This is a genomic window from Microbacterium sp. Se5.02b, from assembly GCF_019464375.1.
Taxonomy (GTDB): Bacteria; Actinomycetota; Actinomycetes; order Actinomycetales; family Microbacteriaceae; genus Microbacterium.
The window spans coordinates 507,030-622,372 of sequence record NZ_CP080491.1 but is presented as its reverse complement, the minus strand read 5'-3'; the positions used below and the strand labels follow the sequence as shown (position 1 = coordinate 622,372).

The 115,343-nt window shown below is 69.7% G+C and carries 101 protein-coding genes and 11 pseudogenes (2 of these 112 cut by a window edge); 41 read left to right on the top strand and 71 right to left on the bottom strand.

The features are described 5' to 3' along the window. The 14 genes and pseudogenes from K1X59_RS03065 to K1X59_RS03005 all read right to left on the bottom strand — a co-directional run. Positions 1-312 carry the 5' end (the start) of a PP2C family serine/threonine-protein phosphatase gene (locus tag K1X59_RS03065; protein ID WP_183151823.1) on the bottom strand. It extends 507 nt beyond the left edge of the window, so the window shows 312 of its 819 coding nt (coding positions 1-312); its start codon is at positions 310-312; its stop codon lies off the left edge, out of view. Next, entirely contained in the window at positions 309-1,538 is a 1,230-nt protein-coding gene (locus K1X59_RS03060; protein WP_220173920.1) for an RDD family protein, read from the bottom strand. The genes K1X59_RS03065 and K1X59_RS03060 overlap by 4 nt, the downstream gene beginning before the upstream one ends. 88 nt (positions 1,539-1,626) lie before the next feature. Next, positions 1,627-4,023, bottom strand: a complete 2,397-nt coding sequence (locus K1X59_RS03055; RefSeq protein ID WP_220173919.1) for a transglutaminase domain-containing protein — start codon at positions 4,021-4,023, stop codon at positions 1,627-1,629. Further along, positions 4,020-4,370 carry a hypothetical protein gene (locus tag K1X59_RS20680; protein WP_258567042.1) on the bottom strand — a complete coding sequence of 117 codons (351 nt, stop codon included), beginning with the start codon at positions 4,368-4,370 and terminating at the stop codon, positions 4,020-4,022. The genes K1X59_RS03055 and K1X59_RS20680 overlap by 4 nt, the downstream gene beginning before the upstream one ends. A 140-nt stretch (positions 4,371-4,510) precedes the next feature. Continuing rightward, positions 4,511-5,140 (bottom strand): annotated as a pseudogene (locus tag K1X59_RS20675) (DUF58 domain-containing protein); the annotation flags it as partial. A 143-nt stretch (positions 5,141-5,283) separates the two neighbouring features. Further along, a complete protein-coding gene (locus K1X59_RS03045) occupies positions 5,284-6,255 on the bottom strand; it encodes a MoxR family ATPase (protein ID WP_183151820.1) in 972 nt (323 codons plus the stop codon). 47 nt (positions 6,256-6,302) lie between these two features. Further along, positions 6,303-9,002 carry a fibronectin type III domain-containing protein gene (locus K1X59_RS03040; RefSeq protein ID WP_220173918.1) on the bottom strand — a complete coding sequence of 900 codons (2,700 nt, stop codon included), beginning with the start codon at positions 9,000-9,002 and terminating at the stop codon, positions 6,303-6,305. Between the two features lie 104 nt (positions 9,003-9,106). Further along, positions 9,107-11,422: an Ig-like domain-containing protein gene (locus tag K1X59_RS03035; protein ID WP_183151817.1), complete on the bottom strand. Its 2,316-nt coding sequence runs from the start codon at positions 11,420-11,422 to the stop codon at positions 9,107-9,109. After that, positions 11,419-12,357 carry a hypothetical protein gene (locus K1X59_RS03030; protein WP_220173917.1) on the bottom strand — a complete coding sequence of 313 codons (939 nt, stop codon included), beginning with the start codon at positions 12,355-12,357 and terminating at the stop codon, positions 11,419-11,421. Before K1X59_RS03030 ends, K1X59_RS03035 begins: the two co-directional genes overlap by 4 nt. Before the next feature lie 144 nt (positions 12,358-12,501). Then, a complete protein-coding gene (locus K1X59_RS03025; RefSeq protein ID WP_220173916.1) occupies positions 12,502-13,071 on the bottom strand; it encodes a DNA-3-methyladenine glycosylase I in 570 nt (189 codons plus the stop codon). 28 nt (positions 13,072-13,099) lie between these two features. Next, positions 13,100-14,146, bottom strand: coding sequence for an NAD(P)-dependent alcohol dehydrogenase (locus K1X59_RS03020; RefSeq protein ID WP_183151815.1), 1,047 nt, complete (start codon positions 14,144-14,146; stop codon positions 13,100-13,102). A 71-nt stretch (positions 14,147-14,217) separates the two neighbouring features. Next, on the bottom strand, positions 14,218-16,284 hold the full coding sequence (locus tag K1X59_RS03015) for an acyl-CoA dehydrogenase (RefSeq protein WP_220173915.1): 2,067 nt from the start codon (positions 16,282-16,284) through the stop codon (positions 14,218-14,220). Between the two features lie 138 nt (positions 16,285-16,422). Next, the gene (locus K1X59_RS03010; protein ID WP_220173914.1) at positions 16,423-18,180 is read right to left on the bottom strand and encodes a glycoside hydrolase family 3 protein; all 1,758 of its coding nucleotides are present in this window, start codon (positions 18,178-18,180) and stop codon (positions 16,423-16,425) included. A 2-nt stretch (positions 18,181-18,182) separates the two neighbouring features. Next, on the bottom strand, positions 18,183-19,481 hold the full coding sequence (locus K1X59_RS03005) for an MFS transporter (RefSeq protein ID WP_220173913.1): 1,299 nt from the start codon (positions 19,479-19,481) through the stop codon (positions 18,183-18,185). Positions 19,482-19,615: 134 nt separating this feature from the next. On the opposite strand from K1X59_RS03005, the gene K1X59_RS03000 reads away from it, so the two are divergent. After that, a complete protein-coding gene (locus tag K1X59_RS03000; protein WP_183151814.1) occupies positions 19,616-20,926 on the top strand; it encodes a TetR/AcrR family transcriptional regulator in 1,311 nt (436 codons plus the stop codon). Here K1X59_RS03000 and recQ read toward each other — a convergent pair. After that, positions 20,910-22,946, bottom strand: coding sequence for a DNA helicase RecQ (gene recQ, locus K1X59_RS02995; protein WP_183151813.1), 2,037 nt, complete (start codon positions 22,944-22,946; stop codon positions 20,910-20,912). The two genes, K1X59_RS03000 and recQ, sit on opposite strands and share 17 nt — an antisense overlap. Before the next feature lie 123 nt (positions 22,947-23,069). Here recQ and K1X59_RS02990 point away from each other — a divergent pair, with 123 nt between their 5' ends. The 3 genes and pseudogenes from K1X59_RS02990 to K1X59_RS22705 all read left to right on the top strand — a co-directional run bounded on the left by K1X59_RS02990 (position 23,070) and on the right by K1X59_RS22705 (position 25,473). Further along, positions 23,070-23,414: a GNAT family N-acetyltransferase gene (locus tag K1X59_RS02990; protein ID WP_183151812.1), complete on the top strand. Its 345-nt coding sequence runs from the start codon at positions 23,070-23,072 to the stop codon at positions 23,412-23,414. Further along, positions 23,411-24,344 (top strand): annotated as a pseudogene (locus K1X59_RS22710) (pirin family protein). The gene K1X59_RS02990 and the pseudogene K1X59_RS22710 overlap by 4 nt, the downstream one beginning before the upstream one ends. Positions 24,345-24,654: 310 nt before the next feature. Further along, entirely contained in the window at positions 24,655-25,473 is an 819-nt protein-coding gene (locus tag K1X59_RS22705; RefSeq protein WP_396652599.1) for a DUF6226 family protein, read from the top strand. Between the two features lie 59 nt (positions 25,474-25,532). Here K1X59_RS22705 and K1X59_RS02975 read toward each other — a convergent pair whose 3' ends face one another. The 7 genes and pseudogenes from K1X59_RS02975 to K1X59_RS02945 all read right to left on the bottom strand — a co-directional run bounded on the left by K1X59_RS02975 (position 25,533) and on the right by K1X59_RS02945 (position 35,323). Beyond that, positions 25,533-26,990, bottom strand: coding sequence for a cation acetate symporter (locus K1X59_RS02975; RefSeq protein ID WP_183151810.1), 1,458 nt, complete (start codon positions 26,988-26,990; stop codon positions 25,533-25,535). Continuing rightward, the gene (locus K1X59_RS02970) at positions 26,987-27,361 is read right to left on the bottom strand and encodes a heavy metal transporter (RefSeq protein ID WP_183151809.1); all 375 of its coding nucleotides are present in this window, start codon (positions 27,359-27,361) and stop codon (positions 26,987-26,989) included. The genes K1X59_RS02975 and K1X59_RS02970 overlap by 4 nt, the downstream gene beginning before the upstream one ends. Then, positions 27,358-28,076: pseudogene (locus tag K1X59_RS02965) on the bottom strand (LytR/AlgR family response regulator transcription factor). The gene K1X59_RS02970 and the pseudogene K1X59_RS02965 overlap by 4 nt, the downstream one beginning before the upstream one ends. Positions 28,077-28,095: 19 nt before the next feature. Then, positions 28,096-29,286, bottom strand: coding sequence for a sensor histidine kinase (locus tag K1X59_RS02960; RefSeq protein ID WP_183151807.1), 1,191 nt, complete (start codon positions 29,284-29,286; stop codon positions 28,096-28,098). Between the two features lie 32 nt (positions 29,287-29,318). Then, entirely contained in the window at positions 29,319-29,564 is a 246-nt protein-coding gene (locus tag K1X59_RS02955) for a YbdD/YjiX family protein (RefSeq protein WP_183151806.1), read from the bottom strand. A gap of 1 nt (position 29,565) precedes the next feature. Further along, positions 29,566-31,851, bottom strand: a complete 2,286-nt coding sequence (locus K1X59_RS02950; RefSeq protein ID WP_183151805.1) for a carbon starvation CstA family protein — start codon at positions 31,849-31,851, stop codon at positions 29,566-29,568. Positions 31,852-32,104: 253 nt separating this feature from the next. Continuing rightward, complete coding sequence (locus K1X59_RS02945; RefSeq protein WP_183151804.1) at positions 32,105-35,323, bottom strand: S8 family peptidase; 3,219 nt, start codon at positions 35,321-35,323, stop codon at positions 32,105-32,107. A 189-nt stretch (positions 35,324-35,512) separates the two neighbouring features. Between K1X59_RS02945 and K1X59_RS02940 the strand changes: the two genes are divergently transcribed. From K1X59_RS02940 to K1X59_RS02920, 7 genes and pseudogenes are all read left to right on the top strand, one after another. Then, entirely contained in the window at positions 35,513-36,058 is a 546-nt protein-coding gene (locus K1X59_RS02940) for an ECF transporter S component (RefSeq protein WP_183151803.1), read from the top strand. A 128-nt stretch (positions 36,059-36,186) separates the two neighbouring features. Continuing rightward, positions 36,187-36,669 carry an energy-coupling factor ABC transporter ATP-binding protein gene (locus tag K1X59_RS22700; protein WP_396652564.1) on the top strand — a complete coding sequence of 161 codons (483 nt, stop codon included), beginning with the start codon at positions 36,187-36,189 and terminating at the stop codon, positions 36,667-36,669. Beyond that, positions 36,641-37,303: a hypothetical protein gene (locus K1X59_RS22695; protein WP_396652605.1), complete on the top strand. Its 663-nt coding sequence runs from the start codon at positions 36,641-36,643 to the stop codon at positions 37,301-37,303. The genes K1X59_RS22700 and K1X59_RS22695 overlap by 29 nt, the downstream gene beginning before the upstream one ends. Next, positions 37,267-37,929: an energy-coupling factor ABC transporter ATP-binding protein gene (locus K1X59_RS22690; RefSeq protein WP_396652598.1), complete on the top strand. Its 663-nt coding sequence runs from the start codon at positions 37,267-37,269 to the stop codon at positions 37,927-37,929. Before K1X59_RS22695 ends, K1X59_RS22690 begins: the two co-directional genes overlap by 37 nt. 68 nt (positions 37,930-37,997) lie before the next feature. Then, complete coding sequence (locus K1X59_RS02930) at positions 37,998-38,783, top strand: energy-coupling factor transporter transmembrane component T (protein ID WP_183152742.1); 786 nt, start codon at positions 37,998-38,000, stop codon at positions 38,781-38,783. A gap of 10 nt (positions 38,784-38,793) precedes the next feature. Next, a pseudogene (locus K1X59_RS02925) lies at positions 38,794-39,549 on the top strand (siderophore-interacting protein); the annotation flags it as partial. Positions 39,550-39,664: 115 nt separating this feature from the next. Further along, complete coding sequence (locus tag K1X59_RS02920) at positions 39,665-40,267, top strand: ECF transporter S component (RefSeq protein WP_183151800.1); 603 nt, start codon at positions 39,665-39,667, stop codon at positions 40,265-40,267. 151 nt (positions 40,268-40,418) lie between these two features. On the opposite strand, the gene K1X59_RS02915 is transcribed toward K1X59_RS02920, so the two are convergent. The 13 genes and pseudogenes from K1X59_RS02915 to K1X59_RS02855 form a co-directional block, all read right to left on the bottom strand. Beyond that, complete coding sequence (locus tag K1X59_RS02915) at positions 40,419-41,786, bottom strand: HNH endonuclease signature motif containing protein (RefSeq protein WP_258567041.1); 1,368 nt, start codon at positions 41,784-41,786, stop codon at positions 40,419-40,421. A 177-nt stretch (positions 41,787-41,963) separates the two neighbouring features. Beyond that, on the bottom strand, positions 41,964-42,905 hold the full coding sequence (locus K1X59_RS02910; RefSeq protein ID WP_183151799.1) for a carbohydrate ABC transporter permease: 942 nt from the start codon (positions 42,903-42,905) through the stop codon (positions 41,964-41,966). A 2-nt stretch (positions 42,906-42,907) separates the two neighbouring features. Next, positions 42,908-43,813, bottom strand: coding sequence for a carbohydrate ABC transporter permease (locus tag K1X59_RS02905; RefSeq protein WP_183151798.1), 906 nt, complete (start codon positions 43,811-43,813; stop codon positions 42,908-42,910). 27 nt (positions 43,814-43,840) lie between these two features. Further along, complete coding sequence (locus K1X59_RS02900; RefSeq protein ID WP_183151797.1) at positions 43,841-45,166, bottom strand: ABC transporter substrate-binding protein; 1,326 nt, start codon at positions 45,164-45,166, stop codon at positions 43,841-43,843. A gap of 44 nt (positions 45,167-45,210) precedes the next feature. Next, positions 45,211-45,579 (bottom strand): cupin domain-containing protein, encoded by a 369-nt coding sequence (locus K1X59_RS02895; RefSeq protein ID WP_183151796.1) that lies wholly within the window; start codon positions 45,577-45,579, stop codon positions 45,211-45,213. Beyond that, positions 45,576-46,466 (bottom strand): 3-hydroxy-5-phosphonooxypentane-2,4-dione thiolase, encoded by an 891-nt coding sequence (gene lsrF / locus K1X59_RS02890; protein WP_220173912.1) that lies wholly within the window; start codon positions 46,464-46,466, stop codon positions 45,576-45,578. Before lsrF ends, K1X59_RS02895 begins: the two co-directional genes overlap by 4 nt. A 311-nt stretch (positions 46,467-46,777) precedes the next feature. Beyond that, a pseudogene (locus tag K1X59_RS22685) lies at positions 46,778-48,081 on the bottom strand (FGGY family carbohydrate kinase); the annotation flags it as partial. Then, a complete protein-coding gene (locus K1X59_RS02880; protein ID WP_220173910.1) occupies positions 48,078-48,878 on the bottom strand; it encodes an NAD(P)-dependent oxidoreductase in 801 nt (266 codons plus the stop codon). The gene K1X59_RS02880 and the pseudogene K1X59_RS22685, both read right to left, overlap by 4 nt. Next, entirely contained in the window at positions 48,875-49,096 is a 222-nt protein-coding gene (locus K1X59_RS02875; RefSeq protein WP_220173909.1) for a hypothetical protein, read from the bottom strand. Before K1X59_RS02875 ends, K1X59_RS02880 begins: the two co-directional genes overlap by 4 nt. 38 nt (positions 49,097-49,134) lie before the next feature. Further along, positions 49,135-49,950 (bottom strand): GntR family transcriptional regulator, encoded by an 816-nt coding sequence (locus tag K1X59_RS02870; RefSeq protein ID WP_220173908.1) that lies wholly within the window; start codon positions 49,948-49,950, stop codon positions 49,135-49,137. Positions 49,951-50,215: 265 nt separating this feature from the next. After that, positions 50,216-50,611, bottom strand: a complete 396-nt coding sequence (locus K1X59_RS02865; RefSeq protein WP_220174184.1) for a type II toxin-antitoxin system PemK/MazF family toxin — start codon at positions 50,609-50,611, stop codon at positions 50,216-50,218. 9 nt (positions 50,612-50,620) lie between these two features. Further along, entirely contained in the window at positions 50,621-51,784 is a 1,164-nt protein-coding gene (locus tag K1X59_RS02860; RefSeq protein WP_183151791.1) for an acyl-CoA dehydrogenase family protein, read from the bottom strand. 152 nt (positions 51,785-51,936) lie between these two features. Beyond that, entirely contained in the window at positions 51,937-52,866 is a 930-nt protein-coding gene (locus K1X59_RS02855; RefSeq protein WP_183151790.1) for a M15 family metallopeptidase, read from the bottom strand. Between the two features lie 74 nt (positions 52,867-52,940). Between K1X59_RS02855 and K1X59_RS02850 the strand changes: the two are divergent. Both K1X59_RS02850 and K1X59_RS02845 read left to right on the top strand, forming a co-directional pair. Further along, positions 52,941-53,825 (top strand): annotated as a pseudogene (locus K1X59_RS02850) (Rv2578c family radical SAM protein); the annotation flags it as partial. Positions 53,826-54,076: 251 nt separating this feature from the next. After that, on the top strand, positions 54,077-54,619 hold the full coding sequence (locus K1X59_RS02845) for a YaeQ family protein (RefSeq protein WP_183152740.1): 543 nt from the start codon (positions 54,077-54,079) through the stop codon (positions 54,617-54,619). Positions 54,620-54,809: 190 nt separating this feature from the next. Here K1X59_RS02845 and K1X59_RS02840 read toward each other — a convergent pair whose 3' ends face one another. Then, positions 54,810-57,026, bottom strand: a complete 2,217-nt coding sequence (locus tag K1X59_RS02840) for a DEAD/DEAH box helicase (protein WP_220173907.1) — start codon at positions 57,024-57,026, stop codon at positions 54,810-54,812. A gap of 443 nt (positions 57,027-57,469) precedes the next feature. Between K1X59_RS02840 and K1X59_RS20665 the strand changes: the two genes are divergently transcribed. The 4 genes from K1X59_RS20665 (at position 57,470) to K1X59_RS02825 (ending at position 60,385) form a co-directional block, all read left to right on the top strand. After that, positions 57,470-57,928, top strand: coding sequence for a hypothetical protein (locus K1X59_RS20665; protein ID WP_258567039.1), 459 nt, complete (start codon positions 57,470-57,472; stop codon positions 57,926-57,928). Continuing rightward, positions 57,925-58,203, top strand: a complete 279-nt coding sequence (locus tag K1X59_RS20660) for a hypothetical protein (RefSeq protein ID WP_244632346.1) — start codon at positions 57,925-57,927, stop codon at positions 58,201-58,203. The genes K1X59_RS20665 and K1X59_RS20660 overlap by 4 nt, the downstream gene beginning before the upstream one ends. A 98-nt stretch (positions 58,204-58,301) precedes the next feature. Further along, positions 58,302-59,126: an HtaA domain-containing protein gene (locus tag K1X59_RS02830; RefSeq protein WP_220173906.1), complete on the top strand. Its 825-nt coding sequence runs from the start codon at positions 58,302-58,304 to the stop codon at positions 59,124-59,126. Further along, positions 59,123-60,385 (top strand): hypothetical protein, encoded by a 1,263-nt coding sequence (locus K1X59_RS02825; protein WP_183151788.1) that lies wholly within the window; start codon positions 59,123-59,125, stop codon positions 60,383-60,385. Before K1X59_RS02830 ends, K1X59_RS02825 begins: the two co-directional genes overlap by 4 nt. 129 nt (positions 60,386-60,514) lie before the next feature. On the opposite strand, the gene K1X59_RS02820 is transcribed toward K1X59_RS02825, so the two are convergent. From K1X59_RS02820 to K1X59_RS02805, 4 genes are all read right to left on the bottom strand, one after another. After that, positions 60,515-63,724 (bottom strand): efflux RND transporter permease subunit, encoded by a 3,210-nt coding sequence (locus tag K1X59_RS02820; RefSeq protein WP_183151787.1) that lies wholly within the window; start codon positions 63,722-63,724, stop codon positions 60,515-60,517. Between the two features lie 16 nt (positions 63,725-63,740). Further along, positions 63,741-64,328: a TetR/AcrR family transcriptional regulator gene (locus K1X59_RS02815; protein ID WP_183151786.1), complete on the bottom strand. Its 588-nt coding sequence runs from the start codon at positions 64,326-64,328 to the stop codon at positions 63,741-63,743. A gap of 79 nt (positions 64,329-64,407) precedes the next feature. Continuing rightward, positions 64,408-64,767 carry a CrcB family protein gene (locus K1X59_RS02810; RefSeq protein WP_183151785.1) on the bottom strand — a complete coding sequence of 120 codons (360 nt, stop codon included), beginning with the start codon at positions 64,765-64,767 and terminating at the stop codon, positions 64,408-64,410. Next, positions 64,764-65,135 (bottom strand): CrcB family protein, encoded by a 372-nt coding sequence (locus K1X59_RS02805; protein ID WP_244632345.1) that lies wholly within the window; start codon positions 65,133-65,135, stop codon positions 64,764-64,766. Before K1X59_RS02805 ends, K1X59_RS02810 begins: the two co-directional genes overlap by 4 nt. Before the next feature lie 86 nt (positions 65,136-65,221). Here K1X59_RS02805 and K1X59_RS02800 point away from each other — a divergent pair, with 86 nt between their 5' ends. Then, positions 65,222-66,748, top strand: a complete 1,527-nt coding sequence (locus K1X59_RS02800) for an FAD-dependent oxidoreductase (RefSeq protein WP_220173905.1) — start codon at positions 65,222-65,224, stop codon at positions 66,746-66,748. 18 nt (positions 66,749-66,766) lie between these two features. Here K1X59_RS02800 and K1X59_RS02795 read toward each other — a convergent pair whose 3' ends face one another. Continuing rightward, positions 66,767-67,567, bottom strand: coding sequence for a nitroreductase family protein (locus K1X59_RS02795; RefSeq protein WP_183151783.1), 801 nt, complete (start codon positions 67,565-67,567; stop codon positions 66,767-66,769). Positions 67,568-68,107: 540 nt separating this feature from the next. Further along, on the bottom strand, positions 68,108-68,905 hold the full coding sequence (locus K1X59_RS02790; RefSeq protein WP_183151782.1) for a MerR family transcriptional regulator: 798 nt from the start codon (positions 68,903-68,905) through the stop codon (positions 68,108-68,110). Positions 68,906-69,202: 297 nt separating this feature from the next. On the opposite strand from K1X59_RS02790, the gene K1X59_RS02785 reads away from it, so the two are divergent. The 3 genes from K1X59_RS02785 to K1X59_RS02775 are packed head-to-tail and all read left to right on the top strand — an operon-like array spanning position 69,203 to position 70,811. Continuing rightward, entirely contained in the window at positions 69,203-70,042 is an 840-nt protein-coding gene (locus K1X59_RS02785; RefSeq protein WP_183151781.1) for a DUF4097 family beta strand repeat-containing protein, read from the top strand. After that, positions 70,039-70,665: a PadR family transcriptional regulator gene (locus K1X59_RS02780; protein ID WP_183151780.1), complete on the top strand. Its 627-nt coding sequence runs from the start codon at positions 70,039-70,041 to the stop codon at positions 70,663-70,665. The genes K1X59_RS02785 and K1X59_RS02780 overlap by 4 nt, the downstream gene beginning before the upstream one ends. Beyond that, positions 70,662-70,811, top strand: a complete 150-nt coding sequence (locus K1X59_RS02775) for a hypothetical protein (RefSeq protein WP_220173904.1) — start codon at positions 70,662-70,664, stop codon at positions 70,809-70,811. The genes K1X59_RS02780 and K1X59_RS02775 overlap by 4 nt, the downstream gene beginning before the upstream one ends. Before the next feature lie 67 nt (positions 70,812-70,878). Here the strand turns inward: K1X59_RS02775 and K1X59_RS02770 are convergent, their stop codons facing one another. Further along, complete coding sequence (locus K1X59_RS02770; protein WP_220173903.1) at positions 70,879-71,421, bottom strand: universal stress protein; 543 nt, start codon at positions 71,419-71,421, stop codon at positions 70,879-70,881. 148 nt (positions 71,422-71,569) lie between these two features. On the opposite strand from K1X59_RS02770, the gene K1X59_RS02765 reads away from it, so the two are divergent. The 3 genes from K1X59_RS02765 to K1X59_RS02755 all read left to right on the top strand — a co-directional run bounded on the left by K1X59_RS02765 (position 71,570) and on the right by K1X59_RS02755 (position 73,033). Beyond that, a complete protein-coding gene (locus K1X59_RS02765; protein WP_029263716.1) occupies positions 71,570-71,755 on the top strand; it encodes a DUF3073 domain-containing protein in 186 nt (61 codons plus the stop codon). 282 nt (positions 71,756-72,037) lie between these two features. Beyond that, a complete protein-coding gene (locus tag K1X59_RS02760) occupies positions 72,038-72,574 on the top strand; it encodes a hypothetical protein (RefSeq protein ID WP_183151779.1) in 537 nt (178 codons plus the stop codon). A gap of 12 nt (positions 72,575-72,586) precedes the next feature. Beyond that, complete coding sequence (locus K1X59_RS02755) at positions 72,587-73,033, top strand: HTH domain-containing protein (protein WP_183151778.1); 447 nt, start codon at positions 72,587-72,589, stop codon at positions 73,031-73,033. 194 nt (positions 73,034-73,227) lie between these two features. Here the strand turns inward: K1X59_RS02755 and K1X59_RS22275 are convergent, their stop codons facing one another. The 4 genes from K1X59_RS22275 to purM are packed head-to-tail and all read right to left on the bottom strand — an operon-like array spanning position 73,228 to position 77,134. Further along, positions 73,228-73,542, bottom strand: coding sequence for a hypothetical protein (locus tag K1X59_RS22275; protein WP_309491618.1), 315 nt, complete (start codon positions 73,540-73,542; stop codon positions 73,228-73,230). After that, on the bottom strand, positions 73,485-74,543 hold the full coding sequence (locus K1X59_RS02750) for an MFS transporter (RefSeq protein WP_309491617.1): 1,059 nt from the start codon (positions 74,541-74,543) through the stop codon (positions 73,485-73,487). The genes K1X59_RS22275 and K1X59_RS02750 overlap by 58 nt, the downstream gene beginning before the upstream one ends. Continuing rightward, a complete protein-coding gene (purF, locus tag K1X59_RS02745) occupies positions 74,540-76,012 on the bottom strand; it encodes an amidophosphoribosyltransferase (RefSeq protein WP_183151777.1) in 1,473 nt (490 codons plus the stop codon). Before purF ends, K1X59_RS02750 begins: the two co-directional genes overlap by 4 nt. Positions 76,013-76,018: 6 nt before the next feature. Next, positions 76,019-77,134: a phosphoribosylformylglycinamidine cyclo-ligase gene (gene purM / locus K1X59_RS02740; protein ID WP_220173902.1), complete on the bottom strand. Its 1,116-nt coding sequence runs from the start codon at positions 77,132-77,134 to the stop codon at positions 76,019-76,021. A gap of 86 nt (positions 77,135-77,220) precedes the next feature. Between purM and K1X59_RS02735 the strand changes: the two genes are divergently transcribed. Next, positions 77,221-77,826, top strand: coding sequence for a zinc-binding alcohol dehydrogenase (locus K1X59_RS02735; RefSeq protein WP_220173901.1), 606 nt, complete (start codon positions 77,221-77,223; stop codon positions 77,824-77,826). 117 nt (positions 77,827-77,943) lie between these two features. On the opposite strand, the gene K1X59_RS02730 is transcribed toward K1X59_RS02735, so the two are convergent. Genes K1X59_RS02730 through K1X59_RS02720 form a run of 3 tightly spaced genes read right to left on the bottom strand, consistent with a single transcriptional unit; the run spans position 77,944 to position 79,806 of the window. Continuing rightward, entirely contained in the window at positions 77,944-78,252 is a 309-nt protein-coding gene (locus K1X59_RS02730) for a potassium transporter Trk (protein WP_183151776.1), read from the bottom strand. Positions 78,253-78,292: 40 nt separating this feature from the next. Next, entirely contained in the window at positions 78,293-79,189 is an 897-nt protein-coding gene (locus tag K1X59_RS02725; protein WP_183151775.1) for an SMP-30/gluconolactonase/LRE family protein, read from the bottom strand. Next, positions 79,132-79,806, bottom strand: a complete 675-nt coding sequence (locus tag K1X59_RS02720) for an SDR family NAD(P)-dependent oxidoreductase (RefSeq protein ID WP_183151774.1) — start codon at positions 79,804-79,806, stop codon at positions 79,132-79,134. Before K1X59_RS02720 ends, K1X59_RS02725 begins: the two co-directional genes overlap by 58 nt. A 119-nt stretch (positions 79,807-79,925) precedes the next feature. On the opposite strand from K1X59_RS02720, the gene K1X59_RS02715 reads away from it, so the two are divergent. Then, complete coding sequence (locus tag K1X59_RS02715; RefSeq protein WP_183151773.1) at positions 79,926-80,714, top strand: IclR family transcriptional regulator; 789 nt, start codon at positions 79,926-79,928, stop codon at positions 80,712-80,714. 34 nt (positions 80,715-80,748) lie between these two features. Next, positions 80,749-81,603: a fumarylacetoacetate hydrolase family protein gene (locus K1X59_RS02710; RefSeq protein ID WP_183151772.1), complete on the top strand. Its 855-nt coding sequence runs from the start codon at positions 80,749-80,751 to the stop codon at positions 81,601-81,603. A gap of 51 nt (positions 81,604-81,654) precedes the next feature. On the opposite strand, the gene K1X59_RS02705 is transcribed toward K1X59_RS02710, so the two are convergent. Next, a complete protein-coding gene (locus K1X59_RS02705) occupies positions 81,655-82,878 on the bottom strand; it encodes a hypothetical protein (RefSeq protein WP_220173900.1) in 1,224 nt (407 codons plus the stop codon). Then, positions 82,878-83,477 (bottom strand): glycosyl hydrolase family 28-related protein, encoded by a 600-nt coding sequence (locus K1X59_RS02700; protein WP_220173899.1) that lies wholly within the window; start codon positions 83,475-83,477, stop codon positions 82,878-82,880. The genes K1X59_RS02705 and K1X59_RS02700 overlap by 1 nt, the downstream gene beginning before the upstream one ends. Before the next feature lie 198 nt (positions 83,478-83,675). Here K1X59_RS02700 and K1X59_RS02695 point away from each other — a divergent pair, with 198 nt between their 5' ends. From K1X59_RS02695 to K1X59_RS20655, 5 genes and pseudogenes are all read left to right on the top strand, one after another. Further along, positions 83,676-85,034 carry an ABC transporter substrate-binding protein gene (locus tag K1X59_RS02695; protein WP_183151770.1) on the top strand — a complete coding sequence of 453 codons (1,359 nt, stop codon included), beginning with the start codon at positions 83,676-83,678 and terminating at the stop codon, positions 85,032-85,034. A 59-nt stretch (positions 85,035-85,093) separates the two neighbouring features. Next, on the top strand, positions 85,094-86,071 hold the full coding sequence (locus K1X59_RS02690; RefSeq protein WP_183151769.1) for a carbohydrate ABC transporter permease: 978 nt from the start codon (positions 85,094-85,096) through the stop codon (positions 86,069-86,071). Further along, positions 86,068-87,003: a carbohydrate ABC transporter permease gene (locus K1X59_RS02685; protein WP_183151768.1), complete on the top strand. Its 936-nt coding sequence runs from the start codon at positions 86,068-86,070 to the stop codon at positions 87,001-87,003. Before K1X59_RS02690 ends, K1X59_RS02685 begins: the two co-directional genes overlap by 4 nt. Before the next feature lie 18 nt (positions 87,004-87,021). Next, a pseudogene (locus K1X59_RS02680) lies at positions 87,022-87,654 on the top strand (LacI family DNA-binding transcriptional regulator); the annotation flags it as partial. A gap of 17 nt (positions 87,655-87,671) precedes the next feature. After that, positions 87,672-88,067, top strand: a pseudogene (locus tag K1X59_RS20655) (substrate-binding domain-containing protein); the annotation flags it as partial. A gap of 4 nt (positions 88,068-88,071) precedes the next feature. Here the strand turns inward: K1X59_RS20655 and K1X59_RS02670 are convergent. From K1X59_RS02670 to K1X59_RS02635, 8 genes are all read right to left on the bottom strand, one after another. After that, on the bottom strand, positions 88,072-88,302 hold the full coding sequence (locus K1X59_RS02670; RefSeq protein ID WP_220173897.1) for a hypothetical protein: 231 nt from the start codon (positions 88,300-88,302) through the stop codon (positions 88,072-88,074). Continuing rightward, entirely contained in the window at positions 88,299-89,588 is a 1,290-nt protein-coding gene (locus K1X59_RS02665) for a right-handed parallel beta-helix repeat-containing protein (protein ID WP_220173896.1), read from the bottom strand. The genes K1X59_RS02670 and K1X59_RS02665 overlap by 4 nt, the downstream gene beginning before the upstream one ends. A gap of 94 nt (positions 89,589-89,682) precedes the next feature. Beyond that, complete coding sequence (gene dgoD, locus K1X59_RS02660) at positions 89,683-90,831, bottom strand: galactonate dehydratase (protein WP_220173895.1); 1,149 nt, start codon at positions 90,829-90,831, stop codon at positions 89,683-89,685. A 3-nt stretch (positions 90,832-90,834) separates the two neighbouring features. Further along, positions 90,835-91,692 carry an NAD(P)-dependent oxidoreductase gene (locus K1X59_RS02655; protein ID WP_183151760.1) on the bottom strand — a complete coding sequence of 286 codons (858 nt, stop codon included), beginning with the start codon at positions 91,690-91,692 and terminating at the stop codon, positions 90,835-90,837. A gap of 113 nt (positions 91,693-91,805) precedes the next feature. Then, positions 91,806-92,141: a hypothetical protein gene (locus tag K1X59_RS02650; protein WP_220173894.1), complete on the bottom strand. Its 336-nt coding sequence runs from the start codon at positions 92,139-92,141 to the stop codon at positions 91,806-91,808. Between the two features lie 532 nt (positions 92,142-92,673). Then, positions 92,674-92,943 carry a hypothetical protein gene (locus K1X59_RS02645; protein ID WP_220173893.1) on the bottom strand — a complete coding sequence of 90 codons (270 nt, stop codon included), beginning with the start codon at positions 92,941-92,943 and terminating at the stop codon, positions 92,674-92,676. Positions 92,944-93,476: 533 nt separating this feature from the next. Further along, positions 93,477-93,887 carry an SGNH/GDSL hydrolase family protein gene (locus K1X59_RS02640; protein WP_345941143.1) on the bottom strand — a complete coding sequence of 137 codons (411 nt, stop codon included), beginning with the start codon at positions 93,885-93,887 and terminating at the stop codon, positions 93,477-93,479. After that, positions 93,863-94,555: an SGNH/GDSL hydrolase family protein gene (locus K1X59_RS02635; RefSeq protein ID WP_220173892.1), complete on the bottom strand. Its 693-nt coding sequence runs from the start codon at positions 94,553-94,555 to the stop codon at positions 93,863-93,865. Before K1X59_RS02635 ends, K1X59_RS02640 begins: the two co-directional genes overlap by 25 nt. A gap of 180 nt (positions 94,556-94,735) precedes the next feature. On the opposite strand from K1X59_RS02635, the gene K1X59_RS02630 reads away from it, so the two are divergent. Further along, on the top strand, positions 94,736-96,610 hold the full coding sequence (locus tag K1X59_RS02630; RefSeq protein ID WP_220173891.1) for a right-handed parallel beta-helix repeat-containing protein: 1,875 nt from the start codon (positions 94,736-94,738) through the stop codon (positions 96,608-96,610). A 76-nt stretch (positions 96,611-96,686) separates the two neighbouring features. Here the strand turns inward: K1X59_RS02630 and K1X59_RS02625 are convergent, their stop codons facing one another. Next, positions 96,687-100,541, bottom strand: coding sequence for an HtaA domain-containing protein (locus K1X59_RS02625; RefSeq protein WP_220173890.1), 3,855 nt, complete (start codon positions 100,539-100,541; stop codon positions 96,687-96,689). Positions 100,542-100,702: 161 nt separating this feature from the next. Between K1X59_RS02625 and K1X59_RS20650 the strand changes: the two genes are divergently transcribed. Genes K1X59_RS20650 through K1X59_RS02610 form a run of 4 tightly spaced genes read left to right on the top strand, consistent with a single transcriptional unit; the run spans position 100,703 to position 103,647 of the window. Next, on the top strand, positions 100,703-100,954 hold the full coding sequence (locus K1X59_RS20650; RefSeq protein WP_258567038.1) for a hypothetical protein: 252 nt from the start codon (positions 100,703-100,705) through the stop codon (positions 100,952-100,954). Then, positions 100,951-101,808: a hemin ABC transporter substrate-binding protein gene (locus tag K1X59_RS02620; RefSeq protein ID WP_258567037.1), complete on the top strand. Its 858-nt coding sequence runs from the start codon at positions 100,951-100,953 to the stop codon at positions 101,806-101,808. The genes K1X59_RS20650 and K1X59_RS02620 overlap by 4 nt, the downstream gene beginning before the upstream one ends. Continuing rightward, the gene (locus K1X59_RS02615; RefSeq protein WP_220173889.1) at positions 101,805-102,878 is read left to right on the top strand and encodes an iron ABC transporter permease; all 1,074 of its coding nucleotides are present in this window, start codon (positions 101,805-101,807) and stop codon (positions 102,876-102,878) included. The genes K1X59_RS02620 and K1X59_RS02615 overlap by 4 nt, the downstream gene beginning before the upstream one ends. After that, positions 102,817-103,647 carry a heme ABC transporter ATP-binding protein gene (locus tag K1X59_RS02610; RefSeq protein WP_396652563.1) on the top strand — a complete coding sequence of 277 codons (831 nt, stop codon included), beginning with the start codon at positions 102,817-102,819 and terminating at the stop codon, positions 103,645-103,647. Before K1X59_RS02615 ends, K1X59_RS02610 begins: the two co-directional genes overlap by 62 nt. Before the next feature lie 25 nt (positions 103,648-103,672). On the opposite strand, the gene K1X59_RS02605 is transcribed toward K1X59_RS02610, so the two are convergent. From K1X59_RS02605 to K1X59_RS02560, 10 genes and pseudogenes are all read right to left on the bottom strand, one after another. Next, entirely contained in the window at positions 103,673-104,569 is an 897-nt protein-coding gene (locus K1X59_RS02605; protein ID WP_183151750.1) for a carbohydrate ABC transporter permease, read from the bottom strand. A 10-nt stretch (positions 104,570-104,579) separates the two neighbouring features. Continuing rightward, entirely contained in the window at positions 104,580-105,530 is a 951-nt protein-coding gene (locus tag K1X59_RS02600) for a carbohydrate ABC transporter permease (protein ID WP_258567035.1), read from the bottom strand. A 2-nt stretch (positions 105,531-105,532) separates the two neighbouring features. Then, a complete protein-coding gene (locus tag K1X59_RS02595) occupies positions 105,533-106,438 on the bottom strand; it encodes a phosphodiesterase (RefSeq protein WP_183151749.1) in 906 nt (301 codons plus the stop codon). A gap of 25 nt (positions 106,439-106,463) precedes the next feature. Next, positions 106,464-107,216: a tyrosine-protein phosphatase gene (locus K1X59_RS02590; protein ID WP_183151748.1), complete on the bottom strand. Its 753-nt coding sequence runs from the start codon at positions 107,214-107,216 to the stop codon at positions 106,464-106,466. Beyond that, positions 107,213-108,562: an extracellular solute-binding protein gene (locus tag K1X59_RS02585; protein ID WP_183151747.1), complete on the bottom strand. Its 1,350-nt coding sequence runs from the start codon at positions 108,560-108,562 to the stop codon at positions 107,213-107,215. The genes K1X59_RS02590 and K1X59_RS02585 overlap by 4 nt, the downstream gene beginning before the upstream one ends. A gap of 28 nt (positions 108,563-108,590) precedes the next feature. Beyond that, positions 108,591-109,736, bottom strand: a complete 1,146-nt coding sequence (locus K1X59_RS02580) for an ABC transporter ATP-binding protein (RefSeq protein WP_183151746.1) — start codon at positions 109,734-109,736, stop codon at positions 108,591-108,593. A gap of 129 nt (positions 109,737-109,865) precedes the next feature. Then, positions 109,866-110,495, bottom strand: a complete 630-nt coding sequence (locus K1X59_RS02575; RefSeq protein WP_258567034.1) for a MurR/RpiR family transcriptional regulator — start codon at positions 110,493-110,495, stop codon at positions 109,866-109,868. 101 nt (positions 110,496-110,596) lie between these two features. Continuing rightward, a pseudogene (locus K1X59_RS22680) lies at positions 110,597-110,788 on the bottom strand (hypothetical protein); the annotation flags it as partial. A gap of 85 nt (positions 110,789-110,873) precedes the next feature. Then, the gene (locus K1X59_RS02565; protein WP_183151744.1) at positions 110,874-111,713 is read right to left on the bottom strand and encodes a metallophosphoesterase; all 840 of its coding nucleotides are present in this window, start codon (positions 111,711-111,713) and stop codon (positions 110,874-110,876) included. A 145-nt stretch (positions 111,714-111,858) separates the two neighbouring features. Then, entirely contained in the window at positions 111,859-112,227 is a 369-nt protein-coding gene (locus K1X59_RS02560) for a sterol carrier family protein (RefSeq protein WP_183151743.1), read from the bottom strand. Between the two features lie 49 nt (positions 112,228-112,276). Between K1X59_RS02560 and K1X59_RS02555 the strand changes: the two genes are divergently transcribed. From K1X59_RS02555 to K1X59_RS02540, 4 genes and pseudogenes are all read left to right on the top strand, one after another. Beyond that, positions 112,277-112,951, top strand: coding sequence for a CoA pyrophosphatase (locus tag K1X59_RS02555; protein WP_183151742.1), 675 nt, complete (start codon positions 112,277-112,279; stop codon positions 112,949-112,951). Between the two features lie 57 nt (positions 112,952-113,008). Beyond that, complete coding sequence (gene purD, locus K1X59_RS02550) at positions 113,009-114,286, top strand: phosphoribosylamine--glycine ligase (RefSeq protein WP_220173885.1); 1,278 nt, start codon at positions 113,009-113,011, stop codon at positions 114,284-114,286. 127 nt (positions 114,287-114,413) lie between these two features. Continuing rightward, a pseudogene (locus tag K1X59_RS22675) lies at positions 114,414-114,650 on the top strand (winged helix-turn-helix transcriptional regulator); the annotation flags it as partial. A gap of 238 nt (positions 114,651-114,888) precedes the next feature. After that, positions 114,889-115,343: pseudogene (locus tag K1X59_RS02540) on the top strand (MFS transporter); it runs 870 nt beyond the window's last position.

Here is a 115,343-nt window from a genome sequence, read left to right as displayed (position 1 = left end):
GACCGAGGCGATGACGACACCGCTGAGCGTCGTGCCGGCGCGGCCGTTCCCGGATGTGGACAGCTCCTCGACGCTCGCCCTGGCGAGGGTCAGCGCATGGCGGACGTCGTCGAGCTCGAGCGCGGGGCGACCGATGTACCGTGCGAACTCGGTGATCACCGCGGCGCTCGCGCGCTCGCCGGCCTCGTGCCCGCCCATCCCGTCGGCGACGAGGAACACCGGCGCAGAGGCGAGATGCGCGTCTTCGTTCAGCGCGCGCCGGAGGCCCGGATGCGTCGCCGCCGCGGTGGTCACCACCAGCCCGGCCCTCACGCGTAGCCGCCGATCGTCACGATGCGGTCGCCGATCTCGATCGCATCACCGAGACGGATCGGCACGCGTTGACCGGCCGGGCACGCGATGCGTTGTCCGTCGCGCACGATGGTCATGCCGTTCGTGGAGTGACGATCCCGTACCCACCCGCCGGAGGTCTCTGCTGCGGCCTCGAAGTGCGTCTTGGAGAGCGAGAGCGTCTCGTCACGCACGGGCACGAGCGTCGCTCCCTCCTCTGGCGCGGGGTTGCGGCCGAAGATCGTGCGGCGAGACACCGAGACGCGTGTCCCGTCGTCCCAGGTGAACACCAGCCGGTGTCCGGGAACGCTGATCCGCGTGTCCTCCAGATCGTCCTCCTCGACGGAGACGAACGCGACGGGCGCCGGCGCTGCTGCGGGTGCGGGTGCGGGTGCCGACGCTGCGGCGGGGGCCGGAGGTGCGGGAGGTTCCGCCGCTGCGGGAGCGGGTGCGGCCGGTGCCGCCGCGGGCTCGGGCACGGACGGTGCCGGCGGTGCCGCGACGGCGGGCTCCGGCCGCTGCTGCACGGTCGCATCGAGTTCCGGCTCCACGACCGGTGCGGGGCGCGCAGGCGCGTCCTGGGTGACCCCGGGGACGAAGGCGATCAGCGAACCGGCGTCGGCCACCGGGGCTGCGGGTGCCGCAGGCCGCGGCGGAACGTACGCCGGCACCGCGGCGGAAGGAGCAGCGGGGGCCGCGGCGGTCGGCGGAAGACCGGGGATCGCCGGGGCCGGAGATGCCGCCGGAGCCGGATGACCGGCGCCCGGGGCGAGGGGTGCGGCGGGGATCGACGTCGTGGGGGCGGGCGGGATCGCCGCCGCAGCGGCGGATGCCGGCGCGGCGGACGCCGACACCCGTGCATCGAGCATCAGCGAACCGGCGACCTTGTCGTGCCACCCCTGGAAGCGGCCGGAACCGTCGAAGAGCGGGCTGAAGTAGCCGACGACCACCGCGGCGGCGAGGCCGAAGATGATGTTCCGCAGCAGAGCCCGCCCGAATCCGAGCGGCTTCCCCTCCGCCGCGGAGACGAGCCGCAGACCTTGCGCCCGCATCCCGATCGAGCCGCTGCCCGCCTGCATGATCGTGTAGACGACGAACCAGCCGAGGAGCACGAGGCTCACCACCGGGCCGCCGATCAGGAGGATCCCGAGCATCTTCTCGGCGCTGCCGGAGAGGGAGGCGGCGACCAGCAGTCCGCCGCCGAGCACGATCGCGAGGCCCCGGCGATCAGGGCATCGATGATGTACGCGACCGCGCGACGGGAGATCGGCGCGATCTGATCGAGCGCGGGCTGCGTCATGGGGTCTCACTCTCGGAGGACGGGGGCGTCGTGCTGCTCTTGATGGTGCCAGGTTCGCGCCGCACGCGCGCGGTCGCGGCATCCTTCAGGTTCTGCAGACCGTGCGAGATGGCGGTTCCGCCGATCAGGGAACGAAGGCTCAGCCGTGCCTTGACGCGCTTCCAGAAGCCGGCCTCCTTGCCGAGGCCGCCCACGATCTCGTCGACCTCGTGCCAGAACGACTCCACGTCCTGCGGGGTCGGTTCGGCCGGTCCGAACACCTCGGCGTCGGCACGGTCGGCGAGCGCCGTGACCTGCGGCACCGTCAGCGCGGAGGCCACGACAGCCGCTTCCTCCGTGCGCGTGCCACCCGGCGCGAGGCGTGCGCCGTAGTCGATCGCACGGTCGGTCAACTCGTCCCAGCCGCCGCTGATGCGGTCGGAGGCGCGCGCAGCCGCACGGCGCGAACGCCGCTTCGCCGCCTTCCATGCGCCGATCACGATGAACGGCGAGGCGAGCACGGCGATCACGGCGAGCGTGATGCCGCCGATCAGGAGGATCGCCCCGATGATGCCGGCGAGATTCAGGCTCTCATCCTCGGACTCGCGGTCGTCGGGGAGCGTGGGCGGCAGGTCGACGGGCTCCTGCGGCGGGGGCGGCGGCTGCAGGACCTGCGGCTTCGGGTCGACGCGCGGCTTCGTGTTCTGGTCGTTGGGCACCTGGTCCTCGGGCGGGGTCGGATTGAAGGTCACCCATCCGACGCCCTCGAAGTTGACCTCGACCCACGCGTGCACGTTGTCGCCGGTGGCGGCGAACACCGCCTCACCCGCCTGCTCCTCGTCGGGGTAGTAGCCCATGACCACCCGCGCGGGGATGTCGAGCTGCCCCGCCAGCAGAGCCATCGCCACGGCGTACTGCTCGTCGTCGCCGATCATCTGCTCGGCGCCGACGAGCGTCGAGATGCGCTCGGCGGTGTGCCCCGCACGCGACAGCACCTCGCCCTCGAGGCCGTGACTGAAGAAGCCGCCCTCCGAGAGGAGGTTCTCCAGCGCCCTGACCTGCTCGATCGGGGTCTCGGCATCGGTCACGGTCTCGGCCGCGAGCGAGGTGAGCTCTTCCGGCACGTTGCTCGGCTTCGGCATCGTGACCTTGCCGAACGGCACCTCGGCGAGCTGTTCGTCATCGGGGACGGCGGGCATCACGGCATCGACCACGTACTCGTCGCCGGCACCCAGCTTCGGCGTGGCGACCGCCGTGCCCGTCACGGTGTTCACGAACGTCCCGCGGCGCAGGTCTTCGGCGCGGTCGCCCTCGAAGTGGATCTCCGACAGCTCTCCGGCCGTCGGCATCCACACGCCGCGATACCCGTCGATCGCGAACTTCAGCGTCACGGGGACACCTTCGGCCTCCGGCGCCATGTTCGAGCGCAACGGGGCGAACGCGCTCGACGACGTGGGACCGCCGTCGGTGACGTTGTAGACCATCCCGTCGAACTGGTCCATCACGGCCGTCCGGATGCGGGCGTCCTTGGGCAGGCCCTGCACCGTGAACAGCGTCTTGTCGGCCTCGTCGCGCACGTTCTTGCGGAACGCCTGCAGGGGACTCGGATAGTCGCGGATGTCGAACGGCGGGATGATCACGTCGCGGAACACGTGCCGCGGTTGCGCCGGGGTCGCGATCGCACTGGCGGCGACACCGGTGCCTGCCGCGACGGCGAGCACCGCGACGCCCGCGAGCAGACGGCGCGTGCGCATGTGGGCCCCACGGGAGGGGTCGACCTCGCTGACCGACACGGCCATGTTCTGCGGCGCCCAGAGCTGGCGCAGCGCGAGCCACGACATGCTCACCACAGCGAACACGAGGCCCTGGACCAGCGGGAAAGCGGGCTCGGGGGTGCCGAGCGCGATGACGAGCATGAGCAGCACGCCGGCGGGGAGCAGCGCCCATGCGACCTGCGGCAGGCGCAGCGCGAGCGACGCGGTGAGCACGGATGCCACGAGCGCCAGCAGGAACGGGACGACGAGGTGTCCGTCGGCGGCCGCGACCGGCGCGACCGTGGTGAGCATCTGCTTCCAGGCGGTCACGGTGCCGACCGCGAGCTTCTGCAGGGTGTCCAGCGTCGGGATGACCCCGAGGATCGTCGTCTGCGGCAGGGCCAGCGCCCCGCCGAACACGAAGTAGGCGGCGACCGTGAGCCCGGCGATGATCAGGATGCCCCACCGGCGCCATGCGGCGACGGCCGCGATCGCGAGTCCGAGCACGAGGCCGCCGATCACGGCCGGGAGGAACGACCCACCGGCGAACGTCGGCCAGAACCCCACGAGCGCGGTGACGACCAGGAGGGCGGACGCTCCCAGATCGAGGATCCAGCGGCGGAGCGGCAGAACGCCGGATGCGGTGGCGGACCCGGTCATGCGAGCACCTTCTGCAGAGCGAGGGGGATCTGTTCGAGAGCGCCGACCGTGACGACATCGGCGTCGCCGATCCGCCGGAGCGCCGGGGCTTTCGCCGACGTGTCGGCGACGACGGCGAGGACCTTGGCGCCGAAGGGGAGCCGGGAGCAGGCGAGACGGAGATCGTCCGAGGGCACGCGGGATCCGCAGACGAGCACGACGACGCTCGCGAGCGGCATCGTGGCCGAGACGATGCCGGCGAGGTCGGCGATGCCGCCCTCCCTCGCCTTGCTGTTCTCCACGGCCGAGAGCGAGTCGAGGAGCTGCTTGCCCGTGCCGGCCGGCAGCTCGCGCCCCTGCACGCGCACGTCGACGCGCTGGGAGTCGCGGAGCGCGCGGAGACCGATCGACCCGGCGGCCGAGATCCCGAGCTCGAAGTCGTCGGCGGTGGCGTAGTCGGCGACCGAGAGCGCGAGAGGCCGATCACGAAGTGCGACCGGCGGGTCTCCTCGTATTGACGGACCATCATCGTGCCGGTGCGCGCCGTCGAACGCCAGTGCACATGACGCAGGTCGTCACCGGGCTGGTACTCGAGCAGGGCGTGGAAGGACACGTCGTCGCGGGACAGATCCGCCGCCGGCAGCCCTTCCAGGTCGCGCAGGTAACCGAGCGACTGTCCGTCGAACAGCACGGTGCGCGGGTGCACGAACAGGTCGACAGGATCGTCACGCCGGTGCGCCCGTTCGAAGAGCCCGAGCGGGTCTCCGCGCACCACGCTCACCGGACCCACCTTGACCACACCGCGCTTCTGCGTGGGAATGGCGAAGAGCTCCTCCGCCTCCTCCCCCGGTGCGAGCCGCTGGATCCCGAACTCTCCTCGGCCCGAGCCGACCGGGAGCACCACACGAGACGGCAGGATCGCCCTGCTGCCGCGGTTGGCGAGGGTGAGCGCACCGACCGCGCGCTCGCCGACGACCACCCGGGTGCGGGCGAGGTCGAGCGAGACGTCGTACGCGGTGCGCCCGATCAGGAACAGCGCGCACACCGCGACCGCGACCGCGATCACGACGGCCGCGACCGTGAACTCCGACCATCCGGCGATCTGCCCGAGCACCCAGAACCCGATCGCGAGAGCCATCAGCACCCACGCGAGCGGACGGATCGCCGCGGTGATCTTGCGGAGGCGCACCAGGGCACGCGCACCGAGGACGGCCGCGACATCACGCCAGCCGGCGTCGCGTTCCGTCTGCGGCGGCGACGCCGGAAGGGCCTCCGCGGTCATCAGGCCGCCGCTCGGGCCTGCGGAGCGGCGACGCCGTCGAGCACGCGGGCGATCACGGTGTCGCTGGTCGTGCCGGCGAACTCCGCCTCGGCGTCGAGCAGCAGACGGTGCTGCCACACCGGACGGGCGAGGGCCTTGATGTCGTCGGGGAGCACGAAGTGACGCCCCTGCGCCGCGGCCCACACCTTGGCGATGCGGATCATCGCGATCGCCCCACGCACCGAGACACCGAGTCGGATCGCCGAGTCCTCACGCGTCGCCTCGGCGAGTTCGGCGACGTAGCGGAGCACGGCGGGCTCCACGTGGACGGACGCGGCGAGGTCGGCCATATCGGCGACGGCGCTCGTCGTGATGATCGCCGAGAGACCGGCGGACGGGTTGCGGTCGGACGCACCGGCCAGGATGCTCTCGGTCACCGCGAGGTCGGGGTAGCCGATCGAGGTCTTGATCAGGAAGCGGTCGAGCTGGGCTTCGGGGAGCTTGTAGGTACCGGCCTGCTCGATGGGGTTCTGCGTCGCGATCACGAGGAACGGACGCCCGGCCTCGTGCGTGACGCCGTCGACGGTCACGCGCGACTCCTCCATGACCTCCAGCAGCGCCGACTGGGTCTTGGGCGATGCGCGGTTGATCTCGTCGGCCAGCACGATAGACGCGAAGATCGGGCCCTTGTGGAACTCGAACCGGTGCGACTGCTGGTCGTAGATCGTCACACCGGTGACGTCGGACGGGAGCAGGTCGGGGGTGAACTGGATGCGCGCGCTGGTGCCCTGGACGGTCGCCGCGAGCGCCTTGGCGAGGCTCGTCTTCCCCGTGCCTGGTGCATCCTCCAGGAGCACATGGCCCTCGGCGAGCATCGACGCCAGCACGAGGCCGACGATCTCCTGCTTGCCCTGCACGGCCTTGTCGACGTTCTCGACCAGTCGCTGGAAGGTGCCCTGGAACCAGGCCGCCTGCTCGGGGGTCATTGTCATGAGTGTGTCGTTCCTTCGTGTGGGAGTTCAGGGGCGGCCGGTGACCATCACGGCCAGGAGGTGGCCTCGGACCAGCCGACGCCCTGGATGTCGGCCTGCAGCGTGCGGTTCATGCCACCGTGCCAGCAGGAGAGCCGGATGGTGCCGTTGGCCGGGACGTTGTACGTGTTGTAGTTCGAGGTCTGACCCGACGCGGAGCGGTAGGGAGTGCCGTTCTCGAGGCAGCGGATCCGGTACTGCCCCGCCGGCACGTTCGACGTGTTCAGGTTCAGGTAGTAGCACGTGTCAGGGCTGCAGTTCCCGGAGTCCGTCCCCTGCGACGCCCACCACCGCGGCTGCGGCTTGTCCTTCGCGGTCGCGCCCGCTGACGGGCTCACGTCCGACCAGACGCCCGTGGAGTCCTTCGCCCTGGCGCGGATGGTGTGGTGCTCGCTGTAGGTGCCGACGTTCACCGACCCGGTCGCGGCGACACCCTGCCAGCCGCCGCCGTCGATGCTGATGTGCACCTCGGTGATGTTGCGCCCGTTGGCGGAGCCGTTGGCGTTCCAGTTCAGCCGCACCTGACTCTCGAGCGACTCCGCGCTCACCGCCGGCGGGCTCGGGACGCCGTACGGGTTGCCCGTCGCCGAGTTGGAGACGGCGCCGGGGTATGTCGATCCGCTGACGTTCGCGACCGCTCGCACCTCGACCCGGTAGTCCTTGCCGTTGGTGAGGCCGCCGATGACCCTGTTGCCCGGCACGGTGTTCCAGCTGCCGCCGTTGAGGCGGTACTGGTTGGTGATCTCCCCGGCGGTCGCGCCGCCGCGGGAGCCCTCGTTGAACGAGATCGTGAGCGCGCGGTCGCCTTCCTTCGTGACCTTGAGGCTCGTCGGCGCACCGGGCGGCACCACACCGCGTCGCGGGGCGGACTCGGCGCTCAGATCGCCCCATCCGGCCTTGTTGTTCGCCTGGATCCGGTACGTGTACGCGGTCTCCGACGGGTCGACGACCACGGTCTGGCTCAGCGCCTCCGGGCCAGGGGTGAGCGTGTCGATCACCTGGCCGCCGCGCAGCACCTCGAGGCGGTAGCCGCGGATCGCGTCGCCGTTCTTATCGGGCGTGGTCCAGCTCACCTGCATCTGCGCGCGACCGTCGACCGGCGAGAGCTCACTCGTGGTGGGCGCCGCGGGCGGGAGCGGCGGACCCGCCGGGATCTCGGACGCCGACCAGCCGCTCCAGCTCGAGGGGTCGGGCGCCCTGTTGTGTGCCTGCACCCTGACCTGGTAGTCCGATCCGTTCTCGAGCCCCTCCCACGTGGTGGAGTTGCCCGTGACCTCCTTCTGCGTGATGCCGGAGGGGGGTGCGGGCGAGATCTCGAGCGTGTACCGCTCGACCGGCGAACCAGGGGTCGACGGGGTCACCCAGGCCACCTTGAGCGACTTGTCGCCGAAGGCCAGGGTCGGCGGGTTCGGCGTGTCAGGACGCGCGTCGGGGCGGGCGGGCGCCGACAGGCCGGACGGCTCGGACTCGCCGACGCGGTTGGTCGCCGTCGCCTGGAACGTGTACTCGACGTTGTTGGTGAGGCCGTCGAGCGTGCAGGTCGTGGACTGGCACTCCTTGGTGTACGGGCTGCCGCCGACCGATCTCACGGTGTATTTCGTGATCTCCGCGCCGTTGTTCGACGGCGCCGAGAACGACACGACCACCGTGCGGTCCTGAACGCTGGCGATCGTCGGAACCCCTGGCGCATCCGGCACGTCCTGCACGGTCACGACGATCTGGCCGTTGACCTCGCGGTCGGCGTCTTCGGTCGCATCCTGGATGCGGTAGCGGACCACGAGGGTCCCGACGAAGGACTTCGCCGGCGTCACGGTGACCTGATCCTCGGTGAACTCGACGTCGCCGACACCCGATTCGGTCACGGCCGAGACGATCTTCAACGGCGTCTCGGGGAACGGGTTGTAGTCGTTCGCGAGCGCGGGCACCGTGATGGTCTTGCCCGCATCGGCCTCGGCGATCGTGTCGGTGTTCGCCGCAGGCATCGATCGGGTCGACGCCGTGACCATCACGGCGACCGTGCCCTCGACCGGCTCGGTGGTGCCGTCCGAGATGCGCAGCTTCAGCGTGACCGCGGTGCCCTTCTTGGCGTTCGACGCCGCCTCGACGACGAGTTTGTCGCCGCCGTCGATGCGCGCGGAGACGCCCTTCTCCTCCCCGCCGATGAGCGCGTAGTCGTGCTTGCCCTTGTCTTCGGGGTCGGGGTCGTCGGTCAGTGCCGCGAGGTCGAGCGAGGTCGCCGGCTCGCCCGGGGCGACGTTGACCTGGCCCTGGATGAACTTCGGCTGCTGGTTCTCCGGCGGCAGCACGTTGATCGGGATGCTCAGCGTCGCCTTGCGCCCCTCGGGGTCGTCGGGTCCGTCGCCGTCGGTGACCTCGAAGGTGAGCGCGTCGGGCCCGAAGTACCCCTGCGCCGACGTGTAGACGAGCGTCTTCTCGTCGACGAGCAGGTCGGCGCCGTCGGCGTGGTTCGCGCTGATCCGCTCCTTCTCGGTGATGATGACATCGCCGCCGCCCGCCACGGTGACGTACTTCGAGAGCGGCAGCGTCTCGGTCTCGCCGCTGACCACCTCGAGCGGCTTCGTCGACGTGAGCGTCGGACGCAGGTCGGACCTCGAGGGCACGAAGATGAACGCCGACGCCTTCAGGTCGTCGCGGTCGGTGAGGGTGTAGCGGATCAGCTGGAGCTCGTCGGTGACGGTGACGCGCACCTTGCCGTTCTCGAGCCGGGTGCCGCCTTCGCCGACGTCGACCGTGAGCCGGTCTGTCGTGCCGTCGGGATCCTCGTCGTTCGCGAGGATGTCGAGGTCGGCCGTCAGACCGCCGTCCTGAGGTCGGTCGGCAGCAGCCGATCGTCGCGGGCGACCGGCGCCTGCAGCGGGACGTCTTCGTCGACGGTGATCTGCAGGGTCGCGGTGGCCGTCGCCCCGCGCGCATCCGCCGCGGTGTACTGCAGTGAGGTCTCGGTGGGTCCGTTCGGCGCCTGCACGATCACCCGGTCCCCGGAGACGCGCGCCTCCAGGCCGTCGGGCAGCTCGAGACCGTCCTTGACGAGCGAGACCTTGTCGCCCTCGGGATCGGAGTCGTTCTCGAGCACGGGTACAGCGATCTCCCTGCCCGGTCGCACGACGACCGCGTCCTTGACCGCGTACGGCGGCTGGTTGATCTCCTCCGCGGGCGCGATGCCCACCCGCACCGTGGCGATGCCCTCCTTGCCGAGCCTGTCGCGCACCCGGTACTTGAACACGTCGACGCCGGATGCGCCGTCTGCCGCCTCGTAGGTGAAGTAGTTCGGACCGTTCGTGACGCGCCCCTTCGAGGGGCTCGACTCGATGCCGACGAGCTCGACCGAGTCGCCGTCGGTGTCGATGCCGTCGAGCGGGACGGCGATGTTCACCTCGGTGCCGGCCAGGGCACGGGCGACGAGATCCTGCGGACGCGGGGCCGCGTTGGTCTCCTCGTCGATCGGCATGATCTGGATCGTGACGTAGCCCGCCGCCTTCTGCTGACGGGAGTCCGACACCTCGTAGGTGAGGTAGACCGTCTTCGCCTCGGGGCCCGCCTTGAAGCGCACGGTGTCCTGCGACACGAACGCCTCGCCGTCCTCGGGATCCACGAACGGTTCGATGAGCTCGGGCTCGACGTGCATCACGTCGTCGCTCGGGTGGGTGTCGTTGTCGAGGACCGGGATGGTCACGACGTCTCCGACGCGCACGGTCGCGGTGTCGGGGTTCGCGACAGGTTGACGGAGCTCATCCGGCGCGGGGATCGGGATCACCACGACCTCGCCCTCCGCCGACTTGGAGCCGTTCGAGATGCGGTACTTGACGCGCACCTGCTCTTCGAGTGCGCCCTGATCGGTGATCCGGAGGGTCTCGTGGTTGAGCACCGAGACCGAGATGCCGCTGTTCGGCTCGAGCGACACCGACTGGACGACGAGGATGCCGCCGGCGGGATCGGTGTCATTGTTGAGCACGCCGAGGAGCACGTCGCCGCCCGTGGGCAGCAGCGCGACGTCGCGCACGGCGACCGGCGGCAGATCGGTCTCCGACTCGGGCATCACGTCGACGCGCACGAGCCCCTCGCCGTTCTTCGGGCCCGTGGTGACCTGGTACTGCACGTAGTAGACGCCGGGAGCCTCCGCCATGAAGGTGAAGGTCTTGTTGGCGGTGTTCGGGACGATCGTCGCGCCCAGGGTGTCGAGGACCCTGCTCAGACGCAGCGGCTCGCGCGAGGTGCTCGTGTCGTTCGCGGTCGGCGCGATCGTGACCTGCTCGCCGACCTTCGTGATCACGTGGTCGGCGTTGGTCTTCGGGTTCGTCGACCCCTGGGGGCGGACGTCGAGGGAGAGGGTCGAGGTGCCGAGCTTGCCGAACGCGTCGGCGACGGTGACCTGCACGTCCTTGCGCCCCTGCAGGCTGGCGGTCGCCTTGTAGGTGATCTGGCCGTCCTTGCTGAAGTCGACCTCGTCTCCCGGCGCCGCGATCACCTCCTTGAGGTAGATGTCGTCGCCGTCCGGATCGATCCAGTCCGGGAGGATGTTGTACGAGATCGTGCCGCCGGTCTCGACCGCGAGCGATGTCTTCCGCTTCGGTCCGGGGGCGGCGTTGTCGTTCCAGTCGTGCACCTCGAGCGTGACGACCGCGGTGTCCTTGCCCTTGCGACCGTCGTCGACCTCGTAGGTGAAGCTCGCGGTGCCCGAGGCCTTCTCGTCGACCGCGATCTGCAGGGAGCCGCCGTTGTTGATCGGCTGCACGGTGCCGATGGAGGGCTGCGCCTCGGCCAGAGCCGCCACGAGCACGTCGCCGTCGGGGTCGTTGTCGTTGTCGAGAACGGGCAGCAGTGTCGTCGCACCCGGGCGCACGCCGTAGGAATCGTCTTCGGCGATCGGGGGCGTGTTCTCCTCGCTGCGCTCCGGCAGCGTGGTCTCGACCGTCTCCTCGGTCGAGTCCTCCTGGTTCTCGGTCTCGCCCTCGGGCGGCGTGAGGTCGTTCCAGTTGTCGACGCGCTGCAGGCTCTCGTTCGCCATCCACGCGGCGCCGCCGACGGCGTCGTTCAGGATGATCACGTCGCGGTTCACGCGGAAGGTCAGGCTCGCAGACTCCTCGGCGCCCTCGATCGGCGCGTTCACGTCGTTCGAGTCACCCGGGCATTCGCGGATGAACGTCGCGGATCCGGCCCAGGCGCCGTAGGTGCACCCCCGCAGCCACACGGGTGCCGCCGCGGTGCCGGCGCTGCCGGCGGAGGTCTCCTCCGGCTCGCTGCCGTCGAGGGGACGCGCACCAGTGCGGAGGGCGTGGCGATGGCGACGGCGTCGGTCTCGGCAGAGGCCTGCTGCAGCACCGCGTCCTTCGCGCCCGCGACCTCGGTGCGGAAACCGCCCGGCGTCGTGACGACCCCTGCGGCCTCGTCGAACACGACCGGTGTGCGACCGACGGCGGTGATGGTGGGCCGTTCGGACAGATCGAGTTCTCCGACCGACGCCGCAGACGAATCGCCGGGAACACCTTCGTGGTCGACCGGCACGGTCACGACCTCGCCCTTCTCCGCCGACAGGGCGAAGACGGTGCCGTCGTCGGCCACCGTGACATCGGAGTTCTCGCCCAGCTCGGCGATGGGTTCCGTCGCCTCGATCTCGAAGGAAGCGATCCCCTTCACGGGGACGACCCACAGGTCGCCGGACTTCTCATCGAGGATCGCGGCCGTCTCGGCCCCGAGGGCGACCTTGGCCGATGAGGGGATGACGGTGGAGTCTCCGAGCGAGACGCGCGCGGGGTCGACCGCCGTCACGGTCGAGGCGCTCTGGTCCACGACGAGCACGTTGGCCGCTGCCTGCAGGATGTCGTAGTTCTCGCTCGTGGTGCGCAGACCGCCGTCGAGGATGGTCGACTCGTTGTTGAAGTGGCCCACGAGCAGGCTCGAGGACTTCGTGATCCACACGCCGCCGTCGTTCAGATCGACCTTGGTGGTCGGGAACCCCTCATAGGTGAAGGCCATCGTGGTGATCGCGATGACACCGACCGTGACGCCGGCGGCCGACGCCAACGTCTTGGGTCGCGCGCGCATCCATGACAACGCCTTCATTCCCGGTTCCCCCCCAGGGTGACACTCCGATTGCTTCATGCACGGGCTCGACGAGCCGGTGCAGCACCCGTACATCCTAACCGGGTCGCGGAATACCGCTCGATGGGGAGATATCCCCACCCGGTGTCAGGCGCGCCAGCACCCCGCGATGTGGTCGTCGACCATCCCGGCGGACTGCATCAGCGCGTACATCGTGGTCGGACCCACGAAGCGGAACCCGCGCCGTCGGAGCTCCGTGCTCAAGGCCGTCGACTCCGCGGTGACCGCCGGGACGTCGGCGAACGCGGCGGGACGCGTGTCGGATGCCGGCGGCGCGAACGACCACATCAGCTCGTCGAGCTCGCCGCCTGCCATGTCGCGGACGATGCGGGCGTTGCCGATCGTGGCCTCGATCTTGGCGCGGTTGCGGATGATGCCGGCGTCGGCCATCAGCCGCTCGACGTCGTCTTCCCCGAACGCGGACACGGCGGCGGGTTCGAAGCCCGCGAACACCTCGCGGAACCGGGGACGCTTGCGCAGGATGGTGATCCAGGAGATCCCGGCCTGGAACCCCTCGAGCGCCATCTTCTCGAACAGCGCCCGGTCGCCGTGCAGCGGCGTCCCCCACTCCTCGTCGTGATAGCGGCGGTACTCGGCGTCGTCGCCCACCCAGGCGCAGCGGTCGCGGGCGTCGGGGCCCGTGAGGAAAGAGGTCATCTCCCCAACGTATCCGCCACCGCCGACGTCACTCCGCGAAGGTCGACGCGTCGATGACGAACCGGTAGCGCACGTCGGACGCGAGCACCCGCTCGTATGCCGTGTTGATCTCCGTGGCCCTGATGACCTCGATCTCGGCGACGATGCCGTTCTCGGCGCAGAAGTCGAGCATCTCCTGCGTCTCGCGGATGCCGCCGATGTTGGAGCCCGCGATGGAGCGGCGTCCGCCGATGAGGGACCCGACCGTGAGAGCGAGAGGCTCCGCCGGCGCTCCGATGCACACGATCGTCCCGTCGACGTCGAGCAGGCCGAGGTACGAGCGCAGATCGACCGGGGCGCTGACCGTGTTGAGGATCACGTCGAACGATGAGCGCAGCTCGCGGAAGGTGGTCGGGTCGCTCGTCGCACGATACTGATCGGCGCCGAGCCGCAGCCCGTCGTCCTTCTTGCTCAGGGTCTGCGAGAGCACGGTCACCTCGGCGCCGAGCGCATGCGCGATCTGCACTCCCATGTGTCCGAGTCCGCCGAGGCCGACCACCGCGACCCTCGTGCCGGGCCCGACCCGCCAGTGCCTCAGCGGCGAGTACGTCGTGATGCCGGCGCACAGGAGCGGAGCGGCGGCATCGAGCGGCAGCGCATCCGGGATGCGCAGCACGAAGGCCTCGGTCACCACGACCTGTTCGGAGTATCCGCCCTGCGTGATGCTGCCGTCGCGATCCACGGCGCCGTACGTGCCGACGGCGCCCTGACGGCAGAACTGCTCCTGCCCGCGCAGGCACTCCCGGCACTCGCCGCAGGAGTTCACCAGACACCCGACCCCCACCCGGTCGCCCACGGCATGACGTGTGACCGCGGAGCCGACCGCGGCGACCGTGCCCGTGATCTCGTGCCCCGGCGCGAGCGGGTACTGCTGCGGACCCCAGTCGCCGCGCACCGTGTGGATGTCGGAATGGCAGATGCCGGCGAACGCGATGTCGATCAGCACATCGTGGGGGCCGAGCTCGCGTCTGTCGATGACGGTCTTCTCGAGCGGTGCGGCTTCGCGCGGTGCGGCATAGGCGGTGACGGTGGACATCTCGCGCTCCTCAGATCGGGTACGTGCCGAGACTACTCAGCCGCACCCATGAATCGCACGAGAGAGCGTCGTCAGCGCCGCTGCTTCTTGAGGGTCTTCTCCTGGATCGGTGCATGCCCGGTGGCGGCGAGATCGGCGTAGTACGCCCGCGCCTCGTCCTGACGCTGCTTCTCGATGCCGCTCGCGATCGGCGCGCGCACGTGCTCCGGCTCGTACCCGAACGCGTTCACGAGGTCGAGGGCGTATGGCCGCAGGCGGGTGCACAGTCGGTCGATGTAGCTCGACACGGCCGCGGCGCGCTGCGTCGACAGGCGTCCGTTGATGAGGTGCCAGGCGAGGTGCTTCTCGATGAGCTGAAGTCCGAACAGGTCGCGCAGCCAGGTGAGGACCTTCTTGGTGTCGGCGTCCTCGATCTGGTGCACGGCGTCGGTGAACGCCTCCCATTGCAGCAGTTCGCCGTGTGCACGAGCGGCCTCGATGAGCTCGGCCTGGTTCTCGTTGAAGAGCCGGGCGCCGAGCAGCTTGTCCTTCGCGCCGGGGCGCAGGCGACCGGCGATGTCGGCGACCATCTGCTGCACACGACCCGCGAGCAGATCATGCTGCTGCTCCTCGCGCAGCCCGCGCTCGACCGAACGGCTGACCTGACCGAAGTCGGAGACGGCCTGGCCGAGCTGGCGGAGTCCTGCGCCGTGGAACACCTTGCCCGCGGTCATGCCGACCGCGAACTTCGCGAGCGCCGCCGCGTCCTTGCCCTGGAACTGCTTGGCGTAGTCGGTGAGCAGACGCTTGCCGACCAGCTGGAGCAGGACGTTGTTGTCGCCTTCGAATGTGACGTAGATGTCGAGGTCCTGACGGAGTCCGACGAGGCGGTTCTCGAACATGAAGCCGGCGCCGCCGGTGGCCTCACGGGCCTCCTGCAGGGTGTCGAGCGCGTGCCAGGTCGACAGCGGCTTGAGGGCGGCGGCCAGGGTCTCGAGGTCTTCGCGGTCGGCCGGGGTGTCGGTGCGACCCGAGAAGACGCCGTCGAACTTCTGCAGGAACTCGTCGTGCGCGAAGATCTGCGCGTAGGTGGTCGCCAGGCGCGGCAGCAGGCGGCGCTGGTGCTTGCCGTAGTCCATGAGCACGACCTCCTGCCCGTCCGCACCATCGAACTGGCGACGCTGGGTCGCGTAGGTGATCGCGATGTGCAGGCCGAGCGCGGAGGCCCAGGATGCCGCACCGTCGAGGGAGACGCGCCCCTGCACGAGGGTGCCGAGCATCGTGAAGAAGCGGCGGCCGGGGCTGTCGATCGCACTGGAGTAGGTGCCGTCGGCGGCGACGTCGCCGTAACGGTTGAGCAGGTTCGTGCGCGGGATGCGTACGTGGTCGAACGAGAGGCGCCCGTTGTCGATGCCGTTGAGCCCGCCCTTGAGACCGTCGTCCTCGCGGCCGATGCCCGGAAGGTCGACGCCGTCCTCTCCGCGCAGCGGCACGTAGAAGCAGTGCACGCCGTGGTTGACGCCGTTGGTGATGAGCTGTGCGAACACGGTCGCCGCGACGCCGTGCAGGGCCGCGTTGCCGAGATACTCCTTCGTCGCCCCGCGGAACGGGGTGTTGATGACGAACTCCTCGGACTCCGGGTCGTAGGTGGCCGTGGTGCCGACCGCGGCGACGTCGGAGCCGTGACCGATCTCGGTCATCGCGAAGGCCCCGGGGATCGAGAGGTCCATCACTCCGGGCAGCCACTTCTCGTGGTGCTCCTTCGAACCCAGCTGCAGGATCGCCGAGCCGAAGAGCCCCCACTGCACACCCGACTTGATCTGCAGGCTGGGGTCGGCCACCACGAGCTCCTCGAAGCCCGCGATGTTCGCGCCGTTGTTCTCCTCGCCGCCGAGGGACTTGGGGAAAGCGCGGTGCACCGCCTTGTTCTCGACCAGCAGGTGCAGTTGGCTGAGCACGCGCTCGCGGTGCTCGTCCTTGCCGAGCTCGTCCTTGCGCCAGAACGCCGAGTCCTTGATCATCTCGCGCGCCTGACGACGCACATCGCCCCACGTGCCCATCAGGGCCTCGTTCACACGTGCGATGTCGATCGGCGGAGCGACCGCGATCTCGGGCGATTCATCGGGTGTCGTCGAAGAGCGGACGGCAGCGTCGACCATGGCATTCCTCCAGGGGAGTAGGGGTGCTTTCATGGTAGGTCTGCGACAAACCCACAGGAACTCCGCTGTGAGCATCCTCCAACTCCGCAGGCGGACGCCCCTACTCCCCGTTGTCGCCTCGCAACAGGTCGACCCCGATCAGGTCAACGAGAGCCCGTGGCCGAAGCGGAACAGCGGGTCGGCGGTGTCGAACGGCACGTCGGGCCGCGAGGCCTCGACCGCGGCCATCGACCGGGGAAGGTCGAAGGGAAGCGCACCCCTCGCCGCGACGGCACCGCTGAGAACGTCGAGCAGCGCTTCGCCCGAGGCTCCCCAGTTCACCGTCACCGCGGCGGCGACCTCGACGATCGGCGTCAGGATGGGCGGCCGATCGGCGAGCACGTCGACGACGGTCGGAACCGCGGCGGCGACCTCGCGGACGTGGGCGACGACCTCGCCCGCGAACTCCAGGGACCCGGCGTGGAAGAAGTTCTCGAACATCGTCTCGCGCTCCTCGAACGGCGCCTGCAGGCGGAGGATCGCGAGCTCTGCGTCGGCCGGATCGTCGACGATCACCCCGAAGGCCGCAGCCACGGCGGGGTCGATGCCCTCGACGTACAGGCGCAGTCCCCGCGCGAAGGGCAGCGCACCGTCGTTCGAGAGCACGGTGATCGACGCCCGCTGCGCCTCCTCCCCCGCCGCACGGAAGTCGGCGCGTCCGACGACGGCGTCCGCGGCGTCCTCGTCCACGAACGGGTTCTCGAACAGACCGAGTTCGAACTTCTCCCGCAGGATGCGGCGGGCCGAGACGTCGAGCCGCTCCTCCGAGATCACCCCGTCGGCGACGAGTTCGAGCAGCAGCTCGGGGTTCGCCTCTCCGCCGAACTGATCGACACCCGCGTCCAGCACCTTCGCCATGCGCTCGCGCGGAGTCAGGTGTTCCACACCCCAGGCGCGCGCAGGGAACGGCTGCCCGAAGATCTCGGAGTCGCTGATCAGGCCCCAGTCGGTGCAGACGAGGCCGTCGAAGCCGTACCGTTCGCGCAGCAGCCCGGTGATGACCGACTTGTTGAAGCCGAACCCGACCTCTTCGTACGCGGTGCCCACCGGCATCCCGTAGTAGGGCATCATCTGCCGCGTCCCGGCGGCGAGAGCGTCTTCGAAGGGCTTCAGGTGCAGCTCGAATCCCCCACCCGGATAGACCTGCTCGCGGCCGTACGGGAAGTGCGGGTCCTCGCCGTCCTTCTGCGGTCCGCCACCGGGGAAGTGCTTCGTCATGGTCGACACGGATCCCGGCCCGAACGACACGCCCTGGAATCCGCGGATGTACGCGGCGCCGAGTCGTCCGGAGAGCTCGGCATCCTCCCCGAACGTCGCGGTCTGGCGTGCCCAGCGCGGCTCGGTCGCGAGGTCGACCTGCGGGTGCAGGGCCACCCGCAGACCGACCGCCGTGTACTCCTGGCGGGCGATGTCGGCGAACCGCTCCACGAGCTCCTCGTCACGGGTGGCCGCGAGACCGAGCGTCTCCGGCCACTGCGAGAACGGACCGGCGAGGATCGACGCGCCGGGATTCTCGCTGAACGAATGCCGCGGGTCGGTCGACAGGGTGACGGGGATGCCGAGGCGCGTGGACGCGGCGAGCCGCTGCAGCGCGTTGTGCCAGGCCGCGATCTCGCGTCCCGTCGGCGCCGCACCGAGCAGATTGAAATGCGTCATCCGCTTGCTCTCGAGGAATTCGCGAGCGGAGGGCGTCGCGAACGTGGGATCCGGCGCCTCCAGATCCCCGATCGCGATCATGGTGTGGAAGAAGAGTCCTGCCTTCTCCTCGATCGTCATCTCGTCCAGCAGCAGCTGGACCCGTTCGTCGACGGGAAGATCGGCGTCGAGCCAGGGGCGGGCGACGGTGGTCTCTGTCATGGTCACTTGACTCCCTTGATGCGGTAGACGAGCACGGCGCCGGCGAGGGCGACGAGCGCCCCGAACAGGTACCAGGTGGTGTAGCCGCCGAGCGGCGTGGCCGCGCCGAGCGCGATGATCCCCGGTGCGATGGCCGGAGCGATCGACTGCGGCAGGGCGTTGGCGATGTTCAGCACACCGAGGTCCTTGGCGACGTCGTCGGGGTTGGGGAGCACTTCGGTGGCGAGCGCGAGGTCGACCGAGAGGAACGAACCGGCGCCGAGCCCGATGATCGCCTGCGCGACGATGACCGTCGTGACGTCGGGGGCGATCGCGAGGATCACGAGGCCGACCACCATGATCACGCCGGCGATGGCGACGAACGGCCGGCGCTTGCCGATCTTGTCCGAGAGGAAGCCGCCGAGGGGCGAGGAGATCGCCATGGCCGCCATCGAGGCGAGGTTGGCGATGAGGATGGTGCCGACGGCACCCTGCTCGTCGAGCTCGAACTTGGTCACCAGGTACAGCGGCAGGAACGTGGCGATGCCGGCGTACCCGAACATCACGAAGAACTTCGTCAGCCAGGTCCAGCCGAAGTCGGGGTGCTTGCGCGGATTGAAGACGAACGAGCCGAAGAACGTCCCGATGGTGAACCTCTCCGAGGGCTTCTCGGTCAGGCGGCGGTCCTTGAGGGTGAGGACGAACACGATCACGAGGATCAGCGCGATCACGCCGGGGACGACGAAGCGTTCGAAGTCGCCGGGGAGGAAGTTGACGATGAAGCTGCCGGCGAGGATGCCGATGGGCGTGGTGATGCCGATGATGCCGGAGACCTTGCCGCGGCTGGTGACCGGCACCTGGTCGGGCAGCGTGGCGTTGGCGGCGGCGAGCACCGCGTTCATGGCGGTCTGCACGAGGCACCAGGCGAGCAGGATCATCCAGACGGAGGTCGCCGCGCCGATGAGCACGAACCCGCCGAGTCCGACGATCGCGCCGCCGAGGATCCACGGGCGACGCATCCCCCAGCGCGAGGTGGTGCGGTCGGAGAGCCGACCGACGAGAGGGTTGGCGATGAGGGCGAAGATCGCGCCGACACCCATCACGAGCCCGAGGCTGCCCTCGGTGTTCACCGGGTCGACGTGCTGCACCTTGAACGCCATCGACACCATGACGGGGGTGAGCAGGGCGAGGTAGACGCCGAAGTTGACGGCGGCGAGACCCGGCGTGTAGCCGCGCGGGGTCTTGGGCGGCGTGGTACCAGGGGCCTTGAAGCCCGTCGTGCCGACCGCGGCCGCAGCTGCGGCGGATGACAGCTCTGTCATGACAGTCCTTTCGATTCACCGCACATCTTCGGGCGATGCGGTTCTGGGAAGACCATACACGAAACTCGACCGTCTGGTAAGTGAAAGCAGACCATTTGGTAATGAGCGAGGATAGGGTGAGGAAGGAGGATGCGATGACGACGACGACACCGATGGGCACACGACACGCCCGCGCCGCCGCCACGCGAGAGCGCATCCTCTCGGCCGCCCACGAACTCTTCGTCGCCAACGGGTACCGCTCCACGTCGCTGCGCGACATCGCCGCGGCCGCATCCGTCAGCCACCCTGGGCTCCTCGGACACTTCTCCTCCAAGGACGATCTGCTCGCCGAGGTCGTCGCCGAACTCGAGTCCGAGAACGAGGCGGTCTTCAGTGCGATCGCGGCCGCCTCCGAACCGGGTGACCTGGTGTTCGCCGCTCTCGCCGAACGCAACGCGCGCACCGAGGGCTATCTCGAACTCTTCGCCGCCCTCACCGGCGAGGCATCAGCGCCCGGCCACCCCGCGCACGAGCGCATGCGCGAACGCTACTGCCGGCTGCGCTCCCTGAGCAGCGACGTGCTCGAAGATGCGAAGTACCACGGCGTGATCGCCGCCGACCGCGATGTCGACGGTGAGACCGTGCGACACACGGCGGGGTGGGACGGATTGCAACTGCTCTCGCAGTACCTCCCCGACCGGGTCGACGTCGTGGCGATGCTCGAAGAACGCGAGAGCCTGTGGGCGTCGCCGCTCGGGTGGCGCGACCCCGAAGACGACCAGGCTGCCGGCTCGGCCGGTGCGGCCGGTCCGCTTCCCGAGCTGCCGATCGCCGCGGCGCCGGAGATCGATCCGGGGTATGCCGTCGGTCGTCGCCGCCGGACGCAGATCGTCGCCGATGCGATGCACCTGTTCGCGCGCGACGGCTACGGCGACACCAGCCTGCAGGACATCGCGACCGCCGTCGGCGTATCGAAGTCGACGCTGCTGCACCATTACTCCTCCAAGGAGCTTCTGCTCAGCGCCGTCCTCGCCGAGCGCGACAGCGCCATCAACGAGAACCAGGCGATCACGGGTGCCGCTTCAGCCGGCGAGCTGCTCCGTGGGATCCCGGACGGGGCGGCGCTCAATGGGCGGGAAGAACCCGGACTGATCGAGGTGTACGCCGTGCTCTCCTGTGAGGCGGTGCCGGCGGCGCATCCCGCGCACGCCTACTTCGAGAACCGGTTCGCGAACACGATCGACTACTTCACCGCCCTCTTCCGCCTCGCGCAGATCGACGGCGACCTGCCGGCGCACCGCGACCCCGCGCACGAAGCCGTCTGGCTCGTCGCGATGTGGGACGGCCTCCAGTACCAGTGGCTGTACGACCGCGACGCCGTCGACATCGCCGCGCACCTGCGCGCCCACCTCGACGATGTGCTGCCTCGCGACGACCGGGAGCCCACACTCAGGCGGCCGCGATGACCGCCAGCACGCCTTCGCCGTAGGCCTCGCGCTTCTTCGCGCCGACGCCGGTGATGCCGTCGAGGTCGGCGAGCGATGCCGGACGATGCTCGGCCAGAGCGCGTAGCGTCGCGTCGCCGAACACGATGTACGCGGGAACGCCCTGCTCGCGCGCGGTCTCGGCCCGCCAGGCGCGCAGCGCCTCGAACAGCCCACGGTCCCCCGCATCCAGGGCGTCGGCCGCACTGGCCTTGCGCGCGCGCCCCGAGGAGGTCGGCCGCCCGATGGTGTCTTTGCGCAGCGGCACCGCCATCTCGCCGCGCAGCACTCCGGCCGCCTGCTCACCGGGAGCGAGGGTGCCGTAGTCGCCCTGCGCGACGAGGATTCCACGGGCGAGGAGCTGCCGGACCACACTGCGCCAGTCCTGGTCGGAGAGGTCGTTGCCGATGCCGTACGTCGCGAGCTTGTCGTGACCCTGCTGGCGGATGCGCTCGGTCGAGGCCCCGCGCAGGATGTCGATCAGGTGCCCCGCCCCGAACGCCTGATTGCGCTCGCGCTTGAGCCGCACGATCGTCGAGAGCAGCTTCTGCGCGGGCACGAGCCCGTCGAAGGTCTCGGTGTCGTCGAGGCACGTGTCGCAGTTGCCGCAGGGCTCCGAGTCCTGGCCGAAGTAGGCGAGGAGGTTCTGCCTGCGGCACTCGACCGTCTCGCACAGCGCGAGCATCGCGTCGAGGTGCTGCCCCATCCGCATCTTGAACGTGCGGTCGCCGGGGCTCTGGTCGATCAGGCGTCGCTGCTGGACGACGTCGCCGAGGCCGTACGCCATCCACGCCACCGACGGCTCGCCGTCGCGACCGGCACGACCGGTCTCCTGGTAGTACCCCTCGACGGACTTCGGCAGATCGATGTGGGCGACGAAGCGCACATCCGGTTTGTCGATGCCCATGCCGAACGCGATGGTCGCGACCATGACGACGCCGTCTTCGCGGAGGAAGCGGGCCTGGTTCGTCGCGCGCACCTCGGCGGGGAGGCCCGCATGGTACGGCAGCGCATCGAGGCCCTGAGCGGCGAGGTAGGTCGCGGTCTGCTCGACCGACTTGCGGCTGAGCGCGTACACGATGCCCGCGGGCTGCGTGCCGTCGTCGCTCGCCGGGGTCTGCGCCTTGATGAAGGCGACCAGCTGCTTGCGCGGGTCGACCTTGGGCACGATCCGGTACTGGATGTTCGGGCGGTCGAAGCTCGCGACGAAGTGCTTTGCACCGTCGAGACGCAGCCGCTCGGTGATCTCCTTATGGGTCGCGGCGGTGGCGGTCGCCGTGAGCGCCATGCGCGGCACCCCGGGGAACCGCTCGCCCAGGTCGCCGAGCGCGAGGTAGTCGGGGCGGAAGTCATGACCCCACTGCGACACGCAGTGCGCCTCATCGATCGCGATCACACTGAGGGTTCCGCGCTGGAGCAGGGCCGTGGTCTGTGCGCTGGAGAGACGCTCCGGGGCGACGTAGATGAGGTCGAGCTCACCCGCGACATACGCCCGTTCGACCTCGCGACGCTCGTCGATCCCCTGCGTCGAGTTCAGGTATGCGGCGTTGACGCCGTTCGCCCGCAGAGCGTCGACCTGGTCGTGCATGAGCGCGATGAGCGGGCTGATCACGAGCCCGGTGCCCTCGCGCACGAGCGCAGGCACCTGATAGGTGATGCTCTTGCCGCCACCGGTCGGCATCAGGACGACGGCGTCTCCGCCGGCGATGACCTGCTCGACGATGTCGGCCTGATCGCCGCGGAAGTCGTCGTACCCGAAGACGGTGTGCAGCGCCTCTCGGGCGGTCGGATAGCGGCTCGGGGTCGCACGGCGCATGACGGGAGCGGTTGCCTGCGCCACCGGAGTGACCGGGCCCTGTCCCCAGTCGAGCGGCGGCTCGAAGCCCGCACCCTGCGGCTCCCAGTCCATCGGCTCGGGCGGAGCGTTCGACTCCCACCCGTCGTCGTAGGGCTCGTCGGCGTACGGCAGATCCGCGTACGGGTCACGGGGAGTCTGCGGCATCCCTCCAGCGTAACGACCCCCGCCGACGCGGGCGGCGTGTCATCCACAGCTCGCTGCGCCGGAGACCGTCCCCCACCCGGCACGCGGGGCGTAGGTTGGAGGCACGCGCAGAAGGAGTATCCGATGACCGACATCACCGTGACCCGCGACGACGACGCGTCGCGCTACGAGATCCGCTCGGGCGACGTGCTCGCGGGCTTCGCGGCCTTCGACCTCCGCCCCGGATCGATCCGCTTCCTGCACACCGAGATCGACCCGGCGTTCCAGGGACAGGGGCTGGCGGGGAAGCTCGCCGAGACCGCGCTGGCGGATGCGGTCGAGCGCGGTGAGGCGATCGTCCCGCTGTGCCCGTACATCGCGAAGTACCTCGAGACGCACGAGGTCCCCGGCGCCGAGATCCGCTGGCCCGCCCACGCTCCCGAACAGGGCGGCTCGGTGCACGACGATCCGACGGGCCGCGCGGAATGATCGGGCAGCGACGCCTCATCCTCGAGCCGCGCGATGTGCCGCTGGGCGGGGTGCGCGGCATGAACGTGCTGCGGGCGCTGCCCCACCGCAACCTGCCGACGATCGGCGCCTGGTGCTTCCTCGACCGGTTCGGGCCCGCCGACACGAAGATGCGGGTCGAGCCGCATCCGCACATCGGGCTGCAGACGGTGACCTGGCCGCTCGTCGGCGAGATCCGCCACCGCGACTCGCTCGGCAGCGACGCCGATCTGCGACGCGGCCAGCTCAACCTGATGACGGCAGGCGACGGCATCTCGCACTCCGAGTACTCGATCGGAGACGATCCGATCCCCCTCGACGCCCTGCAGTTCTGGGTCGTGCTGCCGGAGGCCACCCGGCACGGCGCAGCCGGTTTCGAGCGGCACACGGAGCTCCCGGCGCTCACCGTCACGGCGGAGGAGGGAGCGGATGCCGAAGCCACCGTCGTGCTGGGCGCGTTCGCGGGCGTGCACTCCCCGGCGACCGTGCACACCCCGATCGTGGGCGCCGAGATCGTCGTCGCCCCGGGTCGCGCGTGCGGCTGCCGCTGCGCTCCGACTGGGAGCACGCCCTGATGCTCGTCGAAGGCGACGCCGTGGTGGCCGAGCACCCTCTCGACCGCAACGGGCTGCTCTACCTTGGCGACTCCCGAGACGAGGTCGAGGTGGCGAGCGACGACGGCGCCCTGCTGTTCCTGATCGGCGGCGAGCCGTTCGAGGACGACATCGTGATGTGGTGGAACTTCGCCGGACGAACGCACGAGGAGATCGTCGCGGCGCGGGCGGAGTGGGAGTCGGAGTCCGCGACGGGTGCGGCAGCCCCCGCTTCGGCACGGTGGACGGTCACGACGTGCGCATCCCCGCCCCGCCGCTCCCCGACGTGCGACTCATGCCGCGCAGCAGGAAGCTCTGACGCCGATGCCGACGTCGGATCTCTTCCCCGAGACGCTCGCGCCCATGCCCGACGCCATGGCGTCCGCCATGCTGATCTGGCCGAGCCCCGAGCCGGTCCCCCTCCGCGATTCGTGGAGGGCTTCGAGCTCTTCGAGGCCTTCGCGCGCGATGCCGGAGCCGACCCTGCCGCCCTCGCCGCCGACCTCGGCGCCCTGTGGGACTTCGTGGCCGCGCACGCCGACCTCCTCGACGATCCCGAGCTGGCGGAGGCGGCGGCGCGTTTCCTCGGGAACACGATCGCGGTGGCGCACCCGGCGGCGCGGTGGCGGATGATGGGCGAAGCGGAGGTGGGCACCTCGACGATGTCGATCCCCGTCACCGGCTTGCTGCGGGGGATCGTGGAGCAGCCGCACCAGCGCGAAGCGTTCCGGGAGATGCTCGCCTCCTGGCCCCAGGCCGACCGCGACGCGGACGAACTCGAGGCGCTCACCCACGATGACGTCGATGTCGAACTCGTCGTCGCCCCGGTGCCGTTCACGCGTCCCGCCCTGGAGATCCCGGAGTTCGTCGACGAGAGCGGCCGCGTCATCGAATACGGATCCCGGTGGGCCGGCGGTTCACCACCGGAGGACGCCTATTCGCGGGTGTCGCATCCCGAGCGTTTCGCGCCCATGCTGCCCGCCGTCGACGCCCTGGTCGACTATCTCGTGACCTGGTACGACGTCGAAGTCGATCGCTCCGTCGACGAGTCGGACGCCCGCGTGCTTCAGCTGCGGCCGACGATCGGTGCGCCGATCACCCTCACCATGACGGCGGAGTCCGTCGCGATCGAGGCGGGCGCCCTGTTCCGGGAGATCGCGCCGACGTGCACCTGCGACGCCTGCGATGAGACCGCCGAGACCGTGGCCGTCCAGGTCGAGGAGACCGTGCTCGCGATCGCGGCCGGAGGGTTCAGGGAGGTGTTCCCCATCGGGGAGCGGCGCTGGCTGCACACGCGGATCCACATCTCCGACGGCACCGGCCGAGCGAGCGGCGGCGAGCCCGATCCCTCCCTTCCGGCGCAGCGGCTCGACGATGCCGCGGACCTCCTCGCCCGTCTCCCCGACGGCTGGTGGCCGGCCTGGTCACTGCGTTCCGCCTCGGCCTGAATCCGCCGGGGCCCCGTCCGCTGGTCGTCCGCCGTCCACGGGCCGTTCGATGCGCCGGGTCAGCCACGCTCCGGGGTGTGGACTCGTGCGAGGAAGCGCTCCGCCCTCGGCGACGGACCCCGCGGATCGAGCAGCGACACCACCACCGTCACCGCGGCGGCGAGCGGGATCGTCCAGGCCGCCGGCTGGGCGAGGTAGGGCGCGGCGACCCCGACCCCGTCGACCGCCGCGTGCACGAGCAGGGCGAGCCCCGTCGCCACGCCGCCCGAGACCATGCCGGCCACCGCGCCGCGGGCCGTGAGCCCGCGCCACCACACCCCGAGCAGCACGACGGGCGAGAGGGTGGATGCCGCGACGACGAACACCACGCCGACACTCGACCCGAGTCCCGCCGGCGCGGTGAGCAGTGCCACGCCGAGGGGGACGAGCGCGCACAGCACGGCGGACACCCGGAACGAGCGCACCGACCCTGAGAACACGTCCTGGCTGACGACGCCCGCGAGCGACACGACGAGGCCGGCCGAGGTCGCCAGGAACGCGGCGAACGCCCCCGCGACGATCAGTGCCGTCAACAGCTCGCCGAGCACACCGGGGAACACGCGCGACGGCAGCAGCAGCACCACGGTGTCGGCGATACCGGGCACCGCGAGGTCGGGTGCGGCGATGCGCGCCAGCAGCCCCATCGTGCTCGACACCGCATAGAAGGCACTGACCATGCCGATCACGATGACCGTAGTCCGTCGCGCCGACACCCCGGTCGGGCTCGTGTAGAAGCGCACCAGCACATGCGGCAGCCCCATCGTCCCCAGCAGCAGTGCGAGCAGCAGGGATGCCGTCTCGTACGCGTCGAACCCCGACGGCCCGGCCTCGACCGGGAAGACGAGCGCCGGATCGAAGTCGTGCGGGCCGCCGCTGAGCGCGAACGCGAGGAAGACGACCGGCACGAGCAGTGCCGTGAGCTTGAGCCAGTACTGGAACGCCTGCACGTAGGTGATCGCGCGCATGCCGCCGGCGGCGACCGCGGCCGCGACGAGCACCGCGACCGTCACGGCCCCCACCCACTCCGGCAGGCCCGCCACCACGGACAGGGTGATCCCCGCGCCGTGCAGCTGCGGCACGATGTACAACCACCCGATGACGAGCACCGCGATGCTGGTCACCCTGCGCGCCGAGGTCGACTCCAGTCGGGCTTCCATGAAGTCGGGGATCGTGTACGCCCCGCTGCGACGCAGCGGCGCCGCGACGAAGGCGAGCACGAGGAGATAGCCCGCGGCATACCCGATGGGGAACCAGAAGCCGCGGGCGCCGTCGAGCAGCACGAGACCGGACAGCCCGAGGAAGGTCCCCGCCGACAGGTACTCCCCGCTGATCGCGGACGCGTTCCACACCGGGCGCACCGTGCGCGAGGCGACGAAGAAGTCTCCCGTCGTACGCGAGATGCGCAGACCGTAGACGCCGATGAGCAGCGTCGCGACGATGACGAACGCGACTCCGACGAGGTCCATGACGGCGTTCATTCGCGGTCCCGGAGCGCCCGGTATCGCCGCTCGTTGCGCGTGGCCGTGCGGACGTAGAGCACGCCGAAGACGAGGATGATCGGATAGAAGGCGTACGCCTGGAGCAGCCACGACAGCGGCAGGCCCCACACCAGCACCTCACCGATCTCGGGGATCAGCGCGATCGCGAGCGTGAGCGCGATCACCACGACGACGAACCCCGCGACCGTCCCGAGCGCCAGACGGAGCTGACTGCGCATGAGGGCTCTGGCATACACGGCATCCGCTTCGTCGACCGGGGATCCGGGCAGCGCGATGCCGCGCGTGAAGGTCGCGGGCCGCCGATCAGGGAGGTCGGCCGTCACACGGACGCGCTTCGGCTTCTCGTTCATCCCGCGCCTTCTCCGCGCAGGAGCGCCTCCCGCACCGCGGGCACGAGCCGACGGCTGACCGGCAGCGAGACCTGCCCGATCGACACCGCCGGCTCCGACCCCGACAACCGGGCGGCCGTCACCGCCGACGTACGCACGAGGGACGAGCGATGGATGCGCAGGAACCCGGCCTCCGCCCACCGCGCCTCGAGCTCGGAGATCGGCGTGCGCACCAGGTGCCCTGCACCCTCCCCGTGTGCAGACGGGAGTAGTCTCCCTGGGCCTGCACCCACCGCACCTCGCTGCGGCGCACGAACCGCACCACGGACCCGACCGTGACAGGGAGCATCTCGTCGTCACCCGGCGCCGCGACATCGCCGAGCTCGATCACGCGGTCGACCGCCTGCCGCAGCCGTTGCACCCGCACGGGCTTGAGCAGGTAGTCGGCGGCGCGGAGCTCGAAGGCTTCGACGGCCTTGGCCTCGTCCGCCGTGACGAACACGACCGCGGGCGGCTCGGCGAGGCGCAGCAGTGCTCGCGCGAGTTCCGTCCCGGCGAGTCCCGGCATGTGGATGTCGAGGAACGCGATCCGCACCCGGCGCTCCGACAGGCGGCGCAGCGCCTCCGCTCCCGACGATGCCGTGAGGATCTCGCCGATGCGGGCATCCGAGCGCAGCAGATGCACCAGCTCGTCGAGCGCCGGTTGCTCGTCGTCGGCGACCAGGACGTCGATCATGCACCCACCCCGTTCGTCGTCATCCTCGTCCCTCTGCGCTCGGATCGTGCTGCGGTTGCGACTTCGGCACCCGCAGGCGCACCAGCGTCCCCGCGTCGGTGTTCGTCTCGACCACCAGACCGCCCTCCGCGCCGTACAGCTGGCGCAGGCGGGTGTCGACGTTGCGCAGCCCCACGTGCAGACCGTCGTCGCCTGCGGTGAGTGTGGCTCGCAGCCCCTCGGGGTCCATGCCGACCCCGTCGTCTTCGACCGTGATCTCGGTGTGGGTGCCGTCGTCTCTCGAGGCGATGCGGATCTCGCCGCCGCCCTCCCCTGGTTCGAGTCCGTGCCGCACCGCGTTCTCGACGAGCGGCTGCACCGACAGGAACGGGATCACGGTCGCGAGCGTCTCGGGAGCGATCTGCAGCGTCACCCGCAGCCGATCCCCGAAGCGCGCCCTCTCCAGCTCGAGGTACGAGTGGATGCTGCCCAGCTCCTCGGCGAGCGTGGTGAACTCCCCCTGGCGACGGAACGAGTACCGCGTGAAATCGGCGAACTCGAGGATCAGCTCCCTCGCGCGGGCCGGATCGGTGAGCACGAACGAGGCGATCGCCGTGAGGGCGTTGTAGATGAAGTGCGGCGAGATCTGCGCCCGCAGCGACCGCAGCTCCGCCTCGGCGAGCTGGGTCCGCGAGGCATCGAGTCCCCCGAGCTCGACCTGCGCGGCGCACCAGTCGGCGACCTCTTCGGCCGCGCGCACGAGTGCGGCCCTGACGGGAGCAGCGAACGCCACGACCACACCGGCCACCCGGCCGTCGACGAGGATCGGAGCTCCGACGGCCTCCAGGTCGTCGTCCCTTCCTGGAGCGGGGAAGACCTGCCTCCGGCCGGAGGCGCCGACCTGTGTGGCGATGCGGCGTGCCGCGGATTCCAGTCCGTCGGAGGTTCCGTCGAAGGACACAGCGCCCTCGGCGCTCACGATCGCGACCGCCGCGCTGCCGAGGAGGACCCGCAGATGCCGCGCGGCCTTGACGACATCCGGCGCGGAGAGCCCAGCGCGCAGGTGCGGTGCCGCCAGGCTCGCCTGATGCAGTGCCGTGAGCGCAGCCTGTTCGGCGTCGCTTCCCAGGTCGGTCGCCCCGCGCGCGAGTCGGCGTGCGAGCAGCAGGAGCACCGACAAGACGATGCCGCCGAGCACGCCGAGGATCGCTGCGAGAACGACGTCGGTCATGCCCTCAGCCTAGGCACCGAGCGGCGTGATCCTCAGCAGCAGCGGGCACCGGGGTTGCGATCCTGGTCGTCCATCCTCTGCCGCCAGAACTGCCGCTCGCTCATCGGCTCCTCGTGCGGATGCACCCGCCGCTGATGGGCGACATACGTGGCGTACGCGGTGTCTCCCATGAGCGTCGTCATGTACCAGCGGATGCCGCGGCCGATCCGCCCCGCGGCGCTGAGCAGCGTCCGCAGGAGGGTGGTCGCGGCATCCGTCCGATTCATGGTGTCGGCCATCTCAGTGTGTCGTCGTCCGACGCTCGTCGGCGAGGAGCGGCTCCCACTGCTTCTCGAGCTCGCGCTCGTCGGCGCTGGGGAGGAAGCCCGCCGGGGCGAAGCGGCGAGAGGCCACGGGCGCATCCTCGGTGTTGTCGCCACCGCCGTTGCGGATCGCCCGGACCGTGACGATCACGGCGGCGATCATGACGATGATCGCGAGGGTCACGAAGATGATCGACAGCGTGCCCTGCACCGCGGTGTTGCGGATGACCGCCTGCAGCACTTCGGGTTCGCCGAGCGCCGTGTCGCCGGTGTTGAGGGCCTCGAGGTAGCGGAAGTGGTTCGCCCAGTATCCGATCGCCGGCACGGGCGAGAAGATCTTGTACAACGACGCGGTCACCGTCACGACGGCCGTGAACGCGAGCGGCAGCGCGATGATCCACAGCCACTTGACGTACGACCGGCCGCGCTTGGCGACGATCGCGAGCACCACGGCGAGCGCGATCGCGGCGAGCAGCTGGTTCGCGATGCCGAACAGCGGGAAGAAGGTGTTGATGCCGCCGAGCGGGTCGGTCACGCCGAGGATGAGGATCGCTCCCCAGCCGGCGACCATGATCGCGGTGCAGATCCACACACCCGGACGCCACGAGACGTCACGGAACTTCGGGAACCAGGCGCCGATCGAGTCCTGCAGCATGAAGCGGGCGACACGCGTTCCGGCGTCCACGGCCGTGAGGATGAACAGGGCCTCGAACATGATCGCGAAGTGGTACCAGAACGCCATGAGCGCCTGCCCGCCGAGGGCCTGCTGCATGATGTGCGCGAGCCCGAGAGCGAGCGTCGGTGCTCCACCGGTGCGGGAGACGATCGATTCCTCTCCGACCATCGTGGCGGTGCCGGTGAGCATCTCCGGGGTGAGGTTCACCCCCGTCAGACCCAACGAGTTCACGAAGGCGACGGCTCCCTCGACGGTGCCGCCCGTGGCAGCGGTCGGCGCGTTCATGGCGAAGTAGATGCCCTGATCGATCGAGATCGCGGCGACGAGGGCCATGATCGCGACGAACGACTCCATGAGCATGCCGCCGTAGCCGATGAAGCGCGTCTGACGCTCCTTCTCGATCAGCTTCGGCGTCGTCCCCGAGGCGATCAGCGCGTGGAAGCCCGACAACGCACCACAGGCGATCGTCACGAACAGGAACGGGAAGAGCGGACCGGCGAACACCGGGCCCATGCCGTTCTCGCCGAAGATGCTGATCGCGGGAACGGTGATCTCGGGGCGGACCAGGACGATCGCGCCGGCGAGCATGACGATGACGCCGATCTTCATGAACGTCGACAGGTAGTCGCGCGGGGCGAGCAGCAGCCAGACCGGGAGCACGGCGGCGACGAAGCCGTAGATGATGATGCCCCACGCGATCGTGGTGCGGTCGAGGTGGAAGATCGCCTGACCCCACTCGGTGCCGGCGACCCAGCCGCCGCCGATGATCGCGGCCATCAGGAGAACGAAGCCGATGATCGACACCTCGGTGACCTTGCCAGGACGCAGGAACCGCAGGTAGACGCCCATGAACAGCGCGATCGGAATCGTCATCGCGACCGAGAACACGCCCCACGGGCTCTCGCCGAGAGCGTTGACCACCACGAGAGCAAGGATGGCGACGATGATCAGCATGATCAGCAGCGAGGCGATGATCGCGGCAGTGCCTCCGATCTTGCCGAGTTCCTGTCGAGCCATCTGACCGATGGTCCGACCGCCGCGGCGCATCGAGAAGAAGAGCACCGTGTAGTCCTGCACCGCACCCGCGAGCACGACGCCGACGATGATCCAGATGGTGCCGGGGAGGTAGCCCATCTGTGCGGCGAGCACCGGTCCGACGAGGGGTCCGGCGCCCGCGATGGCCGCGAAGTGGTGGCCGTAGAGCACCCGGCGGTCGGTGGGGACGTAGTCCTTGCCGTCCTGCTTGACCTCTGCCGGAGTGGCACGGCGGTCGTCGGGCCGGGTGATGTACTTCTCGATCACCTTCGAGTAGAAGCGGTAACCGATCAGGTAGGTGCACACGGCGGCGAACACGAACCAGATCGCGTTCACGGTCTCGCCGCGGACGATCGCGAGCATGGTCCAGGCGACCGCTCCGAGCAGGGCGATCGCCGCCCAGAGGATGATCTTGGGCAGGGTCCAGCGGTTCGACTTCTCGTGGTGCTCTTCGCTGAGGGCGACGGGCGGGAGTGTCGGGTCGGTGACGATGGTCGGGTCGGCGTCGACCAGTCCGGCGCCGTCGCGGCGGCGCGACGAAGGTGCGGTCATGGGGGTCTCCTCGGGGTACGCGACGTTGCGTTCTCCCACGCTAGGAACACGACCTCCACCGGGCACGGCCCCCGACCGGATGCTGCGACGAGCGGCAGGGATCGCGCGATGAACGGCCGCCGCGTCCCCTCTTCTGCCGAATTCGTCGTGCAGGTGTTCCCGGAACGCGCAGGTGTCCTGTCGTGCATGCGAGTCGGGCACGCACACAGCGCCCCGCGGAAGGGAGACCGCGGGGCGCTGCGCTGTGGGGGACCTACCCTCGGGGAGCCTCAGGCGCCGGGGTACCCGTCGGCGGGGCGTCCGTCTCCGGGGCATCCGTCGGCGGGGCGTCCGTCTCCGGCGCGTCCGTCTCCGGGGCATCCGTCTCCGGGGCTTCCGTCTCCGGGGCATCCGTCGACGGGGCATCCGTCTCCGGAGCCTTCGCCTCGGGCGCTGCTGCCGGCACGTCGACCGTCAACACGGTACGGACCTCGGAGTCGCCGTACTGCACCAGCCCGAGGTAGCGGGCCCCCGCGGTGAGCCCTGTCCAGCCGAGCTCGTACGAGGTCCGCTGTCCGCGCACCGCGGCGATCGGGTTCGGCGTCGCGGTGAGCTCACCCTCGCCGTCCGGCAGCACGTTGGCGTAGGTCATGTCCCACGTCATCGGCCCCGTCGTCGAGTAGATGTTCGCCACCACGAGGTAGGTCCCCGCCGTCGGCTCCGGGATCGTGACCTGTTCGTCGGCCGAACCTGTCGCCGACTGCCAGCGCTGGTAGTACTGCAGGTCGTCCGCGCTCACCACGCGGTACACGGTGAGGTCGAGGTCGCTGCCCTTGTCGTCCGACGAATCGAGGTCGAACCGCGAGAGGGTCGTCCCCTCCGGCACGTCCACGATCCACGCCACGTCCTTGTTCGCGTCGCCCGAGCTCTCGTCGCCCGAGTGCCCGTCGACCGGGTTGTCCGGGTCGGCGAGCAACTGGAACGGGGTGAGGCCCGAGAGCGTCAGCGCCAGGTCGCCCGTGAGCCCGGGGATGATCTCCACGGGAGCAGTGCCGTCGGCACCGCTGCCGGTGACCTCGGCCGGAGCATCGGCCGTGACCGGGAACAGCGCGATCGGCGAGCGCACCGAGTTCTTCGCGCTCGTCCAGGTCAGCGAGCCGGTGGCCCACTGCTCCACGGGCGCGCTGGCGTTGTCGAACGTGACCGTGAAGGTCTTCGTCTGACCCGCCCGGTCGAACTTCAGCTGCTGCGGCGTGACCTTGACGTTCACTCCCGGCACGGAGGCCTTCGCGGTGAATGTCCCCTTCTCGGTCGAGGTGACCGTGCGGGTCACCGTCTGCGCGCTGGTGAGCGAGCCGATCGAGATCGAGGCCTGGTTCAGATCGCTGCCGTCGATGGGGTCGATGCCGGGGAAGTCCGACAGCCCCTTCCCGTCGAGGAACGCCGCCCAGTCCTTCACCCCGTTGAGGTACAGCAGACCCGGGTTCAGGTACCGCTTCGGGTCGACCTGCCCCGCGCCCTGCTCGAACGGGTTCGTGTTCTTCGATCCGTCGGGCAGCACCGTGTCGTAGGCGGTCGTCATCATCGCCGACCGGATCTCGGCCGGCGTCGCCTTCGGGTGCTCGCCGAGGTACAGCGCACCGAGACCCGCGACGTGCGGCGAAGCCATCGACGTGCCGGACAGGATGCCGAAGGTCGGATCCTCACCGGGGGCGTTGTTCGTCGCCGCGAGGATCGCGACGCCGGGGGCGGCGACATCCGGCTTGAGCACATCGCTGCCGTCGGCCAGCATCGGTCCGCGGCTCGAGAAGCCCGCGATCTGCGGCGTCGGGGTCGTGACACCCGTGGTGTTCTCACCCACGAGGGTGATCGGCCGGTCGACGCCACCCTGCACGTAGGCGAGCACGGCGGCGCGGTGCACCGCGTTCAGGTGCACGGTGGGCACGGCGTGGAAGTCGTTGTCGAGCGAGTCGGCCCCACCGGGCACGTTCACGAGGACCATGCCGATGCCACCGGCATCCTTCACGACCTGCGACTTCTCGGCGCGGGCATTGCCCCCGCGATCGCACACCACGATGTGTCCGGCGACCTTCGCCGGGTCGAGGGTGTCCGGCAGGCAGAGCTGCGCATCCGTGGCGGCTGCCCCGGCGGCTGCGGCATCCCCGGCGTAGATCGACGGGCCGGTGACGCTCTCGCCGAACGGCACGCTCACCGACGCTCCGGCCTGCTCGAACCCGTCGAACTGCACCGTGCCCTCCCAGGTCGGGATGGTGGATGCGGCGACCGTCGTGTACCAGGGCGATGCGTGGTCGGCGGTGACCGGGTCGGGGCCGTCGTTGCCCGCGCTCGTGGCGACGAACACACCGGCGGCCGCCGCGTTGAAGAACGCGATGTCCTCCGGAGCGAGGACCGTGCTGGCCGCTCCTCCGCCGATCGAGTAGTTGATCACGTCGACACCGTCGGCGACGGCCTGGTCGATCGCGGCGACGAGGTCGCTCAGCGCGCAGATGTCGTCGTCGGTGACGGTGACGTCGGGGCCCACGTAGCACGCCTTGTACGCGGCGACCTTGGCGCCGGGCGCGACGCCGGAGATCGTGCCGAAGTCCACACCCTCGACCTCGGCCTTCACCTTGAAGTTCCCGGCCGCCGTGCTGGCGGTGTGCGAGCCGTGTCCGTCGCCGTCACGCGGAGACAGGTAGTCGTACTGGAAGTCGAAGCCCGCGGCCTCCGCCCCGGCGAAGAAGTACTGTCCGCCGATGAGCTTGGAGGAGTAGTCGCTGTGATCCCAGTCCTGGCCCTCGACCATCGCGGCCTGGAACTGACCGCCGTCCGACTTGTCGAAGTACACGTGGGTGCCGTCGGTGTAGGGCTGGTTCCCCTTGTGGCGGCTCTGCTGCTTCTTCTGCTTCTTGATCTTCTTGCCCTCGAACGACGGGTGCTCCGGCGCGATGCCGGTGTCGATCACTCCCACGACGACACCTTCACCGGCTTTCTCCACGCCGCCGGTCTGCTGCCAGACACCGCCCTTGCCCTTGCGGTCGTCGCCGAGTCCGAGGAAGTCGGTCGAGGTCTGCGCATCGGGGTGACGGATCTCGTCGGGGTACACGCCGAAGACATCCTTGGACGCCCGGAGCGCATCGACCTGCTCGCCGCTGAGGTCGGCGCTGAACCCGTTCAGCACGACCTGGTACGTCGTGTCTGGCGTGACGCCCAGATCGCCGACGAGGTCGGTCTGCTCGGCCTGGAGGTGCTCGACATAGCGCTGCGCGTCCTGCGACTGCGTCTCGAGCTGCTCGCCCTCGGCGGGCTTCGTCGCCTTCAGACCCTTGACGTCGCCCTCATAGCTGGCGAGCGGGTCGGCCATCATGACCACGATGTAGTGACCGGGGGTGCCGGCGACCGGGACGGGGTGCGTCACCTCCTCGGTCGCCGCGTAACCGGTGGTTGCCGTCGATGCGATGAACAGCGTCGCCAGGGTGGTGGCTGCTGCCATCCGGAGGGGTGTTCGACCCATGTGGTGCTCCCGATGATCGGGGTACGGCCTCGATGCCGCACCGCGGCTCAACATAGTCCTGCACTCGGCGATCGATACGAGATGTGGCCGATCGGTCAACCCGCCCTCGCCGATCGGCCAGGGTTTTCCACGGCCGCCCTCCCGATAGGTCGACAGTAAGCTGGAGAGGTGGCCCGCACCCCCGTCCTGTCGACTCGAGTACTGCTCGTCTGCGCGGCGATCGGAGTGGCCACCGGCATCCTCGCGGGCATCGCCGGATGGGTGACACCCGTCCTGCTGGCGAGCCCGCTGCTGTTCCTCTACGGTCTCGTGCTCGGCTCGCACGTGCTGCCGGGGATCATCGCGCAGGAGGTGCTGCGGCTCCCGCTCGTGGCCCTGATCACGCACGTCTTCGCCGCGCTGATCGCGAGCGCCTTCAACCCGGCATGGGCCCTGCGCTTCATCGGCACCGCCCTGCTGTTCGGTCTGATCCAAGAAGGGGTCGCCGCCCTCACCCGCTATCGCGCCTGGGGACCATGGCGTTTCTTCCTCTCGGCGGGGATCATCGGCGTGATCGTCGCGGTGGTCGTGTTCTTCGCCGCGCACCTCGCGGTGATGCCGCTGTGGGCGCAGATCCTCTATCTCGCGATCTCCGTCCTCGGGCCGGTGGCGTGGACGGCCGTGGGACTCGCGATCGGCTCCGCGCTGCGCACGGCCGGAGTCGCGCGGCGCTGACGCCTCTCCGAGCTGCGAGGGCCGTCGGACTCGATGGCAAATCAGGTAAGGCTCAGCTAAGTTAGAAGGGTTCGATCCGCCGACCCGGGACTCCGCCGTGCGCCCATCCGCGCCCCTGCTCCGCGTGCGTGAGCTCACTCACCCACGCCGATGCGCCGCACCCCTCACCGGGCGACGTCACTTTCGACATCCACGCGGGCGAGGTCGTGCTGCTGCTCGGGCCCTCCGGATCCGGAAAGTCGACGCTGACCCTGGCGCTCAACGGGCTGATCCCGCACGCCCTGTCGGCGAGCATGGTCGGTACCGTGCATGCCGGGGGCGTCGACACGGCGACCGCGACGACGGCCGCGCTGAGCACCAGGGTCGCGATGGTCTTCCAGGATCCGGATGCCCAGATCGTCACGGGCAGCGTGTACGACGAGGTGGCCTTCGGGCCGGAGAACCTGCTGCTTCCTCTCGACGTCGTGCGCGGGCGCGTCGAGGAGGCGCTGCGTCGGGTCGGACTCTGGGATCGCCGCGGAGAGAACCCTGATCACCTGTCCGGCGGCGGGCGGCAACGACTCGCGATCGCGTGCGCTCGCGATGGGGTCCCCGCTGATCGTGCTCGATGAGCCGACCGCCAACCTCGACCCGCAGGGCATCGACGACGTGTATGCGGCGTTGGCCGATGTGGTCGCCGCCGGCGATCGCGCGATCCTCCTCGTCGAGCACAACCTCGACGCCGCGATGGATTTCGTGACCCGAACGATCGTGCTCGACCACGAGGGCCGGGTCGCGTTCGACGGCCCCGCCGCCGACGTCATCCGCCGACATGCCGCTGAGCTGGTGGCCATGGGCGTGTGGCTCCCCGGCGCCACACTGGCGGCGCTCCGCCTCGGCGAGAGGGGCCTCGCCCTCGATCCGCTGCCGGTGACGCCGACCGAGCTGGCCGTCGCGCTCGCTTCGCGCGACGCCGGTGGGCACGGTGCACGACCGCTGACGGAGGGCGACGCGGGGTCGACGACCGTCCCACCGACACCCGGCGCAGACCGCGGCGTCGAGACAGACCGCGGCATCGAGGCAGACCGCGGAGACGGCGCAGACCGCGCAGACGAGGCAGACCGCGGAGACGCCCCGATCATCCGGACCCGCGGCCTGACCGTGCGGCGGCGGCGCACCGAGATCCTGCAGGGGATCGACCTCGAGTTCGCCCCGGGAGCCTCACCGCCATCGTCGGCGCGAACGGGGCCGGCAAGACCACCCTGATCCAGGCGCTCGCCGGGGTGGTCCCGCCTCCCCGCGGGCAGGTGTCGGTGGACGGGATCGACCCAGGCACGGCCTCGCCCCGCGAGCTCGCCGAGCGCATCGGGTTCGTGTTCCAGAACCCTGAGCACCAGTTCCTCGCGCACACGGTGTTCGACGAGCTGGCCCACGGGCTGCGGCTGCGGCAGGTGCCGGATGCCGAGATCGCCGCCAGGGTCGACGAGATGCTCGCCCGATTCGGCCTCGCACACAAGCGTGACGTGCATCCGTTCCTGCTGTCGGGCGGCGAGAAGCGGCGCCTGTCGGTGGGGACCGCGTTGATCACCCGACCGCGTGTGCTCGCCCTGGACGAACCCACATTCGGACAGGACCGTGCCAGAGCGTCGGAGCTGCTCGACCTGCTGCAGTCCTTGCGCGCCGAGGGGACGACGATCGTGATCGTGACGCACGACCTCCAGCTCGTCGCCGAGCACACCACGCATGTCGTGGTGCTCGCCGACGGACGCCTGCGGGCGACCGGGCGCACCGCCGACGTGTTCCAGGATGAGAAGGTGTTCACCGACGCGGGGCTCCGCATGCCCGCCCTGCAGCGGGTGCTCGCTTCGGCCGGTCTCGGGGTGACCTCGTGAGCGCGGATGCCGCAGGCGGCGGACACACCACTCACGGCGCACCTCGCGCCTTCGACCCGTATGCGCGGATGACGGCCACATCGCCTCGGCAGTTCCTCTATGCGCTCAATCCGCTCGCCAAGGTGGCCGGCTTCGCTCCGGCGATGCTGCTGCTCGTCTTCGTGCGCGACCTCGCGACCCCCGCGGCGTTCCTCGTCCTCGCGTATGCCCTGATCCTGATCGGCGCACGCCTGACCGGTCGCCTCCTCGCCCTTCTGCTGCTCGGCGTTCCGGCGGGCATGCTGCTGGTGGGCGTCGGCTTCTCGTTGTGGGTCGATACCGCACTCGTCGCGGACACTCCGACGCTCGTGCGGATCGGCGACTGGACGCTGCACAGCGGCGCCCTGCTGATCGGCTTCGCGACGGCTCTGCGTCTCGGCTCCATCGTCGCCCTCGCGCTCGTCGGCGGACTCACGACCAGTGGGCCCGACCTCGTGCGGGCGAGCGTCCAGCAGCTGCGGGTGCCGTACCGGATCGGCTACACGGCTCTCGCGGCCTTCCGCTTCGTGCCGCGCTTCGGCCACGAGCTCGCCGTGATCCGGGCCGCACACCGCGTGCGGGGATACCACGGGGGACGCGGTCCGTTCGCGCGCATCGCCCGCGGTTGGGGCTACATCGTCCCTCTCCTGGCGGGGGCGATCCGGCATGCCGAGCGGGTGGCCCTGGCCATGGACTCGCGGGCGTTCGGCGCGCATCCCACGCGCACCGAGCGGCACCTCGTGCCGTTCCGCACGCGCGACATCCTGTTCACCGTCGCGATGCTGCTGGCCTCCGCCGCCATCTTCATCGCATTCTTCCCCTGGCAGCTTCCCTGAAAGGCGCACTATGGCGTTCAGCAAGATGGTCAAGCCCGACTCCAGCGAACTCATCCACCTCACCGTGCTGCGCACGGAGCGTCTCTCTCCGCACTGGATCCGCGTGACGCTCGGCGGCGGCGAGATCGAGAAGTTCCGGCCGATGGGCTTCGATCAGTGGTTCCGGCTGTTCCTGCCGATCGGCGGCGATGCGGGACTCGACCGGGTGCCGGCGAAGGCCAACAAGATGTTCGGGTACCTGAAGTTCCTCCGCATCCCCGACGGGGAGCGCCCGGTGATGCGCAACTACAGTGTCCGCGCGTATCGCGCCGCGACGATGCAGGCCGGTGCCGAGATCGATGTGGACTTCGTGCTGCACGGATCGGCCGCCGACGGGACCGCCGGCCCCGCGTCGCGCTGGGCGGAGACGTGTCAGCCGGGAGAGCACGTGCTGATCATCGACGAGGGCCTCACCTTCAACCCGCAGCGCGGCACCGATCGGGTCGTCCTGGTCGGCGATGAGACCGCGTTGCCGGCGATCGCATCGATCTGCGCTTCGCTGCCGGACGAGGCCGCCGGCACGGCGATCATCGAGGTGCCGAGCGAGGCGGATGCGCTGGACTTCGCACGCCCCTCGGGGGTCGAGCTCGTGTGGATCGTACGGCCTCATGACGCTGCTCCCGGAGCGCAGGCCCTCGAGACGCTGGAACGCACGGCACTGCCGGATGCGCCGTTCCACGCGTATGCGGCGGGAGAGCAGGCTCTCGCGTCGGGCGTCCGAAAGCATCTGGTCGGCGTGCGTGGTGTGGACAAGAACGCGGTCAGCTTCTGCGGGTACTGGAAGATCGGCGCGGCCTCCCCGCGTCGAAGACCGCTCGCGAGGCTGCCGCGGAGCCGCTCGCATGAGCGGGGCGGACGCAGCGGGCGAAGCCGCTCGCGCGGACGGGGCGGTTCCCCGTCGCAGGCGGGGCGGACGATTCCGCTTTCCCACCGCGATCCTGCTCACCTGCGCTGCCCTCGGCGTTGCCGGCGGTCTGCTGCTCGCGCCGGCGAACTGGCTGTCGACGGTCCTGTTCCCCGGTCTTCCCTTCGTCAGCGTCGGGCTCGCCGGCCTCTGGCTGCTGCCCTCGGTCATCGCCCTCCGCCTGCTGCGTCGGCCGCTGGTCGGACTTCTCGTCGGCCTGCTGGCGGGATTGGTGATCGTGCCGTTCTCGGGCTATGGCTTCGGCAGCGTCGCGACGAATCTGTGGTGGGCGGCCTTCACCGAGCTGCCGTTCCTCTTCGTGCTGTGGCGGTACTGGGGCACCTGGCTGCACTACGCGGGGGCGGTGATCGTCGGTGTCGTCTATCCGGCTCTCGCCTGGGCTTCTTTCGATCTCGGTTCCTTTCCGCTCGGCATCCAGGTGCTGTTCTTCGCGATCACTCTGGCCAGCTGCGTCGGCGCCACCGCACTCGGCATCCTCATCGCCGACCGGCTCCGTAAGGCAGGCGTCGGCCGCCGCTGAGTCCCGCGACCGTCAGACGACGGGTCAGTCCTGTCTCCAGCGAGGTTCTCCATCGAGGCTCTGCGGCGAGGTTCGACGGCGGCGCAGTTCTGCAGCCTTGCGGTCAGACAGCCGTGCGGTCAGGCCGCCGCACGGCCAGACGGCCTTGCGGTCAGACGGCCATGCGGTCAGGCCGCGATGTGGCCATGCGGTCAGGCCGCGATGTCGAAGCGTGCGCGTCCGCCGAGCCGTGGTCGTCGCGCGGGATCGACGTAGCCCGGGGAATGAACCACACCCGCGGCCCTTCGATGCGGATCTGCCATCCGTTGTCGTGGATGCGATGGTGACAGGTCTCGCACAGCAGCACGCCGTTCGACAGGTCGGTCGGCCCGCGGTCGCGCTTCCACCACCGGATGTGATGCGCCTTCGTCATCTCCGGCGGCAACCCGCACATCGCGCACCCGCCATCCCGCTCGACCAGTGCGAGGCGTTGCGCGCGGGTGAACAGTCGTCTCTCCCGGCCCCAGTCGAGGATCTCGCTCGCCCCGTCCAACACGCACGGGATGACTCCCCCACCCGCGGCCATCCGCCGCGCGGCTCCGATACTGACCGGATGGTCCAGACCGTCGAGGGCTGCCGACCCCGACCCGGACTCGAGGTCTTCGAGGCTCATCCGCACCACGACGGTCGCCCCGGCGAGCGGGACCTTCCGGTCGCAGTCGAGCACATGGGCGCAGAACACGGAGAGCGCGTCGACCTGGATCATCGGCACCGTGCGCCGATCGGCATCCGGGGCCGCACTGTCGGGCGCATCCTGCCGTGCGGCGAACACGGCGGTCACGTACCCGCGGATCGCGGTCACCACGGGAGCCGCGGTCTCGACATCGAGGACGGCGTTCAGATGCACCATCCCGTCTCGCTCGAACACCGTCAACGACCGCTTCGCGCGCCGCTCCTCCTCTTTCGGCTCGACGCCGTCGGGGTCGAGCCATGCCTCAGCCCGCACCGCGAGCCTGCGCACCTCATCGAGCGCCAGCCCCCGCGCTTTCTCGACCAGCATCCGCTCCGCCTCGGCCACCCTGACGGCCCCCGCGACCACCCGACACCGATCCAGCACGGCGATGACCACACTCGCGACCTGGGCGCTCAACACACCGGAGGTCAACGCGTCGCGCACGACCGGATACCTCGCGGGCAGCCGCTCTCCCCGCAGGTCGGTGCGTGGGGCGGTCGCCTCCCCCACCTTCACCAACCGCACCGCATCCCCGGTCGAGACCCCCGTCGTCGCGGCGATCAGTCTCGCCGGGGACCGGAAGCCCTGCTGCTTCGCCAGGCTGTCCGCCCCCAGTTCCGGACGCGACTCCCGCGAGATCCCCGCGGCCACATCGGTATGCACCGCATCCAGCCGCCGCTGCAGCACCCCGAGCGCCGCGCCGACCTCGATCAACTGCGGGCGGGACAGATCGCCCGCGCCCGCAGCATCTGCCCACGCCGCGTCGAGATGAGCCATCGCCTCGTGCAACCCGGTCAGTGTGGACATGCTCTCACTCTACCGAGATGACATGTTACATTCGAATTTCTGTACTAATGGATGCCAGAATTCCGCGAGATGATGCCGCGGGCCCGCGGCCACCCATCCTCCACAAAGCGTCGAGATTCGAATATATCCACCGCTCCCGAACGGGTAGATGAGACCTCCGCGCGCTCTCGGCGACCCCTACTTCACGCTCCCCTGCGTCAGCCCACCCACCAACCACCTCTGGAGGAAGAGCGCCAGCAGGTAGATCGGGATCAGTCCCGAGAGGCTTGCGGCGGCCATCTGCCCGAACATGACCTCGCGACCGCCCTGCATGAGGGCGATGCCCACCGGGAGCGTCTGCGAGTCGATGCTCTGCGTCAGCAGCAACGGGATCAGGAAGTCGTTGTACGCGAGGATGAAGACGATGATCGAGACGGCGACGATGCCGGGCGCTGTGAGCGGCAGGATCACCGACCAGAGCGTGCGCAGCGGTCCGCATCCGTCGATCTGAGCCGCCTCATCGACCTCGAACGGGATCGCGCGGAAGAAGCCGTCCAGCAGCCAGACGGCCACCGGAGTGAGCAGCAGTCCCTCGACGATCCCGAGCCCCATCACCGAGTCCATGAGACCCGCCGATCTGACCAGCACGAACAGCGGGATGATCGCCACGACCGGCGGCGCGACATAGGCCGAGACGATCAACCCGAGGATCTGCTTGCCGCCGGCACGGAGTCGAGCCATGGCGTAGTTTGCGGGGATCGACACCAGCAGCGCGACGAGCACGGCCACGATGGCGGCTCCGAACGAGTTGCGGAGATAGGTGAGGATCGGCCAGTTGTCGAACGCGGCCACCCAGTTCTCGAAGGCGAGACGCGAGGGGAGGATCCTCGTCGACAGGATGTCGTCGGGGCTCTTGAACGACATCCCGACCATGTACAGCACGGGCAGCAGGGCGAGCGTGATCGCGACGACGATCACGACCCATTTCACGGCGGTCACGACCGCGGACGGACGCCCAGGGCGCGAGGTGCTGGACGTGCGGACCTTGGAGCGGCGCCGACGACGCGCGGCAGGCACGACGAGGGTCTCGGTCGCCCTCTCCTCGGTGCGATGATCGGATGCGCGGAGCGTGAGCGACATGATCAGCCCTCCTTGTGCAGACGTTGCCGCACGGCGTTGAGCGGCAGGATGACGATGGTGACCAGCACGAGGAAGGCGATAGTCTGCGCGGCCGCGGCCCCCACGTCGAAGGTCTGCAGGCCGGTGCGGTAGATCTCGTAGCTGCTGACCGTGGTGTCGAAGCCCGGTCCTCCGCTGGTCATGATGAAGACGAGGTCGAACACCTTGAACGAGACGACGAGCTTCAGCAGCAGCACCGTGATCAGGCTCGGCATCACCAGCGGGAACGTGATCCGCCAGAACGTCTGCCAGACACCGGCGCCGTCGACCTGCGAGGCCTCGTACACCTCGGTCGGGAGCGTCTGCAGCGCCGCGAACACGAGCAGGACGCAGAACGGGGTCCACTGCCACGCGTCCACCACGATGACCGAGATCATCGCGGCAGGACTCGATCCGAGGAAGAGGAACGGCTCGGATCCCGGCGCGAACGACTGACCGATGTTGTTGAGCAGACCCCCGGTCGGGGCCAGCATGAGCTTCCAGATGACGCCCGCCATGACCGGCGGGGTCATCAGCGGCAGCAGGAGCAGCACCCGGATGATGCGCCCGCCCTTGACCGCCGCATCGAGCGAGAGGGCGACGGCGAGCCCGGCGACCAGCGCGATGAGTGCCGACGGGATGGCGAACAGGAGCGACCTGCCGAGGGACGGGAGGGTGATCCCGTCCCCCAGCATGGCCGCGAAGTTGTCGAACCCGACCCATTCGGAGAAGGGCCGCCCCAGCGACGACTCCGAGAAGGAGGCGGCGATGATGTACGCGAGCGGATAGATCGCGATGATGACGATCGCGATGACGGCGGGCGCGAGCAGGGCTCGGCCTGTCCACGACGCGCGTCGGGCGACGCGCCGGGTGGCGACGTGCTGCGACATGAGCGGTCCTTTCGGGTTCGACGCGGGTCAGCCGGCCAGGGACTGCCAGGAGTCCCAGGTCTGCTGCATCGCCTGTTCGGCGCTGAGGCTGCCCTGCAGCATGAGCGCGAGGTTGTCGCTCAGCGACTGGATCATCTCCGGCGCCTGCGGCGAGGTCGGCCAGGACTGCGCATTCGGCAGCACCTGGGCGGCGACGGCCGACACCTCGGGGGCGAACTCGATGTACTCCGGGCTCTCGAGCGTCGAGGTGCGGGTCGGATCGACGCCGGAACCGGTCGTGGTGATGAGCTTCTCGTTGGTCTCCTTCGAGGAGGCGAACGCCACGAACTGCTTCGCGAGGTCCTCGTCGCTCGCGTTGGGGCTGATGCCCATCGCCCATCCGGCGTTCAGCGCTCCGGAGACCTTGCCCTCAGGACCCACCGGGAGTGGGGCCACACCCCAGCCGTCGACGATCTTCGACTGCGCGGGGTCCTGGGCGAAGACGCCGAGGTCCGTCCAGAACTCGATCATGCCGACGGAGCCGGAGAGGAACTGCGGGAGCGCCTGCTCGAAGCCGATCTCCAGCGGACTCGGCAGCGCCGACGGTGCGGCGTCGAGCATCGACTGCGCAGCCGCGACCGCGTACTCCGTGTCGAGCTGCGGCATCTGCGGGTCGATCGGATCGGGCGACATCGTGGCCAGCCGGTTGAAGAAGGTCGAGCCGATGTTGAACGCGCTCTTCGAGCCGAGGAGCGCGTTGCCGTACACGCCGTCCGCCTTCTCGGCGTCGGTGATCTTCTTCGACACGTCGACGTACTCGTCCCACGTGGTCGGCACCTCGACGCCGTTCCGCTCGAAGATCGCCTTGTTGTAGAAGAGGACGTGCGTGTCGCCGTCGATCGGCAACCCGTAGGTCGCTCCCTCGTACTGGGTGTACGGGCCGAAGATCGCCTCGATGAAGTCGGACGAGTCGATGTCTTCGTCGGACTCCACCCAGTCGGTGATGTCGGCGAGCGCCCCCGCGTCGGCGAGCGCGCCGACCGAGGTGTACCAGTACTGGATCACGTCGTAGTTGTTGGTGCCGGACTGCGCATCCAGGATCGCCTTGGTCTGGATCTGGTCGTACGGCACGACCTCGACCTCGATCTCGACACCGGTCTCGGCTTCGAAGTCGGCTTCGAGGATCTCGCCGGCGCCCTCCTGGGGGGCGGCGATGAGGACCTTGAGGGTCTTGTCACCGCCGTCGCCGGAGGAGCCGCCGGCATCGCCGGCACATCCGGCGAGCACGAGACCCACCGTGGATGCCAGGGCGATGACGGGCAGGGTGCGGCGCGCGAAGCGCGCGGGGGATGAGGAGCGTCGTTGCACACTCATGGTGCTGTCCTTTCGATGTTCTTCGGGTGGGGTGGTGGTTCGGTCTATGCGGGGGCGCCCGGCGTCCATGGTCGATCGACCTTGTCGCCGTCGACCCAGGGCGTCTTGACGAAGACGGCGCGGAACGTCGCGTCGAACGGGTTGCGCACGAAGTGCTCCTCGTGCGGTTCGGCGCGCAGCACGTCGCCGGCCGAGACGACGCGACGCGTGTCGCGGTCGAGCCAGATCTCGGCGCGTCCTTCCAAGACGACGAACGACTCGGTGTGGTGCTCGTGGAGGTGGTTGGCGAACTCGTCGCCGGGGCGCAGCACCACGACGCCGAACGCGGCATCCTCACCCTGCGCCAGGTAGCCGGGACCCCAGTCGCCGAACCGGAGTTCGGCATCCGCCGCGCGCAGCACCTCGGAACTCATGCGAGCACCCGCGTCTCGGTGGCGTCGCGGAACAGTTCGTACGCGTCAGCCGGGTCGACGTCGTCGTGCACGACCGCACGCACGGCGCGCATCATGGCGGCGGGGTCGGCGCTCTGGAAGATGTTGCGCCCCATGTCGACACCGGCGGCTCCCGCGCGCACCGCGTTGGAGGCCATGGTGAGTGCCTCCTGCTCGGGGAGCTTCTTGCCGCCGGCCATGATCACCGGAACCGGGCAGCCGGCGACGACGTCTTCGAAGCCCTCGTCGCAGTAGTAGGTCTTGACCAGCTGGGCGCCGAGCTCCGCGATCATGCGGGTCGCGAGGCCGAGGTAGCGGGCATCGCGCACGAGCTCTTTGCCCACCGCGGTCACCCCGAGCACCGGGACGCCGGCGGCGTACCCCTCGTCGACGAGGGTCGTGAGGTTGCGGATGCTGCGGCTCTCGTGCTCGCCCCCGACGAAGACCTGCACGGCCACGGCGTCGGCGTTGATGCGCACGGCATCCTCCATCGCCATCGCCGTGTACTCGTCGGAGAGGTCCTTGAGGATCGAGGGCCCGCCCGATGCCCGCAGGACGAGGCCGGCCCTGGTCGCCGGCGGCACCGAGGTGCGCAGCGCGCCACGGGTGCACATGAGGGCGTCGGCGTACTCGGCGAGCGGCGCGATGTTCAGGTCGATGCGCTCGAGGCCGGATGTCGGCCCCTGGAAGTAGCCGTGGTCGAAGGCCAGCATGACGGTCCGACCGGTCTGGGGGTCGAGGATGCGCGAGAGGCGGTTCTGCATGCCCCAATCGAGGTTCGCGGCTCCCCGGATGTTCTGCGAGAAGCGGACGGCCGGGGTGTCGGCGCGGAACTTCTTCGCGGAGATGTTGCCTTCGAGATCTGCCATGTTCTCTTCCTTCTGGTGTATGTCAGCGGCCATGGCCGACGGGCGTGAGCCGGGTGGGGGAATGGTCGTGGGGCCGCGAGCGGCGCCGGGGGCGTGAAGAGCGGGGGCAGGTCGGGTCCGGAGATCGAGAGCACGTCGCGATACACGCGGTGCCAGCGCTCGGTCACCGCCCGGTACTGCTCGTGCTCGTTCCGGTCGACGCGCTCGACCCGGTCGGGATCGCCCATCGGGGGCAGGGCGGCGCCCACGCCGCGCGCCGCCAGTCGGGCGGCGCCGTAGGAGGTCGCCTCCGGCGCCGGGGTCACGCGCGTGTCGAGGCCGGTGACGCCGGCGATCACGCGCGGCCAGAGCGCGCCGGCACTCGAACCGCCGGTGAAGGTCACTGTCCCTTCGGAGACCGCTCGTCCCTCCGTGAGCGCGGCGAGGATGTCGAGGTGCGCACTCGCCACGATGGCGGCCGACTCCTCGATCGCGCGGACGAATGCTCCCCGCGAAGAGCGTGCGGCATCGTTGATGTCGAAGCCCACGAAGGCCGGCGCGGCGTGATGCCACGCGTCGGCCTGCATGACGTTCGCCATGGTGGCGACGACGCCGTTCGCGCCGACGGGCACCTCGGCCGCCCACTCCTCCATCACGGCGAACGCCGACCTCCCGGTCGCACGGCCCAGGGCGGCGGCATCCGGGCACATCGCGTCGCGGAACCAGCGCATCGCGAGTCCCGACAGGAACCCGATGCCCTCGACCATCCAGCTGCCGCGGTCGACGTGGCACAGCGTGCGCAGCCGCCGCTCCGGGTCGATGAGCGGCTCCGAGGTCACGGCCGTCGTCTGCCAGAAGGTGCCTGCCACGATCGTCGGCACGCCTTCTCTCGCGGCGATGCCGTGCAGGGCGAGCTGCGTGTCGGCTCCTCCGGTGACGACCGGGGTTCCGACGGGCAGCCCGGTCGCGGCGGCGGCAGCGGGCGTGACCGCCCCGACGACCTCTCCGCATTCGACGACCGGGGGAGGATGCTCCGGTCGACGCCCACGAGCCTCGCCAGGTCGTCCGACCAGTCGCGTGCCCTGAGGTCGAACAGCGCCGAGCTCGACCCGCTGGTCGGCTCCGTGACGAAGACACCCGTGAGCCGCGTCGTGACCCAGTCGCTGAGCATCCCGAGATGGCGGGCGCGTGCGAGGAGGCCGGGCTCATGACGCGCGATCCACCGCAACCGGGCCGGTGCCGTGATCGACACCCAGTCCCCCGCCGTGCGGTACACCTCGTCGGCGACCCCTTCGGCGACCAGTTCGTCGGCTTCCGCGCGGGCTCGTCCGTCGGTGTTCGGGCAGGCCCAGAGCTCGTGCCCTTCGGCGTCGTACAGGACGAAGCCCTCGCGCATGCTCGACGCCGCGACGGCTGCCACCCGTCGATCACCGAGCCGCGCGACCACCTCGGCGACGGCGGCCGCGATGGCACGCCATCCGCCCTCGGTGTCGAAGACCGTGCCACCGGGGTGACCGGCGACCGCATCGTGCGTCCACTCGCGTGCGGCCTGGGTCACGAGCCGCCCTTCGATGTCGAAGGCGAGTGCGCGCGCCGATCCGGTGCCGGCGTCGATCGCGAGGAAGACCTCGGTCATCGCTCCCATCGGAGGCTCCCGTCTGCCAGGAAGCTCTCGACCTCGGCGGCGAGCATGTCGGCACCGCGGACGAGGGTCTCTTCGGTCGCCCCGGCGAGGTGGGGCGTGAGGATGAGGTTCGGTTCGGCGACCAGCTCGCGCCACGGTCCGTCCGGCTCGTTCACGTCGAGTGCGACCCCCGCGAGCCTGCCGCTGCGCAGCGCGTCGAGGAGGGCCTGCTCGTCGACGAGCGATTCCCGCGCCGTGTTGATGAGGAACGCTCCCTCCGGCATGCGCGCGATCTGCTCGGCACCGATCATGTGCCGGTTCTCTGCGGTCGCGCGTGCGTGGACGCTGACGACGTCGCTGGCGGCGAGCAGCGCGTCGAGATCGGAGACGATGGTGGCGTCGGGCACGGACGCCGGGTCGACGAACGGGTCGTAGACGGTGATCATGGCTCCGAGCGCGCGCGCACGAGCGGCGACCAGTCGGGCGACGTTGCCGTAGCCGATGAGACCGAGCCGGAGACCCTTGACCTCGCGGCCGAACCACCGCGCGCCTTCGAAGGTCGACTCGGCCAGCGGGCGACCGTCCGCGACCCGCTCGTCGACGTCTCGGAGGGAGGCGGGCACGTTGCGGATCAGGGAGATCAGGAAGCCGATGGTCAGGTCGGCGACCGCGTCGGCGTTCTTGCCCGGCGTGGTCGTGACCCGCACGCCGCGCTCATGTGCGGCGTCGAGGTCGACGTTCACCGGGCCGCCGCGGGCGCATCCGACCAGTCGCAGATCGGGCAGGGCGGCGAGCACGTCGGCGGTCACCGGCGCCGCATGGAACGCGATGACGTCGTACCCCGAGCGACCAGGGCGACCTCCGCGGGGTCGCCCTCGTACTCCCGGATCGAGGAGGTGTCCCACGTCGGCGTCGTGATCGTCATCGTGGCCGCGTCGGCCGCGATCCCGCGCTGGGCGAACGCGCGGACGAAGATCTCGGCGTTCATGTAGCTGTCGCCGATGACGAGGATGCGGTGGTCGGTCATGTGCAGGGCTCCCAGAGAGTCGGTGAGTGGAAGGCGGGTCAGCGCAGCGCGGTCGGGTAGCGGCCGGAGGCGGTCTCGGTCGAGATGCCGGCGGCGTCGAACCCGGTGTCGACGCTGACGCGCAGGCGGTCGGTGCGCACTGACGCGCGCGAGAAGTCGATGGGCTGGCCGGCCTGGTCGTAGGCGACGGCTTCGACGACGACGATCGGATGCCCGGGCTCGACCTCGAGCAACGCGGCGAGCACGCGGTCGGCGGCGACCGCCTCGATCGTGCGGTGCATGCGGGCGATGCGGACTCCCGCGACGTTCCGGATCGCGGCGTAGAGGCTCGCCCGCGGATCGCGGAGGTCGGGGAGCACCCCGGCGAAGCGCGACGGCAGGTAGTTGATGACGTGCACGGCGGTGCGGGAGCCGACGGCGCGCACGCGCTCCAGCACGAAACCCGTGCCGTCGGGTGATTCGCGTCCGACGACCGCGGCCGCCCACGACGGGAGCGGCTCGATGCCGGCGCGGAGGATCTCGGAGCTCAGGGCGCTGCGGCCGTCTTCGCTGTATTCGCCGAGAAGGCTGGGCGCGGAGGGGAGCGTCCACGCCGAAGGCCCCTGTGCGCGTTCGACGAAGGCGCCCTTGCCCTGTTGGCGCGAGATGATCCCGGCGCTCTCGAGACGAGACAGCGCGTCGCGGATCGAGGTGCGCGACGCCGAGAAGTGCGCGCGCAGCTCGCTCTCGCTCGGCAACCGGTCGCCGGGAGCCCAGGTGCCCTGGGCGATCTCGGCCTCGATGGCGCGCATGATCTGGAACCAGATCGGTGCTGTCGACGTGCGGTCGAGCAGCGGCATGGTGAGAGTGGACATTCCGGCCTCTTCGATGAGCGGGTGTGGGGACTCCGTCGTTCCCCTGGTCGGACATCTCGTATCCGACATGTATCGATCATCGTGCAGGACATGTATCCCCTGAAGAGACAAGTCACGAAAGTCTCGACGATCGCTGCCGGGGTCGATGAATCGTCGTGTGAACAGGGGTTTCACGGTGCTATTCCCCACGAGGGCGCGAACCTCATGCTCTCGCGGACGGCGCGGAGGCCACGACGTCCGATACAAGTGGCGGCGTGACGGCACCTCAGAGCGACAGATGCAGTCGCAGCGCCTCGTCGATCGCGGCCATCAGTTCGGCCGGGACCCATCCGACCGGCCGGACGATCCGCGCGACCGAGATCGTGCGCACCTGCTCGGCCTGAGCCTTGGAGTCACGGTCGATCCCGGTTGCGGCAGCCGGGAGCAGCACCTGGAATGGCAGCACGCGCTGGACGTTCGACGTGACGGGCACGACGGTCACGGTCGCCTGCGATCGCCGTGCTGCGACCGCATTCGCCGTGTTGTTGCTCACCAGCACGGCCGGTCGTGTCTTGCGCACCTCGGAGCCGACCGCGGGGGTCGAACGGTGGCACCACCGGTGCCACCGAACCGCGGCGGAGACGCGAAGAGGCCCCGATGCGACATCCGGGGCCTCTTCGATGCGGTCGCGTCAGCGCTTGCCGGCGATCTGCCGTCCGACGAGGTCGCGCATGATCTCGTTCGTGCCCCCGTAGATGCGGTGCACTCGGGCGTCGGTGAACGCGCGGGCGATCGGGTACTCCATGATGTAGCCGTAGCCGCCGTGCAGCTGCACACCCATGTCGAGCACCTCCCACTCGCGCTCGGTCGCCCAGAACTTCACCTTCGCGGCGTCCTCGGCGGTGAGCGTGCTGTTCTTGTAGGCGAGCAGCGCGCGGTCGATGTACGCCCACATCGCATCGGTGGTCGCCGACATGTCGGCGAGGCGGAAGCGGGTGTTCTGGAAGTCGGCGATGCGCTCGCCGAACGCCTCGCGGTCCTTCGTGTAGGCGACGGTCCAGTCGAGAGCGGCCTGCGCGGCGGCCGCAGCGGCGACGCCGATGGAGAGACGCTCGAGCGGCAGGTTCAGCATCAGCTGGATGAAGCCCTGACCCTCTTTGCCGCTGATCAGGTTCTCGTCGGGGATGAACACGTCGGTGAAGCTGAGCTCGGCCGTGTCCCAGCCGTGGAAGCCCATCTTGCTGAGCTTCTTGCCCTGGTCGAAGCCCTCCATGCCCTTCTCGACGAGCAGCAGGCTGAATGCGTCAGGACGGTTGCCCTCGCCGGTCTTGACGAAGGTCACAACGACGTCGGCCGTCGTGCCGGAGGAGATGAACGTCTTCGCGCCGTTGAGGATGTAACCGCCGTCGACCTTCTTGGCGTTGGTCTTGATGCCGCGCAGATCCGAGCCCGCACCGGGGTCGGTCATCGCGAGCGCGCCGAGCACCTCGCCCGTGGCCATGCGGGGCAGCCACTTCTCCTTCTGCTCCTGCGTTCCCATGTGCACGAGGTAGGGCACGGCCAGGTCGTCCTGGATGCCGAAGGCACCCGCGAGCGAACCGGCGCCGGAGGCGATGACCTCCTCCATGACGATCGTGCGGAAGCGGTAGTCCTGCAGCATCCCGGCCCCGCCGAACTCCTCGGGGACCGACAGTCCGATCAGACCTGCCTCGCCGGCTGCCAGCATGGTCGCCCGGTCGATCTCACCGGCGGCGTCCCACTTCTCGATCGCCTCGTTCGTCACGTGGCGCTTGACGAAATCCTTGACGAGGTCGCGGAAAGCCTCGTGATCCTCTTCGTAGATGTCGCGTTCCATGCCGTCCTCCTGAACGTCTCATGCATCGTTGCTCCGGTGATTCTACGTGTCAGGAAGCGGCCGGGACAGGACGTTGTGAGAATGCATCCCATAAACGGTGACACTCGGTACCGCGGTTGTCGGATGCCGCAACCAGGAGGTCCGCGCCCGATTCAGTGGGCGTAATCGGGGGCGGCGGGGAGCCCGAAGAACTCCTCGAGCGTGTGATATCCGCCGTCGTGATAGGCCGTGGCGAGGTCGACGCCGACGTAGCGGAGGTGCCACGGCTCCGGCGCGTAGCCCGTGACGGGCGTGCCGACCTGCTCGTAGCGGACGATGAACCCGTACTCCCACGCGTGTGCGGCGACCCAGTCGCTCTGCGCGGTCCCGCCGAAACCGTCGAGTCCGCCGCAGCCCGACCCGCAGGCGACGACGTCGAGGGCCAGCCCGGTCTGGTGCTCGCTGTGCCCCGGCCGCGCGGAACCGGCATCCGCATCCTGCTGCCCCTGCGAGCGGACGTGCGCGGCGTAGGTCGTCACCTGCAGCCCATAGGAGCGGTAGCCGTTGTTCGCGCCGAGCCGCCCGACGCCTGCGGCCGACGCCGCATCGGCCATCCGCCCGACGGCGGCCGCGACGTCGGAGCGCACGCGACCGGACAGCGTGGTCATCTGCAGCGGAACGGCGTCGAGGTCGGCGGGTTCGTACTCCGGCGGGTCCAGCGGGCGGCTCTTGTTGACCACGACCCAGAGGCGTGCAGGATCGCTGAGCGAGACGCACGGAGCATTGCCGGCGACCACCGCCTCACGGAAGGCCGCCCCACCTCCGAAACCCGCGATCGCCGCGGCATCGTCACCGTTCGAGAGAGCCTGCTGCACGGCGGTGTCGGCGCAGGGATCGGCTGCGGTCGTCGCCCCCACCTGCACGGTCGGAACCTGCATCACCACGACCGGCTCCGGCATGGGCTCCGCGTCCGACGAGGCGATGGGAGCGGAGCCCAGGGAGAACAGGATCCCGATCGCGGTCAGAGCGACACCGAGCGGCAGGGCGGGTCCACGGAGCGGGGAGCGCGGAGCCGCATGCTGTGCGTGCGGCGAAAGGGGCATTGGTCCATCTTCGCATTCGAAGATATCTCTGAGAGTCGCTTGCGTCATCATCGTTCTTCTGTTCGAATGGAGGAATGCGGTGGCAGGGACAGAAACTCGGAGAGACCGACGCGGCGGCGCTGCCGGGACTCGAAGACCGCTCGAGCGTGCTGCGATCGCTCACCACTCCCGAGTTCGCGGGGATGACGTTCCACGAGGTGCTGTCGAAGTCCGCCTTGAACCACGTCCCCGGCGCGTCACGTATGCCCTTCGCGTGGACGATCAACCCCTACCGCGGATGCAGCCACGCGTGCGTCTACTGCTTCGCCCGAGGGACGCACGAGTACCTCGACCTCGACGGCGGCTCCGACTTCGACTCGCAGATCGTGGTCAAGGTCAACGTCGTCGAGGTGCTCGAGCGCGAGCTGCGCAAAGGCAGCTGGCAGCACGAGACCGTGGCCCTCGGAACCAACACCGACCCGTACCAGCGGGCCGAGGGTCGCTACACGCTCATGCCCGGCATCATCGAGGCACTGGCGGCCTCCGGGACCCCGATGTCGATCCTCACCAAGGGCACGTTGATCCGCCGAGACATCCCGCTGCTCGTGAAAGCCGCACAGCGGGTGCCCGTCGACGTGCAGATGTCGATCGCGATGTACGACGACGAGCTGCAGAAGGCGATCGAACCAGGAGCCCCGACGACCCAGGCCCGCCTCGACACGGTGCGCGCCCTATCGGACGCGGGCTTCCCCGTGACCGTGTTCCTGATGCCGATCATGCCCCACATGACCGACTCTCTGGCCGCGATCGACAGCGCCCTTCTGCGCATCAAGGAGGCAGGGGCCCGCAGCGTCATCTACGGCGCCCTGCACCTGCGCCCCGGCGTCAAGCCGTGGTTCTTCGAATGGCTCGAGGCTCATCGACCTGACCTCGTCTCCTCGTATCGGGGCCTCTATCCTGGCGCTTCGGCCGAGGCGCCGAAGGGCTATCGGCAGTGGCTCTCGAAGCGGGCTCGCCCGCTCATCCGCATGCACGGTCTCGACGGCCGCCACGAAGACGACTACCCCGGCGCGGACTCCGACCAGGACAGGGGCACGTGCAGACGGGTGCATCGTCCCCCGGGCCGGTGGTCTTCACCCCCAGCGGGCGCGCGGCGGCCGCACCCGCGCAGCCGATGCTGTTCTGACACCGCGGTCGGGCGCGGGTCTCACGTCCGCGTAGGCTCGGGAGCATGGCGATCGGTTCGACAGTCCACACGTTCGAGGTGCAGCTTGCCGACACCGATCGCGGCGTCTACGAGGACTACTCCCTCCGCGTGGCACGGCATCCCTCCGAGACCGACGCGTACATGCTCACCCGTGTGCTGGCCTACGGCCTCGAGTTCGGTGAGGGCATCGCGTTCGGCGGCAGCATCTCCTCGACAGAGGAGCCGGCCGTCCTGGTGCGCGACCTCACCGGGCTGATCACGACCTGGGTCGAGATCGGGGCGCCCGACGCCGAACGGCTGCACTACGGCAGTCGCCTCGCCGCGCGCACGGTCGTCTACACGCACCGCGACCCCGCCAAGGTGATCGCACCGTGGGCCGACAAGCGCATCCATCGCCGCGAGGACATCCGCGTCCACAGCTTCGACCCCGGGTTCATCGACACCGCGGCCGCACTGATCGAGCGGCGCAACACCATGACCCTCACCGTGACCGAGGGCGTCATCTACCTCGACCTCAACGGCACGAACCTGACCTCCACCGTGCACGTGCACGAACTCCCCGCGTAGCCCCGCCCCCCGCCCCGCCTCCGTTCCGCCGAGCGCGCGGGATGCTGCCGAGCGCACGGCTTCTTCGCGCGAGGATCCCGTGCACTCGGCGCGATGCCGCGCACTCGGGCCGCACGGCGGGACGGGATTCGAGAGGGGACGACAGAGGCCCCGGCCCGCGGGAGCGGGACGGGGCCTCGTGCGGAGGAGGTCAGCTCGTGAGAGCGGCCGCGGTCGGCATGCGGCCGGCGATCTCCTCGATGATGTCGTCGTCCAGACGCGCGTTCTCGAACGGCGCGTCGATCTCGGCACGGTCGAGCAGCTCGGTCATGCGACGCTGACGCTGACGCGTGATGAGCGTGACGACGCGACCCGAGCGACCCGCACGGCCGGTACGACCGGAGCGGTGCAGGTACGTCTTGTACTCGTCCGGAGCGTCGGCCTGGACGACCAGGTCGATGTCGTCGACGTGGATGCCGCGGGCGGCGACGTCCGTGGCGACGAGGACGTTCACGCGACCAGAGGTCAGACGCTCGAGGTTGCGCGTGCGCTTGGCCTGATTCAGGTCGCCGTGCAGCGAGACGGCGGGAATGCCCGCATCGTCGAACTGCTCCGCGAGCATGTCGGCGTAGGCGCGGGTGCGGGCGAAGACCAGCGTCTTGCCCTCGCGGTCGACGAGCGAGGTGAGGATGTCGGCCTTGTCACGGTGCTCGATCACGAGCACGCGGTGCTCGATCGTGCTGGACTCCTGGTCTTCCCCCGCGACCTCGTACACGGCAGGGTCGACGAGGAACTCGTCGACGAGCGCGGCGACCTCACGGTCGAGCGTCGCCGAGAAGAGGAGCTTCTGGCTGCCGTCCGCGGTGTGACGCAGGATCCGCTGCACAGGTTCGACGAATCCGAGCTCGCACATGTGGTCGGCCTCGTCGAGCACCGCGATGCGGCAGTCAGAGAGGTCGAGCTTGCCCTGGTTGATGAGGTCTTCGACACGGCCGGGGGTGCCGATCACGATGTCGACGCCCTTCTTGAGCGCGCCCACCTGGCGGCCCTGCGGCACACCACCGTAGATCTGCGTGGTGAACAGACCCACGCTGCGGGCGATCGGCTGGATGGTGCGGTCGATCTGCAGCGCGAGCTCGCGCGTCGGAGCGAGGATGATCGCACGCGGTGACCGTCCGAACTCCCGGCGCTTGCCGGCCTGCGACTGCAGCACGCGCTCGACGAGCGGGGCACCGAACGCGATGGTCTTGCCGGATCCGGTGCGACCGCGGGCGAGCACATCGCGTCCGCCGAGGACGGCGGGGATGCTGGCGGCCTGGATCGGGAACGGCGTCGCCGCGCCCATGCCGACGAGGGTCTCGACGATGTTGGAGCCGAGACCGAGGTCACCGAAGCTCACACCGTCGACCTCGACGGCGGCGACGGACTTCGCCTCGAGGCGCTCGTGCACGACGTCGTCGGTCGGCTCGAACTTGGCTCCGGTCGATGCCGGGCGGCTGGTGGCGTTCCAGTCGTTGCGGCTCGGGCGGTCGTTGCGGGCCGGACGACCGCGCGTGTCCGACGTCAGCGGACGCGGGCGCTCGCTGCGGTAGGCACCGCCGGTCGACGGACGCTCGCGTCCCCCCTCGAAGGAGCGCTGCGTGCGGTCGCGGTCGAAGGCGCGACGGGCGCGGTCGGCATCGTACGAACGCTCGGTCCCGCGGTCGTTCGAGCGGGTGCGGTCACCGGCACGGTCGTCGCGCCGGGGGCGCTCGTCGCGGTCGAACCGCGGACGGTCGTTGCCGCGGTCGTTGAACCGGGGGCGCTCGGCACCACGGTCGTTGAACCGGGGACGTCCGCCGTCGCGGTGGTCGTTGTCGCGGAAGCCCTGTCGCTGACTGCCGGCACCGCGGTCGTCACGGCGCGGACGCTCGTCGCGGTCGTAGCGGGGGCGGTCTCCGCCACGGTCGTCACGGTAGGTACCGGGACCGGTCGGGCGCTGTCCGCCGCGGTCGTCGCGACGGGGACGGTCGTCGAAGCGACCGGCGCCGGAGCGGTCGTTGTACCGGGGGCGCTCTGAGCGCTCGTCGTTGCGGTGGTGCGGGGCTTCGCGGCGACCCGACTCGGCACGGTTGCGGATGCCGCGGGCCTCATCGCGGCCGGCACGCTCCGACGCGTTCCAGCGCTGCTTGGGCGCACCCGACTCCGCCTCGGCCGGGCGGTAGCCACGGTGGCCGGCACTCCGGCTGCCGGGGCGGCGGTCATAGCCGCCCGCGGCGGAAGCGGAGCGGCGGTCGCCGGCATCCGCCCGTCCACCGCGCTCGTCGCGCGCACCGTCACGGGCGGGAGCTGCGTGATGACGGTCGTGGAAGGAGGTCTTCTTGGCTCCGTAGCGGGGCTCGAAGTTGGCGGACGGACGCCCTCCGCGGGGCTTCTTGTTCTTCGGCATTGCGATGTCTTCCTGTGTTCTCGCACGAGAACAGCGCAGCGCGCACGCGCATGCACCCAGCGCATGGTCGAACTCGACCAGCGGGGTTCCGGACTGTCAGCGGCCGGGGCCATTCATGTGATGGTTGATTAGCGTCGAGCGACGCTCACCATCGGCCCCTGGACTCACACTTCACACACATAAAACGTCCGCGCCAACGCGCAGATGTCCGAAGCCGACCGTTCGATACTACCTGGTCCCCCTGGGAGAGTGCCGACCCGGGGCTGGCCGTACGATGACGAGGTGAGTACCGCTTCCCCCACCGGCGCCCAGATCACCCTCCACCGCGGCGATGTCACGGCGCAGATCGCCCAGGTCGGCGCATCGCTTCGTGCGCTGCGCGTCGGCGGCGTCGACGTCGTGCCGCCGTATCCCTCGACCAGCCCACCCCGGCGTGCTCCGGGGTGGTCCTCACCCCGTGGCCGAACCGGGTGCGCGACGGGAAATGGGACGACGGCGGTACCTCGCGCACGCTGGCGATCACCGAACCGAAGCTCCACAACGCGAGTCACGGCCTGCTGCGGTTCACGGCCTACGAGGTCTCGCACACCGATGCCGAAGCCGTGCTGCGGGCGACGATCGTGCCGCAGACCGGCTACCCCTATCTGATCGAGACGTCGGCGACGTACACCCTCACGCCGGACGGCATCGAGGTGACGCACACGCTCACCAATCGTTCGGTATCCTCCGCGCCGGTCGCCCTGGGCACACATCCGTTCGTGACCATCGGCGACGTCGACCCGCACGACCTCGTGCTGCGGGTTCCCGCCGAGACGGCGTTCGTGACCGACGAGCGGATGCTCCCCACCGGCACGCGCCCGGTCGACTCCGCTCTTCGAGACGGTGTCCGCCTCGGGAGGTGACGCTCGACACCGGATTCACGGATCTCGGCCGCGACGCCGACGGGCGCGTCCGCCACTCGCTGACCGCGCCCGATGGTCGCCGCGTGACCCTCTGGCAGGGCGAGGGCTTCGACTACGTGCAGGTCTACACGACGCCCGCGTACCCGGGTCAGCGCCTCGCGGTGGCGATCGAGCCGATGACCGCTCCGGCCGACGCGCTCAACAGCGGCCTCGGGATCCGCCGCCTCTCGACCGACGAGTCGTGGACGCTGCACTGGGGCATCGCCTTCTCCTGAACCTCTTCCTCTCGTGGTTGCTTAGGTAAGCCTTACCTAAATATAGTGGGACCGATCGATTCCCGGTCATATCTCCCCACACCCCGAGGAGCATTCCCATGCCCTATCGACGACGGCGTCACCTCGCCGCCGCGCTCGCTGGACTGTCACTGCTGGCCGGCATCCTGATCCCCCATCCGGCGGCTGCCGCCGAGGAGAGCGACGCCTACTCCGACGTCCGCCTGGAATGGGGTGTGAACGCCCTCCATCAGGTGGCGAACCCCGCGGGCGACGGCTGCTGGTTCTTCTCCGCCGGCACGCAGCTCGACTTCGCCGCCGCACAGGGCGATGTCCGCATCGTCAAACGGCTCGCCGACGGCTCCGCGGTTCCAGTGACGCGTCAGAACGTGTGCCTGGGCGCCCGCGGAACGGAACTCGGTCAGCGCATGCAGTTCAACGCCGGACGCGGCACGATCGATGCGGCCAGCGGTTCCGGCATGCTGCAATGGACGGGCGCGGCACAGGCGAACGGTTACGGCGGCATGGTGCCGTGGTGGATCAAGGACCCGAAGCTCACCTTCCCCGGCGACGGCACCGCGACGCTCACCGCCACGGTCGGAGGGTGGGCGTCTTCGATGTCGGATCCCACGACGAAGTCTCCGGTGCCGGCTCGCACGGCCACCGTCGCGACCTTCTCGGATGTCGTCATCTCCGGCGAGACGCTCACCCTGACGCCCGACTTCACCGGTGTCGACTACGCGCCCCTCGCCGTTGCGGGCGACGCGGACTCGGGCCGGCGCCCGTCGGCTGTCGCGAAGAGCTCCCCGGATGGGGTGCCTGGCCCGAGAGCTTCGTCGACTTCCACTACGAGACGAAGCTCGAGAGCTACTGGCACACCTCGGGCGGCCCGAGCGACCGCGAGAAGGCCGGCTCGCCGATCGTGATCACGCTCGGCGAGAAGGACGAACCGGCGCAGATACCGCTGGTGCGCACGCACGTCGGCATCGACCGCGACCGCCCGCTCGTCGAAGGCCACCCCGTCACGTTCACGGCGCAGATCGACGGCGCCGACTCCTATCAGTGGGAGACGGCTCCCGAACCGGGCGGCCCCTACACCCCGGTCACCGGTCAGAACTCCCCGACCTGGCGCGTGGACTCCGTGGACCGGGCGACCCTGCACGACCGGTTCATCCGGCTCACCGGGACGAATGCCGTCGGCACGGTGGTGACCGGTCACTTCTACGTACGCACGACGACCTACCGTGCGCTCGAACTCACCGGGCAGCCGCTTCCGGTGCATGCGATCGAGGGCACGCGACCGACGTTCGCCTTCACCTCCGACGGCATGCCGGTCGCGAAGCAGTTCGCCGTGGAGCGCAGCACGGACGACGGACGCACGTGGACGACGGTTCCCGGCACCGAATACCGACGCCTGCAACTGGGGGCCAAAGACAGTTTCACGCTGCCGGCGGCGACCCTCGGCGATCACGACACGCTGCTGCGGGGCGTCGCGACGACCCAGGCGGGCATCAGCGTCCGCACCGACGCGGTCGCCTACACCGTGGTCGCCGCCACGGGCCGACCGCAGCTCAGCGCGCGACCGCTGGCCGGTTTCACACCGGAAGGCGGTGGTTCGATCTGGGTGACCGGCGCAGGGTTCGAGATGCCCCAGGACGAAGAGGGTCACAGCTACTCCCTCGACGTCGGGCTCTTCGCCGCCGGGAGCTGGGCTCCCGGAGAGGAAGGCCACCGCGAATGGATCGCCACGAGCGGAGAGACGCGGTACGGGCAGCTCTATCGGGAGAGCATGCGCTACACCGACAACTCGTTCGGCGTGACGATCCGCGTCCCGGCGGGGGTCCTCACGGACGACGGCGAGTACGGCATCGGCGCCTTCCTGCGGCGCACTCTCGACGGTGGCGGACCCTCGACGTTCCATAACCGCACTGCAGACGCATGGACGTCGCTGCGGGAGCCGATCGTGGTGCCGCTCCCCACGCCCGGTACCACGCCCGATGGCGGCACCGATCCCGGCGACGGCACCCACCCCGGCGGCGGCACGACCGCCGTCGTGTCCGACGCAGCGGACGGACGTGGTCTGGCGACGACCGGATCGGAGGCACCGCTCGCCGCCGCGGGGGTCGCCGCGCTGCTCCTCCTCATCGGCGGCGGCCTCATCGGCGTCCGCCGACGCGCACGCTGAGCCGGGATCGGGTTCTCCGCCAAGGCGGGACGGTGTCCGCATGACAAAGGGCCGGCGAGTCGATGGTCGACTCGCCGGCCCTCGCGCTGCGGTCTGTGCCTTCGCACGAGACCGCAGCGTGGTTCGCCCTTACTCCCCGCGCTCGCGCAGTTCGCGCCGGGTGATCTGCGGTGCGAGCGGCAGGCCCGAGGCGTCGATCAGCACCGGTCCGGATGCGGCAGCGGCGCCGGGCACCTCGGGTCCGGTCGGAGCGTGCGGCGCCGGGGTCCCTCCCGCATCCGAGCCACCGGCACGGCGCGCGGCCCGCCGCTCTTTCGCCCCTTCGACGAGGTTGTAGAGCGTCGGCAGCACGATCAGCGTGAGCACGGTCGACGAGATCAGGCCGCCGATGACGACGATGGCGAGGGGCTGCGAGATGAAGCCGCCGTGCCCGGTGATGCCGAGCGCCATCGGGGTCAGTGCGAAGATCGTGGCGAGCGCGGTCATGAGGATGGGCCGCAGACGCTTCTCGCCACCGGCCTTCACCGCTTCGATGGTCGACAGACCCTTCTCCCGATACTGGTTCACGAGGTCGACGAGCACGATCGCGTTCGTCACCACGATGCCGATGAGCATCAGCACACCGATCAGCGAGGCGACCCCGAGCGGCACGCCCGTGACGATCTGCAGCAGGATCGCACCGGTCGCCGCGAACGGCACCGACACGAGCAGCAGCAGCGGCTGGCGCAGCGACTTGAACGTCGCGACCATGACCACGTAGACGATCAGGATCGCCGCGAGCATCGCCAAGCCCAACTGCGAGAACGAGTCGGCCTGCTGCGAGGCGACACCGCCGACCTCGGCCGAGGCGCCGTCCGGCAGATCGACCGCGGCGAGCGCCTCGTTCACCGACTGCGTCGCGGTGGCGAGGTTGTCCGACGCCGGCGGCACCGTGATGGTCGAGGTGCGACGCCCCTGCTCGGTCGTGATCGAGGTGGGCCCGTTGCGCTGTTCGACGGTCGCGATGTCCTGCAACTGCACGACGCCGAGCGGGGTCGGGATCGCGAGCGTCCTGAGCGCGTCGACCGTGGTGGGCGGGTTCGGCGTGACGATGTAGACGGTCAGGGCGGTGTCGTCGATCTCGACCGACCCCGCCTGCTGCGGTCGCATCGTGTTCGACACGATCGAGCCGACGGCGACCTCGGAGAGCCCGCGCTGGGCGGCGGCTTCCCTGTCGACGACGACCGCGATGTACGGCAGCGACGCGGCGAGGTTGTCGGTCACCTGTCCGACACCCGCACGTCCGTCGAGCTCCTCGACGAGCGCGGTCGTCGCGGTCTGCAGGTCGTCGCCGTTCGGAGCCGAAACCGTGATCTCGATGTCGCTCGACCCGAAGCCGGCCGATGCCGCGACCGACACCTCGCCCACGTCGTCGCCGAGTCCGTCGATCGCGTCCTGGACGTCGGCCCGCAGCTTCTCCTGGTCGGCATCGCCGTCGGTCAGGACCGAGTAGGTGACGCCGGCGCCGCCGGAGAAGGCGTCGCTGAGCGCGGAGCCGCTCGTGCCGATCGACGCCTGCACGTGCTCGATGCCGTCGATGTCGAGCAGGGCGTCCTCGACCTCGACCGCGGCATCGGACTTCGTCTGCAGGCTCGCTGTCGGGCCCAGATCCTGCGTCACGGTCATGGTGTTCTGGCCCGAGTCGCTGAGGAAGTTGATCTTCATCAGCGGCGCGGCCGCGAGCGTGGCGCCGAGCACCACGACGGCGAGGATCACCGTGACGCCGGAGTGCTTGAGCGTCCAGCCGAGGATCGGGCGGTACACCCGCTGCAACTGCGTCGGCGGCGCATCGGGGTGCTCTGGGTCGATGGGGTTCCCGTGCTCGTCGAGCAGCGGCTTGCCGGGCTTGAGGAACCAGTAGGCGAGCACCGGGACGATCGTCAAGGCGACCAGGAGCGAGGCGACCATGGCGATGGTCACGGTCATGGCGAAGGGACGGAACAGCTCGCCCACCATGTCGCCGACGAACACGATCGGCAGGAACACCGCGACCGTCGTGATGGTCGATGCCGTGATCGCCATCGCGACCTCGCGCACGGCGAGGCGGATCGCATCGCCCTTGTCGGCGTCGCCCACATAGTGGCGTTTGATGTTCTCGATCACCACGATCGAGTCGTCGACCACACGACCGATCGCGATCGTGAGGGCGCCGAGGGTCAGCACGTTGAGCGAGTAGCCGAACGCCTGCAGCCCGATGAACGTGATGAGCACGCTGGTCGGGATCGAGATCGCGGTGACGAGCGTCGAGCGGATCGAGAGCAGGAACACCAGGATCACGATCACCGCGAACACCAGGCCGAGCAGGCCTTCGGTCGCCAGCGTCTCGATCGACTGCACGATGAACGGGGCCTGGTCGAAGATGATCGTGAACTCGGCGTCGGGGAAGGCCTCGCCGATCTCGTCGAGGGCGGCGATCACGCCGTTCGACACCTCGACCGTGTTGGCGGCCGGCAGCTTCGTGATCGAGATCGACAGGGCGTCCTCACCGTCGACGCGCGAGATCGATGTGACGGGATCGGACTCCTGCACGACGGTCGCCACATCGCCGATGGTCAGAGCCGTCCCGACGAGCGGGAGGGCGGCGATCTCGTCGACGGAGGTGATCTTCGCCCCGGTCTGGACCGTGAGCGTCTGGCCGCTCTCGGTGATGTCGCCACCGGGGAAGAGCGTGCCGTTCTGCTGCAGCGCGTTGCTGATCGCCTGTGTGCTCTGCCCTTCCGCCGCGAGCTTCGCGACATCCGGAGTGATGCTGATGCGCTGACCGACGCCGCCCACGATCTCGGCGGCATTGACCCCGTCGACGTCTTCGAGGTCGGGGATCGCGACGGACTCCAGTTCGGCCTGCGCGTTGTCGGCGTCCTCGAATCCGGTGACGGCGACCTGGATCACCGGGAAGTCGTCGATGGACACCGAGAGCACCTGCGGGGTCACGTCTTCGGGCAGCTGCGACGAGATCCGGTTGATCGCCTGCTGGATCTTCTGCTCCGCCGTCGCGAGGTTCGTGCCGTAGGCGAACATCGCCTGCACGATCGAGGCGTTGGTCGTGCTGGTCGCGGTGGTCGACTCGAGCCCCGGCACCCCCTGGATGGCCGACTCGACCGGCGTCGACACATCGTTCTCGACGACCTCGGGTGATGCCCCGGGGTAGGTCGTCATGACGACGAGCGCCGGGAGCTCGAGCGAGGGGATGAGCTCCTGCTTGAGGTTCGTGAGCGCGAGTCCGCCGAACACCGCCGCAACGATGGTGATGAGGGCGATGAGCGCGCGGTTCTTCAGGCTCAGGATGGCGAGTTTCGACAAGGCGGTGTCCTCGGTGTCAGGGTGTGGCTGTCGCGGCGGAGGGGGTGGAGACGGAATCTCCGAGGATCCGCGCCAGTGCGGTCTCGATGAAGGACTGTTCGAGAGGGGTGTCGCGGATCTGCATGCTCCACATCACGCCGTCGATGAAGATCATCGCCGCTCTGGCACGATCTTCGCCATAGGAGGGCTCGAGCAGTTCGACGAGGCGGTCCGAGAGGTGGCGCGCGAGTTCGCGCAGCCGGGGGTCGTGCACGGCGGCGGTGACCACGGCACGATCGGCCTGGAGCGCATGGTGGTCATCGAGGCTCTCGAACACGAGGGCGGCGATCACCTCGGGACTGTCGCCCCGTTCGGCGAGCGTCTGCCTGACCCCGTCGAGGCGCGCATCGACCTCATCGGCGAGCGCGCGGAAGGCCGCGCCACGGAGGTCGTCGAGGGTGTCGAAGTACTGGGTCGTCGCGCCGAGCGGCACGCCTGCGCGCGCGGCGACCTTGCGGTGCGTGACCGCCTCGGCGCCCACCTCGACGATGAGCTCGGATGCGGCGGCGACGATCTCCCGACGTCGCGCCTCGGGGTTCCGTCTGCGGCGTGTGGCCTGCTTCATCCCGCCCCCTCGAACATCCGTACATGTACGTTTGTACATTTCCGGTTTGTGAGGATGCTGGGAGCGTCGGGCTCCTCGACTACAGGACGGCGCCGAGAGCCAGGCCGAGGCCCGCGGCCACCAGGCCGGACAGCAGCATGCCGAGGGCGTTGAACGCCGATGCCGGCCGCTCCCCGTCACGCCACAGGGCCACCGTGTCGAGCATGGCCGTGCTGAAGGTCGTGTATCCGCCGAGGAGGCCCGCTCCCAGCAGGACCACCGCATCGGGCAGCGCCGTGGTGACGAGGCCGAGGACGAACGAGCCGGAGACGTTGACCACGAGGGTGCCCCACGGGAAGCGGCGTCCGGCGAGCCGAGCCATGCCGCGGTCGACGACGTACCGCAGCGCCGCACCGATGCCTCCGGCGAGCGCGGCGCCGAGGAACAGAAGCGGGCTCACGTCGCAGCCCCCGTCCGCGGCCTGCCGACGCGGAGCCCGAGCGTCGCAGCGCCGAGTCCGAGCACGAGGCTGCCCACGGCGTAGGCGAAGGCGAGCAGGGGCTCGTGCACCCACAGCGACAGGGTGCCCGTCGTGAAGGCGCTGTACGTCGTGAAACCGCCGAGCACCCCGGTGCCCAGCAGCAGCCGCAGGTCTGCCGTCGCCGGCAGCCGTGCCGCCAGCACCCCGATCAGGAAGGACCCGACCACGTTGGCGACGAGCACCGCGGCCGGGAAGCCGCCGTCGGGGAGCACGAGTCCGAGACCGAGCCGCGCCGCCGTTCCGACCGTGCCGCCGATGGCGACGAGGAAGAGGCGACGGAGGTTCACGTTCGCCACTGTAGTAGCGCCTGTCAGCGGGCCGGCGCGATGTCAGGGGCGTGGAGTCCGTCCCCTCTCCGACGTTGACTGCTGCCATGAGGCCCCTGTGGAAGCTCGACCAGACCCTGCCAGCCGGATCCCCGTTCGACGCGGGCGCACGTCACGACGTCGTCATCGTCGGCGCCGGACTCACCGGTCTCTCGACAGCCGTGATGCTCGCCAGGGCCGGCCTGGACGTCGCGGTGGTCGAGGCCGGGCAGGTCGCGGAGCTCGCCTCGGGCGGCAACACGGGCAAGCTCTCGCTCCTGCAGGGCACACAGCTCGCCACGATCCGTCGCCATCACCCCGCGTCGCTCGTGCGGGCATACGTCGACGCCAACCGTGCGGGCATGGACTGGCTCCTCGGATTCGCCGACACCGCGGGCATCACCTACACCCGCAGGACCGACCACACGTATGCGCAGAGCGCCCAGGGCATGCGCGCCGTGAGCGATCAGCACGCCGCTGCCCGCGAGGCCGGCCTGGATGCCCGTCTGCTCCGACAGCATGAACTCTCGACCACCTTCCCGGCTGCAGGTGCCGTGGCACTCGACGCTCAGGTGGCGATCGACCCCGTGGCGGTGGCGCATGCGCTGGCGACGGAGTTCCTGGCGGGCGGAGGGACGCTGCACACGGGCGTCCGCGTGACCGGCGCGCACGCCCTCCCCGACGGTCGGATCGAGACGGCGGCCGGGCCCCTGTTCGGTGAGCACATCGTGCTCGCCACCGGAACGCCGATCCTCGACCGCGGACTCTACTTCTCCAAGGTGCAGGGGCTGCGCTCCTCGTGCGTCTCCTTCCGTGTCCCGGGTGGGGTCCCCGATGGCACGTTCATCTCCGCCGACGGCCCGACGCGGTCGATCCGGCCGGTCTCTCCTGCCGATGGCCCCGGGGAGACGGCCCAGCTCGTCGTGGGCGGGAACGGCCATCCCGTCGGCCGCTCGGACGGTGAGGCGGCGGCGATCGAAGACCTCGTCTCGTGGACGCGCCTGCACTTCCCCGACGCTGAGGAGACCCACCGCTGGTCTGCGCAGGACTACCAGTCGCACAACCTGATCCCGTTCGTCGGCGCTCTGCCTCGCGGCCTCGGGCGCATCCGCTTCGCGACGGGATACGCCAAGTGGGGGCTGTCGAACGCCCCGGCCGCCGCGCTGCGCCTCACCGAGGAGATCATCGGCACGCGACGAAGCGATCGCCCGTCGTGGATGATCCGCCTCGGCACGCGGCTGACCGTCCCCGCCGACCTCGCACGCGGTGCCGTCGAGGGCGGGAAGGTCGCGGCGGCGGCGACCACGGGCTGGGTCGAGGCCGAGGGACGCCGTGTTCCGGTGCCCCGCCCTGGCGAAGGCGAGGGTGTCGTGGCGAATCGCGGCGGTCGTCCGGTCGGCATCTCCACGGTCGACGGCGTGACGCGCGCCGTGAGCGCCGTGTGCACGCACCTCGGCGGGGTGCTCGACTGGAACGACGCCGAATGCACGTGGGACTGTCCCCTGCACGCGTCGCGCTTCGCCGCGGACGGTACGAGGATCGAGGGCCCGGCTCTGCGCGACCTGCCGGAGGTGCCCCAGACGTCCGACCGCTGACGCGACGAAGGCGGCGCCTCAGCGCAGCGGCTCGTCCCACCCCTGCTGAGGGGTGTCGCAGTCCTCGCGGAACACGTACTGCGAGACCAGCTTGCGCTGACTGCTCGACCAGTCGATCGCGGGACGACGCTGCTCCGGAGGCAGGTATCCGAGGCGGTAGACGGCCATGAGCTCGAGGTCGTCCGGCACGTGGAGCAGTCGCACGATCTCGTCCCAGCGACCGGGCACCTCCATGGGGAACGAGATGAACTGGATGCCCATGCCCAGCGCGCCCGTGGTGAGCCAGACGTTCTCCATCGCAGCTCCCATGCTGAACACGGAGTAGAACGACGACAGCTGTCCGGGGCGGTACTCGCTCCGATCGAGCATGACCCCGAGCAGCAGTGGGGACCCAGCGACGAGTCTCCGGTTCTCGGCACCGAGCGTCTTGGGCACCCCGAACGTGTTCATCAGCGTCTGCCCCCGCTTGGTGAACACCTGGTTCGTGAACGGCCGCAGCGCCGCGGGGAGCTTGTCGAACAGCATCCCGCTGCGCTTCTGCTCCATCTCGGCCTCGCTGAACCGGAAGTACGGCTTGTAGCGCTCGAAGAACGTGCCGTTCGACATCGCCTCGGTCATGCTCTCGCCGGAGATGCGGGCGATCTGCTCGATCGTGTCGCGGTTCTCGATCACCACGAACCGCCACGGCTGACTGTTCAACTGCGACGGCGCGCGGCCGGCCGCCTCCAGGAGGATGCGCTGATGCTCCTCGGAGACCGGGTCGGGGAGGAACGGCCCGTTCGTGGTCTTACGGCGGCGGATGGCGTCGAGCAGTTCCATGCGGTCACTTCCGGTCGGCGGGACGATGCGCGAGGATCAGCCCCGCGACGAGGAAAGGGCCGCGGCGAGCGCGGTGAGAGGATGCCGGCGGCCGTGGCTTCCGAGAGAGGGGATCGCGGCGAGGGGGCCGCCGCGGGAAGCAGGGCGACCGCGGCTCGTCGACCAGAGGAACGGGGTCCTGCCGACCAGCCCACCGCGACGGCCGCGGCGACGGCCGTGCACGTGACGATGTAGAGCGCGTGGTGCAGCCAGCGGAAGCGGCTGGTGTCGATCAGGCGCGCGGCGACCGATGCCCCGAGCGTGCAGTTGGCGCCGTAGGCCACTGCCGCCGCCGTGAACAGCGATGACGCGACAGCGCTGTCTCTCGTGCTCCCCGTCATGGTCCCCGACCCTACGCCGCATCCCTCCCCGCGACGCACCCCTTGCGCACGAGCGGCGCCTTTGTGTACGAGCGGCCGGGCGCAGGAATGGCCGGGATGCACGAGGGCCCCGTGCACACGACCGCGCCCGAGGGGGTCGTGTGCACGAGGGCCTTCGACGCTAGAGCGTGCGCTCCGCGTAGATGCGGAGGGCGTCGCGGACGAACTCCGCACCCTCCGTCCCGCCGGACGACGTCGCATAGTTCGCGCCGAAGCGCGGATCCGCGACGTACATCTCGCCGAGACCGATCACGTACGCCTTGACGTCGCCGCCTGGCGCGGCCGCGGGCGTGCCGGGAATGCCCGTGAGCCACTCGACGTGACGTCGCGCGACATCCTGAGCCTCGGCGGATGCGGGGTCGATGCCGCTCTCCGCGGCGGCGATCCAGTCGCGCCCGAGGTCGGACACGCGCTGCTGCCAGTCGGCACGCTCGGCGTCGGTCATCCCGCGCCACCAGCGGTCGCTGTCGGCGTAGGCCTTCTTGCCCCAACGATCCTCGACCTCCTCCTTGTGCCGGGTGTGGTCGAAGCCGTCGAACATGTTCTCTGCCATGAGGTTCTCACCTCCTCTCAATGCCGTGATGGTGGATTCGACCGACGCGATCTGCCGCGCCAGCCGTGCCTGCTCCTCGCGCAGCAGCGCGAGGTGGGTCTCGAGAGCGGATGCCTCGGTCCGGGCGGAGCCGTGACCGGCTGCGGCGCCGAGCACCTCGGCGATCTGGGGCAGCCCGAGGCCGAGGTCTCGCAGCAGCAGGATGCGCTGCAGGCGCACGAGCGCCTGGCTGTCGTAGTGCCGGTAGCCGTTGGCGGCCACGCGTGTCGGCGGCAGTAGCCCGATGTCGTCGTAATGGCGCAGCGTGCGGCTCGTGGTGCCCGCCAACCGCGCGATCTCCTGGATCGACCAGTCGTCTCTCTCCATGTCCCTTCCCCCTCTCCGTTGTCACCCCGACTCTAGAAGTTGACGCAACGTCAATGTCAACACCTCTTCTCCCCCTTTCGAGCCTCCGAGTGCACGGCTTGTTGTCGAGCGCACGGGCTGTTCACGACGACAAGCCGTGCGCTCGGCGCTTCCCCGTGCACTCGCGACCATCGCGGAGGGTGGGGCGGGCGGGGCGGGGGCTGGGAGTTTCGTGGATGCCCCTTGACACCATCGAGATATATCGTGTTATGGTGGCCAGACACGATATATCGTGATCCCAACACAGGAGAAGCACACATGACCGAGAAGTGGCTCATCGCCCCGGGCGAGGAACGCGTCATCGACATCGAATCCGTCACGCGGCTCAAGGTGGGCCTGGTCGGAGGGCAGGTCGACATCATCGCCCACGACGAACCGGGCATCCGCATCGAGGTGCACGGCGTCACCACCAAAGACCTGCGCATCGAGTCCCATGACGGCGAGGTCGAGATCGACCACCCGCAGCTGGGCTGGGACAACTTCCTCGAAGTGTTCCGCAACTTCGGCTCCGGTGGCCCCCGCGCCGAGGTGAGCGTCGCCGTCCCCCGCGCGATCGCCCTGAACCTCGGCGTCGTCAGCGCCGGCGCCCTGGTGTCGGGCCTGCGCAACGACGCCCGCCTCAACACCGTGTCGGGTGACATCATCGTCGACACCCTGATCGGCGACCTCACGGTCAACTCGGTCTCGGGTGACGTGCAGGTGCGTGGTCTCACCGGCTCGATCAGCGCGAACAGCGTGTCCGGAGACGTGGCGGTCACCGGTGCCGTGCGTCGCGCCACGGTCGACATCGTCTCGGGCTCGACCCTCGTGGATGCTGCCGGCGACGTGAACACCATCAACATCAACTCGGTCTCCGGCGGCACCACGGTGCGACTGGACGAGTCGCTCGCCGCGAACTACGTCATCCGGTCGCTCAGCGGACGCCTGCTGATCGACGGCGTCGAGCGCAGCTCCTCCGGCCCCAGCAACTACACGGGGACGACCGGTGAGCTCGCAGGACGCTTCGTCGATCTGCGCGCGAACTCGGTCTCCGGCGGCGTCACCGTGCTGCGCCGGACCCCGGCGTCGATCACCGAAGACGCGGAGTGGGAAGCATGAGCCCCGCCGTCTTCTCCCACGGCGACCTGCGCCTGTACCTGCTGTCGCTCCTCGCCGAGGCGCCACAGCACGGGTACGGCATCATCCAGTCGCTCACCGACCGCACCGGCGGCACGTACACGCCGAGCGCCGGGACGATCTATCCCCGACTCGCGAAGCTCGAGGAGGAGGGCCTGGTCACCAAGACCGTCGACGGCCGCACCACGATCTACGCGATCACCGACGCCGGACGCACCGAGCTCGCCTCACGCGAGGGCGACCTCGCGGGCATCGAGGCCGGAATCACCGACTCGGTACGACTGATCGCGAGCGAGGTGCGCCAGAGCGTGCAGGATGCGATGAAGAGCCTCCGCGCCGATCTGGCCGCGGCGGAGAAGGGCGATCGGTCAGCCGCGAAGAGCCGTCCGCGGTCGGCCACCGACGACTCCCGACTCGTCAGCCGCGAGGAGATGCATCGGGCCGACGCGATCATCAACGCGTTCCGCGCGCGGGTGCGCACCGATCTGCGCACGCACATCGCCAAGGGCGGCACGCTGCCGTCGTCCGTCGTGACCGACCTGGAGTCGGCACTCGACACCGCGGCGCGCGGCGTGACGGTCGCTCTGAGCACCACCGGGTCGTGACCGGTCCGGCGGGTGGCGCCGACTCGCATCCGCGACCTCAGGAGGAGATCCGCCACGATGCGGTCTCGCGGCAGGAGCGAGAGGCGCCATCGCTCCCGCAGGTCGCGTCCACCGCGCGCCACGGCATCATCATCCGATGGGGGTGACGGCGCAGACGAGAGGCCCCGCCGACGATTCGTCGGCGGGGCCTCTCGTCTGTACGGAGCGCCACCCTTAGTCCGGCCAGATCTCCTTCTGCTCGTCCGGCACCGACTCGCCGAGCGGCACCACGAGGATCGAACGATGCTGCCGATGCGCGAGCCGCGCCGCGACAGAGCCCGTGAAGAACTCCCTGATCGACTCGCCGATGCCACGCTTGCGCGTGCCGACGACGATCAGCTGAGCGTCGAGCCGGTGGGCGAGCTGCTTGATCGCCAGGGCCGGGTCGCCGACGAGCTGACGCGCGGTCCAGGTGACATCCGTGCCCTGGAGCTGCTTCGCCGCGGCCGCCTCGACGGCCTCGAACTCCGCAGCACCGGCGTCGAAGTTGATGTCGATCGGAGCCGAGTGGACGTAGCCATCCGGATCCTCGTAGGTCACGAAACGCGTCACGTCGACGTGGGCGACCACGAGCGGCGCGCCGAGCAGCCGCGCGTAGCGGACGGCTTCGGCGAGGACGTGCGGGTCCTGATCCAGCTGCATGCCGACGATGACGGCCTTCTGCAGTGCCGCGTTCTGTGCGGCTTCATCGGACGGAGTGGAGGTGCTGTCGGTCATGAAGATCGTTCCCTTCACCAGCCTGGCCTCAGCCAGAGCGTCTTCCCCGCGTGCTATTCTGAATGCTACTCTTACCGGCTTCGCGCCGGTGTCGTGAAATGCCTCGGGCCTTACAGCCCGCAGCTTAACTCGTGAGGGGGTCTCGCGCATGGGCCGTGGCCGTCAGAAGGCGAAACACACCAAGATCGCCCGCGAACTCAAGGCGTACAGTCCGTCGGTGAACTACTCCGCGCTCGAGCGCGAGCTGGCTCACCCGACCGACGAAGACGCATATGTCGACAAGTGGGCCGATGAGTATGAAGACGAAGACGAGGACGAGCTAGAGAAGGCCTGACCGCCTCTCTGTTCGACCGGAACACCCGCACGACGTGCGGGTGTTTCGTCGTGTCCGGATGCGGTCCTGCTCTGCGCCTTGCACGGATGCATGCAGTGCGTGCGATGACTTATCCGTCGTACGCGTCGACGACATCGCGCCCTCGGCTCCTGCGCGCTCACAACCGTGCCCCAGCCCAGTCCTCCGACCATCTGCACGCGCTTGTCCTCCGAAGAGGGGACAGACTTGGGGCGCGAACCCAGCAAGGCTTGTGGAGGCGGGACTCATAAGCCGGAGGTTATTGTGAAGATCAAGGCCAAGGTATGGCTCGCCGCGGTATTGGTGTCTTTGAGCGTGGTAGGCGCAGGGTCCCCTGCCCTCGCCCGTGCAACAGACGGTGGAACACACGCGAGAGAGAACGCGCCTGCTGAGAACGACTACCTGCTGGATGTCGGCGGACAGCAGGTGGCTCTCAGCGACGGGGAATCAGCAACGTTCCCCATGCTCGAGGGGCCGATTCCTGAAGCGGGAACAGTTGCACCTAGAGTGACCTATTCGTCGAATTGCGGCACCCTGACCGTCACGGCCTCGGCCGGCACCTACAGCTGGGGCATCAACATGACCTGCCCTGCCACAGGCTTCATCGGCCAGTTCCACATCACCGACCTGTCCAGCGGACTCGGCGGCGGCTTTACCCCCGTATTTGCGTTCTCTGGTACGGCTCCCACGAGCAAACTCCATAACCATCGATACTCAGGGACGCTGACCGGAACAGCGGACCTGGCCGGCGTGATCGTGGCGCACGTCGTACCGAATGCCACGCTTTACACCTACCCCTGACTCGGATCCCGCATGTCCTCGAACAGCATCAACATCCTCGGCGAGTTTCGTCGTCTCATCGCGGAAGGCGCTATCACGGCCCTGGCGATCGAGACGATCACAGGTATCGAGCAATCAAGACTCCAGTCGCTCTTGGCGGCGCACGGCGAGGTAAGTACCGTGAGAGCAGCGCATCCGGCCCTCACTGCAGGGGAGACTGCGCGTCTTTCCACGCTCGCAGTGCATCTCACAAGTGGACTGACGATCGGGGACGACGACCGTCTAAGGACCATCGTCGAGTCACTCACCGCGGAACTGCACCTCAGCCCTCAGAACATCTCGCAGCTGACCGGCCTTCGCATGGAAGACCTGAAGAGAGTCTTGAACGACGACCGATCGGTCTCGATCGAGGAGAAGTACGCAATGGCGATCAGGTGTTCGTACCTGATCGCCACGACGAACCTCGTCCGCGCTCGCTGAAGACGCATATGTCGACAAGTGGGCCGATGAGTATGAAGACGAAGACGAGGACGAGCTAGAGAAGGCCTGACCGCCTCTCTGTTCGACCGGAACACCCGCACGACGTGCGGGTGTTTCGTCGTGTCCGGATGCGGGCGCATGCTCCGAGAACTCAGAGCGCGGTGGCGGCGACGATGACGACTGCTGGATCGCGTTCACCAGCGGCCGTGGCGGCGCTCCCACTCGTCTTCGACGGTGCGTCGGCGACCGGCCACGATGCCCGCGGGGATCGACGCGACGAGCACCCCGATCACCACGAGCAGCGGCACCTGCCAGCCGTCGGTCGTCTCGTGGAGGAGCCCCACCAGCAGCGGGAAGATCGCGGCGATCCCGTACCCGATGCTCTGGACGAATCCACTCAACGCGACAGCGCTCTCGGGGGTGCGGGCACGGATGCTGAGCAGCACGAGGCTCAGCGGGAACATGATGGCGGTGAGCCCGAACACCGCGACCCACAACGGCAGCGCCACGGTCGGCACCAGCAACAGGCCGAGCAGGCCGACGAGTCCAGCGCCCACGGCGACGAAGAACAGCGGCCGCGTGGCCTGGAAACGCACGACGAGCACAGGGACCAGCATCGAGCACGGCAGACCGACGAGCGCGAACAGCGACAAAGGAAGCCCGCCGTCGCCGGCGTGACGCCGCCGATGTCGATGAGCATCGTCGGCAGCCAGGCGAACGCGACGTACGCCATGGTCGAAGAGGTGCCGAAGACGAATGCGAGCGACCAGGCCAGCGGAAGGCGCCGCAGCCGGCCGAACACCCGGGCGCTGGCCGGCTGCGTCGTGATGGGTCCCGTCGCGGCGGCGACCGCGTCGCGCAGGTCGTCCACACCGTCGGTCGGATCCGGCATCAGCAGCTCGGTTGTCATGGGCTGCGCGGCAGGCGCGGTGCGCGAGCGCACCAGCAGCGTCATCCACGGCACGAGCGCGAGCGCAGCGACGACGCCCCACATCCCCAGCGACACCCGCCACCCGAGCGAGTCCGCGACGGGCACGGCGACCAGAGGCGGCAGGAAGGTGGAGAAGGCGAGCGTCGACGAGTAGACGGTCATCATGACGCCGAGGCGGTCGGCGAAGTACTTCTTCACCAGAGGCGGCAGGAGCACGTTGCCCGACCCGACGCCCGCGAACACCAGGGCGGTCGCGCCGAGGAGCGTCCAGGATTCCGGCGCACATGCACGCAGGAGCATGCCAGCCGTCATCAGGACGATCGCGGCCACGGCCATCCGCTCCAGACCGAAGCGGCGCTCGAACAGCGGGGTGAGCAGACCGAAGATCGCGAAGCACACGGGCGGAGCAGCGCCGATCAGACCGACAGCGACCGGAGAGACCGGGAATTCGGCCGCGACGTGGTCGATCACGGGTGAGAGCGAGGCGACCGCCGATCGCAGCGAGAACGCCACCAGGACGATCCCCACGAGTGCGAGAGCCCGACCCTGCCACAGCGGTCGCGCGCTCGGCATCGTCATGAGGTCTGTGACCCCTCCACCCAGGCCAGGTACTCATCGGTGACGGTGCCGGTGACGTAGCGGCCGTCGAAGCAGCTCATGTCGAGGTCTTCCAGGACGGACCCCTCGGTGATCGCGGCCTTGAGATCGTCGACCTCCTGATACACGAGGTGGTCGCAGCCCAGCTCCTCTGCGATCTCGGGGATCGTCCGTCCGTGGGCGATGAGCTCGTGGCGCGACGGCATGTTGATCCCGTAGACATGCGGATGCCGCACGGGCGGAGCAGCGGAGGCGAAGGTCACCGAGGCGGCTCCGGCATCCCTGGCCATCTGGATGATCTCCTTGGAGGTCGTCCCCCGCACGATGGAGTCGTCGATCAGGAGCACGTTCTTGCCCTGGAACTCGGTCGACATCGCGTTGAGCTTCTGGCGCACGCTCTTCTTGCGCACCGCCTGCCCCGGCATGATGAAGGTCCGACCGACGTAGCGGTTCTTGTAGAAGCCCTCGCGGTACTCGATGCCGAGCTTGCGGGCGACCTCCATCGCCGCGGGGCGCGACGAGTCGGGAATGGGCATGACCACATCGATCTTGTCCATCGGCACATGCTTCGCGATCGTGTCGGCGAGCTTGTCCCCCATGCGCAGACGCGACTCATACACCGAGATGCCGTTCATCACGGAGTCGGGGCGGGCGAGGTAGACGTACTCGAATGCGCACGGAGCCAGGTAGGTCTCGGCCGCGCACTGCTTGGTGAACAGCTCGCCGTCGTTCGTGATGAAGACGGCCTCGCCGGGCTCGACCTCGCGGACGACCTCGTAGTCGCCGTTCTCGAGCACGAGCGACTCGCTCGCGACGACCCACTCGTCGCGGCCTTCCGCACCGGGGACCGTCGAAGGACGGCGACCGAGGATCAGGGGCCGGATGCCGAACGGGTCACGGAACGCGAGCAGACCGTACCCGGCGATCACCGCGATGACGGCGTATGCGCCCTCGATGCGCTCGTGCGTTCGGGCCACTGCTTCGAAGATGCGCTCGGGGTCGAGGTCGACGGTCGAGGTCGTGTTCTGCAGCTCACCGGCGAGCACGTTCAGCAGCAGCTCGGTGTCGCTCGAAGAGTTGAGGTGACGGCGGTCGCGCTTGGCCATGTCGGCCGTGAGCTCACGCGTGTTGGTGAGGTTGCCGTTGTGGATGAGGATGATGCCGTAGGGCGCGTTCACGTAGAACGGCTGCATCTCCTCTTCGTTCGACGCCGTGCCCTTGGTCGCGTAACGCACGTGACCGAGGCCGACGTTGCCGAGCAGGGCCCGCATGTCCCGCGTGCGGAACGCCTCGCGGACCATGCCCTGCGCCTTGGCGTTGTGCATCACACCGTTCACCTCGGCGGTGGCGATGCCCGTCGCATCCTGGCCGCGGTGCTGCAGCAGCAGGAGTGCGTCGTAGATGTCCTGATTGACCGGGGCAGAGCCCACCATTCCGACGATGCCGCACATGGGCTCTTACTTTGCTCCGTCCGCGTAGGCGCCGACCAGGCGCACCGCTCCACCGTCGACGCCCTTGGCGCCCTGTTCGAATTCGCCGGTCGGGCGCGGGCCGAAGCCGACGGTCCCGACCTGCCACGAGGGCATGCCCTCCGCGTTCAGCGCCGCGATCGCGGCATCCTTCTTCTCCGCCGCGACCACGGCGAGGAAGCCGATCCCCAGGTTCCAGGTACCCTCGGCCGATTCCAACGTGGAGCCGGCGATGTCGCTCAGCACGCGGAACACGGGGCTCGGCGACCAGCTGCTGCGGTCGACCTCCGCCCAGCTGCCCTGGGGGAGCACGCGCGCGAGGTTCGCCGCGATACCTCCGCCCGTGACGTGGCTGAGTGCGTGCACACCGCCTGACAGCTCCTCGATCAGACGGAGCAGCGGGAGCGTGTACAGACGCGTCGGCTCGAGCAGGGCCTCACCCCAGGTGGTGCCGAAATCGGCGGCGTTGTCGCCGTAGCCGATACCCGCGCGGGTCACGATGTGACGCACGAGGGAGTAGCCGTTGGAGTGCAGGCCGCTGGATGCCACGGCGATCACGGCGTCGCCGTCGTTCACGCGCTCCGCGCCGAGGATGGCATCCGCTTCGACCACTCCGGTCGCCGCTCCTGCCACGTCGTAGTCACGCGGACCGAGAAGGCCGGGGTGTTCAGCAGTCTCGCCCCCGACGAGCGCCGTGCCGGTGGCCGCGCATGCCTGGGCGATGCCGCGGACGATGTCGGCGATGCGCTGCGGGAAGACCTTCCCGCAGGCGATGTAGTCGGTCATGAAGAGCGGCTTCGCACCCACCACGACGATGTCGTCGACGACCATGCCGACCAGATCCTGGCCGATCGTGTCGTGCTTGTCGATCGCCTGCGCGATCGCGACCTTCGTGCCGACGCCGTCGGTGCTGGTCGCGAGCAGCGGGCGACGGAAGTCGCGCAGCGCGCTGGCATCGAACAGTCCGGCGAATCCGCCGACACCGCCGAGCACTTCGGGGCCGTGCGTCGCGCGCACGGACGACTTCATCAGCTCGACGGCGAGATCACCTGCAGCGGTGTCGACGCCGGCTTCGGAATAGGGGTTGGTGGGGGAGGCAGCCACGCTCCCAGCCTACCGCCCGTGGACGGCTCGACTCTCCGCGAAGACGGACCTCCGATCCGGGGCTCATCCCCGCCTACGATGGGGCCATGGCCGACAAGCCGCAGTGGCTCATCCGCGAAGACGCGAGCGTACCCGTGCTCCTCGCGCTCGCACTGCGGCAGCGGCTGGGGATCCGCGTGCCCGAGGACCTTCCCGCCCTCCGCGACCTCGCCGTGCGTGCGCCGGATGCCGAAGACGCCTCCGCCGCGGTCGAGGCCCAGTGGCGCGAGTACTGGGACATGACGGTCGAGCCCCGAGCACACCCGTCCGAGGTGCCGCTCGAGCTCGTCGACGGGTTCGACACCCTGGTCGCGCTTCCCGCCATGGGAGCGGAAGAGCTCACCGCCGCGATCGCCCCTCACGCGGGATCGGCTCTTCTGTATGCGCGCGCCGCCCATGACCGATACGTGAGCTCGATGAAGAGTCACACCGGCGGCGACGCCTATCGTGCGTACGCGAGTGCGATCGCCGAGTTCGAGCGCGAGGTCGGACGACGCGCCCATTCGTTCGAGTTGAACGTGCAGGTGCTGCCGTTCACTCAGCGCGGGATCTGGTGGATCGGCTCCCTCACGGTGGCGGTGACCGACGGTCTCCGGCGCGACGTGGTGGCCTTCGACGCCGCGATCCGCCCGGTGATCGCCGAGCTGGCATAGCTTCCCGCGCCCGGGCGGGAAGTTCGCGAGCGCACGGGAAGTTCACGAGTGCACGGGAAGTTCGCGCGACGAAGCCGTGCACTCGACACGAAGCCGTGCACTCGGCGGGGCGGGGGGTCAGTCGGTGACGGTCTCGCGGTCGACCTGCACCACGCGGTCGTGACGGCGGGCGATGCGCTCCATCACGAGGCCGGCCACACCACCGAGGGCGATGCCGATCGGCACGGTCCACAGCAGGAGGAACCCGAAGACCTGACCGGGAGGGTAGACGACGTCGAGGGCCTGCGACTCGTCGAAGCTGCCGGTCCAGGTGAGGATGCCCGCGGCGATGATGCCGAGCACCACACCGATGCCCATGAGCACGCCGTACCGCGGCACACGGCGCACGGTCGCTTCGACGGTCTGGTGGGAATCGGTGGGGGCCATGCCTCCATTGTCCCACCGTCGAGGGATGCCGTGCACCGACTCAGCCGCGGAAAGGCAGGAGGGGCACGCCCGCGACGCCCGGTCTCGCAACGAACAGCGCACCTGCGTCCTGGTCCGGCTCCGCGAGATCCTGCTGCGAAGTGGTGATGTACAGCTCGCTCAGCGAGCGCCCACCGAACGCGCAAGCGCTCACGTGTGGCGTCGGCAACGCGATGCGTGTGCTCACTTCTCCGTCCGGATCGATCCGGATGACCTCGCCGGAACCCCACAGGGCGACCCAGACGCCACCATCGGCGTCCGCCGCGATTCCGTCGGGCAGCCCGGGCTCGGCACCGAGGTCGGCGAAGGGGACGCGCTCTCTGAGGATGCCGTCGACCAGGCGCAGGCGGTCGATGCGCCGAGTGGCGGAGTCGACGTAGAACATCCCGTCTCCGCGCGGGTCAGCGGCTAGGCCGTTCGAGATCGTGATGCCGTCCGCCACGACCGAGACGTGCAGGTCGGGATCGAGCCGATACAACGATGCCGCACCATTCGCACCGGCCGTCCCGCACAGGAAAGCGCCGTCTGGGGCGCAGCCGCCGTCGTTCATGCGCAACCCCGCTTCGTGGACGACCGGTATGCGCCGTTCCACGACGAACGCATCGTCGGTGAGGACGAACTCGGCGTCGGTGGCGACGACCCATCCACCGCTCGAGCGCGGCCGGAGTGCCGCAGCCCACGCACCGATGCGGGTCACACCGTGCGAGCCCGGCGACTCCGGGTCGAGGTGATGCACCTCGCCTGCGACCATGTCGACCCAGTGGACGAGCCCGCTCCGCGCATCCCAGATCGGGCCTTCACCGTGCGCCGCGACCGGCGCCCCGAGACGCTCGACCGGTATCAATAGCTTGCCCGTCCGCCGCTGATGTCGTACACGGCGCCGGTCGAGAAGCTGCACTTGTCCGAGGCCAGCCAGGCGACCAGTTCGGCGACCTCCTCCGCGCGACCGAGGCGACGCATGGGGATCTTCTCGATCAGCGTGGCGAGCACGTCGGGCCGCGTCGTGGCGTTCATGGGCGTCTCGATCACGGCGGGAGCAATGGCGTTCACGAGCACTCCCGAGAGGGCGAGCTCCTTGCCGAGCGCCTTGGTGAGTCCGATCACCGCGGCCTTCGAGGCCGAGTACGCCGTGAGGCGAGGATTCCCCTCCATTCCGGCGATGCTCGCGATGTTGACGATCCTGCCCCAGCCGTTCGCGATCATGCCGGGGACGACCGCTTGACTCATATGGAAGGTCCCGGTGAGGTTCACGGCGAGCGTGCGCTCCCAATCGGCAGCATCGACGTCGGCGAAGTCGGCGTTGGGGCCGACGATCCCCGCACTGTTGATCAGGACGTCGAACGGACCGTGTTCCCTGACGAAGGCATCGATCTCGCCCCGCTCGGTCACATCGACGACCGCGTCGGCGCCGCCCGCGCGATCGACGGTCGTCACGGTGAAGCCATCGTCACGCAACCGGGCAGCGCACGCCTGGCCGAGTCCGCTTGCTCCGCCGGTCACCAGCGCTCTGCGCATGTCATTCCTCCTTCCCCGCGATACCGGCCCCCACGGGGGAGGATGGGCATGATCGCGGAAAGCAACATTCAGATAAATGGAATTGCTGTCTGATAATCTGAACACTACCAGGGAGAGTGATGACGGAGACAGAACAGGGACCGGTCGGGGCCGAGCGGGTGCTCAAGGTGCTCATGGAGCTGGCGAAGGAACCCGAGGGACTCACGCTCGACGAGACCACTCGACGCATGCACGCGAGCAAGCCCACCGTGCACCGCGCGCTCGCCTCCCTCGCGCGCGTGGGGCTGGCGAAGCGGGTCGAACGCGGTCGATACGTCCTCGGGGACGAGTTCCTCCGCCTCGCCTTCCAACACCAGGACCGCCGAACGGACAGCGCTCGACTCGAACCGTTGCTCGATGCCCTCACCGCCGAGTTCGGCGAGACGACGCACTACGCCGTGCTCGACGGCGACGACGTCGTCTACCGCGCCAAGCGCGACCCGCTGGAAGGCGCCGTGCGGCTGACCTCCACGGTCGGCGGGCGCAATCCCGCCTATCGCACCGGAGTCGGAAAGCTCCTGCTCGCCTGGAGCCTCGGCACGTCCGCCGCCGCGCTGGAGTGGGCGCAGAACCGGGAGCTGCCGGCTCGCACGCCGACCACGATCACCGATCCTGCAGCGTTCGCCCGCGCCCTGGAACGCATCCGGGCCGACGGGTATGCGGTGGACGACCAGGAGAACGAACCGGGCGTGAACTGCATCGCCGTCCCGGTCTTCCTCGAGTCGGCCTCGATGCCATCCGGAGCACTGTCGATCAGCGCCCTGTCGTTCCGCACCCCGCTCGCCGAGCTCACCTCGGCCGTCGAGCGCATCCACGCCATCGCCGCGGCGCACGACGTGCCGACGCGACCGCAACCCGTCGGACCATAGGGGTCCGATACAGCCAGGAGAGAGACGAACCAGCATGCGATTCATCAGAGTGGGAGAAGCAGGAAGCGAACGTCCGGGCGTCGACGTCGGCGACGGACGTTTCGTCGACATCTCCGACATCGTCACCGACATCGACGGCGACTTCCTCTCCTCCGGACGGATCGACGAGGTCCGTGCGGTCGTCGCGGATCGGGTCGCGGCCGGATCCGTCGAGCTCCTGGGCGACCGCAGGCTCGGAGCGCCCTTCGCACGTCCGCATCAGATCCTCTGCATCGGCCTCAACTACCGCGACCACGCCGAGGAGACAGGGCAGGCCGTCCCGGCCGAGCCGATCCTCTTCACGAAGGCGCCGAACACCCTGATCGGTCCGAACGACGACGTGCAGATCCCGCGCACCTCGACGAAGACCGACTGGGAGGTCGAGCTCGGCGTCGTCATCGGTCAGCGGGCGAGCTACCTGGAGAGCGACGAGGAGGCCGAGGCCTGCATCGCCGGCTACGTCACCGTCAACGACGTGAGCGAACGCGCCTTCCAGATCGAGCGCGGCGGTCAGTGGTCGAAGGGGAAGTCCTGCCCCACGTTCAACCCCGCCGGGCCCTTCCTGGTCACCCCGGACGAGGTCGGCGACGTGCTCGACCTCGGCCTGTGGCTCGACGTCGACGGCGAGCGCAAGCAGGACAGCTCGACCGCGCAGATGGTCTTCAGCCCCGCGTTCATCGTGCGGTACCTGAGCCAGTTCCTCGCCCTCGAGCCGGGGGATCTGATCAACACCGGCACCCCGCCCGGGGTGGGCATGGGCTTCACCCCGCCGCAGTACCTGCGCGGCGGCGAGGAGATCCGCCTGGGGATCACCCGTCTCGGGGAACAGCGTCAGCACGTCCTGGCCTGATCCGTCGCAGAGGAGGTCGCGCGGGTCGCGACCTCCTCCATGATGCGCGACTCAGGTGTGGACAAACCCGGTGACGCCCGGCCCCGTCCACACGATGTCGCGGGGCGTCGCGGAGTACTCGTGCACCGTCAGCGCGCTCAGCGTGACCGACTGCGAGTTGCGGGTGCCGAACATGGCCGTGGGTGCACCGGTGCGGGGATTGGTCGCCGTGGAGGCGATGATGTTGCCGCTAACCGTGATGTTCTGCGCGCCACCGACGAAGACTCCGAAGCGCGGCGGCTCCTCGATGTAGTTGTCCTTCACCACGTGACCGTTGTGCGGCTTGCTCGCGCCGCCCTCGTAGTCGTCGCGCAGGTTCTCGATCATGATCCCGGCGGCGGCGGACGGCCACCCGAGCAGCGTGCGATCGAGGCACGGGCGCACGACCGAGTTCCGTTCGATCGTCGAGCCGACGCTGCCGACCGGACCCTCGTGGTAGCCAGGGTCGTTGCCGACCCAGATGCCCCAGTTCGCGAGGTCGAACATCTCGTTGGCATGCACGTATGCACCGCTCGTGCGCAGCCGCACACCGAGGCCGCGGAGCTCGCGGAAGGTGTTGTACTGCACGTCGGCGCCCGGCGCACTGAACGACCTGTTGAACATCTGATCCCCGGCGACCGTACCCGCGGGCAGCGCGACGAGGGTCGCGCTGACGGGGGCGCCGGACAGGCTGTCGCCGCTCACCGACGCCACGGTCGTCTCCCCGCGCACGGTCCCCGTCGCGGTGTCGACCAGCTGCACCACGTCGCCCGGCGCAAGCTGCATGGCTCCGCCGCCCAGCGCGACCGTCGCTGCGGACACCGCCGTCGCCGTGCGCGACGAGCTGTAGATGTTGATGCCGTCGTCGTGCAGGGCCTCGAACACGTTGCCGAAGATGCGCGGACCGACACGGCCGCCGTGGTTGTGCACTCCGTCGGCGTTGGCGCTGATCCAGCGATTCGACCCCGGCTTGCGGGTCACCACGCAGTCCCGGATGACCGTGCCGTCCGAGTCGCTCGGGATGAAGGCCGCGCCCGGCGAGGCATACAGGGTGAGCGACGCGAGGGTCACGTCCGTGCAACGGTATATCGCGACACCGTGCCAGTTGCCGCGGAACCCCGTGACGAACCCGTCGCCGATGGCGAGGTCGCCCATGCGCCCGCGGTGCTCGGCCGCGATGGCGAGCCGCCATGTCGATGCGCCGGCGGTGGCGGCGATGCCCGTGAACAGGAACGTGATCTGGCCACCGCGCTTCATCAGTCCCGTCGTGGCGTTGCGGATCGTGCCGTAGCCGGATCCGGGGAAAGCGCCGTGTCGCCCAGGCTTGGGTAGCCGCCGAGCAGCTGCACGTCGATCGTCCCGGCGGTCGAGTTCACGGCCGTGATCGTCCCCTGCGCGAACGGCACCGTGGCGTAGTCGATCGTGAGCCCGTCGACGCGCACGGCGCTGGAGCGCGAGATGCTCAGCGCGCCGGCATACGGCGTCGTAACGAGCAGGGTCGTCGATGCGCCGTACAGCGCGACGCGAACGATCCCGTCGAGTTCCAGCGCGTACCAGGACGCAGTGGACGCACGATCGATGCGGTAGGTGGCCGAGGAGAACACGACCGAGGCGGTGCGCGTCGACGCGGAGGCGCTCCATGCCGCTGCCGCCGCGATCGCGAGTCGGATGGCCGGGGCGCTGTCCGCCGCGCCTCCCGGAGCGGCACCGTAGTCGTCGACCGCGAAGATGTGATGGGTGGTCGACGGCGGGGGGACGGCGGCGTTCGCCACCGTCGGCAAGGCCACCCCCGCCGCCGCTCCGGCCAGCACTCCGGCCGTGCCGACCAGGAATGCACGACGATTGATCTCGGACATGTCCGCTCCTCCACGCTGAGGTGGTCTTGGCACTCCGCCACGACCACGGACAGTGCATCACATGGGTCAACGGTTGCGCAACAGAAGAGAACAAGATGGCCACGCGTCCCCCTCCGCACTTGACACGGGGATGTCGCGTGGTTGAAGGTAAGTGAACAACCGGTTGATCAACCGGTGAACCCGACAGGAGCTTCAACGATGAAATCCAGACGACTTCTGGTGTCCGCCCTCGCCGGCACCACCGTCCTCGGACTCGCCCTCGCCGGATGTGGGACCGCCGCCGAGCCCGAGCAGTCCGGCCCCGTCACGATCAGCATCGGCGACGTCCCCGGAGCAGACCAGCCCGAACTGCGCGCCCTCGTCGAGGACCAGGTCGCCGCCTTCGAGAAGGAGAACCCCGACATCACCATCGAGCTCAGCGAGAGCAAGTGGGATGCGACGGGTTTCCAGGCGATGGTGGCCGGCGGCACGATGCCGACCCTCCTCGGCGTCCCCTTCACGGAACCCGCCACCCTGATGCGCAACGGCCAGATCGCCGACATCACCGACGCGCTCGACTCCGTCGGTTTCGCGGACACCCTCAACCCGACGGTGATGGAGGTCGTGACCGACGGCGATGATCGTCTCTACGGCGTGCCGCTGGACGTCTACTCGGTGGGACTCGCCTACAACCGCGCCCTCTTCGAGGCGGCGGGTCTCGATCCCGACCAGGGCCCCACCACCTGGGACGAGGTCCGTGAGTACGCGAAGAAGATCTCCGACGCCTCGGGGGTCGCCGGATACTCGACCTACTCGATCGAGCACGTCGGCGGATGGATGACGACCGCCGGCGCCTACAGCTTCGGCGCGACCCTCGCGAACGACGACGGCACCGAGGCGACCCTGGACGACCCCGGCATGGTGGACTACCTCGACCTCGTGAACGACATGCGCTGGGAAGACCAGTCGATGGGAAGCAAGTTCCTCTACGGCTTCAACGACCTCATCCAGGACTTCGCGGCGGGCAAGGTCGGCATGTTCCTCAGTGTCTCGCAGCACTTCCCCGCCGCCGTGCAGCAGTTCGGCATGAACCCCGACGACTACGGCTTCACGGCCATCCCAGAGCACGACGGCACCCAGCGCACGCTGCTGGGCGGTGCGGTCGAGGTCTTCAACCCGCGCGCCACCACAGCCGAGATCGAGGCGGGTCTGCGCTGGATCGAATTCAACAACTTCCGCGCCTACACCGACGAGGAGGTGGCCGTGGAGACCGTCAAGAAGAACGTCGAGGCCGGCAGTCTGATCGGCGTACCCGGCCTCTCGCCGCTCGACCCGGCGATCCGCGCGGAGTACGACGCCTGGGTGAGCGAGTACTACAACGTCCCCGTCGAGCAGTTCCGCGGATACAGCGAGGTCATGGACGACCAGGAGCTTGTACCGGAGCCGACCAGCCAGCCCCAGCAGGTGTACGGCGAGCTCGACACGGTGCTGCAGAAGGTGCTGAACGAGCCGGACCAGGACATCCCTGCGCTGCTCGTCGCGGCCCAGGACGCGGTCAACGCCAAGCTCGCCCGATAAGCGGTCCCGGTCGGCGGCGCCCAACCCCCGCGCCACCCACCTCTACGGAAGAAGCAGTCATGTCCCCCACGTCGAGTTCCACCCTCGCACCGGACGCCCCGGCCTCGAGCGCCCCGGCACCCGCACCGCGAGGCGCTCTTCCACGCCGACGCCCATCGGTGGTGCGCTGGTATCGCCGCGGCGGGCTCGTGCCCGTGCTGTTCGCCGTGCCCGGCATCCTCGCCTTCGCCTACTTCTCGTGGGGACCGATCGTCTCCGGCGCGATCATGGGGTTCCAGCGCACGAACCTCATCGACGACGCCACCTGGGTGGGGCTGACCAACTTCACCTACGTGCTCAGCGATCCGGTGCTGCCGCAGGCCGTGGCCAACACCGTCTACTTCGCCGTGCTGGGAATGGTGTTCGGCTTCCCCGCACCGCTCGTCCTCGCGGTGTACATGGCCGAGCTCCGCCGCAGCAGGGCACTGTTCAACACACTCGCCTACCTCCCCGTCGTCATACCGCCGATCGTGGCGATCCTGCTCTGGAAGTACTTCTACGACCCCTCACCGTCCGGCCTGTTCAACGAGATCCTCGGCGCGGTGGGCCTCGGCCCCTTCCCCTGGCTCAACTCCAGCGCGACGGCCATGCCGTCGATCGTGCTCGAAGTGATCTGGGCCACCGCCGGGGGCACGGCCATCATCTATCTCGCCGCGATCACGTCCGTGAAGCCGGAGCTCTACGAGGCCGTCGAGATCGACGGCGGCGGCATCTGGCGACGGATCTGGCACGTCACCCTCCCGCAGCTGCGCGGCGTGATCCTGGCCCTCGTCCTGCTCCAGTTGATCGGCACACTGCAGGTGTTCACCGAGCCGTACGTCTTCACCGGCGGCGGACCGGACAACGCCACCGTGACCGTGCTGATGCTGATCTACAGCTACGCCTTCCAATACGGCGACTACGGCGCGGCCACCGCCCTGTCGTTCCTCCTCGCCCTCGCACTCGCGGTCGTCTCCGTCTGCTACCTGCTCGCGACCCGGAAGTGGAGCAAGTCATGACCGACACCCGACTCGTCACCGTCACTCCCCCGCGACGGCGCCGCGACCAGGAGGCCGCGGAGCGCTCAGCGATCTCCGACGCGGACCGTCGCAGGCCCAGCGTCCGCGCCACGATGACGACCCTCCAGATCGCATTCTTCGCGTTCTTGGCCATCGCGGGCGTCGGCCCGATCCTCTGGCTCGCCAAAGCAGCACTGTCGACGACGCAGGACACGATCAGCCAACCGTTCGCCTGGTTCCCGAGCGGCGTGCAGTGGGGCAACCTCGCCGCCGCGTGGGAGCAGATCCAGGTCGGCCGCTACCTGACCAACACCGCCGTCATGGCGCTCGGCTCCACCGTGGCGACCGTGCTGGTCACCGCGTCCCTCGCCTACGTCATCAGCATCCTGCGTCCGCGGTGGGCACCGATCCTCTCCGGCGCGATCCTCGTGACGCTGTTCGTGCCCGGCGTGATCTCGCTGGTGCCGTTGTACCTCACCGTCGTCGACCTTCCGATCGTCGGCGGGTCCATCGTCGACACCTACTGGGCGGTGTGGCTGCCGGCCGCAGCGAACGCGTTCGCCGTGCTGGTGGTCACGCGCTTCTTCGACGAGATCCCTCGCGAGATCATCGAGGCCGCGCGCGTCGACGGCGTCGGCCCGTTCCGCATGTTCTTCGTCATCGTGCTGCCGTTCTCGAAGTCGATCCTCGGCGTGATCGCCGTGCTCACGATCCTCAACTCGTGGAAGGACTTCCTCTGGCCGATGCTCGTGCTGCCCAGCAGCGAGCTGCAGCCGATCTCCGTCGCCCTCGCCCGGATCGCCGGCAAGACGGACCTCAGTCTGCAGATGTCCGCGATGCTGCTCGGCCTGCTCATCCCGATCGCCGTGTTCCTCGTCTTCCAGCGGCAGATCCTGAAAGGTGTCAGCATGTCTGGTGGAATCAAGGGATGACGACGACGGAAGGCCGACATGGGTAAGAAGGGCGTGACCCTCAAAGACGTGGCCGCCGTGGCCGGGGTGTCGACGTCGATCGTCTCCCGAGTGCTGAACGGCGGAGGCCGCGTCTCACCGTCGACGAGGGAGGCGATCCTCGAGGCGGCACAGCGGCTGGACTTCCGACCGAACGCGCTCGCCCAGTACTTCGCCCTCGGACGCAGCTTCACTGTCGGACTGCTGACCGAGAACTCCACCGGCATCTTCTCCATGCCCGTGATCGCCGGCATCGCCAGCGAGCTGAGCCGGCACGACGTGGCCGCCATGACATACGACGACGGGCGCGAGGGCGCGGCCAGAGCGGAGAACATCCGCAAGCTCCGCGCGCGCCACGTCGACGGCGTCATCGTCGTCGGCGACGGGAACGAGGTGCCGCTGCGATCGGTCACAGCCGATTTCGACGTCCCCGTCGTCTACGCGCACGGGATCACCGACACCGAGACCGACGAGGTCGTCGTCCCGGACGATCGGATGGCCGGACGCCTCGCCGCCGAGCACCTGCTCGCGCAGGGGCGCCGCCGGATCGGGTACATCACCGCGCACCGCGCCTCGGATGCGGTGGCGAACCGTATGGCCGGTGCCGACGCCGTGCTCTCCGAGGCGGGTGTCCCCGTGACCGACGCGCTGCGGGAGTTCGGCGACTGGTCCGGAGCGTGGGGTACCGAGCCGCAGAGCGGCTGCATCGCGCCGATCCGTCCATCGACGGCATCGTGTGCGGCAACGACCTCATCGCCCTCGGTGCCGCACGGTACTTCGTCGCGCAGGGGGTGCGCGTGCCCGAGGACGTGGCCCTCGTCGGGCACGACAACTGGGTGAAGTACTCCGACTCGGAGGCGCGCTACCTCACCACCGTCGACCCGCGCCTCGTCGACGTGGGCGTCGCGGCGAGCGACCTGCTGGTGCGCATGATCAACGAGCAGCCGACAGAGGAGAATGTGCGTCACGTGCCGTGCGAACTCGTCCTGGGGTACTCGTCCGGGGCACGCAATGCTCCGGACGGTCAGCAGCTCCCCTTCGTCTAGTCCCTCAGCGGATGTCGCCACTGATCCCGGTGACGCGCAGGTCGGCGCCGCGCGTCGCGAGCCACGACACCCCCGCCCGCTCCTGAACGCGCAGGTCGTCGATCACGACGTCGGACGCCCCTCCCACGAAGACGGCCGACCGCGCCGTCTGCTGGATGTCATTGTCGCGGAGCACGATGCGCTCGTGAGCCCGCGCCGCGGCGGGTCCGTCGTCACCCGAGAACAGCTCGATCATGACGGTGGCAGCGGAGTGCGGCCAGGCCTGCAGCGACGTGTCGCCGGGGTCCCGACGAAGCGGTTGCCGACGACCTCGACGTCGCGCGATCCAAGCGGGCCCTCCGACCAGCCGGGGTCGTTGGCGATCCAGAGTCCGCAGCCGGAGAGCCCTTCGAAGCGGCTGTCCGCGATGATGCCCGCGCTGGCCTTGAGGCGCACGCCGATGCCGCGGAAGTCGTGGAACCGGCAGGAGTCGATGCGGAAGCCGGGCAGGGCGTTGGAGCGGTTGTAGACGGCTGTGCCGGCCGTGACGGCATCTGGGAGCTCCTCGGCCACCTGCACCGCGCGCTGGGCGCCTTCGCCGACCGCTTCGACTTTCGTCTCGGCGAGCACGGCGCCGGAGTCCGCATCGACGAACTGCAGCACGTCGCCGGTCTCGATCGGGGCTGCGCCGTCCACCACGATCGTCCGGGAGTCGCGGGGCTCGACGACCCGCATCGCGTGGACGTAGAGGTTGATGCCGTCGTCGTGCATGCCCTCGAACCGGCAGCCGACGATCTGCGGGCCGCGCCGCCCGCCCTGACAGTGCACGGCGTCGGCGTTGGTGCTGATCCAGCGCGACGACCCCGGCCGCCGTGCGACCGTCAGGCGCTCGAGGAGCAGGGCGGACGACTCGTGCGCCAACACGGCGGCGCAGGGAGCGGCGTGCACGGTCACCTCGCGGAGGGTGACGCCGTCGCACTCGTCGATGCGGATGCCGTGCCGGTCGCCGCGGTGGCCGACGACGAAACCGTCCCCCTCCTCGATGTCGGTCATCCACGCCCGGTCGCTCGGCTCGACCGTGATGAGGAAGGAGCCGTCGGCGCCAGGACTGGTCTCGTAGGAGATCATGAACGTCTGTCGGACACCGGTCTTGAGCGCTCCGTCGCGGGCGTCACGCAGCGTGCCGTAGCCGGAGCCGGTGAACAGCACGCGGTCGGTGAAGTCGGGGTAACCGTGCTCGGGCATGAAGCGGAAGGAGCCGGCGTGGTAGTCCACGGCGCGGATCGAGCCCTGCGTGAAGGACGGCTCCGCGTAGTCGACCGTGAATCCCCGCAACGTGACCGCGCGGGAGCGTCGCACGTCGAAGCCGCCGCGATGCGGGTCGAGGAACAGCAGCTCGGACCCGCGTCCGTCGATGCTCACGCGTTCGGCGTCGGCGATGACCAGGGTCGCGTCCTCCGCGGTGGGATCGGCGGGGGCGATGCGGTGCACCCCGGCGCGAGCACGACGCGGGCCGACCGTTCCGCGCCTGCCGCGGTCCACGCGATCGCCTCGTCGATCGCGGACCGCAGCGCGGCACCGCCGTCGTCCGATACCGGTACCGTCAGCTCCCGCGCCGCCTGCTCCTCGATGCTGCTCACCATTCGACGTAGCTCCCGTCCCGCGGATCACTCCACCACAGTCCGACGGACGGTGCGACCTCCGTCGCTCGCGCCCGCACCAGCTCCTCGTCGATCTCGAGCCCGAGTCCCGGTCCTGTCGGCACGCGGAGATAACCGTCCACCGGCATCCAGTCGCCGCGGTTGAAGACGTAGGCGTGCTCGTCGTCGTCGAGGAGCCCGGCGAAGTCGATCATCGACTCCTGCACGGCGGTGTTGGGCAGTGCGGCGTCCACCTGCACGCAGGCGGCGAAGGCGACGAGCCCGAGCGGGCAGTGCGGTGCGAGCTGCACGTCGTGCACCTCCGCCGTCGCACCGATGCGCAGCACCTCGGAGATGCCGCCGGCGTGCGAGACGTCGGGTTGCGCGATGGCGATGCCGGCGCGGAACACGGGCTCGAACTCCGCGCGCGAGTACAGGCGCTCCCCGGTGGCGATGGGGGTCGAAGTGCTGCGAACGAGGTCGCCGATCAGGGCGGAGTGCTCCGGACGGAGAGGCTCTTCGACGAAGGCGAGTCCGAGATGCTCCGTCCTATCGAGGAATCGTCGCGACTGCGGCACCGAGAACCGGCCGTGCAGGTCGACGGCGATGTCCACGGCGTCGCCGACCGCCGCGCGTAGTTCCTCGAGCTCGGCGACGAGGCGCCGCATGGTCTGCTCGCTGTCGATGAAGCGCACCGGTTCCGTCGGCGCCACCTTCACCATCGTGTATCCGTCATCGGCGAGTGCGCGGGCGGCGACGGGGTCGCCGATGCGCCCGTCCACGTTCGCATGCCGATAGAGCCGTACGTGCGTGCGCACAGCGCCGCCGACGAGCTCGTGCACGGGGACGCCGAACCGCTTGCCGGCCAGATCCCACAGGGCCTGGTCGATGCCGGAGACGGCCGACGCCATAACGGGACCGCCGCGATAGAAGCCGCCGCGGGACAGCACCTGCCAGTGCGCGGTGATGCGGCGCGGGTCCTCCCCGACGAGGTAGTCCGCCATCTGGCGCACGACCGCGGCGACCGGTCCGACCCAGGTCTCGAGGGTCGCCTCGCCCCAGCCGACGAGGTCTGAATCGGTGCCGATGCGCACCAACAGACGCCGATCGCCGAGCACGAAGGTCTCGACCGACGTGATCCGCACCGCTCAGCCCGCCGTCTCGGAGACGGGAACCGGATCGATCTCGTGCGCCGCCACGAAGCCCAGCAGGTGCTCGGCGCGTTCGGTGCTCACCGGCACCGTGCGCCCGGGGAAGCGGCGTTCCCGCGGAACGCCGGGTGCGAACCGGTCGAGCAGCTCCTCGGTGTCGAAGGGAACGAGCGTCCGAGGCGCGGCCAACTGCACGACGAGAGCGCCGTCGACGTCGGCCTCCAGGCTGCGCGAGACGGCGACGGCGGCATCCCGCACGTCGAGGTAGGACCAGCCGAGCTTGACGCCCTGAACCGGATCGCGCGTCCACTCCTCCCCGACGACGCGCAGGGCGTCCGCCTCGTCCGTCCAGGGGAAGCGCAGCGCCACGATCGACATGCCCCAGTGGCTGGCGACCATGCGCGCGGTCAGCTCGTCGGAGTACTTCGACAGCGAGTACCACTCGTCGTGCACGGTCGGGAGCGATTCGTCGATCGGGTAGTAGGCGGGCAGCACATCGTGGTGGTTGCCCGGCACCCCCGATGCCTGGATGCTGCTGGCGATCACCGCGCGGCGGATGCCCTGCTGCGCGGCCTGCACGAGGACCGTGAACGTCGACACCACGTTGGTGGTGTACACCTCACGCGGTGTGCCGTGATCCCAGTGCGGAACGGCGGCGAGGTGAACGACCGCATCCACGCCCTCGAGAGCCGCGGCGACGTCTGCCTCGCTCGTGGCGTCGCCCACGCGCAGCTCCGCATCGGCGGCGGTCAGGGTGCGGAAACGCGGAGCCAGCGCGACCACGCGCCAGCCCTCCTCGCGCAACCGCGCCACGGTGGCGCGGCCGATCCGTCCGTCCGCGCCCGTGACCAGCACGCTCCGGGGGTGTTCGTCATCTTCGACCTCTGTCCTCCGGTATGGTTCACCGGTTGCTCATCACCGTAGCAAACAAAACGCGAGCGCTCCAAGGATCATGAGCAAACGATGACTCAGCGGCGTGTCGGCAGCAGCGGCGCGAGGGAGACGGACCACTCCGCGCGCTCGCGCGCGGCCAGACGCAGCACCTGTCCATTCCGCTCGGCGCGTTCCAGGGAGTCGTACCAACCGGTCGCCGGTTCGAAGGCGACGACGTCCTCCGTCGCATAACCGGCCCGGTCGATCCAGATCCCCAGGGTCCGGATCGCCGCCCCCTCCCACGACACGTGCAGACCACCGCCGTCCGGTCGCTCGAGCCGCGCCCAGCGCGGGCGCTCGGCCGGATCCGTGTAGTACTTGGCCGACTCCCCGTTCCCCGATCCGCGTGGAGTGAGACGTCTGCGTCGCACTGCTCCCGCTCCGCGCCCTCCGCGGACACGGCCCATAACGGCGTCGTCGCATCGACCACGAGGCGATCCTGCGGACCGATGCGCAGCAGCGGGTGCGCAGCCCACAGCACCGCCGCACCGTCGGGCCCGGCCGTGACCCGGTACGTCAGAGTGACCACACCCCCGTCCGAGACCGCCACCGCGCGCTCGAACACGACGTCCACCGATGGCACGTCGACCACAAGGCGATCGGGCGCAGCCTCCCGCCACGGCCGATTCCACACGTCGCCGTGATCAGCGGCCACCCCTCCGCGCGACGTCGTCGACGCGTCGATCGTCGGCACGCACTCGTCCCACCCGCACATCTCCGCACTGTCGAAGGGGGTGTCGGGGTCCTCCGGCGGCCGTCCGTCCCCCTGCGTCAACCACTCCCGACCGGAGTCGTCACGGATCGACGCGATCTTGCCGCCGCGCTCCGGGACGACGACGACCTCGGCACCGCCGGCCGCATACCGCAGCGCGCGCAGCCCTCGCCAGGCGATCTCCTCGCGTCTCACGACCCGCTCGACCGCGGCCACCGGTCCAGCGCGACCAGCCGCGCACGGATCGCGTCCGCCACCACCGCATCGCCCTCGGGACTCAGATGCACATCGTCCGACCGCAGTCGTGCAACGGGAACGCCGTCCGCGGACGGCGCAGCCGCGAGGAGGGTGGCCTGCACGTCGACGAAGCGTTCGCGGTGGCGACGGGCGAGCTCCGCGTTCAGTGCCGTGATCACCTCGCTCGCCGGGGATCCGGTCGGCTCGTCGGCGGCAGCCGTCACGCCGAGCACCAGGACGCACGAGGCGGACGCGGCACCGGCGACGATCGCATCGATGTCCTCCGCGACCTCCGGCCCAGGGTTGTTGCGACCGCACCACGACCGCGACGGCGCCGGGCGGGATCGGCAGCGGATCGGCGCGGAAGCGTCGGCGGACGCCTGGCGCGGGGTCGGCGGGGGAGTCCGGCCGGAAGGTCCACCCGTCCGCCGCTGCGGCGCTCACCGGGTGCACGAGCAGGCCGGCCCGTCCGTCGAGCGCGCCCCGCATCCGGATGTCGTCCATGTCCGCCTGGACGTGCTCGCGCACCGGCCCGGGCAGCGGATCGGGCCGGACCGAGATCGTCCCACTCGCCGAGGTCTCCCCTCGACGAGGTCCATCGCCCTGGCGCCCACACGCAACGCGACCTCGGTGGAGGTCTGGCCCGACCGCCCGGCGTTGTGCAGCGACCATCCCGCCTGTGCGCACAGTGCCTCCGGCCACGTGCCGTTCTCCGTCAGCGAGTCGCCGATCGCGACGAGAATCGTCCCGTCCGCGCTCATGCGTCCGCCCGGGCCTCGAGCATGCCCTCCAGCGCGCGGGCGACTACCCCGCCCGTCAACCGGTGACCACGGTCGTCCGGGTGGTTGATGCCGTTGGCGAGCAGCGTCCAATACGGCAGACCCTCGTCGCGCAGCCGCTCCCAGCGCGCCGACACATCGATCAGCGGGAGACCGGCGCGCTGGGCGTGGTCGCGGAGGAAGTGGACGTACGGCCGTCCGTCGTCCCGCTCCGCCGAACCGTTCATGGCGGCGCGCATCGCGAAGGTGGGCGTGAGGAGCACGACCTCGCTGCCCAGCGACGTCAGCCGCGACACCAACTCGTCGTAGGCGGGCGCCCAGTCCGCGGGATCGAGGTAGGCGTCGTTGAAGAACTCCACCACCGTCACGTGCGGGGCCGCCGCTTCCACCCTCCTCCAATCGCAGGTCGGGTCGTCGGCGCCGAGCCACTGCACCGAGCGCGATCCCCGGTCGCCGCCACGTGCACCTCGATGCCAGGGTGACGTGTGCGCAGGAGGCGTGCGGCGACCGCGCGGAACGCGTCCTCGTCGGTAGAGGCGTCCCCGCCCTCGGTGATCGAGTCGCCGAGGAACAGCACGCGCAGGTGTTCGCCGCTGGCGAGGCGTCGCGCGGCCTCCGGAAGCCGCCCGCGGAAGACCGCGTCGTCGGTGGTCGCGTCACCCCTCCGCGGGTAGATCGCCGGCTCCTCCGCGCGGTCGTCGACCAGGACGTGCGCCTCGACCACCTCACCGGCAGCTGCCAGCGGCGGGTGCGGGTTCGTCAGGTGCGAGACGCCGCGTCGCAGGTGCCGCTCGCCCGTGACGGCATCGACCACGACGCTGTCCAGGCGCAGCAGTGTGTAGCGGTAGTCGAGGGTCACCCGCAGTGGCGACGCCTCACCCTCCAGCAGGCAGAGTGTGCCGTAGACGGCGTCGACCACGTAATCCGTCCCCTCGCGCAACAGCGCGCCGCCGCGACGCACGACCAGCGAGGCCGTGTCGAGCGCATACGGCGCCGGCGTGCCGACCTGCCCCGGAACGGCACCAGGATTCCGCGCGGGACGTATCGCCCCGACCACACGTCGGCGGATAAGGGAGGCAGCTCGGCGGGCTCGCCCACGACGAACCTCACCTCGGCCGGATCGGGTGCAGGGAGGGCGGAAGGCAGTGTGGTCATGGGATCCTTTCCACGTTCAGTCTCGCATATTCGAATTATTGGTGCTACGTTCCGGTTATTTGAATTTGCAAGGAGGCAATTCATGTCCGATCCGCACCCCACGATCACGCGTCGCACCCTGCTCGTCGGCACCGCCGTCGGAGCCGGAGGCGCCGCCCTCGCCGCACCGGCCACGGCAGCCGTGGCAGGATCAGCCGGAGCCGTCGGTCCCGTCGCCGCCGGCGGCGCACCGTTCCGCAAGGACTTCCCCGTGTCAAGCCGCGGCGCCGTTCCCGGCCAGCCGGACAGCGGTCCGGCGATCCGGCAGACGATCGCCGATGCCGCGGCATGGACGGCCGCTGCAGCCAAGAACACCGCGCGCGTGCTGTTCGCTCCAGGGACCTATCGGGTCGGTGACGACGGCACGCCGTCCTGGTACGCCATCGAGCTCACCGAGACCGCGCGCATCGCCCTCGTCGGGGACCGCACCGAGATCCTTCTGCTCGACCCGCACAAGGGCGGCATCGCGATCACTCGTTCCACGAGGGTCTCCGTCAGCGGCATCACCCTCGACTACGAGACGCCGCCGTTCACACAGGGTGTCATCCGTGCGGTCGACCCCGACACGGCCACCTTCCAGCTCGAGCTCCTCCCCGGCTTCCCCTCGCTCGCCGATCGCGCCCTGTTCGGCGGCGCGGGCTACGGCACGCTCCACGATGCGGCGACCGGGCTGTTCAAACGCGGCGTGCAGTCCACCTTCGCCGTCTCGTACCCCGCCGCGCCGGATGCGGACGGCCGGTGGACGTTCACGGTAGACCCGGCCCACCGTGGCCGCCTCGCCGACATCGCGGTCGGAGACGGCTTCGCCACCGGTTACCGCGGCGACCGCAACGGCATCGCCCTGCACCAGTCGGTCGACACGACCCTCGAGGACCTCGTGATCCACGCGGCGCCCGGTGCCGCCGTGATCTCGAACAACTCCGAAGCGACCGTACTGCGCCGCTCGACGGTGGACGTGCGTGCCGGGTCCGACCGGTGGATCAGCACGAACGCGGACGGATACCACCACCACGGCGGACGCCGCGGTCCTACCGTGACGGGCAACCGCTTCGCCCGGCTTCACGACGACGGCATGAACGTGTACTCGCAGCTGCGCGCACTCGATGCGCTGAGCGCAGGGGGCACCGCACTGCACCTGGCCGGGGGCTCAGCGGAGGTCGCCGTCGGCGATACGCTGCAGATCGTGCGGTCGTCGGACGGCACCGTACGCGGCACCGCGACCGTCACGGCCGTGCAGGGCGACCCGCGTGCGGCGACGCCGCTGGTGGTCACCGTGGCGAGCGTCGTGCCCGGCGCCGCCGTCGGCGATCACGTCTTCAACCGCTCCTACTCCGCATCCGGCTTCACCATCACCGACAACACGATCGAGGAGACGCGCGGCCTCGGCGTGCGCATGAAGGCCAGCAACGGCGTGATCTCGGGCAACCGGCTCAGCGACCTGACGAACTGGGGCATCTGGATCGCGAATGACACGGCCTACGGAGAAGGTCCGATCGGTTCGGAGAACCTCGTCGTGACGGGGAACGTGATCCGCCGGATCTGCCTCGACCAGACCCTCGTCCCATGGCCTTCTTCGTCGGCCGCCATCATGCTCCAGCACTTCACCGCCTCGTACACGCCGGGAGTCTCGCGAGTGCACCGCAACATCGCCATCAGCGACAACACCATCGAAGACGCACCGCGGTTCGGTGTGTACCTCGGTGCCGCCACCAACGCGACGGCAGCGAAGACCGCGATCACCGTCACCGCCGCCAACCCGCGCTCGGATCAGCCGAGCGCCCACTTCGGACTCGAAAACCTCAAGAACGGCCTCGTCATACGCGCCACGATCGCGGATCACCAGTCGCCGCCTCGCGCTGCCGTATGGCGCGGACCGAACCTGCAGAACACGACCGTCCTGCACGTGCCCGGCGCCTGACCCCCGCGACGCCCGGAACGAAGGACCGCCCTCCCCCTGTTCGCGAGGGAGAGGGCGGTTCGGTCATTCGCGGGACTCAGACCTCGGTCGTCGTCTCGGCCGTCTCGGCGCTGCGGTTGCGGCGGGCGATCAGGATCCCTCCGGTCGCCGCCAGCGCCACGACCACGAGGCCACCCACGATCCACGGCCACACCGGCGCCTCCTCGGTCGCGGCAGGCTCGGTCGCCGTGGTCACCGCCGCCGTGGCGTCGGAATCGGCTTCCGGCTCCTCCTCCACCGCGACACCGCACTCGGTGTCCACCGGGATCACAGCCGTGACCGGGTCGAGCGACTCTCCCGCGGCGTAGGTGCCGAACGCGGCTGCCCCCGCCTCGGTCAACGTCGAAGGGATCGCGTCGAGCGACAGCACCCCGTCGACGACCGCGGCGTCCCCGAGGGCGAACTCCGCGAGACGGACGCCCTTCTGGTCGACGCTCTCGCCACCCTGCGTGGTGCCGGTCACGTCGAAGACGAGGTACCCCGTGTCTCCGGCGAGCTCGAGCCGTGCGTTCGCGAGCGTCGTGTTCAGTGCGCCGTCATGGCCTGTGAATGTGATGCTGCCGCCATAGGTGACTGCGCCGGTCATGGTCTCGTCGTCGAACGCCCCGGTGCCGCTCGCCCACACGTAGTCGGGGTACTGGTACTCGACATCGGTCAGCGTCCAGCCGCCCTTCGCGATGCCCTCGATGTACGTGCGGAACGACTCCTTGTACCCCCACTTGAGGGTGGCGCCCTCGACCGTGCACGCCCCGATCACGCTCTTCGCACGAGCGAGTGTGAACGCCAGCCCCCGGTCGACCGAGCCCTGCAGGGTGAGCGTGTGCGCGCCGTCCTCGAGGCTGGCGGGCAGGGTGCCCGACCAGGTGGCGACGCCTGCGGCATCCGCGCTCACGGTGTCGAGGAGCACGGGCGTCGAGTAGACGACCACCTTGATGCCCTCTTCGTTCGGCTGGAATCCGGACGCCGTGATGGTCGCCGGCTTCCCCGACTCGAGAGCTGCGAGGTTCTCCTCGTCGACGAGGATCCCGTCCGACGTCGGCGGCGTGGCGGGCAGGGTCGTCTTCGCCTTCACGGCGGCCGCAGCCACGGTGCCCGTCGTCCCGGAGGGTGCAGCCGCGACGGAGCCGATCGTGAACGTGACCGGGTTGAGGTCGGTCGAGTACCCGGAGAGGATCCGATCCCGTCCGGCAGCCGTCAGCGCCGCGGGGGCCGCCGTGTAGGTCACGGCGCCGCCTGCCGCGATGCGCGCCGCCCGCGAGAGGTCGAGCGTCGCGAAGGCCACCTGCGTGCCGCCGCTCGTCACATACAGCGTCGCCGCGGTGGACGAGGTGATGCGGACCTGCGGGTTCGACACGGTGACGTCGAGCACTCCGTGGTGCCCGGTGAAGCGCACCGATCCGCGGTAGTTGACGCTGCCAAGTCCGCTCTTCCGATCGAAGTCGCCGCCCACGGTCTGGCCGAACTGGAACTGCCCACCCGAGCGCGTCGCGCCGTCCGAGACCGCGATGGACCCCTGGGCGATGCCGCCCGTGACGTAGCTGGTGAAATCCGAGGAGATCGCCCAGCGGAGAGAACCGCCCGGAACGCTCGCCGGCGGGGTCGTCGGCTTTGTGGGCGTCGTGGGCTTCTCCGGCTCCTTCACGTCGAGCAGAGCATCCCACTGCGCCGGCGTGATCGTCACGGTCGAGCGCGCGTAGATCGTGTCGGCGGTGGGCATGGTGTGCTGCTTCCACACGATCACCTCGTAAGACGTCGTGCGGTCGAGGTTCTTCGCCGCGGTCGTGAGGTCGACCGCGAGGGTGCCGAACGTGATGCCGGTGGCGTACTTCATGTCGAGGAAGCCGCCTCCCGCGGTCACGTCCGCCTCGGTGCCGGCCTCGATCAGCGCGACGTACGCGCCCGTGATCGCGCCGAGGTCGGTCGCCGCCGCGGTCACGGTCAGACCGTCCTTCGCCGTGGCCGTCTTCACGGTCGTGGTGAGCGCAGCGCCGACGCCGTAATTCAGGGTGACGCTCTGCTCCTGGTCCGCGTTGGTCACGCCACCGGCGCCGTACGTGTACACACCGTAGGAGCCGGGCGTGGCCGCGGTGTCCTTCAGTGTCAGAGTCGCCTCGAACGTGCCGTCCTCGGCGATGTCGACCCACTGCGCACGGATCGCGCCCTGATACTGCGCGGGCACCTGATCCAGCACGCCCTCCGCGAGCGCCCATGCCTGTGCACCGACCGAACGAGCCGACGATGCCGCCCCTGCCGAGGGCTGCCACACCGACGCGAAGTTGCCGAACACCACATACGTGCCCTGCGGAAGGTCCTTCGGGATCGGCACCCCGCGACCTCCGACATTCGCCGCCGGGTCATATCCCGACCCCTTCACGACGACATTGTCGCCCGCTCTGAGGGCCGTCGTCCCCGCAGGAGTCACACCGTCGGCCAGGAACACCTCGATCGCCGGCGAGAACGACGGGGGCGTCAGCGCCGCCCAGTCGGCGTCGCTGATCGCGACGGCCCCGCGGGCATGGATGGTGTCGGCGTTCGGCATCGTGTGCTGCTTCCACACGATCACCTCGTACGACTTCGTGCGGTCGAGCTTGTCGGCCGCGGCGGTGAGGTCGACCGTGAACGCGCCATCCTCGATCCCGCGCACGTACTGCATCGCGAGGAATCCGCCGCCGGCGGTGACCTCCGCCTCGGTTCCGGCCTCGATGAGTGCGGCGTAGACGCCGGTCGCCGAGCCGAAGTTCGCACCCGTCACGGTCGCAGTGATGCCCGCGGGGGCGGCCGAAAGCGCCGAGGCGACAGTGATCTTCGGTGCGGCCGTGTAATCGAGGGCGACGCTCTTCTCCTGGGCGGCGTTGGATACTCCGCCTGCCCCGTAGGTGTAGACGCCGTAGGAACCGGGGGTCGCCGCCGTGTCCTTCACCGTCAGGGTCGCCCGGAAGGTGCCGTCAGCGGCGATGTCGACCCACTGCGCGCGGATCGCACCCTGGTACTGCGCGGGCACCTGGTCCAACACTCCCTCGGACAGTGCCCAGACCTGCGCTCCGACCGACCGGGTCGACGAGGCCGCACCGGCGGACGGCTGCCACGTCGAGGCGAAGTTGCCGAACACCACGTACGTACCCTGGGGCAGATCCTTCGGGATCGGGACGCCACGGCCTCCGACGTTGGCCGCGGGGTCATAGCCGGAGCCCTTCACGACGATCTCGTCGCCGGCGACGAGCGCCTTGCCCTTCGCGGGGGTCGTGCCGTCGGCCAGGAAGACCTCGATCGCCGGGGAGTACGGCGTCTCGCCGGGGTCTGTTCCCGGGTCGGTACCGGGATCCGTACCCGGGTCCGTTCCGGGATCCGTACCCGGGTCGGTGCCGGGGTCCGTACCCGGGTCCGTTCCGGGATCCGTACCCGGGTCGGTGCCGGGGTCCGTGGGCACGGGTCCGAACACGGCGTCCCACTGCGCAGCCGAGACGGCGACGTCCCCACGGCCGTAGATCGTGGTCTCGGTCGGGTTGGAGTGCTTCTGCCACACGAGCACCTCGTACGACTTCGTGCGATCCAGCGACCCGGCCGGAGCGTCGAGCGTGAACGTGCTCGCTCCGCCGGCGACCGTCGGCATCACGAATGCGGCGTATCCCCCGCTCCCGCTGAGACCGCTCTCGGTCCCCTTCACGATCAGCGCCGCATATGCGCCCTCGACCTCGGGAAGACCGTCGGCCTGCACCTGCACACTGATGCCGGAGGAGCCGGCCGACGCGATCGCAGCCGTGACGGAAGCGGCGGCAGCGTGTGCGGGCGGCACGATCACCGCACCGGCGGCGACCAGAAGGAACGAGACGAAGGCAGCGAGCAGCACGCGTATGCGGGTGCTCCCTGAGGATGCTGTGGCTGTGGCGTTCACGATTCTCCACGGCTCCGGGCACGCAGAAGAGACGCGTGCCGACGGTGCCGCACTGCGGTCGGGCGACAAGGGAATGTTGGTTAGGCTTGGCTAAGCAAGCCGCCATCCTGAGCGTAGGGGGGTGGATCGGCGCGAGTCAAGTTTTAGGATAGCCTTGCCTAATGCGCCGCGTTCTTGCCGTCTTCCTCGCTGCCGCTGTCGCCGTCGGACTCACCGCGTGCGCGGGGCCGGGACCGACCGCCGCGCCTCTCGCCGTCGCGGAGGACACCTGCCCGCAGGCGACCACGCCCCTCGCCTCGCTCGATCTGATCGACGACATCCGGGGACACGAGGCCCCTCGACCGCGTGCCTCCCAAGCCCCGCGATCGTCGCGGTCGACGATGACACCCCTCCCGCCCTGCCCGTCTCGGTGACCGACAGCGAGGGCCGCGACATCGAGATCACCGCCGTCGACCGCATCCTCCCCATCGACATCTCCGGCACGATCGCGTCGACCGTGTTCGCCCTCGGCCTCGGTGACCGGGTCGTCGGCCGCGACTCCTCGACGAGCTTCCCCGGCACCGAGGACCTTCCCGTCGTCACCAAGACCGGGCACACGCTCAACGCCGAGGCGATCCTCGAGCTGGCGCCCAGCGTGATCCTGACCGACACCACGATCGGCCCCAAAGAGGTGCGCCAGCAGCTCCGCGACGCCGGCATCGCGGTCGTCGTGATCTCCAGCGACCGCCGCCTCGACACCACGGACGAGCTGGTGACCGAGATCGCGGCCGCCCTCGGCGTGCCCAGCCGCGGAGAAGCACTCATCGCACGGCTCGACACCGCGGTCGAGGAGACCCTCGCCGAGATCGCCGAGGTCGTGCCCGCAGACACCGACGACCGTGCACGGATGCTCCTCCTCTACGTGCGCGGCAGCGCCAACGTGTACTACATCTTCGGAGAGGACTCCGGGGCGGACTCCCTGATCGACGCGGTCGGCGGGGTCGACGTCGCCGCCGAGATCGGCTGGGAGGGCATGAAGCCGATGACCGCGGAAGCACTGGTCGCCGCGCAGCCGGACGTGCTCGTGATGATGACCGATGGGCTCGAATCCGTCGGCGGCATCGAGGGCCTCATCGAGCGGATCCCCGCGGTCGCCCAGACGCCGGCCGGCGCGAACCGTCGCGTGATCGACATGGCCGACAGCGAGATCCTCAGCTTCGGGCCGCGCACCGCCGACGTGATCGGCGCCCTGGCCCGCGCCCTCTACGCCCCCGAGCCCGCGACGTGACCGGGGAGGTCATCACTCCGACGCCGACGAAACACCGCGGCGCACGGTTCGCCGTCGTGACGGGCGGCCTGGTCGTCGCGCTCGTGCTCACGTGCGTCGTCTCGATCACCAGCGGGCAGTACGACCTGTCGCCCACCTCGCTGATCGGCGTGCTGCTGCGCGGCATCGGGATCGACACGGCGGGGGCCCCGGCGGCATCCACCGATTACGGCGTGATCTTCAGCCTGCGGATGCCGCGGATCGTGCTCGGACTCCTCGTCGGCGCCGCTCTCGCCGTCTCGGGCGTGCTCATGCAGGCGATCTTCGGCAACCCGCTCGCGGATGCGGGCGTCGTCGGGGTCTCTTCCGGCGCGGCCCTCGGCGCGGCGGCGAGCATCACGTTCGGACTCGCGACCTTCGGCATGTGGACCACACCGGCCTTCGCGTTCCTCGGTGGGCTGGTGGCGGTGTTCTCGGTGTACTTCATCAGCCGCTCGGGCGGCCGCACCGAGGTCGTGACCCTGCTGCTCACCGGCATCGCGATCAATGCGATCGCCGGCGCAGGCATGGCGTTCTTCACGTTCCTCGGCACCACGTCGACCCGCGAGCAGATCGTGTTCTGGCAGCTCGGATCGCTCAACGGCGCCCTGTGGTCGAACATCCAGCTGGTCGCGCCTCTCGTCCTGATCGGTGTCGTGGTCGCCCTGATCGTCGCCCCCGGCCTCGACCTCTTCGCACTCGGCGAGCGCACCGCCCGTCATCTCGGGCTCAACGTCGAGCTGTTGCGGATGGTGGTCATCGTGACGGTCGCGCTGCTGGTGTGCGCGGCGGTCGCGTTCGCCGGGATCATCGGCTTCGCGGGTCTCGTGGTGCCGCACCTGATGCGCATGATGATCGGGCCGGCGCATCTGCCGCTCGTGATCTCCTCCGCGCTCGGCGGTGCACTGCTCATCGCCGTGGCCGACCTCGTCGCCCGCACGGCCGTGCCGCTGGCCGATCTGCCGATCGGGATGATCACCTCGCTCGTCGGTGGCCCGTTCTTCCTCTGGCTGCTGGTGCGCACCCGCCGCCGCTCGGGAGGATGGGCGTGACCGTCCGGCTCCGGGGACGGGGCTCACCGTGCGGGTCGGGGAAGGGCGGACGATCCTCGACGACGCGTCGATCGAGATCCATGCGGGAGAGGTCCACGCGCTGGTGGGTCCGAACGGCGCAGGCAAGTCGACCCTGTTCGGGGTGCTCGCCGGCGACGTCAATTCGCACGCCGGGACGGTCGTCCTCGACGAGCGGCCGATCGACAGCATCCGGCCCCGTCTGCTCGCCCGCGAGCGCGCTGTGCTCCTGCAGGAGAACACCGTCACGTTCCCGTTCACGGCCGAGCAGGTCGTGCGCATGGGGCGCACGCCCTGGGCACGCACTCCGGCCGCGGACTACGACGACGTGCGGGTGGCGTCCGCGATGGCGCAGACCGAGGTCACGCCGCTCGAGGCTCGCGCCGTCCCCTCCCTGTCCGGCGGAGAGCGCGCCCGTGTCACCCTTGCCCGCGTGATCGCCCAGAGCACCGGCATCCTGCTGCTGGACGAACCCACAGCGGCACTCGACCTCAAGCACCACGAAGACGTCATGCGGCTGATCCGCGGGCGGGCGGACGCCGGGGTCGCAGTGGCCATCGTGCTGCACGACCTCAACGCCGCGCTCGCCCACGCCGACCGGGTCACGCTGCTCGCCGACGGCCGCGTGGCTGCCACGGGCACCGCAGCCGAGGTGCTCACGGCCGCGCGGATCGAGCAGGTCTACGGCCAGGCGGTCGACGTGTTCCCCCACCCGGCAACCGGAGTACCGCTGGTGGTCGCCCGCCGCTGACGACGGGCGACCGACGGGGGACCTCCTACTTCAGGCCCGAGCGCACGAACGCGTCGACCACGTACCGCTGCAGGAAGATGTAGATCAGCAGCACCGGGATGCAGGCGAGTCCCGCCGCGGCCATCGTCGCACCCCAGTTGTCGCCCTCGGCCGTCAGGAAGCTGCGCACGCCCACCTGGATCAGGGCGTCGCCCTGCCGCATGATGAGCGATGGCCAGAGGTACTCGTTCCAGGCCGAGATGAACGCCATGATGCCGAGCGCCGCGAGCGCCGGCTTCATGTTGGGGATGACGACCGCCCACAGCGTCGCCCAGCTCGAACGACCGTCCAACTGCGACGCCTCGAGCAGTTCCCGGGGGAAGGCCCGCATGTGCTGCACCATCAGGAGCACGGCGAAGGCGCCGGCCAGCTGCGGCACCACGACACCGCCGATCGTGCCGAGGAGCCCGAGCTGCGAGACCAGCACGTAGTTCGGGATCATCGTCACCTGGAAGGGCACGAGCCACGAGCCGATGAAGAGGAACATCAGCACCTTCTTGCCCGCGAAGTCCCACACGGCGAAGCCGTAGGCCGCGAGCACCGCGATGAGCAGCTGCGCGACCGCGAGCACGAGCGACATCCCGAACGTGTTCAGCAGCATCCCGCCGATCGGGATCGTGTCCCACACGTAGGCGAAGTTCTCGAAGCTCAACGGCCACGGCAGGAGCGTCTGGTCGAGCGCGTTCTCCGGGGCACGCAGCGCGGTCGCGAACATCCAGTACACCGGGAAGATGCTGAAGAGCGCGAGCAGCACCAGGATGACGTGGCCGACGATCACGCCGCCGCGGCGACGGGACCCGACGGCGAGATCCTCGGTCGTGGACTGCACACGATTGGCGCCGCCCGCGAGGGATGCCGGTGGTGCGACGGTGACGAATGCCATGTCAGACCTCTCAGTTGTCGTAGAAGCTCAGGCGATCCTGCAGCTCGAGGAAGAGCAGCGCGATCAGGCCGAAGCCGAGGAAGAAGATCACTCCGGCTGCCGACGAGATGCCGGCGTCGAAGTTCTGGAACCCGAACTGGTACAGCAGGTAGTAGATGTTGGTCGTCGAGTTCGACGGCCCGCCCTGCGTGAGCAGATCGATGATGGGGTAGGTCCACTGCGCGGCCAGCAGGATCGTCATGAGCGCCAGGAAGACGATCGTCGGGCTCAGCAGCGGCATCGTGATCTTGCGGGTGATCCGCGCGAACCCGGCGCCGTCGAGCGATGCGGCCTGGGCGTAGTCGGGGCTGATCCCCGCGAAGCCCGCCGCCACCACGAGAACGCCGAAGCCGAGCATCTGCCAGCCCACGATCACGATGACCGCCCAGATGGCGATCGACGGATCACGGAACACGTTCGGCATGTCGATGCCGAGGTGCGCGAGGACCGTGGGGATGGCCCCCTGCTCGGCGAACAGCCAGCGCCACACCGCGCTGGTCGCGACCGGCGTGATGAGGAACGGCACGAAGATCAGCGCCTGGTAGATCGTGCGCGCCCTGCCCTGCACCTGCCGCGACACCAGCGCGATGACGATCGGCAGCACCAGCGAGAACACCAGGAACGCGGCGATGTAGACGACCGTGTTGACGATCGCGGTCTGCAACTCCGGGAGCTGGACGACCTCGGCGTAGTTGTCGATCCCGACGAAGGTCTTCGGGCTCGTCGGCAGCAGGTTCCAGTCGTAGAACGACAGCGAGAACGTCTGCACCAGAGGGCTGTAGGTCCACATCACCAGGAAGAACACGCCCGGCAGGATGTACAGGTACGGCACGAGGGCCCCTGGGCGGATGCGGCGCCGCGTGCGCGGGGCCGCATCCACCTCCGCTGTCGGGGTCTCGGGAACGCTGACGGCGACGAACACGGTCAGCTCTGCATCGACGCGGATGCCGCTTCGAGACGCTCTTCGGCGCTCATCTTCATGAACCCCTCGAGCATCTCCGTCGTCATCTCGTACACGGTCGGGTACTGCCCGATCGGGACGGTGGAGTGCAGCACCCGGTCGCCGTAGACGTGCACGAGGTTGTACGACTGCGCGCCGTCCTGTCCGCGCGCCGCCGGGTACACCACGTTGAGGTCCTGCGTGTAGCAGGTGGCCGATGCCACCGACACCGGGACGCCGGCGAAGGTGCTGTGGGTCGAGTAGTGCAGGTGGCCGCCCAGCACGCCGCGCACATCCGTTCCGCGGATCACCTCGGCGAGACGCTCCTGGTTCTTGAGCTCGACGAGGGCGATGAGTCCGAGCGGGCTCGGCACCGGCGGGTGGTGCAGCGCGATCAGCGTCCCATCCGGCGCCGGCACGGCGAGGACATCGGACAGCCACGCCAGCTGCTCCTCGGTGATCTCCCCGTGGTGGTGTCCCGGGACGGTGGAGTCCAGCGCGATGATGCGCAGGCCGTTGATGTCGAACACCCGGTCGACCGGCTCGCTCTCGTCTGCGGTCTCGTCGAGGAGACCCTGCCGGAACGCGACACGCTCGTCGTGGTTGCCCATCACCCAGATCACCTGCGCGCCCAGGCGCTCGGCGGCGGGCTCGACCAACTCACGCAGCCGGCGATAGGCGTCGGGGCGACCCGTGTCGGCGAGGTCGCCCGTGAACACGATCGCCTCGGGGCGGGTGTTCGACTTGGCGAAGCCGTCGAACAGCTCCGCCAGGTTCTTGTCGGAGTCGATGCGGTCGTGCAGCAGGTCGCCGTCGCCGACGAAGTGCGTGTCGGAGACGTGCAGGATGAAGTGCTCGGGGGCGGGGAACTGCCCGTCGAAGTCGTTCATGTGTGGTCCTTTCAGGGGTTTCGTCTCAATGGACCAGGACCGCGGCGAGGCGGTCGAGATCCGGGGCGGACAGGCCGTTCGCCCCGAGGTAGCTGCGTACGGAGCCGTGTTCCTTCTCGATGCGGGCGAGCAGCACGTCGAGCACCTCGGCCGGACTCGCCGTGACGAGTTCGACGATCTCCGGCGTGAGCTCGCCGCCGCTCGCGCGGAATCCCGCGAGCATCCGCTCCGCCCATTCGCCACGCAGGTTGTCGGCGGTCTGGGCATAGTCGGCCACGACCTCGTCGCGATCGACGCCGGCCGCGCTGAGCGCGAAGGCGATCACGAGCCCGGTCCGATCCTTCCCGGCGGTGCAGTGCACGAGCACGGCCTCGTCGTCGTCGGCCGCGGCGATCACCCGCACCGCATCCGCCAGCTGGGCGCCGCGCCGGTCGACCATGTGGTCGTAGATCGGCGCGAGGCCCAGGCGCATGTCGGCCTGGGAGGCAGGCGCGGCATCGTCGAACACCGGCAGGTGATGGACCTGCACCGCGACCCCGTCCAGAGCGCTGGGCGCGGTGCGCAGCTCGTCGGCACCGCGCAGGTCGATCACGTGCGCGATCCCCAGCTCGGCGATCAGCGACCTCCCGGACGCGTCCAGCAGGTGCAGCGCGTCGGAGCGGAAGAGCTTGCCCCACCGGGAGGTGCCTCCCGCGGCGCGGTACCCGCCGGTGTCGCGCAGGTTGTAGACGCCGGGTGTCGAGTGGCGACGGACGGGGGTTCCTTCGGCGATGCTCATTCGATCAGTCCCTGGGCGCGCTTCGCGGCGTCCTGCATCGAGGTGTCGACGTCGGCGCCGTAGAAGATCGACTCCTCGATCGCCGTGGCGAGCACGGTGTCGACCTGTGCGTAGCTGTCGCCCGGGTAGGAGACCCAGGGCTCGAGAGCGTCGAGCTGCTCGAGGTTGGGCTTGACGAGGGGGTTCGCCTCGACCCACTCGTAGAGCGGGCCGCCCTCTTCGGTCATGGTGTTGCGCAGCGGCAGGTAGCCGATCTCGGTGGAGATGATCTCGTAGGCGTGCTCACTCGTCATCCACTGGATGAGCTCCCACGCGGCCGCCTGCTTCTTCGGGTCGGTCGAGAACATCGCCAGGAACGATCCGGAGTTGGTCGGCACGACGGCGGAGTCGCCGAACGCGGGCAGCGTGCGGGCGTCGAGCGTCCAGCCGCCGGATGCGGCGCCGCCCATGAACGCGGCCTGCAGCGCAGACGTGTTCACGTGGATCGCGGTCTTGCCCTGGGCGAAGGCCTCGTACATCGACACCGAGTCCTGGTTGGCGAGGACCCCGGCGTCGAACATGTCACGGAAGGTCTGCACGGTGTCGACCGCGGCATCGGAGCCGAACTCGATCGTCGAGCGGTCGTCGCTGAGCACCTGGGCGCCGTCCGACAGGAACAGGCCCTGCATGCACCAGCTGCCGCCCGTGACGGTGCAGGTGACGCTGACGGATGGCTGACCGGTCGCCGCGGTGATCTTCTCGCCCGCGGCCTGGACGGCATCCCACGTCGACAGATCCGCCGTCTCGGGGTCGAGTCCGGCCTGCGCGAAGAGGTCCTCGTTGATCCAGAGCACCGGGGTCGAGAACACGTACGGGATCCCGTAGGTCGCGCCGTCCCAGTCCGCCAGCGCGCGTGCCCGCTCGTGGTACGGGTGGTCTCCGCCGAATTCCTCGTCGAGTCCCTCCTCGCCGACGACGGCGCTGAGGTTCTGCGCGCCGAGCGTGGTCGCGGCGAAGTCCAGTTCGTTGAACGTGAGCTGGGCCACGTCGGGCGCTCCGCCGGCGAGGACCTGCTGCTGCACGCTGCCCGCGGTGGATGCCGAGCTCGAGGGCTGCGCCTCGACCGTGATGTTCGGGTGCTCGGCCATGAATTCGTCGATCAGGTTCGTGATCGTGTCCGACCAGATGCCGGCGTTGGACAGGTTGTACGACTCGAAGGTGATGGTCACCTCGTCGTCGGCGGACAGGGTCGCCATGCTCCCTGCGGCGTTCTCCGTGGAGGCGGCCGACGTGGCACAGCCGGCGAGGGCGGCGACCGTGAGGGCGGCGAAGCCCGCGAAGGCGGCGCGGCGGATGCGAGTGTTCATCATTTCTCTCTCTGGGGTGCGTGGAGGGTCAGGGGACGAGGATGCGTTCGGCGGAGGGAGTGCTGTCGGCGCTGTCGACCGCGTCGGGCACCCACTCCAGGCGGCGACCGGTGGAGCGGTCGAACAGGTGGACGTGCTCGGAGGCGACGTGCAGTGTCAGCTCGTCGCCACCCGCGACCCGCACGTCGCGGGAGGTGCGCATGTGGACGCGGCCGGCGCCGGTGAGGCAGGTGAGGATCTGCTCGCCGCCGAGGTTCTCGACGATGTCGACCGTGACGGCGACGCTCACGCCCGGTGCCGCCGCGCTCGCCGCGTCGACGATCTGCAGATGCTCTGGACGGAATCCCAGGACGACGTCGAGCGGGGTGCTGTCGCCCGCCCACAGGTCGCCGGCCACACCCTCGGCGCTCACCGTGATGCGTCCGGCGTCGGCCGTCACGCGTGCGTCGAGCAGGTTCATGGCCGGGCTGCCGAGGAAGCCAGCGACGAAGACCGACTCCGGACGGTCGTACACCTGCTCGGGCGTGCCGTACTGCTCGACGCGTCCGGCGTTCAGCACGGCGATCTTCGTCGCCATCGTCATCGCCTCGACCTGGTCGTGGGTGACGTAGACGAAGGTCGCGCCCAGGCGACGATGCAGGGCCGTGAGCTCCTGCCGGGTCTGGGTGCGCAGCTTCGCGTCCAGGTTCGACAGCGGCTCGTCCATGAGGAACGCCTTCGGGTTGCGCACGAGCGCGCGCCCCACCGCGACGCGCTGCCGCTGGCCGCCGGAGAGCTCTTTCGGCTTGCGGTCGAGGTACTGATCGATCTCGAGCGACACGGCGACCTCGCGCACCCGGCGCTCGACCTCGTCCTTGGCGAGCTTCTGCACCCGCAGCGGGAACGCCAGGTTCTTGCGGACACTGAGGTGGGGGTAGAGGGCGTAGCTCTGGAAGACCATCGCGAGGTCGCGCTTCTTCGACGCGAGCTCGGTGATGTCGTCGCCGTCGAGCAGGATCCGCCCCGCGGTCGGTTCGAGGAGTCCGGCGATCATGCGCAGGAGCGTGGTCTTGCCGCATCCGGACGGGCCGAGGAGGACGAGGAAGTCGCCGTCGTCGACGGTGAGCGTGATGTCGCGGACCGCTGCGGTGCTCTTGAAGCTGCGGCCGATCCCGCGGAGCTGGATGGTGCCCATGGGTCGCCTCCTGCAAGCGACCTAACGCGCGGGACCCTCCCGTGGAATTCGCTTACATAGAGAGTCTGAGCAGTGAAAGTGAATTGTCGGATAACGAGAGGTCAACGCCGTACGGTGCGACGGGGAACGTTATGACACGTCCCCGCCCGCTTCGGCCTCATCGACGTCGGCGCCGTCGGTCGACTCGGCGACCAGCGCCCCGAGCTCGTCGCGGATCGCCCAGTGGACGCGCTCGGTGTCGTCGTCGCCGTCCATGCGGTCCGTCACGGCGAGCTGGAGCACCGAGAGCAGGAGGTACTGCACGAGCCCCGCACCCACGGCGCCCTGATCCCAGCTCTGGAACCGTGCTCCGGCGACCAGGAGGATGTCGGCGTACTTGGCCAGCTCGGAGCGGGAGAAGCTCGTCACACCGACCACCGTGGCTCCCGCCTCCCGCGCAGCCGCAGCAGCAGCCAGGGTGACCATGTTCGCGCCGCTCGAGCTGACCACGACGCAGACGTCGCCGGGCCGGAGGACCCTGGCGGTCAGCTGCTGGGAGACGCCGTCGGCCGGCGCCTCGCAGGGCCTGCCGTTGATCGTGAGCTTCAGCGCGATGCCCTGCGCCGCGGGGCCGGACGCCCCGGTGCCGACCAGTAGCACCCGGGGAGCGGCGACGATCGCGTCGGCCGCCGATTCGAAAGCCGCCGTATCGACCGACGCCAGAGACGTGCGCAGGATCTCGCCCGCGCCGTCGGCGATCCCCTGCAGCCACCCCGCCACGTCCCCGCCTCGCGGGAGCGTGACGCCCTGGCCGCCGCCCCGAGGTCGCGCACCAGGAGCATCCGCAGGTGCTGGAAGCCCTGGAACCCGAGCGCCTGACAGGTGCGACTCACGGTCGGCGGCGAGGTCTCCGCCGCAGCGGCGAGGTCGGCGCCCGACATCTCCACGACGTCTTCCGGACGCTCGGCGCAGATGCGCGCCACCCGCTGCGCACTGGGGATGAGCGAGGGCAGCACGGAGAGGATGTGATCGATGGTCCCGCCGATCGGCGGCTCGGCGATGCGAACGTTCATGGGTTTCGGTCTATCACGTGTCGGTGCCCGCATCGCGACGCCGAGGTGAACGACGGCACGATGCGGGCGGCGGATGGCGGAGGGGTCAGAGCGTCACGCCCATCGCGTCGAGAGCGATGCGCGCCGGCTCGACCTCGAGGAACTCGGGCTCGACGATGTCGAGCGGGGCACGGAACGAGGGCAGCACCCGCTCCCCCAGCTCGTACTCGACCACGCCGAGCTGCGCGAGACCGGGGCCCACGATGTCGGCCGACACAGCCCCTCGGTGCACGAACGCAGTCGAGGGCGCCGATACGACCGCGGCGCCCTCCCGCTCGGTGAGGGCGTAGTGGTGCAGGTGTCCACTGCCGAATGCGCGCACGTCGAGCTGGGCGAGCACCGCCTCGAGGCGCGGGAGCGAGTCAGGACCGACCGTGAGGTGCGTGTTCTGGTACTCGGGCGCATACGCCCACACGGGCTTGTGGGTGAAGACCACGACAGGGCGCGGGCCGACCTGCCCCGGAAGCGACTCGAGCCACGTCCACTGCTCCGCCTCCTCCGGCAGGCCGGAGTCGAAGAGCTCGCTGTTGAAGCCGACCACCGCCCAGCCGTCGACGACCTCGACGAACCGGTCGATGCCGAAGTGCGCGCGGAATGCGGCGATCCGGTCGCTCGTCACCGGACGGTCGCCGAAGGGGTCGTCACCCGGCTCCCCCACGTCGTGGTTGCCCGGCAGGACCAGCAGCGGCGCACTGATCCCGGCCAGGATCTCCTTCGCGGCGACGCGGTCGCGGTCCTCGTCCGGGTCGAGGATCGTCACGTCGCCGGTGTGGACGACGAGGTCGGGCTCCATGTCGTTGATGAATGCCACGAAGCGCTCGGCGTTCGACGACGGGCTGCCGCCCAGGTGGCTGATGTGGGTATCGGTGATCTGGACGAGCTTCATGGCCTGCTCCGCATCTGTGAGGGATGCCGCGGGTGCGACGCCGCCAGGCTAGGCGGCGTCGGTGACGGCAGCTCCAACATCAGGTGAACGCTTCATCCACCTGTGATCAGAATCGTGAAAGCGACTTACCACCCCGTGCGAGGCGTCAGGGACGCACCGGAAGCACGTCCTCGAGGTCGGCGCGGGTGCCCGAGGCGTGGATGCGTCCGGACTCGGCGGCATCCGCCCAGCGCTCCGCGCCGGTGGCGACGCCGATCCACGTCACCGCGTCCATCTCGACCACGTTCGGTGGAGTGCCCCGCGTGTGACGAGGGCCCTGGATGACCTGCACCGCACCGAACGGGGGCACGCGCACCTCGACGCTGTTGCCCGGTGCCTTCTCGTCGAGCAGCTGGAGCAGGTACCGCACGGCGGTGGCGAGGTCGGTGCGCTGCGGCTTCACGCCTCCGGCGGCCGCTGTCCGCACGGCGTCGAGCGCGGCACGCCCATCGGCGACGTCGATCTTCCTGGCCATTCCTCCAGCCTAGGACCGGGAGTCCGTGCCGAGTCATAAGCTCGGACGCATGAGCATGCATCCCCAGGGCGCCCGCGCCGAGCTGCTCGCCGCGGTGGCCGATCACTCGTGGGGCGTTCGCGTCCCTCAGCTCGCCGATCCGCACAGCGCCAACGATGCCGCCGTCCTCATCCTGTTCGGCGTGCTCGATCGCATCCCCGCACCCACCGCCGACGCTGCGGTCGCCCGCGACCTCGACGTCCTGCTGCAGCGTCGCGCGCCCACTCTGTCGTCGCACCCCGGCCAGGTCTCGTTCCCCGGCGGACGCGTGGAGACGGACGACGCGGATGTCGTCGCCACGGCGCTGCGCGAGGCCGAGGAGGAGACCGGACTCGATCCCCGCGGTGTCGAGATCCTCGCGACGCTGCCCGCCATCCCGCTCGCCGCGAGCAACCACCTGGTCACCCCGGTGCTGGCGTGGTGGCAGTCGCCGTCGCGGGTCGTCGCGGTCGACCACGCCGAGACGGTCGAGGTCTTCCGGGTCCCCGTCGCACAGCTGCTCGACCCCGCGACCCGATTCACGTCGACCCTGTCCCGGATGGGCCACACCTTCCGCGGACCGGCATTCGACGTCGACGGCACGATCGTCTGGGGCTTCACCGCGATGGTCCTCGACGCCCTCTTCGACGCGGCCGGGTGGACGGTGCCGTGGGACGCGGCGGTGGAGCGTCCGATCGAGCTCTGACCCGCCCCCTCCGGCTCGGGCCGAAACCCGGACCGCGACCCTCGGTAGTCTGGACGGGTGAAGATCCTCGTCCTCGGTTCCGGTGCCCGTGAGCACGCGATCATCCTCGCCCTGCGGGCAGAGCAGACGGAGCACGAGATCTTCGTCGCTCCCGGCAACGCGGGAATCGCGCAGGACGCGACCCCCGTCGCGCTCGATCCTCTCGACGGCGCGGCGGTCACCGCGTTCTCCCACGAGCACGCCATCGACCTCGTCGTCGTGGGCCCCGAGGCCCCGCTCGTCGCCGGAGTCGCCGACGCTCTGCGCGTGCGCGGCATCCCCGTCTTCGGCCCCGGCAAGGCGGCCGCGCAGCTCGAAGGCTCGAAGTCGTTCGCGAAGCGGGTCATGGACGCGGCGGGTGTGCCGACCGGTCGCGCGCTCCGCGCCGCCAGCACGGCAGAGGTCGAGGCCGCGTTCGACGACCTGGGCGCACCCTATGTCGTCAAAGCCGACGGTCTCGCCGCGGGCAAGGGCGTCATCGTCACCTCCGACCGCGTCGAGGCGCTGGCCCACGCCGAGCAGTACCTCCCCGCCGGCCCGGTCCTGATCGAGGAGTTCCTCTCCGGGCCCGAGGTCTCGCTGTTCTTCCTGAGCGACGGCGACACGGTGCGCGCCCTCAGCCCCGCGCAGGACTTCAAGCGCGCGCTCGACGGCGACGCCGGACCCAACACCGGCGGCATGGGCGCCTACTCTCCGCTGCCCTGGCTGGCCGAGCAGTTCGGCAGCGAGAAGGCGTTCGTCGAAGAGGTCACCCGTGACGTGGCACTCCCGGTGGTGCGGCAGCTCGACGCCGAGGGCACGCCGTTCATCGGACTGCTCTACGCCGGGCTCATCCTCACCCCCGCGGGTGTGCGCGTGATCGAGTTCAACGCCCGCTTCGGCGACCCCGAGACGCAGATCGTGCTGCCCCGCCTGGTGACCCCGCTGTCGGAGCTGCTGTTCGCCGCGGCATCCGGCACCCTCGAAGACCAGCCCGAGCCCGTTTTCAGTGACGATGTGGCGATCACGGTCGTGCTCGCCAGCGAGGGCTACCCCGAGGCGCCGCAGACCGGTCGACCGATCGAGGGCCTCGCGGATGCCGCCGCCGTCGAGGGCGTCCGCCTCGTGCATGCCGCGACCGCGAGCCCCGATGCCCCCGGCGGCAACCTCATCGCGACGGGCGGCCGCGTGCTGAACGTGGTGGCGGTGGCCGCGGACTTCCGCACCGCGCGTGACCGCGCCTACGAGGCGATCTCCCACATCCGCCTCGAGGGATCGCAGTACCGCACCGACATCGCCGCCCGCGTCGCCGAGTAGCCCCCGGGTCCGCACCCGCACCCACCCCTCGGGTGCGTCCGCGGATTTCGGCCGAATGCCGACAGGAATCCTGCCAACGTGAAGCGCTGCGGTTGACATCTCGAGCTTTCTTCAAGAAAGTGGGCGGATGCCGCTCCGCTCCGACTGGTCGTCCGCGACCTGCCCGATCGCCCGCTCCGCCGACGTGCTCGCCGATCCCTGGGTGCTTCTGATCCTCCGCGAGCTGTTCTCCGGCCGCACGCGTTTCGACCAGCTGCGTGACACGACGGGCGCCGCAGACTCCGTGCTCTCCCGTCGCCTGAACGCCATGACGGAAGCCGGGCTCCTGGCCCGAGAGCACCCCGGCGACACGCGCAGCGGCTATCGACTGACCGATGCCGGACGCGAGACCCTTCCGATCCTGCACGCCTATGCGCGTTTCACCCGCCGCACCGATCCGGAGGGTCCTTGGGGACTCACAGTCGGCTGCGGACGTTGCGGCACCCCCCCGAGTCGGCCGACTGGTGTGCGGTCTGCGCCGCCCCGCTCGATGCCGACAGCACCCGCTGGAGCCGGCGCAGCATGGGCGCGGAGCCCTTCGCCCTCTTCACCGGACGCACAGCATGACCGCCGAGTCCGTCGAGGACCCGTCCGACGCCGCGGGTCCGACCGACCACGCCGCGCCCCGCACCCGCCGCGTCCACCCCGCCTGGACCGTCGCGCTCGTCGCGTTGATCGCCCTGATCGGCGCGGCCGGTTTCCGCGCCGCACCCGGAGTCCTGATGGTGCCGCTGCAGGACGAGTTCGGCTGGACCACCGCCGAGCTCTCGCTCGCCGTGACCGTCAACCTGCTGCTGTTCGGGCTCACGGCCCCGTTCGCGGCGGCGCTCATGCAGCGCTTCGGCATCCGTGCGGTGACGGTCGTCGCGCTGTTCGTGATCGGCGCAGGCTCGGCCCTCAGCGTCTTCGTCGCCACTCCTGGGCAACTCATCCTCACCTGGGGCGTGCTGATCGGCCTCGGCACCGGATCCATGGCCCTCGTGTTCGCTGCCACCATCACCGACACGTGGTTCGCCAC

Excerpts from the sequence above, each read along its gene's own strand:
- K1X59_RS03020 (WP_183151815.1), bottom strand. The coding sequence starts at position 14,146 with ATGTCCACCGTCACCGCCTATGCCGCACCGCGCGAAGCCGCACCGCTC.
- K1X59_RS03000 (WP_183151814.1), top strand. The coding sequence starts at position 19,616 with ATGACGACGACGACACCGATGGGCACACGACACGCCCGCGCCGCCGCC.
- K1X59_RS02855 (WP_183151790.1), bottom strand. The coding sequence starts at position 52,866 with ATGCCCCTTTCGCCGCACGCACAGCATGCGGCTCCGCGCTCCCCGCTC.
- recQ (WP_183151813.1), bottom strand. The coding sequence starts at position 22,946 with ATGCCGCAGACTCCCCGTGACCCGTACGCGGATCTGCCGTACGCCGAC.
- K1X59_RS22695 (WP_396652605.1), top strand. The coding sequence starts at position 36,641 with ATGGGGTCCCCGCTGATCGTGCTCGATGAGCCGACCGCCAACCTCGAC.
- K1X59_RS02950 (WP_183151805.1), bottom strand. The coding sequence starts at position 31,851 with ATGACCGCACCTTCGTCGCGCCGCCGCGACGGCGCCGGACTGGTCGAC.
- K1X59_RS02785 (WP_183151781.1), top strand. The coding sequence starts at position 69,203 with ATGACCGAGAAGTGGCTCATCGCCCCGGGCGAGGAACGCGTCATCGAC.
- K1X59_RS02695 (WP_183151770.1), top strand. The coding sequence starts at position 83,676 with ATGAAATCCAGACGACTTCTGGTGTCCGCCCTCGCCGGCACCACCGTC.
- K1X59_RS02790 (WP_183151782.1), bottom strand. The coding sequence starts at position 68,905 with ATGGAGAGAGACGACTGGTCGATCCAGGAGATCGCGCGGTTGGCGGGC.
- K1X59_RS02910 (WP_183151799.1), bottom strand. The coding sequence starts at position 42,905 with ATGTCGCTCACGCTCCGCGCATCCGATCATCGCACCGAGGAGAGGGCG.
- K1X59_RS02795 (WP_183151783.1), bottom strand. The coding sequence starts at position 67,567 with ATGGAACTGCTCGACGCCATCCGCCGCCGTAAGACCACGAACGGGCCG.
- purF (WP_183151777.1), bottom strand. The coding sequence starts at position 76,012 with ATGTGCGGCATCGTCGGAATGGTGGGCTCTGCCCCGGTCAATCAGGAC.
- K1X59_RS02815 (WP_183151786.1), bottom strand. The coding sequence starts at position 64,328 with ATGAAGCAGGCCACACGCCGCAGACGGAACCCCGAGGCGCGACGTCGG.
- K1X59_RS03030 (WP_220173917.1), bottom strand. The coding sequence starts at position 12,357 with ATGCGCGCGCGACCCAAGACGTTGGCGTCGGCCGCCGGCGTCACGGTC.
- K1X59_RS02720 (WP_183151774.1), bottom strand. The coding sequence starts at position 79,806 with ATGCGCAGAGCGCTGGTGACCGGCGGAGCAAGCGGACTCGGCCAGGCG.
- K1X59_RS03045 (WP_183151820.1), bottom strand. The coding sequence starts at position 6,255 with ATGACAATGACCCCCGAGCAGGCGGCCTGGTTCCAGGGCACCTTCCAG.
- K1X59_RS02945 (WP_183151804.1), bottom strand. The coding sequence starts at position 35,323 with ATGGCAGCAGCCACCACCCTGGCGACGCTGTTCATCGCATCGACGGCA.
- K1X59_RS02800 (WP_220173905.1), top strand. The coding sequence starts at position 65,222 with ATGAGGCCCCTGTGGAAGCTCGACCAGACCCTGCCAGCCGGATCCCCG.
- K1X59_RS02585 (WP_183151747.1), bottom strand. The coding sequence starts at position 108,562 with ATGAACACTCGCATCCGCCGCGCCGCCTTCGCGGGCTTCGCCGCCCTC.
- K1X59_RS02700 (WP_220173899.1), bottom strand. The coding sequence starts at position 83,477 with ATGTCCGAGATCAATCGTCGTGCATTCCTGGTCGGCACGGCCGGAGTG.
- K1X59_RS02565 (WP_183151744.1), bottom strand. The coding sequence starts at position 111,713 with ATGAAGCTCGTCCAGATCACCGATACCCACATCAGCCACCTGGGCGGC.
- K1X59_RS02580 (WP_183151746.1), bottom strand. The coding sequence starts at position 109,736 with ATGGGCACCATCCAGCTCCGCGGGATCGGCCGCAGCTTCAAGAGCACC.
- K1X59_RS03055 (WP_220173919.1), bottom strand. The coding sequence starts at position 4,023 with ATGACCGGGTCCGCCACCGCATCCGGCGTTCTGCCGCTCCGCCGCTGG.
- K1X59_RS02895 (WP_183151796.1), bottom strand. The coding sequence starts at position 45,579 with ATGAGTTCCGAGGTGCTGCGCGCGGCGGATGCCGAACTCCGGTTCGGC.
- K1X59_RS02590 (WP_183151748.1), bottom strand. The coding sequence starts at position 107,216 with ATGAGCATCGCCGAAGGAACCCCCGTCCGTCGCCACTCGACACCCGGC.
- K1X59_RS02685 (WP_183151768.1), top strand. The coding sequence starts at position 86,068 with ATGACCGACACCCGACTCGTCACCGTCACTCCCCCGCGACGGCGCCGC.
- K1X59_RS02730 (WP_183151776.1), bottom strand. The coding sequence starts at position 78,252 with ATGGCCCCCACCGATTCCCACCAGACCGTCGAAGCGACCGTGCGCCGT.
- K1X59_RS02755 (WP_183151778.1), top strand. The coding sequence starts at position 72,587 with ATGTCCTCGAACAGCATCAACATCCTCGGCGAGTTTCGTCGTCTCATC.
- K1X59_RS02595 (WP_183151749.1), bottom strand. The coding sequence starts at position 106,438 with ATGAACGACTTCGACGGGCAGTTCCCCGCCCCCGAGCACTTCATCCTG.
- K1X59_RS02845 (WP_183152740.1), top strand. The coding sequence starts at position 54,077 with ATGGCGATCGGTTCGACAGTCCACACGTTCGAGGTGCAGCTTGCCGAC.
- K1X59_RS02970 (WP_183151809.1), bottom strand. The coding sequence starts at position 27,361 with ATGAACGAGAAGCCGAAGCGCGTCCGTGTGACGGCCGACCTCCCTGAT.
- K1X59_RS02670 (WP_220173897.1), bottom strand. The coding sequence starts at position 88,302 with ATGATCGAGCTGTTCTCGGGTGACGACGGACCCGCCGCGGCGCGGGCT.
- K1X59_RS02765 (WP_029263716.1), top strand. The coding sequence starts at position 71,570 with ATGGGCCGTGGCCGTCAGAAGGCGAAACACACCAAGATCGCCCGCGAA.
- K1X59_RS02900 (WP_183151797.1), bottom strand. The coding sequence starts at position 45,166 with ATGAGTGTGCAACGACGCTCCTCATCCCCCGCGCGCTTCGCGCGCCGC.
- K1X59_RS03015 (WP_220173915.1), bottom strand. The coding sequence starts at position 16,284 with ATGGTCGACGCTGCCGTCCGCTCTTCGACGACACCCGATGAATCGCCC.
- K1X59_RS02560 (WP_183151743.1), bottom strand. The coding sequence starts at position 112,227 with ATGGCCAGGAAGATCGACGTCGCCGATGGGCGTGCCGCGCTCGACGCC.
- K1X59_RS02920 (WP_183151800.1), top strand. The coding sequence starts at position 39,665 with ATGAGCGGGGCGGACGCAGCGGGCGAAGCCGCTCGCGCGGACGGGGCG.
- K1X59_RS02605 (WP_183151750.1), bottom strand. The coding sequence starts at position 104,569 with ATGGCATTCGTCACCGTCGCACCACCGGCATCCCTCGCGGGCGGCGCC.
- K1X59_RS02915 (WP_258567041.1), bottom strand. The coding sequence starts at position 41,786 with ATGTCCACACTGACCGGGTTGCACGAGGCGATGGCTCATCTCGACGCG.
- K1X59_RS02555 (WP_183151742.1), top strand. The coding sequence starts at position 112,277 with ATGAGCATGCATCCCCAGGGCGCCCGCGCCGAGCTGCTCGCCGCGGTG.
- K1X59_RS02905 (WP_183151798.1), bottom strand. The coding sequence starts at position 43,813 with ATGTCGCAGCACGTCGCCACCCGGCGCGTCGCCCGACGCGCGTCGTGG.
- K1X59_RS03025 (WP_220173916.1), bottom strand. The coding sequence starts at position 13,071 with ATGACCTCTTTCCTCACGGGCCCCGACGCCCGCGACCGCTGCGCCTGG.
- K1X59_RS03010 (WP_220173914.1), bottom strand. The coding sequence starts at position 18,180 with ATGACAGAGACCACCGTCGCCCGCCCCTGGCTCGACGCCGATCTTCCC.
- K1X59_RS02960 (WP_183151807.1), bottom strand. The coding sequence starts at position 29,286 with ATGACCGACGTCGTTCTCGCAGCGATCCTCGGCGTGCTCGGCGGCATC.
- K1X59_RS02705 (WP_220173900.1), bottom strand. The coding sequence starts at position 82,878 with ATGAAGCGCGGTGGCCAGATCACGTTCCTGTTCACGGGCATCGCCGCC.
- K1X59_RS02770 (WP_220173903.1), bottom strand. The coding sequence starts at position 71,421 with ATGACCGACAGCACCTCCACTCCGTCCGATGAAGCCGCACAGAACGCG.
- K1X59_RS02975 (WP_183151810.1), bottom strand. The coding sequence starts at position 26,990 with ATGAACGCCGTCATGGACCTCGTCGGAGTCGCGTTCGTCATCGTCGCG.
- K1X59_RS02735 (WP_220173901.1), top strand. The coding sequence starts at position 77,221 with ATGGCCGACAAGCCGCAGTGGCTCATCCGCGAAGACGCGAGCGTACCC.
- K1X59_RS02830 (WP_220173906.1), top strand. The coding sequence starts at position 58,302 with ATGCCCTATCGACGACGGCGTCACCTCGCCGCCGCGCTCGCTGGACTG.
- K1X59_RS02870 (WP_220173908.1), bottom strand. The coding sequence starts at position 49,950 with ATGTCCACTCTCACCATGCCGCTGCTCGACCGCACGTCGACAGCACCG.
- K1X59_RS20650 (WP_258567038.1), top strand. The coding sequence starts at position 100,703 with ATGCGCCGCGTTCTTGCCGTCTTCCTCGCTGCCGCTGTCGCCGTCGGA.
- K1X59_RS22705 (WP_396652599.1), top strand. The coding sequence starts at position 24,655 with ATGATGGGCGAAGCGGAGGTGGGCACCTCGACGATGTCGATCCCCGTC.
- K1X59_RS02710 (WP_183151772.1), top strand. The coding sequence starts at position 80,749 with ATGCGATTCATCAGAGTGGGAGAAGCAGGAAGCGAACGTCCGGGCGTC.
- K1X59_RS02630 (WP_220173891.1), top strand. The coding sequence starts at position 94,736 with ATGTCCGATCCGCACCCCACGATCACGCGTCGCACCCTGCTCGTCGGC.
- K1X59_RS02990 (WP_183151812.1), top strand. The coding sequence starts at position 23,070 with ATGACCGACATCACCGTGACCCGCGACGACGACGCGTCGCGCTACGAG.
- lsrF (WP_220173912.1), bottom strand. The coding sequence starts at position 46,466 with ATGGCAGATCTCGAAGGCAACATCTCCGCGAAGAAGTTCCGCGCCGAC.
- K1X59_RS03005 (WP_220173913.1), bottom strand. The coding sequence starts at position 19,481 with ATGACAGAGCTGTCATCCGCCGCAGCTGCGGCCGCGGTCGGCACGACG.
- K1X59_RS02715 (WP_183151773.1), top strand. The coding sequence starts at position 79,926 with ATGACGGAGACAGAACAGGGACCGGTCGGGGCCGAGCGGGTGCTCAAG.
- K1X59_RS02875 (WP_220173909.1), bottom strand. The coding sequence starts at position 49,096 with ATGACCGACCACCGCATCCTCGTCATCGGCGACAGCTACATGAACGCC.
- K1X59_RS02840 (WP_220173907.1), bottom strand. The coding sequence starts at position 57,026 with ATGCCGAAGAACAAGAAGCCCCGCGGAGGGCGTCCGTCCGCCAACTTC.
- K1X59_RS02955 (WP_183151806.1), bottom strand. The coding sequence starts at position 29,564 with ATGGCCGACACCATGAATCGGACGGATGCCGCGACCACCCTCCTGCGG.
- K1X59_RS02750 (WP_309491617.1), bottom strand. The coding sequence starts at position 74,543 with ATGACGATGCCGAGCGCGCGACCGCTGTGGCAGGGTCGGGCTCTCGCA.
- K1X59_RS02690 (WP_183151769.1), top strand. The coding sequence starts at position 85,094 with ATGTCCCCCACGTCGAGTTCCACCCTCGCACCGGACGCCCCGGCCTCG.
- K1X59_RS02780 (WP_183151780.1), top strand. The coding sequence starts at position 70,039 with ATGAGCCCCGCCGTCTTCTCCCACGGCGACCTGCGCCTGTACCTGCTG.
- K1X59_RS02860 (WP_183151791.1), bottom strand. The coding sequence starts at position 51,784 with ATGGAACGCGACATCTACGAAGAGGATCACGAGGCTTTCCGCGACCTC.
- K1X59_RS02930 (WP_183152742.1), top strand. The coding sequence starts at position 37,998 with ATGACGGCCACATCGCCTCGGCAGTTCCTCTATGCGCTCAATCCGCTC.